99 protein-coding genes and 1 pseudogene (1 of these 100 only partly in view) are annotated in these 109,605 nt (G+C 69.2%); 45 read left to right on the plus strand and 55 right to left on the minus strand.

The genetic code is table 11. The annotated features are described in order from the left end of the window. The 3 genes from mraY to C5E41_RS08705 all read right to left on the minus strand — a co-directional run. Positions 1-683, minus strand: the 5' portion of a protein-coding gene (gene mraY / locus C5E41_RS08695; RefSeq protein ID WP_104375305.1) for a phospho-N-acetylmuramoyl-pentapeptide-transferase. The gene continues 394 nt to the left of window position 1, outside the view; the window shows 683 of its 1,077 coding nt (coding positions 1-683); its start codon is at positions 681-683; the stop codon falls past the left edge of the window. Positions 684-779: 96 nt separating this feature from the next. Then, entirely contained in the window at positions 780-2,198 is a 1,419-nt protein-coding gene (locus C5E41_RS08700; protein ID WP_104375306.1) for an NlpC/P60 family protein, read from the minus strand. Between the two features lie 407 nt (positions 2,199-2,605). Beyond that, a complete protein-coding gene (locus C5E41_RS08705; RefSeq protein WP_258080842.1) occupies positions 2,606-3,223 on the minus strand; it encodes an Rv1476 family membrane protein in 618 nt (205 codons plus the stop codon). A 279-nt stretch (positions 3,224-3,502) separates the two neighbouring features. Here C5E41_RS08705 and acnA point away from each other — a divergent pair, with 279 nt between their 5' ends. The 6 genes from acnA to C5E41_RS08735 all read left to right on the plus strand — a co-directional run bounded on the left by acnA (position 3,503) and on the right by C5E41_RS08735 (position 11,340). Next, positions 3,503-6,295 carry an aconitate hydratase AcnA gene (acnA, locus tag C5E41_RS08710; RefSeq protein WP_104375307.1) on the plus strand — a complete coding sequence of 931 codons (2,793 nt, stop codon included), beginning with the start codon at positions 3,503-3,505 and terminating at the stop codon, positions 6,293-6,295. 172 nt (positions 6,296-6,467) lie between these two features. After that, positions 6,468-7,034, plus strand: a complete 567-nt coding sequence (locus C5E41_RS08715; RefSeq protein ID WP_030514537.1) for a TetR/AcrR family transcriptional regulator — start codon at positions 6,468-6,470, stop codon at positions 7,032-7,034. A gap of 47 nt (positions 7,035-7,081) precedes the next feature. Beyond that, positions 7,082-9,229 carry a prolyl oligopeptidase family serine peptidase gene (locus tag C5E41_RS08720; protein ID WP_258080843.1) on the plus strand — a complete coding sequence of 716 codons (2,148 nt, stop codon included), beginning with the start codon at positions 7,082-7,084 and terminating at the stop codon, positions 9,227-9,229. An 86-nt stretch (positions 9,230-9,315) separates the two neighbouring features. Then, positions 9,316-9,720: an acyl-CoA thioesterase gene (locus C5E41_RS08725; RefSeq protein WP_258080844.1), complete on the plus strand. Its 405-nt coding sequence runs from the start codon at positions 9,316-9,318 to the stop codon at positions 9,718-9,720. A 175-nt stretch (positions 9,721-9,895) separates the two neighbouring features. Further along, positions 9,896-10,369, plus strand: coding sequence for a hypothetical protein (locus C5E41_RS08730; protein WP_104375309.1), 474 nt, complete (start codon positions 9,896-9,898; stop codon positions 10,367-10,369). 11 nt (positions 10,370-10,380) lie between these two features. After that, positions 10,381-11,340: a hypothetical protein gene (locus C5E41_RS08735; protein ID WP_104375310.1), complete on the plus strand. Its 960-nt coding sequence runs from the start codon at positions 10,381-10,383 to the stop codon at positions 11,338-11,340. Between the two features lie 7 nt (positions 11,341-11,347). Here C5E41_RS08735 and C5E41_RS08740 read toward each other — a convergent pair whose 3' ends face one another. Next, the gene (locus C5E41_RS08740; RefSeq protein ID WP_181063161.1) at positions 11,348-11,851 is read right to left on the minus strand and encodes a MarR family winged helix-turn-helix transcriptional regulator; all 504 of its coding nucleotides are present in this window, start codon (positions 11,849-11,851) and stop codon (positions 11,348-11,350) included. A 157-nt stretch (positions 11,852-12,008) separates the two neighbouring features. On the opposite strand from C5E41_RS08740, the gene C5E41_RS08745 reads away from it, so the two are divergent. After that, positions 12,009-12,422: a cupin domain-containing protein gene (locus tag C5E41_RS08745; protein ID WP_439956369.1), complete on the plus strand. Its 414-nt coding sequence runs from the start codon at positions 12,009-12,011 to the stop codon at positions 12,420-12,422. A gap of 72 nt (positions 12,423-12,494) precedes the next feature. On the opposite strand, the gene C5E41_RS08750 is transcribed toward C5E41_RS08745, so the two are convergent. From C5E41_RS08750 to C5E41_RS08775, 6 genes are all read right to left on the minus strand, one after another. Continuing rightward, a complete protein-coding gene (locus C5E41_RS08750) occupies positions 12,495-12,737 on the minus strand; it encodes a helix-turn-helix domain-containing protein (protein ID WP_051042699.1) in 243 nt (80 codons plus the stop codon). A 140-nt stretch (positions 12,738-12,877) separates the two neighbouring features. Beyond that, on the minus strand, positions 12,878-14,509 hold the full coding sequence (locus C5E41_RS08755) for an ABC-F family ATP-binding cassette domain-containing protein (protein WP_104375313.1): 1,632 nt from the start codon (positions 14,507-14,509) through the stop codon (positions 12,878-12,880). Positions 14,510-14,599: 90 nt separating this feature from the next. After that, positions 14,600-16,060 carry an aminotransferase class I/II-fold pyridoxal phosphate-dependent enzyme gene (locus C5E41_RS08760; RefSeq protein ID WP_104375314.1) on the minus strand — a complete coding sequence of 487 codons (1,461 nt, stop codon included), beginning with the start codon at positions 16,058-16,060 and terminating at the stop codon, positions 14,600-14,602. A 42-nt stretch (positions 16,061-16,102) separates the two neighbouring features. Then, a complete protein-coding gene (locus C5E41_RS34910) occupies positions 16,103-16,231 on the minus strand; it encodes a hypothetical protein (RefSeq protein WP_258080855.1) in 129 nt (42 codons plus the stop codon). Between the two features lie 172 nt (positions 16,232-16,403). Next, positions 16,404-17,510 (minus strand): enolase C-terminal domain-like protein, encoded by a 1,107-nt coding sequence (locus C5E41_RS08770; RefSeq protein ID WP_104375315.1) that lies wholly within the window; start codon positions 17,508-17,510, stop codon positions 16,404-16,406. Continuing rightward, positions 17,507-20,425 (minus strand): FAD-binding and (Fe-S)-binding domain-containing protein, encoded by a 2,919-nt coding sequence (locus C5E41_RS08775; protein WP_104375316.1) that lies wholly within the window; start codon positions 20,423-20,425, stop codon positions 17,507-17,509. The genes C5E41_RS08770 and C5E41_RS08775 overlap by 4 nt, the downstream gene beginning before the upstream one ends. A gap of 235 nt (positions 20,426-20,660) precedes the next feature. On the opposite strand from C5E41_RS08775, the gene C5E41_RS08780 reads away from it, so the two are divergent. Next, positions 20,661-21,641: an SDR family oxidoreductase gene (locus tag C5E41_RS08780; protein WP_258080845.1), complete on the plus strand. Its 981-nt coding sequence runs from the start codon at positions 20,661-20,663 to the stop codon at positions 21,639-21,641. Between the two features lie 119 nt (positions 21,642-21,760). Further along, entirely contained in the window at positions 21,761-23,566 is a 1,806-nt protein-coding gene (locus C5E41_RS08785) for a thiamine pyrophosphate-requiring protein (RefSeq protein ID WP_104375318.1), read from the plus strand. Positions 23,567-23,584: 18 nt separating this feature from the next. Here the strand turns inward: C5E41_RS08785 and C5E41_RS33755 are convergent, their stop codons facing one another. After that, positions 23,585-23,734: a hypothetical protein gene (locus C5E41_RS33755; RefSeq protein ID WP_181063163.1), complete on the minus strand. Its 150-nt coding sequence runs from the start codon at positions 23,732-23,734 to the stop codon at positions 23,585-23,587. A 152-nt stretch (positions 23,735-23,886) separates the two neighbouring features. On the opposite strand from C5E41_RS33755, the gene C5E41_RS33760 reads away from it, so the two are divergent. From C5E41_RS33760 to C5E41_RS08795, 3 genes and pseudogenes are all read left to right on the plus strand, one after another. Continuing rightward, positions 23,887-24,072 (plus strand): hypothetical protein, encoded by a 186-nt coding sequence (locus C5E41_RS33760; protein WP_181063164.1) that lies wholly within the window; start codon positions 23,887-23,889, stop codon positions 24,070-24,072. Positions 24,073-24,100: 28 nt separating this feature from the next. Continuing rightward, positions 24,101-24,332, plus strand: a pseudogene (locus tag C5E41_RS36160) (cytochrome P450); the annotation flags it as partial. A gap of 69 nt (positions 24,333-24,401) precedes the next feature. Continuing rightward, entirely contained in the window at positions 24,402-25,322 is a 921-nt protein-coding gene (locus C5E41_RS08795; protein WP_181063165.1) for an SDR family NAD(P)-dependent oxidoreductase, read from the plus strand. 168 nt (positions 25,323-25,490) lie between these two features. Here the strand turns inward: C5E41_RS08795 and C5E41_RS08800 are convergent, their stop codons facing one another. Further along, positions 25,491-26,060 (minus strand): helix-turn-helix domain-containing protein, encoded by a 570-nt coding sequence (locus tag C5E41_RS08800; protein WP_104375319.1) that lies wholly within the window; start codon positions 26,058-26,060, stop codon positions 25,491-25,493. Positions 26,061-26,699: 639 nt separating this feature from the next. Here C5E41_RS08800 and C5E41_RS08805 point away from each other — a divergent pair. Next, entirely contained in the window at positions 26,700-26,918 is a 219-nt protein-coding gene (locus tag C5E41_RS08805) for a hypothetical protein (protein WP_104375320.1), read from the plus strand. Between the two features lie 17 nt (positions 26,919-26,935). Here the strand turns inward: C5E41_RS08805 and C5E41_RS08810 are convergent, their stop codons facing one another. The 6 genes from C5E41_RS08810 to C5E41_RS08835 all read right to left on the minus strand — a co-directional run bounded on the left by C5E41_RS08810 (position 26,936) and on the right by C5E41_RS08835 (position 33,346). Then, positions 26,936-27,694 carry a MerR family transcriptional regulator gene (locus C5E41_RS08810; RefSeq protein WP_104375417.1) on the minus strand — a complete coding sequence of 253 codons (759 nt, stop codon included), beginning with the start codon at positions 27,692-27,694 and terminating at the stop codon, positions 26,936-26,938. A gap of 99 nt (positions 27,695-27,793) precedes the next feature. Next, entirely contained in the window at positions 27,794-29,314 is a 1,521-nt protein-coding gene (locus C5E41_RS08815) for a flavin-containing monooxygenase (RefSeq protein WP_104375321.1), read from the minus strand. Next, a complete protein-coding gene (locus tag C5E41_RS08820) occupies positions 29,314-30,234 on the minus strand; it encodes a reductase (protein WP_104375322.1) in 921 nt (306 codons plus the stop codon). The genes C5E41_RS08815 and C5E41_RS08820 overlap by 1 nt, the downstream gene beginning before the upstream one ends. A gap of 1 nt (position 30,235) precedes the next feature. Beyond that, positions 30,236-31,144, minus strand: coding sequence for an alpha/beta hydrolase (locus tag C5E41_RS08825; protein WP_104375323.1), 909 nt, complete (start codon positions 31,142-31,144; stop codon positions 30,236-30,238). A gap of 18 nt (positions 31,145-31,162) precedes the next feature. Beyond that, entirely contained in the window at positions 31,163-31,390 is a 228-nt protein-coding gene (locus C5E41_RS08830) for a hypothetical protein (protein ID WP_104375324.1), read from the minus strand. Positions 31,391-31,420: 30 nt separating this feature from the next. Then, complete coding sequence (locus C5E41_RS08835) at positions 31,421-33,346, minus strand: AfsR/SARP family transcriptional regulator (protein WP_181063166.1); 1,926 nt, start codon at positions 33,344-33,346, stop codon at positions 31,421-31,423. A 69-nt stretch (positions 33,347-33,415) separates the two neighbouring features. On the opposite strand from C5E41_RS08835, the gene C5E41_RS08840 reads away from it, so the two are divergent. The 3 genes from C5E41_RS08840 to C5E41_RS08850 all read left to right on the plus strand — a co-directional run bounded on the left by C5E41_RS08840 (position 33,416) and on the right by C5E41_RS08850 (position 36,692). Further along, on the plus strand, positions 33,416-34,297 hold the full coding sequence (locus C5E41_RS08840) for an alpha/beta fold hydrolase (RefSeq protein WP_104375326.1): 882 nt from the start codon (positions 33,416-33,418) through the stop codon (positions 34,295-34,297). Between the two features lie 93 nt (positions 34,298-34,390). Beyond that, on the plus strand, positions 34,391-35,911 hold the full coding sequence (locus C5E41_RS08845) for a DUF1003 domain-containing protein (protein WP_146097504.1): 1,521 nt from the start codon (positions 34,391-34,393) through the stop codon (positions 35,909-35,911). A 16-nt stretch (positions 35,912-35,927) separates the two neighbouring features. Further along, a complete protein-coding gene (locus tag C5E41_RS08850; protein WP_104375328.1) occupies positions 35,928-36,692 on the plus strand; it encodes an SDR family oxidoreductase in 765 nt (254 codons plus the stop codon). A 20-nt stretch (positions 36,693-36,712) separates the two neighbouring features. Here C5E41_RS08850 and C5E41_RS08855 read toward each other — a convergent pair whose 3' ends face one another. Beyond that, positions 36,713-37,573, minus strand: a complete 861-nt coding sequence (locus tag C5E41_RS08855) for a hypothetical protein (protein ID WP_146097505.1) — start codon at positions 37,571-37,573, stop codon at positions 36,713-36,715. A gap of 145 nt (positions 37,574-37,718) precedes the next feature. Between C5E41_RS08855 and C5E41_RS08860 the strand changes: the two genes are divergently transcribed. After that, positions 37,719-38,819, plus strand: coding sequence for a lycopene cyclase family protein (locus C5E41_RS08860; RefSeq protein ID WP_104375330.1), 1,101 nt, complete (start codon positions 37,719-37,721; stop codon positions 38,817-38,819). On the opposite strand, the gene C5E41_RS08865 is transcribed toward C5E41_RS08860, so the two are convergent. Then, on the minus strand, positions 38,810-39,550 hold the full coding sequence (locus tag C5E41_RS08865; protein ID WP_219823117.1) for a PP2C family protein-serine/threonine phosphatase: 741 nt from the start codon (positions 39,548-39,550) through the stop codon (positions 38,810-38,812). The two genes, C5E41_RS08860 and C5E41_RS08865, sit on opposite strands and share 10 nt — an antisense overlap. Positions 39,551-39,968: 418 nt before the next feature. Continuing rightward, on the minus strand, positions 39,969-40,955 hold the full coding sequence (locus tag C5E41_RS08870; RefSeq protein WP_104375331.1) for a zinc-binding dehydrogenase: 987 nt from the start codon (positions 40,953-40,955) through the stop codon (positions 39,969-39,971). A gap of 84 nt (positions 40,956-41,039) precedes the next feature. Between C5E41_RS08870 and C5E41_RS08875 the strand changes: the two genes are divergently transcribed. Together C5E41_RS08875 and C5E41_RS08880 are read left to right on the plus strand one after the other, a co-directional pair. After that, on the plus strand, positions 41,040-41,699 hold the full coding sequence (locus C5E41_RS08875) for a TetR/AcrR family transcriptional regulator (protein ID WP_104375332.1): 660 nt from the start codon (positions 41,040-41,042) through the stop codon (positions 41,697-41,699). Between the two features lie 15 nt (positions 41,700-41,714). Further along, positions 41,715-42,329 carry an NUDIX hydrolase gene (locus C5E41_RS08880; protein ID WP_104375333.1) on the plus strand — a complete coding sequence of 205 codons (615 nt, stop codon included), beginning with the start codon at positions 41,715-41,717 and terminating at the stop codon, positions 42,327-42,329. A gap of 57 nt (positions 42,330-42,386) precedes the next feature. Here C5E41_RS08880 and C5E41_RS08885 read toward each other — a convergent pair whose 3' ends face one another. From C5E41_RS08885 to C5E41_RS08915, 6 genes are all read right to left on the minus strand, one after another. Beyond that, positions 42,387-44,315, minus strand: a complete 1,929-nt coding sequence (locus C5E41_RS08885) for a M3 family metallopeptidase (RefSeq protein WP_104375334.1) — start codon at positions 44,313-44,315, stop codon at positions 42,387-42,389. After that, a complete protein-coding gene (locus tag C5E41_RS08890) occupies positions 44,312-44,707 on the minus strand; it encodes a hypothetical protein (RefSeq protein ID WP_439956364.1) in 396 nt (131 codons plus the stop codon). Before C5E41_RS08890 ends, C5E41_RS08885 begins: the two co-directional genes overlap by 4 nt. Before the next feature lie 60 nt (positions 44,708-44,767). Continuing rightward, positions 44,768-45,670 carry a hypothetical protein gene (locus C5E41_RS08895; RefSeq protein ID WP_104375335.1) on the minus strand — a complete coding sequence of 301 codons (903 nt, stop codon included), beginning with the start codon at positions 45,668-45,670 and terminating at the stop codon, positions 44,768-44,770. Between the two features lie 652 nt (positions 45,671-46,322). Continuing rightward, positions 46,323-46,469, minus strand: coding sequence for a DUF1059 domain-containing protein (locus C5E41_RS08905; RefSeq protein ID WP_063820473.1), 147 nt, complete (start codon positions 46,467-46,469; stop codon positions 46,323-46,325). Between the two features lie 78 nt (positions 46,470-46,547). Next, positions 46,548-47,144: a TetR family transcriptional regulator gene (locus C5E41_RS08910; protein WP_104375336.1), complete on the minus strand. Its 597-nt coding sequence runs from the start codon at positions 47,142-47,144 to the stop codon at positions 46,548-46,550. A 299-nt stretch (positions 47,145-47,443) separates the two neighbouring features. Continuing rightward, positions 47,444-48,265, minus strand: a complete 822-nt coding sequence (locus C5E41_RS08915) for an LLM class F420-dependent oxidoreductase (protein ID WP_104375337.1) — start codon at positions 48,263-48,265, stop codon at positions 47,444-47,446. Between the two features lie 168 nt (positions 48,266-48,433). Between C5E41_RS08915 and C5E41_RS08920 the strand changes: the two genes are divergently transcribed. Continuing rightward, positions 48,434-49,135 carry a DUF4389 domain-containing protein gene (locus tag C5E41_RS08920; RefSeq protein ID WP_104375338.1) on the plus strand — a complete coding sequence of 234 codons (702 nt, stop codon included), beginning with the start codon at positions 48,434-48,436 and terminating at the stop codon, positions 49,133-49,135. A gap of 281 nt (positions 49,136-49,416) precedes the next feature. Here C5E41_RS08920 and C5E41_RS08925 read toward each other — a convergent pair whose 3' ends face one another. Then, complete coding sequence (locus C5E41_RS08925; protein WP_104375339.1) at positions 49,417-50,088, minus strand: PAS and ANTAR domain-containing protein; 672 nt, start codon at positions 50,086-50,088, stop codon at positions 49,417-49,419. Between the two features lie 388 nt (positions 50,089-50,476). Between C5E41_RS08925 and C5E41_RS08930 the strand changes: the two genes are divergently transcribed. After that, positions 50,477-51,307, plus strand: a complete 831-nt coding sequence (locus C5E41_RS08930; protein WP_104375340.1) for an RNA polymerase sigma factor SigF — start codon at positions 50,477-50,479, stop codon at positions 51,305-51,307. A 169-nt stretch (positions 51,308-51,476) separates the two neighbouring features. Here the strand turns inward: C5E41_RS08930 and C5E41_RS08935 are convergent, their stop codons facing one another. Then, positions 51,477-51,929 (minus strand): SPW repeat protein, encoded by a 453-nt coding sequence (locus tag C5E41_RS08935; RefSeq protein WP_104375341.1) that lies wholly within the window; start codon positions 51,927-51,929, stop codon positions 51,477-51,479. A 95-nt stretch (positions 51,930-52,024) separates the two neighbouring features. Continuing rightward, positions 52,025-53,068, minus strand: coding sequence for an alpha/beta fold hydrolase (locus C5E41_RS08940; RefSeq protein ID WP_104375342.1), 1,044 nt, complete (start codon positions 53,066-53,068; stop codon positions 52,025-52,027). Between the two features lie 109 nt (positions 53,069-53,177). On the opposite strand from C5E41_RS08940, the gene C5E41_RS08945 reads away from it, so the two are divergent. Next, the gene (locus C5E41_RS08945; protein WP_104375419.1) at positions 53,178-53,807 is read left to right on the plus strand and encodes a class I SAM-dependent methyltransferase; all 630 of its coding nucleotides are present in this window, start codon (positions 53,178-53,180) and stop codon (positions 53,805-53,807) included. 24 nt (positions 53,808-53,831) lie between these two features. On the opposite strand, the gene C5E41_RS08950 is transcribed toward C5E41_RS08945, so the two are convergent. Beyond that, positions 53,832-54,800 carry an alpha/beta hydrolase fold domain-containing protein gene (locus C5E41_RS08950; protein WP_219823118.1) on the minus strand — a complete coding sequence of 323 codons (969 nt, stop codon included), beginning with the start codon at positions 54,798-54,800 and terminating at the stop codon, positions 53,832-53,834. 409 nt (positions 54,801-55,209) lie between these two features. On the opposite strand from C5E41_RS08950, the gene C5E41_RS08955 reads away from it, so the two are divergent. From C5E41_RS08955 to C5E41_RS08965, 3 genes are all read left to right on the plus strand, one after another. Next, entirely contained in the window at positions 55,210-55,395 is a 186-nt protein-coding gene (locus C5E41_RS08955) for a hypothetical protein (RefSeq protein WP_104375343.1), read from the plus strand. Positions 55,396-55,489: 94 nt separating this feature from the next. Then, positions 55,490-56,326, plus strand: a complete 837-nt coding sequence (locus tag C5E41_RS08960) for an SCO6745 family protein (protein ID WP_219823119.1) — start codon at positions 55,490-55,492, stop codon at positions 56,324-56,326. Between the two features lie 267 nt (positions 56,327-56,593). Beyond that, positions 56,594-57,931: a phosphoribosyltransferase family protein gene (locus C5E41_RS08965; protein ID WP_104375345.1), complete on the plus strand. Its 1,338-nt coding sequence runs from the start codon at positions 56,594-56,596 to the stop codon at positions 57,929-57,931. Between the two features lie 17 nt (positions 57,932-57,948). Here C5E41_RS08965 and C5E41_RS08970 read toward each other — a convergent pair whose 3' ends face one another. After that, positions 57,949-58,611 carry a hypothetical protein gene (locus C5E41_RS08970; RefSeq protein WP_104375346.1) on the minus strand — a complete coding sequence of 221 codons (663 nt, stop codon included), beginning with the start codon at positions 58,609-58,611 and terminating at the stop codon, positions 57,949-57,951. Positions 58,612-58,820: 209 nt separating this feature from the next. Here C5E41_RS08970 and C5E41_RS08975 point away from each other — a divergent pair, with 209 nt between their 5' ends. Together C5E41_RS08975 and C5E41_RS08980 are read left to right on the plus strand one after the other, a co-directional pair. Next, positions 58,821-60,284 (plus strand): AAA family ATPase, encoded by a 1,464-nt coding sequence (locus tag C5E41_RS08975; RefSeq protein ID WP_104375347.1) that lies wholly within the window; start codon positions 58,821-58,823, stop codon positions 60,282-60,284. Further along, on the plus strand, positions 60,281-60,775 hold the full coding sequence (locus C5E41_RS08980) for a GNAT family N-acetyltransferase (protein ID WP_181063167.1): 495 nt from the start codon (positions 60,281-60,283) through the stop codon (positions 60,773-60,775). Before C5E41_RS08975 ends, C5E41_RS08980 begins: the two co-directional genes overlap by 4 nt. Before the next feature lie 17 nt (positions 60,776-60,792). On the opposite strand, the gene C5E41_RS08985 is transcribed toward C5E41_RS08980, so the two are convergent. From C5E41_RS08985 to C5E41_RS08995, 3 genes are all read right to left on the minus strand, one after another. Next, on the minus strand, positions 60,793-61,743 hold the full coding sequence (locus C5E41_RS08985) for a 1-phosphofructokinase family hexose kinase (protein WP_104375421.1): 951 nt from the start codon (positions 61,741-61,743) through the stop codon (positions 60,793-60,795). A 277-nt stretch (positions 61,744-62,020) separates the two neighbouring features. After that, on the minus strand, positions 62,021-63,358 hold the full coding sequence (locus tag C5E41_RS08990) for a wax ester/triacylglycerol synthase family O-acyltransferase (protein ID WP_104375349.1): 1,338 nt from the start codon (positions 63,356-63,358) through the stop codon (positions 62,021-62,023). A gap of 166 nt (positions 63,359-63,524) precedes the next feature. After that, positions 63,525-64,451, minus strand: coding sequence for a universal stress protein (locus C5E41_RS08995; RefSeq protein ID WP_104375350.1), 927 nt, complete (start codon positions 64,449-64,451; stop codon positions 63,525-63,527). A gap of 239 nt (positions 64,452-64,690) precedes the next feature. Here C5E41_RS08995 and C5E41_RS09000 point away from each other — a divergent pair, with 239 nt between their 5' ends. Further along, positions 64,691-65,326 (plus strand): CBS domain-containing protein, encoded by a 636-nt coding sequence (locus C5E41_RS09000; RefSeq protein WP_104375351.1) that lies wholly within the window; start codon positions 64,691-64,693, stop codon positions 65,324-65,326. Between the two features lie 405 nt (positions 65,327-65,731). On the opposite strand, the gene C5E41_RS09010 is transcribed toward C5E41_RS09000, so the two are convergent. The 8 genes from C5E41_RS09010 to C5E41_RS09045 form a co-directional block, all read right to left on the minus strand. Further along, complete coding sequence (locus C5E41_RS09010) at positions 65,732-66,643, minus strand: ribose-phosphate diphosphokinase (protein WP_104375353.1); 912 nt, start codon at positions 66,641-66,643, stop codon at positions 65,732-65,734. After that, on the minus strand, positions 66,640-66,915 hold the full coding sequence (locus C5E41_RS09015; protein ID WP_104375354.1) for a phosphopantetheine-binding protein: 276 nt from the start codon (positions 66,913-66,915) through the stop codon (positions 66,640-66,642). Before C5E41_RS09015 ends, C5E41_RS09010 begins: the two co-directional genes overlap by 4 nt. A gap of 4 nt (positions 66,916-66,919) precedes the next feature. Next, positions 66,920-68,350, minus strand: a complete 1,431-nt coding sequence (locus tag C5E41_RS09020) for a 2-oxo acid dehydrogenase subunit E2 (protein WP_104375355.1) — start codon at positions 68,348-68,350, stop codon at positions 66,920-66,922. Between the two features lies 1 nt (position 68,351). Next, the gene (locus C5E41_RS09025; protein WP_104375356.1) at positions 68,352-69,320 is read right to left on the minus strand and encodes an alpha-ketoacid dehydrogenase subunit beta; all 969 of its coding nucleotides are present in this window, start codon (positions 69,318-69,320) and stop codon (positions 68,352-68,354) included. Then, positions 69,317-70,339 (minus strand): pyruvate dehydrogenase (acetyl-transferring) E1 component subunit alpha, encoded by a 1,023-nt coding sequence (pdhA, locus tag C5E41_RS09030; protein ID WP_219823121.1) that lies wholly within the window; start codon positions 70,337-70,339, stop codon positions 69,317-69,319. The genes C5E41_RS09025 and pdhA overlap by 4 nt, the downstream gene beginning before the upstream one ends. Continuing rightward, entirely contained in the window at positions 70,336-72,150 is a 1,815-nt protein-coding gene (gene acsA, locus C5E41_RS09035) for an acetate--CoA ligase (RefSeq protein ID WP_104375357.1), read from the minus strand. Before acsA ends, pdhA begins: the two co-directional genes overlap by 4 nt. A 131-nt stretch (positions 72,151-72,281) precedes the next feature. Beyond that, on the minus strand, positions 72,282-74,327 hold the full coding sequence (locus C5E41_RS09040) for an NAD(+) synthase (protein ID WP_104375423.1): 2,046 nt from the start codon (positions 74,325-74,327) through the stop codon (positions 72,282-72,284). A gap of 53 nt (positions 74,328-74,380) precedes the next feature. Continuing rightward, positions 74,381-74,632 carry an SHOCT domain-containing protein gene (locus C5E41_RS09045; RefSeq protein ID WP_104375358.1) on the minus strand — a complete coding sequence of 84 codons (252 nt, stop codon included), beginning with the start codon at positions 74,630-74,632 and terminating at the stop codon, positions 74,381-74,383. A 496-nt stretch (positions 74,633-75,128) separates the two neighbouring features. On the opposite strand from C5E41_RS09045, the gene C5E41_RS09050 reads away from it, so the two are divergent. The 4 genes from C5E41_RS09050 (at position 75,129) to C5E41_RS09065 (ending at position 81,852) form a co-directional block, all read left to right on the plus strand. Continuing rightward, on the plus strand, positions 75,129-76,319 hold the full coding sequence (locus tag C5E41_RS09050) for a site-2 protease family protein (protein ID WP_104375359.1): 1,191 nt from the start codon (positions 75,129-75,131) through the stop codon (positions 76,317-76,319). Then, positions 76,316-78,346, plus strand: a complete 2,031-nt coding sequence (locus tag C5E41_RS09055) for an erythromycin esterase family protein (RefSeq protein ID WP_104375360.1) — start codon at positions 76,316-76,318, stop codon at positions 78,344-78,346. Before C5E41_RS09050 ends, C5E41_RS09055 begins: the two co-directional genes overlap by 4 nt. 103 nt (positions 78,347-78,449) lie before the next feature. After that, positions 78,450-80,780: a phosphoenolpyruvate synthase gene (gene ppsA, locus C5E41_RS09060; protein WP_104375361.1), complete on the plus strand. Its 2,331-nt coding sequence runs from the start codon at positions 78,450-78,452 to the stop codon at positions 80,778-80,780. Positions 80,781-80,862: 82 nt separating this feature from the next. After that, a complete protein-coding gene (locus C5E41_RS09065; protein ID WP_104375362.1) occupies positions 80,863-81,852 on the plus strand; it encodes an Acg family FMN-binding oxidoreductase in 990 nt (329 codons plus the stop codon). A 93-nt stretch (positions 81,853-81,945) separates the two neighbouring features. Here C5E41_RS09065 and C5E41_RS09070 read toward each other — a convergent pair whose 3' ends face one another. From C5E41_RS09070 to C5E41_RS09090, 5 genes are all read right to left on the minus strand, one after another. Further along, positions 81,946-83,196 (minus strand): APC family permease, encoded by a 1,251-nt coding sequence (locus C5E41_RS09070; protein WP_104375363.1) that lies wholly within the window; start codon positions 83,194-83,196, stop codon positions 81,946-81,948. Positions 83,197-83,251: 55 nt separating this feature from the next. Then, positions 83,252-83,656 carry a DUF302 domain-containing protein gene (locus tag C5E41_RS09075; protein WP_104375364.1) on the minus strand — a complete coding sequence of 135 codons (405 nt, stop codon included), beginning with the start codon at positions 83,654-83,656 and terminating at the stop codon, positions 83,252-83,254. A gap of 39 nt (positions 83,657-83,695) precedes the next feature. Further along, entirely contained in the window at positions 83,696-83,938 is a 243-nt protein-coding gene (locus tag C5E41_RS09080) for a YgaP family membrane protein (protein WP_104375365.1), read from the minus strand. 37 nt (positions 83,939-83,975) lie between these two features. Further along, positions 83,976-84,245: a metal-sensitive transcriptional regulator gene (locus C5E41_RS09085; RefSeq protein WP_030516394.1), complete on the minus strand. Its 270-nt coding sequence runs from the start codon at positions 84,243-84,245 to the stop codon at positions 83,976-83,978. A gap of 66 nt (positions 84,246-84,311) precedes the next feature. Beyond that, positions 84,312-86,465 (minus strand): MMPL family transporter, encoded by a 2,154-nt coding sequence (locus tag C5E41_RS09090; protein WP_258080846.1) that lies wholly within the window; start codon positions 86,463-86,465, stop codon positions 84,312-84,314. A gap of 130 nt (positions 86,466-86,595) precedes the next feature. On the opposite strand from C5E41_RS09090, the gene C5E41_RS09095 reads away from it, so the two are divergent. The 7 genes from C5E41_RS09095 (at position 86,596) to C5E41_RS09125 (ending at position 92,984) form a co-directional block, all read left to right on the plus strand. Beyond that, entirely contained in the window at positions 86,596-87,204 is a 609-nt protein-coding gene (locus tag C5E41_RS09095) for a mycothiol-dependent nitroreductase Rv2466c family protein (RefSeq protein ID WP_104375425.1), read from the plus strand. 90 nt (positions 87,205-87,294) lie between these two features. Further along, positions 87,295-88,116 carry a sigma 54 modulation/S30EA ribosomal C-terminal domain-containing protein gene (locus tag C5E41_RS09100; protein ID WP_181063168.1) on the plus strand — a complete coding sequence of 274 codons (822 nt, stop codon included), beginning with the start codon at positions 87,295-87,297 and terminating at the stop codon, positions 88,114-88,116. A gap of 146 nt (positions 88,117-88,262) precedes the next feature. Next, a complete protein-coding gene (locus C5E41_RS09105; protein ID WP_104375426.1) occupies positions 88,263-88,730 on the plus strand; it encodes a pyridoxamine 5'-phosphate oxidase family protein in 468 nt (155 codons plus the stop codon). Further along, positions 88,714-89,175: a DUF2267 domain-containing protein gene (locus C5E41_RS09110; protein ID WP_104375367.1), complete on the plus strand. Its 462-nt coding sequence runs from the start codon at positions 88,714-88,716 to the stop codon at positions 89,173-89,175. Before C5E41_RS09105 ends, C5E41_RS09110 begins: the two co-directional genes overlap by 17 nt. Before the next feature lie 100 nt (positions 89,176-89,275). After that, positions 89,276-89,920: a response regulator gene (locus tag C5E41_RS09115; protein ID WP_030516389.1), complete on the plus strand. Its 645-nt coding sequence runs from the start codon at positions 89,276-89,278 to the stop codon at positions 89,918-89,920. 85 nt (positions 89,921-90,005) lie between these two features. Further along, complete coding sequence (locus tag C5E41_RS09120; protein WP_104375368.1) at positions 90,006-91,010, plus strand: Acg family FMN-binding oxidoreductase; 1,005 nt, start codon at positions 90,006-90,008, stop codon at positions 91,008-91,010. A 255-nt stretch (positions 91,011-91,265) separates the two neighbouring features. Then, positions 91,266-92,984 (plus strand): GAF domain-containing sensor histidine kinase, encoded by a 1,719-nt coding sequence (locus tag C5E41_RS09125; protein ID WP_104375369.1) that lies wholly within the window; start codon positions 91,266-91,268, stop codon positions 92,982-92,984. A gap of 24 nt (positions 92,985-93,008) precedes the next feature. Here C5E41_RS09125 and C5E41_RS09130 read toward each other — a convergent pair whose 3' ends face one another. Genes C5E41_RS09130 through C5E41_RS09145 form a run of 4 tightly spaced genes read right to left on the minus strand, consistent with a single transcriptional unit; the run spans position 93,009 to position 96,291 of the window. Next, complete coding sequence (locus C5E41_RS09130) at positions 93,009-93,935, minus strand: universal stress protein (protein ID WP_104375370.1); 927 nt, start codon at positions 93,933-93,935, stop codon at positions 93,009-93,011. Between the two features lie 25 nt (positions 93,936-93,960). Continuing rightward, entirely contained in the window at positions 93,961-94,554 is a 594-nt protein-coding gene (locus C5E41_RS09135) for an Rv1733c family protein (RefSeq protein ID WP_104375371.1), read from the minus strand. 13 nt (positions 94,555-94,567) lie between these two features. Then, positions 94,568-95,533 carry an Acg family FMN-binding oxidoreductase gene (locus tag C5E41_RS09140; RefSeq protein ID WP_104375427.1) on the minus strand — a complete coding sequence of 322 codons (966 nt, stop codon included), beginning with the start codon at positions 95,531-95,533 and terminating at the stop codon, positions 94,568-94,570. A 2-nt stretch (positions 95,534-95,535) separates the two neighbouring features. Beyond that, positions 95,536-96,291 (minus strand): SDR family oxidoreductase, encoded by a 756-nt coding sequence (locus C5E41_RS09145; RefSeq protein WP_104375372.1) that lies wholly within the window; start codon positions 96,289-96,291, stop codon positions 95,536-95,538. Between the two features lie 215 nt (positions 96,292-96,506). Between C5E41_RS09145 and C5E41_RS09150 the strand changes: the two genes are divergently transcribed. Genes C5E41_RS09150 through C5E41_RS09165 form a run of 4 tightly spaced genes read left to right on the plus strand, consistent with a single transcriptional unit; the run spans position 96,507 to position 99,156 of the window. Further along, the gene (locus C5E41_RS09150; RefSeq protein ID WP_104375373.1) at positions 96,507-96,917 is read left to right on the plus strand and encodes a hypothetical protein; all 411 of its coding nucleotides are present in this window, start codon (positions 96,507-96,509) and stop codon (positions 96,915-96,917) included. Positions 96,918-96,963: 46 nt separating this feature from the next. Beyond that, positions 96,964-97,914 carry a universal stress protein gene (locus C5E41_RS09155; protein ID WP_104375374.1) on the plus strand — a complete coding sequence of 317 codons (951 nt, stop codon included), beginning with the start codon at positions 96,964-96,966 and terminating at the stop codon, positions 97,912-97,914. Then, on the plus strand, positions 97,901-98,584 hold the full coding sequence (locus C5E41_RS09160) for a hypothetical protein (protein WP_104375375.1): 684 nt from the start codon (positions 97,901-97,903) through the stop codon (positions 98,582-98,584). Before C5E41_RS09155 ends, C5E41_RS09160 begins: the two co-directional genes overlap by 14 nt. Beyond that, positions 98,581-99,156 carry a hypothetical protein gene (locus C5E41_RS09165; RefSeq protein ID WP_181063169.1) on the plus strand — a complete coding sequence of 192 codons (576 nt, stop codon included), beginning with the start codon at positions 98,581-98,583 and terminating at the stop codon, positions 99,154-99,156. The genes C5E41_RS09160 and C5E41_RS09165 overlap by 4 nt, the downstream gene beginning before the upstream one ends. 54 nt (positions 99,157-99,210) lie before the next feature. Here C5E41_RS09165 and otsB read toward each other — a convergent pair whose 3' ends face one another. Beyond that, positions 99,211-103,212, minus strand: coding sequence for a trehalose-phosphatase (gene otsB, locus C5E41_RS09170; RefSeq protein ID WP_258080847.1), 4,002 nt, complete (start codon positions 103,210-103,212; stop codon positions 99,211-99,213). Between the two features lie 219 nt (positions 103,213-103,431). Here otsB and mgtA point away from each other — a divergent pair, with 219 nt between their 5' ends. After that, on the plus strand, positions 103,432-106,164 hold the full coding sequence (gene mgtA / locus C5E41_RS09175; RefSeq protein WP_104375429.1) for a magnesium-translocating P-type ATPase: 2,733 nt from the start codon (positions 103,432-103,434) through the stop codon (positions 106,162-106,164). A gap of 42 nt (positions 106,165-106,206) precedes the next feature. On the opposite strand, the gene C5E41_RS09180 is transcribed toward mgtA, so the two are convergent. After that, positions 106,207-107,091 carry a universal stress protein gene (locus C5E41_RS09180; RefSeq protein WP_104375376.1) on the minus strand — a complete coding sequence of 295 codons (885 nt, stop codon included), beginning with the start codon at positions 107,089-107,091 and terminating at the stop codon, positions 106,207-106,209. A 165-nt stretch (positions 107,092-107,256) separates the two neighbouring features. Here C5E41_RS09180 and C5E41_RS09185 point away from each other — a divergent pair, with 165 nt between their 5' ends. Beyond that, positions 107,257-108,189: a GyrI-like domain-containing protein gene (locus C5E41_RS09185; RefSeq protein WP_104375377.1), complete on the plus strand. Its 933-nt coding sequence runs from the start codon at positions 107,257-107,259 to the stop codon at positions 108,187-108,189. A gap of 28 nt (positions 108,190-108,217) precedes the next feature. Here the strand turns inward: C5E41_RS09185 and C5E41_RS09190 are convergent, their stop codons facing one another. Then, positions 108,218-109,336: a baeRF11 domain-containing protein gene (locus C5E41_RS09190; RefSeq protein ID WP_104375378.1), complete on the minus strand. Its 1,119-nt coding sequence runs from the start codon at positions 109,334-109,336 to the stop codon at positions 108,218-108,220. Between the last annotated feature and the right edge of the window lie 269 nt (positions 109,337-109,605).

Genomic DNA, 109,605 nt, shown 5'->3' on the forward strand with positions numbered 1-109,605 from the left:
GGGTCACGCACGCTGTAGCAGCCCGGAAGCACGTGGGCGGTACAGGAATTGGTGTACTGCCAGAACGTCACGATGACGTAGGCGCCCAGCGCGAAACCCATAGATCCCGCGGCCAGCCCGTCCAGCCCGTCGGTGATGTTCACCGCGTTCGACCAGGCGACGACCACAAAGCACACCGCCAGCAGGAAGATCACCAGCGGAAAGGCCACCGTGGGCCAGTCCCGCACGTACGACACCTGCCGGCTGGCCGGGGTGAGCCCGGTACTGCCCGGAAAGCGCAGCGCGAGGATCCCGAACACCACGGCAGCGCCGATCTGTCCGATGTACTTGCCCGTCGCGGTCAGGCCCAGATTGCGGTGCTTGCGGATCTTGATGAAATCGTCGAGGAACCCGACGAACCCCAGCGCGGTGGCCAGGCCGAGCACCAGCAGCCCGGAGGCCGAGGGCCCGTCGGCGTCGTAGCGCAGGCCGATCAGGTGCGAGCCCAGATAACCGGCCCACAGCCCGGCCACGATGGCGATGCCCCCCATGGTGGGAGTGCCACGTTTGGCCTGATGACTCTGCGGGCCCTCGACGCGGATCTGCTGGCCGAGATTCCGCCGTGCGAACAACCTGATCAGCAACGGCGTCACGGTGATCGAGACCGCGAGTGCGATCGCCGCCGAGAACAGGATCTGCCTCATCAATACCTCAACTACTACCGAACTCTCGGCTCGTGCCGAACGGACCGGCACGATGTGTGCCGATTCGCATGGTAGCCAAGATCATTCGGAGGTGCGTCAGGTGATCAGGCGAACGGCGTACGGCATGATGCCGCCCTCGCGCACCGGCGAAATCTTCACGATGTCACCGGATTCGGGCGCCTCGATCATCTTGCCGTCGCCCAGGTACAGCGCGACGTGCTCACTGCCGTTGGCGCCCCAGAACAACATGTCCCCGCGCTCGCGCTGAGCGACCTTGACCCGGGTGCCCATCGTGTACTGGTAGCCGCTGTAGTGCGGCAGGGAGATGCCGACACCGGCGAACGCGTAGATCATCAGGCCCGAGCAGTCGAAGCCCACCTTGTTGTAGTCGCCGTAGGAATCGGCCACACCGCCGTCGTGTATGCCCTTGGTGGGGCCGTCCTCGTCGCCGCCGCCCCAGGCGTAGGTCACACCCAGTTGCGACATCGCACGGTCGACGACCGTCTCGATCAGTTCGGAGCGGCTGCCGCTGGGCCGGCTCGGGGTCGACATCGATCGGCGCGGCGGCGGTGCGTTGTCCAGCTGGGTGTGCGGCCGCTTGCCCGCGCCGAGTTCGGCGGCGCGGTCCCGGGCGGCCTGATCAGCGGCGGCGCGTGCGGCGGCAGCGGTCGCGGCGGCTTGGGCGGCGGCGACTTCGGCCCGGCGCTGACGATCCCAGGCCAGGTAGGCGTCGCGCTGGCCCTGCAGTCCGGTCACGGTGGCCCGGGCCTGGTCGAGTTGCTGCTGGGCCGAATCGCGCTGGGCCATCAGGGCATCGCGCTGCTGCGCCTGCTGGTCGAGAGCGGCCTTGGCGGCGGCGACCGCGGCCTGTGCCTGCTCGCGCTTCCGGTCGGCGGCGGCCGCGGCCGTGTCGGCGGCCTTCTTGGCCTGCCGGGCCGCGGAATCCTTGTTGGCCTGTTCGACCTGTGCGCGGCGCAGGCCGTCGATGGCGGCCTGCTGATTCTTCGACGCCATGCCGAGCAGATCGGCGCGGTCGAGCGCGGAGGCCGGATCGGAGCCGGCGAGATAGTTGACCATCGACGTCGAACCCGGGTGGGTGTAGGCGTCGACGGCGAATTCGTCGAATTTGCCCTGGGCCTGATCGAGCTGCGCCCCGGCGGACTGCAGATCACGCTGGGTGGCGGCGACCGCGGCCGCGGCCGCGTCGGCGGCGTCCCGGGCGTTCTGCAGATCCACCAGCGCCTTGTTCACGGCTTCGCGCTTGCCGGCGACCTCGGTGTCGAGTTGGGCGAGCTGCTGGTCGGCGGTGGCGACCTGATTGATCAGGCCGCTGACTTGGTTCACCCCCGCATCGACCTGCGCACCCGCCGCGGCGATATCGCCGTCACTCGGATTCGGAGGTGGCGGGGGCACCGCGGCCACCAGCGGAGCTGTCACCGCCAGCGCGATCCCACACAAGAGCAACCCCACAGCGACCTTCGCGGCACCCCCGGACCGCCTCGCCGGTATTCGCATCACACCTCCCTGATCCCGCTGCGGCTCCCGGCGAGCACCAGATTCGCCAGGACTGCGCTGGGCGACCGATTGAGGCGTCGCCGCACGAGCACCAACGGTCCATCTGCCCTCGAGGGACGCTGGAGGCCCATGTGACACTTCTTCCCCAAGAGTGCCACCTCGAAACCGTACGACACTTCTTTCACAGAGGAAACATCGGACGACAAATCACAGAGGAGTAATTTCCGGTTTGCTAAAAATTTGCCAACTGTGAATAGGGGTTTCGGGCACGAACCAAACCGGTCATTCAGTTTCGTCCCGCGAATCGCGACGTATCCCTCGAATCGGGCATCACGCCGAGGTGGTGGCTAGTTTCCGGCATCATCCGGCATCGGCTCGCACACGCCGGTGACGGCGGCCGGGGACGCCTACCGGGACGACACCGGCGGATTCGGCGCGGCATCGGCCGCCACTGCGGCCCGCTCGCGTGCCGCGCGCCGGGATTTCAGGTAGTACAGGCCACCGATGGTCAGCACGGTGCCCGCCAGCAGCACCCCGGTGATCGCAGTCCACGACACCTTTTCCGGCGCCTCCAGCCGGTCGACGAAGATCTGCGCTGCCGTCGCGGTGTGCCCGCCCTGATACTTGGCCTTGTCCTCGGCCCACTCCAGCCGCGCGCGATTGATGGAATCGCTGTAGGTGCCGATCCAGTCGTCGCTGAACACCACGACCGTGCCGTGCTCACTCTTGCCGAGGGTGGTCGCCAGGTCGCGCAGATCCGAATCGCGGCCCGGGTTTCCCTTCACGACCACGATGTTGAGCTCGATGCCGTGCGCGCGGGCCTGATCCGCGATCTCGGCGAGCTTGTCCTGGTCCTTGGCGGCCGGCGCGGCTACGTGGTTGTCGGCAAGGTCCAGCACGATGGCGTCGACGTCGGTATCCGGCGGTAGCTCCGCGGCCATAGGGGTGAAAACCGAGGCATACGAGACGGTCATCTTCCATCCGGTCTTGTCGAGCCGCCGACTCCAGCGACGGACGTCCAACACATTCACGTGATCAACACACACCTGGCCGACACACCGGAGGCGACGACTCCGACGGGGCCTTCGAGCACAGTACGCGACGGGGGCATCATGGATGGCGGCACGCCGCGCCGTACGTGCCCCGCACGCTTCATAGGACAAGCGTACTGTTAGAGTTCGGAAGTACGAGGCGCGCAGCCCGAAACGCGTCCTCGACGACAGCCGCCGGCGCAGCCCCGCCGGTGGCAAGCCACGGGGCCCGCACGCGCCCCGATCGGAACACCGACGAGTGGAGCTGAACGTATGACAAGTATCGATACATTCGGCGCCAAGGGCACCCTCGAGGTCGGAAGCAACTCCTACGAGATCTTCCGCCTCTCGGCCGTGCCCGGCACCGAGAAGCTGCCCTACGCCCTGAAGGTCCTGGCGGAGAACCTGCTCCGCACCGAGGACGGCGCCAACATCACCGCCGACCACATCCGCGCCATCGCCAACTGGGATCCGTCGGCGGAGCCGAGTATCGAGATCCAGTTCACCCCCGCCCGCGTGATCATGCAGGACTTCACCGGCGTGCCGTGTGTGGTCGACCTGGCCACAATGCGTGAGGCCGTCACCGCCCTCGGCGGCGACCCGAACAAGGTCAATCCCCTCTCTCCCGCCGACATGGTCATCGACCACTCGGTCATCCTCGACGTCTTCGGCCGCGCCGACGCCCTCGAGCGTAACGTCGACCTCGAATACCAGCGCAACGGCGAGCGCTACCAGTTCCTGCGCTGGGGCCAGGGCGCGTTCGACGACTTCAAGGTCGTCCCCCCGGGCACCGGCATCGTGCACCAGGTCAACATCGAATACCTGGCCCCGACCGTCATGACCCGCAACGGCCAGGCCTATCCGGACACCTGCGTCGGCACCGACTCGCATACCACGATGGTCAACGGCCTGGGCGTACTGGGCTGGGGCGTCGGCGGTATCGAGGCCGAGGCCGCGATGCTGGGCCAGCCGGTCTCGATGCTCATTCCGCGGGTCGTCGGCTTCAAGCTCTCCGGTGAGATCCAGCCGGGCGTCACTGCCACCGACGTCGTGCTCACCGTCACCGACATGCTGCGCAAGCACGGTGTGGTCGGCAAGTTCGTCGAGTTCTACGGCGCCGGTGTGGCCGAGGTGCCGCTGGCCAACCGCGCCACCCTGGGCAACATGAGCCCCGAATTCGGCTCCACCGCGGCGATCTTCCCGATCGACGAGGAGACCATCAACTACCTGCGTCTGACCGGCCGCTCCGACGAGCAGCTGGCCTTGGTCGAGGCCTACGCCAAGGAACAGGGCATGTGGCACGACGCCGCGCACGAGCCCGCCTACTCGGAGTATCTCGAGCTCGACCTGAGCACCGTGGTGCCCTCGATCGCCGGTCCGAAGCGCCCGCAGGACCGCATCCTGCTCAGCGAGTCGAAGGCGGCGTTCCGGTCCGACATCACCGACTACGTCACCGGTGACTACACCGCGCTCGACGAGGGTGTCGATGAGACCTTCCCCGCCTCGGATCCGGTCTCGGTGTCGGCCGGCGGCGCCGAGAGCTACACCCCGGCCCACTCGGCGGCCAACGGTGCCGAAGGACGTCCGTCCAAGCCGGTCAAGGTGGTCTCCGAGGACCGCGGCGAGTTCATTCTGGATCACGGCGCGGTCGTGGTCGCGGGTATCACCTCCTGCACCAACACCTCCAACCCGTCGGTCATGATCGGCGCGGCTCTGCTGGCCCGCAACGCGGTCGAGAAGGGCCTGTCCAGCAAGCCGTGGGTCAAGACCAACATGGCCCCGGGTTCGCAGGTCGTCTCCGACTACTACGAGAAGGCCGGTCTGTGGCCCTACCTGGAGAAGCTGGGCTTCTACCTGGGTGGCTACGGCTGCACCACCTGCATCGGCAACACCGGCCCGCTGCCGGAGGAGATCTCCAAGGCCATCAACGACAACGACCTGTCGGTGACCGCGGTGCTGTCAGGCAACCGCAACTTCGAGGGCCGCATCTCCCCCGACGTGAAGATGAACTACCTGGCCTCGCCGCCGCTGGTCATCGCCTACGCGCTCGCGGGCACGATGGACTTCGACTTCGAGAAGGACGCGCTGGGTCAGGACACCGACGGCAAGGACGTGTTCCTGCGCGACATCTGGCCCTCGGCCCAGGAGATCGACGACACCATCAAGTCGGCGATCAGCCAGGACATGTTCCGCAAGTCCTACGCCGACGTCTTCAAGGGCGACGAGCGCTGGCGGAATCTCGACACTCCGTCCGGTGACACCTTCGCCTGGGACGAGAACTCCACCTACGTCCGCAAGGCACCGTACTTCGACGGGATGGAACTCGAGCCGGCCCCGGTCGAGGACATCAAGGGCGCCCGCGTGCTGGCCCTGCTGGGTGATTCGGTCACCACCGACCACATCTCCCCGGCCGGTCCGATCAAGCCGGGCACCCCGGCCGCGCAGTACCTCGACTCGCACGGCGTCCAGCGCAAGGACTACAACTCCCTGGGCTCGCGGCGCGGCAACCACGAGGTCATGATCCGCGGCACTTTCGCCAACATCCGGCTGCGCAACCAGTTGCTCGACGACGTCTCGGGTGGTTACACCCGCGACTTCACCCAGGAGGGCGGCCCGCAGGCGTTCATCTACGACGCCTCGCAGAACTACCAGAAGGCGGGCATTCCGCTGGTCGTGCTGGGCGGTAAGGAGTACGGCTCGGGTTCCTCGCGCGACTGGGCGGCCAAGGGCACTCGTCTGCTGGGCGTCAAGGCCGTCATCACCGAGTCGTTCGAGCGCATCCACCGCTCCAACCTGATCGGCATGGGCGTGATCCCGCTGCAGTTCCCGGCGGGCGAGTCGGCCGCGTCGCTGGGCCTGGACGGCACCGAGGTGTTCGACATCGAGGGCATCACCAAGCTCAACGAGGGCACCACGCCGAAGACCCTGAAGGTCACCGCGACCAAGGAGACCGGCGAGAAGGTCACCTTCGACGCGGTCGTGCGCATCGACACCCCTGGTGAAGCCGACTACTACCGCAACGGCGGCATCCTGCAGTTCGTGCTGCGCAACATGATTCGCGGCTGATATCCGCACCGCGCGGTGCGTCGTGCCGCGCCCGGCGTCCGTTCGGCTCGCCGGGCCGGCACGAATAGCGTTGCGCCGCCGCCGGATCTACGCGTTCATGCTCGTACTGTGAGAACCCCCGCGCCGGATGGCCCCGGCGCGGGGGTCCGCGCATTCCCCGCTGGAGGAGCCCATGCCCAAGGTCAGTGACGATCACCTCGCCGCCCGGCGCAGCCAGATCCTGGACGGGGCGCGCCGGTGTTTCGCCGAATTCGGGTACGAGGGTGCGACCGTCCGCCGCCTGGAAGAGGCGATCGGGCTGTCCCGCGGCGCGATCTTCCATCATTTCCGGGACAAGGACGCCCTGTTTCTGGCATTGGCCCAGGAAGATGCCGAACGGATGGCCGAGGTCGCGGCCAACGAGGGCATCGTGCAGGTGATGCGCGAGATGCTCGACAATCCCGCGCAGTACAACTGGCTGGGCACCCGCCTCGAAATCGCCCGGCGACTGCGCACCGATCCCGAATTCGCCGCCGGCTGGACCCAGCGTTCGGCCGAGCTGACCGCGGCCACCCTGGCCCGCCTGGAACGCCGCAAGGCGGCCGGCGCGCTGCGCGACGACGTCCCCACCGACGTGCTGCTCGGCTATCTCGATCTGGTCCTCGACGGCCTCATCGCCCGCATCGCCTCCGGTCATGTCAACGAAAACCTCACGGCCGTACTCGATCTCGTGGAGGCGTCGGTCCGCCGGCGGGAGTGAACCGGCCGCGACATCCGCCCGTACCGGATTCGCCGTACCATGTGCTGATGATCATGGGGCGGGGACGACACGGATTGTCCGGCGGTGCCATGCGCACCTCATGGCGGCACGCGGCCGGCCTGCTGTCGATCGCTGTGCTGGTCGCGGCGTGCGGCGGTGCCGCCGCACCCCAGGATCCGTATCTCTGGCTCGAAGAGCTCGACAGCCCGCGTGTGCAGGCGTGGGTCGGCGAACAGAACCGCCGGACCCTCGATGTGCTCGAACACGATCCCCGCTACGCCGACAATCTCGCGCAGGCGACGGCGCTGGCGAAGACGCCCGACCGGATCCCGATGCCGCGCTTCCAGGACGGCACCGTCGAGAACTTCTGGCAGGACGGTGACCACAAACGCGGCATCTGGCGCGAGACGACGACCGCCGATTACGAAGCGCCGCAACCGGCCTGGACCACCGTGCTCGACCTCGACGAGCTGTCGCGAGCCGAGGGGAAGAACTGGGTCTGGAGAGGCGCCGACTGCGATCCGGTCACTCGTCGCCGGTGCCTGATCAGTTTGTCCGACGGTGGTGAGGACGCCGTCTCGGTACGCGAATTCGACCGGGGCACACGGCAGTTCGTGCCGGACGGATTCGTGGTGCCGCGGGGCAAAGTGGACCTCACGTTCAGTGACGAGAATACGGTGCTGATCGCGCGGGAATGGCAGCCGGGCGAGAAGACGGCCTCCGGGTACCCGTATGTCGTTCGGCAGTGGCGCCGCGGCCAACCTCTGGACGCCGCAACCGAACTCGCGCGAGGCGACCGGACCGATCAGTTGTCGACCACGCCGGTCGTGCTGGACAACGGCGCCGGTCGGCGGCTCGATCTCGTCGTACGCGGCCGCACCTTCTTCGAACACGACATCGAACTGCTCACCGCGACCGGCCCGGTGCCGACCGCGCTCCCGGCGAAGTCGGACCTCGCGGGCTTCGTCGGCAATCACATCCTGGTGTCACTCCAGCAGGACTGGGCGGTCGGCGCGACCACCTATCCATCCGGCACGCTGGTGTCGGTGGACGCCGACCGGCTGATCACCGACCCGGCCCATCCGCAGGTGACACCGGTCTATGTCCCAGGGCCGTCGGAGAGCCTGAGTGGTGTGCAGACCACACGCGACCACGCGGTGGTCACCTCGCTGAACGACGTGCGCGGTCGCGCCACCGTCTACACGCCGCGTCCGGACGGGAGCTGGTCGCCGGCTCCGGTGCCGTTGCCGGACAACGCGACCGTCGACACCGTCACCGCCGACCCGACGGGCGATCGCGCCTATCTCTCGGTGACCTCGTTCCTCATTCCGACGACACTGTGGAGTGTGGACACCGCCGACGGCACGGCCCGACAGGTGAAAAGCACACCGCCGCAGTTCGATTCGTCCCGCTACGTGGTCGAGCAGCGCAAGGCCACCTCGGCCGACGGCACGGCCGTGCCGTATTTCGTGGTCCACGCCGGCGATATGGCGTTCGACGGCTCGAACCCCACCCTGATGTACGCCTACGGCGGTTTCGGAATGTCGCAGACCCCGTCCTATCAGGGATTGCTCGGCCGGCTCTGGCTCGATCACGGCGGTGTCTTCGTCCTGGCGAACATCCGCGGCGGCGGCGAATTCGGGCCCGCCTGGCACGAGGCCGCACGTACCACCGGCCGGCAGCGGGCGTTCGACGATTTCGCGGCCGTCGGCAAGGATCTGGTGGCCCGCGGCGTGACCAGCGCACGGCGGCTCGGTATCCAGGGTGGCTCCAACGGCGGCCTGCTCATGGGTGTCGAATTCGTCCAACATCCCGAGATGTGGAACGCCGTCGACATCCAGGTACCGTTGCTGGACATGATGCGCTACGAGAAGATCGCCGCGGGCGCCTCCTGGGTCGACGAATACGGCAGCGTCGACGATCCCACCCAGCGGGCGTTTCTCGAATCCATCTCGCCGTACGGGCAATTGCGACGCGGCGCGCACTATCCGGAACCGTTGGTCTGGACTACGACCAAGGATGACCGGGTAGGCCCGCAGAACGCCCGCAAATTCGCGGCGCGGCTGGCCGAATTCGGCGATCCGTATCTGTTCTACGAGGCGGGCGAGGGCGGCCACGGTGCGGGCGCCGATCGCGAGGAGCAGGCCCACACCAGCGCACTCGAGTACACGTATCTGATGCGGCGACTCATGTAACCGCCGCCCGGACGGTGACCGACCCCACGCTCGATCCGGAAATACCGGGAACACGGCACCCGTTGGCCTCGGATATGACCTTCTCTGTGCCCGTCACCGTCCGCGGTTACGAACTCGACGTCAATGGCCATCTCAACCAGGCCGTGTACCACCAGTATGCCGAGCACGCCCGATGGGAGGCGCTGCGCGCGGCCGGTCTGGTCCCGGACAAGATGCGGCTGTCCGGACTCGGCCCGGTGGTCCTGGAATCCACCGTCAAGTATCGGCGAGAGCTGCATCTGGGCGACGAGATCACCGTGACCTCCGAATGCCGCTGGGGAGAAGGCAAGGTGTTCTGGATAGACCAGCAGATCCGCAAACTGGACGGGACCGTCTCCGCGGAATTCTCCGTCGTCCTCGGGCTGATGGATCTGGACACGCGCAAACTCGTGCCGAACCCGAGTAAACGCTTCCTCGAGCTTGCCGAATCCCCCGGCGTGCTCGGCCTGTGACCCGTTGACAGCTCAACCGAATAGCTTTCGGCGATAGTGTTTTCCGCGCCCCGGCCGGGGCACCGGGTTTGCACCGGAAATCTTTCGTTGCGAACCGGCCCGGCACCGTGGCGGGCTATGATCCAGTTCACGCTCGACTTCCGGGGCAAATTGCGAGCAGATCGGAGTCCGGCCCATGAACGATGCCCGCCGCCAGGTACCCGAACGCACCCGGCCGCGCCCGCACCCCCGCCACCCGGCGCTACCGCTGTCCGGCCGCCTGGTCGCCGAATCTCGCGACACCATCAGCGTCCGCGTCGCCGAGGGAATCTGGACTCTCGACCGCGACGACGTCCTCCAGCTGCGCGACGGATCCCCGGAGGCCGCCACCGGCGCCGCGGAACGCCCCGTGCTCGTCTGGATACGGCCCGGCGCCACAGCCGATTTCACGCAGCGGCGCCGCATTCAGCTCACCGAACGTCCGCTGACGTTACCGCCTCGTCCCAGTCCCGCCGTCGGTGACGATCTGCTGGCCCGGCTGACCGACCAGTGGGCCCGGCGGCTCGACGTCGCGCCCGCCCCGGGGGCCGCCGGTGCGACGGTGAGCTACAGCCAGACTCGCAGCGGCGCTGGCAGCGACGACGGCACCGCCTGCGACAGCCTGGACTGAGGGGCCGGTCGATGAGTGCCCGCTCGCCGGGTGCCGTGCTGATCGTCGCGGAGACCGGCGACCTGCACGCCGACGCGATGGCCTCGATGTTGCGGAATATGTACGGGCTCAATCCGATTCGTCTGGATTTGCGCGATTTTCCGCGCGAATGCGGCAGTTTCCGGCTCGACCGCGCCGGCGCCGCTCGCTCGATGTCGCATATCGCCGGCCTCGACGACGTGACCGCCGTCTGGTGGCGCCGCCCCCGGCCCTGCCGGGTCCCCGGTGGTTTCCTGGACGGCGACGACGATTTCCGGCAGGCCGAATGCGACGGGTTCCTGCAGGGCCTGCTCTGGTCGATACCGGCGGTCTGGGTCAACGATCCCGGCGCCGACCGCACCGCCACCCGCAAAATCGTGCAGCTCGACACCGCCCGGCGCAGCGGTTTCGCGATCCCGGAAACGCTGATCACCAACGATCCCGACGAGGCTCGCAGCTTCGTCCATTCCCGCGGCGGGTCGGTGATCTACAAACGGACCGGCACCGGCCGCGCGGAATTCTCCGAAACCCGCATCGTGAGCAGCGAGGATCTCGGCCGCTTCGACACCATCCGCTCGGCGCCGACCACCTTCCAGGACTATGTCGAAGCCGAATGCGATCTGCGGGTCGTGTGGATCGACGGCGTCGAATGGGCGGTGCGGATCGACTCGCAATCCGGTGTGGGATGGGTGGATTCGCGTCTGGACACCTCGGTGGCCTTCACGCCCGAGCGACTGCCCGCCTCGGTGAGCAAGTCGCTGACCACGCTGATGGGCGCGCTCGGACTGGTCTTCGGCGTACTCGACATCAGGCTCGGACTCGACGGCGAGTACTACTTCCTCGAGGTGAATCCGCAGGGGCAGTTCGCCTATCTGGAGATCAAGACGGGGCTGCCGATCTTCGCCAGTCTCGCCCAGTTCCTCGTCCACGGTGAGGCGATGGTCTCCGGCTGAGCCGGTGTCACTGCCGATCGAGGTCGGCCAGCAGCAGCCGCGCGATCCGGTCCAGTTCGGCGCGGTCGCGCACCGACAACCCGGACAGCAGGCGGGTCTCGTTGTCGGTGTGTGCCGTCACGACCTCGTCGACGCGGGCGCGACCGGCCTCGGTCAGGGCGACCCGGACCGCGCGGCGGTCGGCGGGATCGGCGATACGGCGCACCAGTCCGGCCGATTCCAGGCGGTCCAAGCGACCGGTCATGCCGGCGCGCGACAACATCAGCGTGTCGGCCAGGACCGAGGGGGTCAGTTCGAACGGTTCGCCCGAACGGCGCAGCGCCGCAAGCACATCGAATTCGCCCCGCTGCAGCCCGTGTGCGGTGAACACCGCGTCGATCTCGCGCTCGGCGAGGACGTACAGGCGGCCGAGGCGGCCGAGTACCGCCATCGCCGCCAGATCCAGGTCGGGGCGTTCGCGCTCCCACTGCGCCACGATCGCGTCCACCGCATCGGTCTGTCGTCCGGCCATGGACACATACTATTCGACGAGATATAGTTCGGTAGCGAACTATTCGATAGCGAATCACTTTGGAGATCCGATGACCACCGCACCCCGCATTCCCGCCGCCGTCGTCCAGCCCGCCGAGGCCGAGGTACGCGTGACCGATGCCGTGACCATGCGGCTGTTGCTGGATTCCGATCGCACCGGCGGCAGCGTCAGCACACTCGAGGTCACGATGGCCCCCGGCGCCGACGGGGCGACTCCGCACTACCACACGATGTCCGACGAGCTGTTCTACGTCGCCGAGGGCGATTTGCAGGTGCTCGCGGGGGAGCAGATCACGACGGTCGCCGCGGGCGGCGCGATCACGGTGCCGCGGTTCATGCCGCATGCCTTCGGCGCCGCCCCGGGTTCACCGGCGCGAATCCTGATCGCGCTGACCCCGGCCGTGCAGCGCTTCGGCTACTTCCGGCTGCTCGAGCGAGTGGCCTCGGGCGAGGCCACCCTCGCCGAACTCGCCGCCACCCAGGACGAATACGACAACCACTTCGTCGACGCGCCGCACTGGTGGGCCGAACGCAACGCCCACCGGGCGTGAGCTCCGGCGTGGAGCACCAGGAGAGGCCGCCGACCGCGGACGCCGATCGGCCGTTTCGGGCGAGTGTGCGGCTCAGGCCTTACTGACCGCTTTGCGCCGGTTGGCACCACCGCGGCTGCGGAGTTGCACATGCGACTCCACGAGCACGTTGTGTATGAATCCGTACGAACGGCCGGTCTCCCGCGCCAGCGAACGAATGCTGGCGCCCGCCTCGTATTGCTTCTTGAGCTGGGTTTGCAGCCGGTCGCGCGACTTGCCCGTGACGCGCGTACCCTTACCCAACATCGACTTCCCCTGTGCGGGCCTGTCACTCATGGCTTCCTCCGGTCGCCGTGCAGCCTCATTCCAGGCTAGACACTCGATCCGCAGTGATCAACGCCTCACTGTGATGAAACTCACCGATTGCGAGGATATTTCGGCGTGTCTCGGCGCGTCGCAGGAAGCATTCGCCACGCTCAGGCCAGCTGAATCAGCTCCAGGTAGTCCTGCGACCAGTGGTCCTCGGTGCCGTCGGGCAGCATGATCACCCGTTCCGGGTTGAGGGCTTCGGCCGCCCCTGGGTCGTGGGTGACCAGAACGACCGCGCCCGCGTAGCTGCGCAGCGCGTCGAGGACCTGCTCGCGCGAGACCGGATCGAGGTTGTTGGTGGGCTCGTCGAGCAGCAGCACGTTGGCCGCCGAGGACACCAGGCCGGCCAGCGCCAGCCGGGTCTTCTCACCGCCGGACAGAGTGCCGGCGGGCTGGTCGAGCTGTGGGCCGGTGAACATGAACGCGCCCAGCAGCCCGCGCAGGTCCTGCTCACCCGCATCGGGTGCGGCGTGGCGGATGTTCTCCCAGACGGTGGCGTTGTCGTCGAGGGTGTCGTGCTCCTGCGCGAAATAGCCGATGCGCAGGCCGCGGCCCGGATCGATCTGCCCGGCGGTCAGCGGCTCGACCCCGGCGAGCAGACGCAGCATGGTCGTTTTGCCCGCGCCGTTGAGGCCGAGGATCACGACCCGGCTGCCTTTGTCGATGGCCAGGTTCACGCCGGTGAAGATCTCCAGCGACCCGTAGAGCTTGGTGAGGTTGGTGGCCATCAGTGGCGTCTTGCCGCAGGGCGCGGGTTCGGGGAACTTGATGCGGGCCACCTTGTCGGCCACGCGCACGTCGTCGAGTTCGGAGAGCATGCGCTCGGCTCGCTTGACCATCTGGTGTGCGGCAGCGGCTTTCGTCGCCTTGGCACCGAGCTTGGCGGCCTGCTGCTTGAGCGCGGAGGCCTTCTTCTCCGCGTTGGCGCGCTCGCGGACACGGCGCTGTTCGTCGGTGGCGCGGGCGTCGAGATATTTCTTCCAGCCCATGTTGTAGATGTCGGCCTCACCACGCACGGCGTCGAGGAACCACACCTTGTTCACCACGTCGGCGAGCAGGTCGACGTCGTGGGAGATGACGATCAGGCCACCGTCATGGCTCTGCAGGAAGCCCCGCAGCCAGGTGATGGAGTCGGCGTCGAGGTGGTTGGTGGGCTCGTCGAGCAGCAGCGTCGTATCGGATTTGCCGCCGGAGCCGTCGGACGCGGAGAACAGGATGCGCGCCAGCTCGATGCGACGGCGCTGACCGCCCGACAGCGTGCGCAGGGCCTGGCCCAGCACCCGATCCGGCAGACCGAGGCTGTGGCAGATCCGGGCGGCCTCGCTCTCGGCGACATATCCGCCCAGCGCAGAGAATCGTTCCTCGAGCCGGCCGTATTTGCGCACCGCCTTCTCGCGTTCGGCGTCGTCGACGACCTCGGCCATCAGGGCCTGCTGCTTCTCCATATCGCGGATCAGCTTGTCGAGTCCACGCGCCGAGAGCACGCGGTCGCGGGCCAGCACGTCGAGATTTCCCTCGCGCGGATCCTGCGGCAGATAGCCGATTTCGCCCGAGCGAATCACTTTGCCGGCGTAGGGTTCTCCCTCCCCGGCCAGGATGCGCAGGGTGGTGGTCTTACCCGCGCCGTTGCGGCCGACGAGACCGATCCGATCACCGGCTTGCACCCGCAGCGCCGACCCCGGCGCGGTGAGCAGGGTGCGGATTCCGGCCCGGACCTCCAGGTCGGTCGCGGTGATCACAACAGTCTCCTAGCACGGTAAGGGGGCAAACGGTTCGATTGTGCATCCTTCGGACGCACCAGAACCACCCATTTTACCGGCCGTCGACGCTCACTCGGCCACCACCCGCAGCGTGCGCAAGGTCGGATCGGCCGGATCCGGCACATTCATCCCGTTCTCCACTCCGGACCGCAGGTAGTCCACCACCGCGACGTCGACCAGTTCCCCGGGCACGATCACCGGGATTCCCGGTGGATACGGCGTGACCTGTTCGGCGGCGATGCGGCCGATCGCCTGCTCGAACGGCACCGTCTCCTCCGGGCCGAAGAAGGCGTCACGGGGGTTCATCACCGATTCCAGCTGCAGGTCGCGCGGTGCGGGCATGTGGATGTCGGCAGGGCTCGGGCCGGCACCGCGGTACTGCACCCGCCACGCGGTCATGGCGTCGACCAGCGCGTCGACAGTGTCGGTGTCGTCGGCCATCGACAGCGTGGCCAGGATCCTGCGATGGTCGCTGTGCCCCATATCGATGCGGCGATACTCGCGCAGCCAGTCGGCCACCTCGAAACCCGTTGCGCCGGTGTCCGAGACGTCCATCAGCACCTGCATGCGATCGAGGTCGTGGGAGGCCTCCGCGCCGAGCAGTTCGTCCTCCATCACCGAGATGCCGGGAATGCGGTCGAGCGCGGAGCGGGCTCGTTCGGCCGTGTGCAGCGCGTCGGTGAGCAGCTTCTCGCCGTGCTCGACCATCTGCCGTCGCCAGCCGTCGATGGCCGCGTAGAGCAGCACGTTGGGGCTCGTCGTGGTGAGCAGTTCGGCGCACAGCTTCAACTTGTCGACGTCGACCAGATCGCCCTGGACGTGGAAGACCGAACCCTGTTCGAATCCGGCGCCCATCTTGTGCACGCTGACCACGCAGACATCCGCGCCGGCATCCATCGCCCAGGTAGGCAGATCGGGGTGGAACGGCAGATGGGCGCCCCACGCCTCGTCGATGATCAGCGGTTTGCCCCGGCGATGGCAGACCTCCGCGATGCCGCGGATGTCGGCGCAGGTGCCGTACGGGCTCGGACTCACGATCAGCGCGCCGGCGGCATCGGGATATTTCTGCCAGGCCCGCTCGACCTGTTCCGGGGACGGCGGATGCGACAGGTGCCGCCGCGCATCCCAGCGCGGTGGCACCCACCGGGGCAGCACGCCGGAGAACACCAGACCCGCGACGATGGATTTGTGGCTGTCACGGCCCAGGATGAGGCCGCCGTCGCCGCCGGCGACGGCGAGCATCGCCGCCTTCACCGACAGCGAGCTGCCGCAGGTGGAGAAGAACGCCACGTCGGCGCCCACCGCGTCGGCCATCAATTTCTCGGCCTCGCTCAGATAGCCGCCGCGTGAGAGCCGGTCGTCGAGACCGGGCGCGGCGAGGATGTCGGCCGCCAGCGCGCCGCCGAGCACCTCGCGCACGCGCGGATCGGCGCCCGCACCCTGCCGATGCCCGGGCGGAGTGAAGCCGTAGCGGCCGAGTTGGCGGTATTCGGCCAATGCGTCCAGCACGGGGGCCCGTGAGTGATCCATCCAGTTCGCCTCTCCTCGGTATCAGTGGTGATCGCGTACCGCTCAGCACAGGGCCGGCGGTACCTCCTTCTCGAATGCGGTGAAGAACCCCTCCAGATCCGGCCCGATCTGGCCGACGTACACGTCACCGCGGTGCAGGCGGCGGATCAGGTCGACGGCTTCGGCCAGCATCTGCAGCCGCGGTCGCGGCGGCCTGGGCGATGAGCGCGGGATGGATACGTATCGTCGGACAGGTCACGGCCGTGGTGATCGGGAGCGACGTGGCGAGAAAATATCCGATGGCTGCCATGTCCGGCGGTTACCCAGCAGCCGCGCCGGTATTCGGCCGCCGGGGCGCACCACCTCACCGTCGGCCGGCACCGCCGACCGAATATTTTCCGGCCGAGTCCGCGAGCCGCATGCCGTGCCCGGCGCCGCGGCCGGGCGCCAGCACACCGTCGCGGACCGCGGGCACGCCGTCGACCAGCAGTGGTTCCAGGCGGCTGTGGTCGATGAACCACTCCACGTGACGCAGATGGGCGAACGAGGACACGATCGGGGCGTGCAGCGAGGGCGCGCAGTGGGCGGAGACGTCCAGGCCGTGCGCGGCAGCGAGTGCGGCGCATTCCAGGAAGCCGCTGTAGCCGCCGCAGCGGGTCACATCGAGTTGCAGGCAATCCACCGAGCCGATCAACGCGGCCGCGTCGTAGGGGCGGTAGACGTATTCACCGGCGGCCACATCGCAGCGCAGCGCCGCCCGCAGCAGCGCCAGCCCGGGCGGATCGTCGCTGGTTACGGGCTCTTCGAACCAGATCACATCGTGCCGGTCGAGGTCGGCGCCCACCCGGCGGGCCAGAGCGGCGGAGTAGGCGCCGTTCGCGTCGACCATCAACCGGGCGCGGTCGCCGAGCAGCCCGTCCGCCAAGGACACCCGCTCGAGGTCCCGATCGGGCCGCTCGCCACGATCCTCCCCGATCTTGATCTTGACGCAGCGGCACCCCGCCGACAGCCAGCCCTCGATCTGCTCGCCCAGCTCGTCATCGGTGAGGGTGGTGAATCCGCCCGAGCCGTAGACCGGTGTCGCGAGCCGCACGGCGCCGAACAGCCGGCTCAACGGCACGCCGAGCAGCCGCGCTTTCAGGTCCCACAGGGCGATGTCGACGGCGCTGAGCGCATGCGCGACGACCGCGGCGGTGCCCAGATTGCGGCAGGCGCGCTGCATCCGGATCCGGCAGTCGCCGATATCGAACGGCGAGCGTCCGGCCAGAACCGGGGCGAGCACGTCGCGCACGATCGCCGCGGCGGCACCGCCGCTGTAGGTCCACCCCAGCCCGCTCTGCCCGCCCGCGTCGATCTCCACGGTCACCGCGGTCGTCGCCTCCCATTCGAGGGTGCCGTCGGCCTCCGGCTCCGGCGTCGGGAACCGGTAGACCCCGACCCGGACCGACTCGTCGATGATCGCCGCACTCATCCCTGACCCTTCGCCGCCAGCGCCGCCGCCAGCAGTTCGACCGCGTGGCGCGGATCGGCGTCCGGTTGCAACTGCCGGATCTGGGTCCGGCAGCTGAATCCGTCGGCGAGCACCACGGTGCCCGGATCGCGCCGGCGCACCGCGGGCATCAGCCTGTCCTCCGCGCAGGCCACCGAGACGTCGTAGTGGCCGCGTTCGAAGCCGAAATTGCCTGCCAGACCGCAGCATCCGGCATCGAGGACCTCCACGTCGGCGCCGGCCGAGGACAGCAGTTCGCGATCGGTGTCGTAGCGCATGATCGCGTGGTGGTGGCAGTGCGGCTGCACCATGGCCGCGGTGTCGACGGGCGGCGGGTTCCAGTCCGGCGCCCGCTCTGCCAGCAGTTCGGCGAGAGTGTAGGTCTGTTTCGACAGCCGGTCGGCGTCCTGGTCGCCGTAGAGCAGTTCGGGCAGATCGGCCCGGAACACGGCCGCGCAGCTGGGTTCGAGAACGACGATCGGTGTGCTGTCGCGCAACTGCGGCGCCAGCACCCGCAACGTGCGGCGCAGCACGCGTTTGGCGGTGGGCAGCTGGCCGGTGGAGATCCAGGTCAGACCGCAGCAGACGGTGCGCTCGGGCACGATCACGGAGAAGCCCGCGGCCTCGAGCACCGTCACCGCGGCTTCGGCGATTCCCGGCTCGAAATTGTTGGTGAAGGTATCGGGCCACAGCAGCACCGTGCCGCGCTCACCGGTGGTGGAGCTCGTGTGGTTGCGGAAGGTCCGGGTGAAGCGGCCGCGGGCGAAGCGAGGCATCTTCCGTTCCCGTGCGATGCCGCCCGCGGCCGAGACCAGCCGCCGCAGGCCCGGGGTGTGGGTCACGGCGTTGGCGAGCGGAGCCATCGAGGTGCCGAGCCGGGCCCACAGCGGAATCCAGCCCATCGAATAGTGGGCCATCGGCCGCACCCGGTGTTCGTAGTGGTGGGACAGGAACTCGGCCTTATAGGTGGCCATGTCGACATCGACCGGGCAGTCGCTGCGACATCCCTTGCACGCCAGGCACAGATCGAGCGCGTCACGCACCTCGGTGGATCGCCAGCCGTCGGTGATCGCCTCCCCCTGCAGCATTTCGAACAGCAGCCGGGCCCGCCCGCGGGTGGAATGCTCCTCCTCCCGCGTCGCGCGGTAGCTGGGACACATCACCCCGCTGCTCTCGCCGCGGCATTTGCCGACGCCCACGCAGCGTCCGGCCGCCTCACTGAAGCGGTGGTCGTCGTCGGGAAAGGCGAAGTGCGTCACCGGTTCCCACGGCCGGTAGTCGCTTCCCTGGCGCAGATCCGAATCCAGACGATGCGGCTGGACGATCTTGCCCGGATTCATCCGGTTGCGCGGATCGAACAGCGCCTTCACCTCACCGAAGGCGCGAACCACCTTGTCGCCGAACATGATCGGCAACAGCTCGGCGCGCGACTGGCCGTCGCCGTGCTCGCCCGACAGCGACCCACCGTAGCTGCTCACCAGGCGCGCGGCCCGTTCGACGAAGCGCCGGTAGTGCGCGATCCCGTCGGCGGTGCGCAGGTCGAACGGGATGCGGGTGTGCACGCAGCCGTGGCCGAAATGCCCGTAGAGCGAACTGGATTCGTAGCCGAATTCCTCGAGCAGCGCGTCGAAGTCGCGCAGATAGTCGCCGAGCCGCTCGGGCGGGACCGCGGCATCTTCCCATCCCTCGTGCGTTTCCGGGCCGTCGGGCGGATAGGCGGTGGCGCCGAGTCCGGCCTCGCGGGCGGCCCACACCTCGGCCTCGCGGTCGGGATCGTCCAAGATGGTGGAACTCGCGCCGGTGGCGTGTTCGAGGTCGGCGATCATCGTCTTCGCCCGCGCGTCGGCTTCCTTCTGGTCGTCGCCGTCGAATTGCACCATCAGCCAGGCCTTCCCGTCGGGCAACTGCGAGATGGCCTTCGCCGCCAGGTGCCGGCTGTGCTCCAGTTGGACCAGGCGATGGTCGAGGCCCTCGAGGGCGGCGGGGTCGTGCGGCAGAATGCGGGAGACCGCGTCGGCGGCGTGATAGACGTCGGGGAAGCCGAGCACGACCATCGCCTTGGCGGCCGGGACCCGGACCAGCTCGATCTCCGCGCGTAGCACGGTCACCAGTGTGCTTTCGCTGCCGACGAGGAACTTCGCGAGATCGAATCCTCGCTCCGGCAGCAGCGCGTCCAGGTTGTATCCGGACACCCTGCGGGGAATGTCCGGATACGCGGCGCGGATGTCGTCGGCGTAGCGGTCCCGGATCTCCCGCAGCCGGCGGACCAGTTCGTCGGTCTCCGGATTCGCGCCCGGAATCGGGTCCTCGGCACCCACCCAGGCCCGCAGGCCGTCGTAGGTGAGAATCTCTAGCCGGCGCACGGAGTCGACCATCTTGCCGTAGGCCTGTGCCGTGGCACCACACGAGTTGTTGCCGATCATTCCGCCGATCGTGCAGCTGACGTGGGTCGACGGCTTGGGCCCGACCATCAGCCCGGACGACGTCAGTTGCTGGTTGAGCGGATCGAGCGCGATGCCCGGTTCGACCACGGCCGTGCGCGTTTCGGCGGCGACGCCGAGCAGCCGGTGACAGTACTTGGTCCAGTCGATCACGACCGCGGTGTTGCAGCTCTGCCCGGCGAGGCTGGTCCCGCCGCCACGGGAGAGCAACGGGACGTCGTGGTCGCGGCAGATTCCCACCGCGATCGCGGCGGCTTCCGGTGTGTGCGGAACGACCACCCCCAGTGGCAGGGCGCGATAGTTGGAGGCGTCGGTGGAATAGGTGGCGCGAGTTCCCGAATCGAAACGGACCTCCCCCTCGACCGCCTCCTTCAGGGCGGTTTCGAGCGCCTGCAGCGGCCATCGGTCTCGATTCGAGCCGCGGTGCGGGCGGGCCGCGCGATCCGAAATCGTCATTCGTGCACCTCTGTCGTGGTCGGCCGGATGTGGTGCGGCCGCACCTCGGCGCGGGCGGCCGGACATCGCGCGGGTACCCGGTCGACATGAGGTCACACCCGCCGAATCGGACACGATGGCAGGCGAACCCGGCCCGAATAACGGCTCGCGGCGCGGGTACGCCGCAGATGCGACGTCCCCGCCGTGCGGCCTTCGGCGAGGGGCGCCGGACAACCGCGCGAGGAGAGGAGACCGAGTGAGCGGGCAGTCACCCGTAGTGGTCGTCACCGGAGCCAGTGCCGGAATCGGGCGCGCCGCCGCGCGGCGCTTCGCCGCCGACGGTGCCCGCGTGGCGCTGCTGGCCCGCGGGCGTGCCGGGCTGGACGCCGCGGCGAAGGACGTGGAACGAGCCGGCGGTGCGGCGCTGCCGATCCCGGCCGACGTCGCCGACTACGACGCCGTCGATGCGGCCGCCGACCGCGTCGAGCAGCAGTGGGGTCCGATCGACGTGTGGGTCAATTCAGCGTTCACCTCGGTCTTCGCCCCCTTCACCGAGATCGAGCCGAAGGAGTATCGCCGCGTCACCGAGGTCACCTATCTCGGGTCGGTGCACGGAGTGATGGTGGCACTGGCCCGGATGCGCCCGCGTAACCGCGGAACCATCGTGCAGGTCGGGTCGGCACTCGGCGAGCGGGCGATCCCGCTGCAATCGGCCTACTGCGGCGCCAAGCACGCGGTCAACGGATTCCTCGAGGCGGTGCGGGTGGAGCTGATGCACGAGCACAGTGACGTACACGTGACGATCGTGCAGGCGCCGGCGGTCAACACACCTCAATTCTCTTGGGTGCGTTCGCGTTTGCCGAAGAAACCGCAGCCGGTGCCGCCGATCTACCAGCCCGAGGTGGTGGCCGACACCATCGCTTTTGCCGCCGAGCATCCGGAACGCAAGCAATATTGGGTGGGCGCGAGCACGGTCGGCACCGTCGTCGCGCAGCGGCTCGCGCCGGCGGTACTGGACCGTTATCTGGCGCGCACCGGCTACGACTCGCAGCAGACCGATGCCGACGAGACCGAGCGCCCGGACAATCTGTGGCGCCCGCTCGACGACGAACACGGCCACGACTACGGCGCGCACGGTGATTTCGACGGCCGGGCCCATCGGCACAGCCCGCAGGCGTGGATGTCGCGCTGTGTCGAATCGGTGGCCGGTTCCGTCGCCCGGATGGCCCGGCACTGACCGTCATCGGGCCGGTCGGCCGCGGTTGAGTTCGACTGCCGCGGGTACCCGCCCGGCGACCAGGGCAGGCAGGGCAATTCCCGTGGGATCGACCCGGACAGGACAGGAGAGGAGAGGATATGGCGCAACAGGTTGGTGACTATGTCGTGGCCCGGCTCAACGAGTGGGGCGTGAAACAGGTTTTCGCCTATCCCGGTGACGGCATCAACGGCCTGGTCGCCGCCTTCGGCCGCACCGCGGACCGGCCCGCCTTCGTGCAGGCCCGGCACGAGGAGATGGCGGCGTTCCAGGCCACCGGCTACGCCAAGTTCAGCGGGCACGTCGGTGTCTGCATGGCCACGTCGGGCCCGGGCGCGGTCCATCTGCTCAACGGCCTCTACGACGCGAAACTCGACCACGTCCCGGTGGTGGCGATCATCGGGCAGACCGCGCGCAGCGCGATGGGCGGCAGCTATCAGCAGGAGATCGACCTGCAGAGCCTGTACAAGGACGTGGCCTCCGAATATCTGGTCGAGGTGAATGTCGCCGAACAGCTGCCCAACGCAATCGACCGCGCCTTCCGCACGGCGTGGACCCGGCGCGCACCCACCGCGGTGATCATCCCGGCGGATCTGCAGGAGGAGAGCTACGAACCGCCCCAGCACGAATTCAAGCAGGTGCCGTCGAGCCCGCCCGCCGAGATGCATTCGGTGCTCGTGCCCGCGCGCGCGGAGATCGAGCGCGCCGCGGAGGTGATCGGCGCCGGTTCCAAGGTGGCGATCCTGGTCGGTCAGGGCGCCCGTTCGGCCGCGCGCGAGGTAACCGAACTCGCGGAGATCACCGGTGCCGGGGTCGCCAAGGCGCTGCTCGGCAAGGATGTGCTGCCCGACGATCTCCCGTTCGTCACCGGTCCGATCGGTTTGCTCGGCACCCGCCCCAGCTACGAGCTGATGCGCGACTGCGACACCCTGGTGATCATCGGTTCCAACTTCCCCTACAGCCAGTTCCTGCCCCCGCTGGATCAGGCCCGGGCGGTGCAGATCGATATCGACGGCACCATGATCGGCATGCGGTATCCGACGGAGGTGAATCTGGTTGGAGATGCGAAAGCCACTCTGGCCGAGCTGATTCCGCTGCTGAAGCCGGTGAGTGACCGCTCCTGGCGCGAAACCGTGGAGTCGAATGTGGCCCGGTGGTGGGAAACCGTCGAACGGCAGTCGACGCTGGCCGCGAAACCTGTCAACCCGATGCGAGTGGTCTGGGAACTGTCGCAACAGATCCCGGACAACGCCATCGTCACCGCCGATTCCGGATCGTCCACCAACTGGTACGCGCGATGTCTGAAGTTCCGCGGCACCATGCGGGGGTCGCTGTCGGGAACACTGGCCACCATGGGCCCCGGTGTGCCGTACGCGATCGGCGCCAAGTTCGCCCATCCGGACCGGCCGGTGATCGCACTCGTCGGTGACGGCGCGATGCAGATGAACGGGCTGGCCGAACTGATCACCATCGCCCGCTACGCCGAACGCTGGGACGACAAGCGACTGGTGGTGTGTGTCTTCCACAACAACGACCTCAACCAGGTGACCTGGGAACTGCGGTCCATGGGCGGTTCGCCGAAATTCGAGGATTCCCAATCGCTTCCGGACATTTCATACGCCGACGCGGCGCGCTGCTTCGGACTCGCGGCGATCGAGGTCGACGACCCGGAGCAACTTGCCGGGGCCTGGGAACGCGCCCTGTCCGCCGACCGCCCGACGCTGCTGGACGTGCGCTGTGATCCCGAGGTGCCGCCGATCCCGCCGCACGCCACCTGGGATCAGATGAAGGCGACCGCCGAAGCGGTGCTGCGTGGCGATCCGAACGCCTGGCATCTGGTCGCTCAGGGCATGAAGACCAAGGCCCAGGAGTTCCTGCCGGGCGGCCGCTCGGACGACAACCGGTAGATCGGCCGCGCGCGGGACCTACTCGCGCGCGGCATCCCAATCGGTCAGCGAATGCCTGGCGTGCCGCAACGCGCACCGGAACCGCTCACGGTCGGCGCCCGGTGCCACGCTGTCGAACAGGCCGGCCGCCACCGCCGCCACGACCGCGATGATCAGCAGAGTTGTCATATCGGCCAGTCTGCGACGATCGGCCATGAAGCAACAGAGCCAATGCCACATCAGTGGCCCGGAAGCTGCGCAACCGGCACGCCGGTAGCTATCATCGGCCCCCTTGCCTCACAGCGCTGGGCCGAACCCCGGCCGACAGCTCGATTCTGCCGATGCTCGAGTGGCGCCCGAATGCGTTGCGCAACACGGGTCCCGAGCATGCGCGTTTTCGTGCCGCCAACGTCGCGGCCATCGGTCGAGTGGATCTGCACACGGTGCACACCGTCGTCGAGCAGATCGTGACGCCGCTGATCAACTCGTTCAGCGCCGACGGCCGGGCGACATCACCTCGCGGCTGATCGCGCACGATAGCGGTCTCGACGACACGGGAACCGCTCCCATCTGCCGTGGGGCGCCGGCCGCACGCCTGCCCTGCGCGGCAGATCGGCTATCTGGTCGCCAGGACGCCGTCGACCAGCTCCCGGACGCGCTCCCGGATATCGAGCTGGCCGTGCCGGTGAACGAACTCCGCTGGCGCCCAGGACCTTTCCATCGTGCCCTGACCGCGCTACCGGTCACCTTCCCGCACTCCCCGCCATTGCGCGGCACGCTCGGCTAGCGGTCCCACGACGCCGCAGCGCCGATCCGCTGCCGGGCGCACGGGCCGCGCGCGAGCTACCGTCGTGGCATGCACACCCTCGTGATGACCGGCGCGACGCGTGGATTCGGCCGGATCGCCGCCCGGGAGATTCTGCGCATCGCACCCGATACCCGCCTGCTGGTGGTGGCGCGCGGCGCGTCCGGACCACAGGTGTGTGCGGAATTGTCCGGTGCGGGATATGCGGCCTCGCATGTGGAGGCCGATCTCGCGTCGCTGGCCGGTATCCGTTCGGCGGCGCGGCGAATTCACGACATGCTCGATCGCGGCGAGGTGCCGCCGCTGGCCGGATTCGTCGGCAATGCCGGCGTCCAGTACACCGAGGCGACCATCGCGACCGAGGACGGACTCGAGGTCACCTTCGCGGTCAACGTCGTGGCCAACCACCTGCTGCTGCGCCTGCTCGGCGACCGCTTCGTCGTGCCGTCGCGGATCGTGATCACCGTCAGCGACACCCATTTCGGCGATCTGCGGCACAACTTGGGCATGGTGCCCGGCCCGGTCTGGCACTCCCCCGATGTGCTGGCCCACCCCGGCGCCTTCGCCGATCCGTCGAGTACGGCGGCGGGCCGCACCGCGTACTCGACGAGCAAACTTGCCATGATCTATCTGGTGCACGAATACGCGCGCCGCCTACCGGCCGGAGTCGAGATCCTTTCCTACAACCCCGGTTTCGTCCCCGGCACGGATTTGACCCGCAACGCAGGCCGGCTGGAGCGCTTCGCCGCCCGCCGCCTCGCGCCCGTGCTCACCTGGACCCCGCTGGCGAGCACGCCGAAGACCGCGGGCCGGCGCCTCGCCGAGGTGGTCACCGGATCCGTCCGGGCCGAGTCCGGCAGTTACATCGATCGTCACCAGGTCACCGAGTCCTCGCCCGAGTCCTACGATCCGGCTCGCGAACGCGAGTTGTGGGAGTGCGCCGAACGTCTCACCGCCGCGCATCCGGACTGAGCCGCTCCACCTTCCGCTAGCGTGATGCCACCGAACGCAGCTACGATTTCATCGCGCTGGGCGACGTCCTGGCCGCCGGCGGGATGGGCGCGTTCTTCGCACCGTTCGAACCTTCCGACCTGGCCGCCTGATACCGCGCGCTCAGCCCGCGCCGACCACCGCTGCGGCTCAGTCGGCGGATTCTCGGCTGAGCCCGCGCATCAGCAGGCCCCAGGCGCGCCGCGCGGTAGCCTGGCGCGCCGGAAGTTCGGTTTTGATCAGTACGGCCGCCAGCATGGCCAGTGCCGTCACGACGTCCTCGGCGGTGAGTTCCGGTCGCAGAGAACCGCGCGAATCGGGATCGGCCAATTGCGCGCCGATCAGGTCGACGAGCCGATGCGACACCTCGAACAGCCGGGGATCGTCGAAGCCGGTGGGATCGATGGTGGCGATGAAGCCGGCCGAGACAGTGATCTGGTCGACGATGAAATCCAGCAGATCCACCGCCGTGGTTCCCGGCCTGTGCGCCACCTCCTCGATCTCGGCGATGTTGTCGTCGAACACAGCCAGAATCATTGATTCACGGGTCGGGAAATGCCGGTACAGCACGCCCGGGCCCACTCCCGCCGCGCGGGCGATCGAGTTCAGCGGAGCGTCGAAGCCGTTCTCGGCGAACACCTCCCGCGCCGCGCGAACCAGAGCCCGTCGGTTCGCCGCAGCTGCCTTCGGCCCTCGATTGGCCCGGGGTGACGCGGTCATCTGTCCGACGTTACCGCACGCGTTCCACGAACCGGCATCGCGGACGGACGCCGTCGCCCGAGCCCGATGTCGTTCGGCGCGTGCGGATTTCGGGTTCACGAGCCTCGCGACCTCAACTCAAACAAGTTGCAGTTGACGAGACCGGCCGGGTCTTACAGACTGCCTCAGAAACCGGAGGAAGTTGTCCGGTTGGATTCGGTCGCACTCGTCCGACGCGCACCCCGCTTTCGTGTCCGGAGCGAACCTTGCGACCGATATTACGTACCTGTCGGTCTTTGATGGAGAGTGCACCCCCCGATATCGATGGCCTCGCGGCGGTGCCGGTCGTCGAATTCGATGGCCGAGGCCCGCAGCACCACGGAGAAGGCGGTGGACGTTCCCGGCGACCCGGGAAAGTTTCCACATTATTTTCTCCGGCCGGGGAAAAGCGGCTACGCTCGACCTCGCGGCGCGATCGCCCAGCGTTGTGCGACGCGTCGTGCCGACCGCCGCTTCCCGAGGAGCAGCGAGACCCCCTGGCACCGACCGATGAGGCCGTGGCCGCCCGTGCTAGCGGACGCCCGCCCCGGCTGAACCGTCGTCTCATCCATGCCGCGGCGCGCGACCTGGAGCCGGAGAATCTGAGCACGCGGGACCGGCGTGCCGACCGATCAGCAAGCGGCCGCGGTGCGGCGCACGCTGGGAAACGAGTCCGGATTCCCGCTGCTGCGCGCGGTCGCCACCGCTTCCGAGAGCGACGGCCGCGTCGGTGAGCAGTTCGAATTCGTTCTCGCGCTGATCATCGAGGGACTGGAACGGCGGCTCGACATTCGGCGCGACGCCGTTGCAGTGGCGCCCACCGGTGATCCCTGCCGGTGAGTTCACGCCGGCGCGAATCAGTGTTCCTTGGCGCGCCGGTCCACGGCCTCGGCGAGATAGTCGCCCAGCTCCTCCCGCAGCACACGGTCAAGCGACCGTGCCAGGGTGTTGTTCACCGCGGTGACGGCGAGACCGCGTAGATGATTGAGCATCTTGGCGGTTTCGGCGATTTCGTCGTCGGTGTCGGGCAGCCAGCCGGGGCCGTGGGCATCGACGATATGTTGCTTGGCGACCGACATCATATCGTGGGCGATCTCGTCGAGGCGGCCGCTGACGGCCGCCTGCAGATCGGCCAGCCGGCCCAGCCGGAACCCGTAGCCGTGCAGTTCGGCGAAATTCTCCAGCAACTGCGGATCGGTGAATTCGACCGTCTCCGCGCCGATCCGGGCCAGCCCGAGCTCGGCCAGACGTTCCAGGATCTCCGGATCGGCCGCCTCCTCGCCGAGGAAGGTGTCGATCAATTCGCGCGGTACCCGCAACGTCTCGTCCGGCTGCCCCCACGCGGCCGTGACCGCGTGCTGCAGCCCCAGAATCTCGGTGAGGTCCTTACCCGTTTCCCAGCCGGTGATGAAATCGGCGATATGGGCGGTGGTGAACCCACGCTGCAACAGCACGTCGATGATCTTCAATCGCTCCAGATGGGAATCGTCGTAGATCAGCGCGCGCCCGATCCGGCGCACCGGCGGCGGCAGCAGGCCGCGTTCCTGGTAGGCGCGCACATTGCGGCTGGTTGTGCCTGCGGCCCGGGCGAGTTCATCGATGCGGTACTCCGCCATCCCGTTCTCGCCCACCCTTTCCTCGTACCGGACGCCGACCCGCGTCGCACCCGCTCCCGGCCTGTGTGAGCAGCTCAGGCGCGACGCATCGTGTCGACATTAGCCCAATCGGGTCACCGCCCGATCGGCGACAGGCGCGCGGCCGCCACCACGCCCGGGGATCAGCACGTAGTCGTGCGGATCGAGGGTGGCGAGCTGACCGGTGAACTGGCTGCCGAAGCCCGGGAACATGGTCGCGTTGAAGCCGTCCTCGGTCAGATACCAGCTGCGGCAGCCGGAATTCCAGGTGGTCGCCCGCAGCCGGCGCTGCAGCCGGTGGTTGTAGCGGTCCTGGCGGTCGCGGCGCACCTCGAGCGAATGCAGATTCCGCTCGAGCAGCATGCCGATCGCCGCGGCGAGATAATCGATCTGCGCCTCCATATACACCAGCGCCGAATTGTGCCCGGGACCGGAATTGGGCCCGAAGGTGAAGAGCAGGTTCGGATAGCCCGCGACGGTCACACTCTTGTACGCGTATGCGCCCCTGCGCCATTCGTCGTCGAGTACCCGCCCGCCCCGGCCGGTGATCGGGATCGGCGCGCCCGCCTTCGACACCTCGAAACCGGTGGCGAACACGATGCAGTCGAACCGGTGCTCGATCCCCTCGGCGGTGCGGATCCCCGCCGGCGACATTCCTGCGATCGGCCAGGTGACCAGTGTGCAGTTGTCGCGCTGCAGCGCCGGGTAGTAGTCGCTGCTCATCAGCAGCCGCTTGCATCCGGCCCGGAAATCGGGGGTCAACTGCCGCCGCAACCACGGATCGCGGACCTGGCTGTGCAGATGGGCCAGCGCCACCGATTCCACGATCCTGGTCAGCGGGGTATTCCACACCACGCCCAGCGCCACCGATTCGTGCCCCCAGAACCAGGCCTGCCGGGCGAGCTGCTGGGTCAGTGGCAGGTGCCGGTACAGCTGCCGGGTCAGGCCGGTGGTGTGCCGGTTGATCCGCGGCAGAACCCAGCCCGGCGTGCGCTGGAACACCTTCACCGAGCCGGCCCGGTCGACCAGTTCCGGGACGATCTGCACCGCACTGGCACCGGTGCCGACCACGGCCACCTTCTTACCGGTGAAGTCGTAGTCGTGATCCCAGCGGGCGGAGTGGATCATATGACCCTGGTAGCTGTCGCGCCCCGGAATGTCCGGCAGGCTCGCATTGGCCAGCGGCCCGGACGCGACCACCACCGAACGGGCCCGCACCGGTGCGCGGCCGGCGTCGAAGCCGATCTCCCATTCACCCGCCGCCTCGTCGTAGGCCAATCCGGCTACGTTGTGCCCGAAGCGAAGGCATCCGCCGAGCGCGAACTTCTCGACCATCGCCTCGATGTAGCCGAGGATTTCCGCACTGCCGGAATAGGTCTGCGACCAATCCGGATTCGGCGCGAAACTGTAGGAGTACAGCCGCGACGGAATATCGCAGGCCGCCCCCGGATAGGTGTTGTCGCGCCAGGTGCCGCCGACCCGCCGGTCCCGTTCGAAGATCGCGATATTCGTGATTCCGCGCTGCCGCAACCGGATCGCCGCCCCGATCCCGGCGAATCCGGCTCCGACGATCGCGACGTCCAGCGCGGTGTTCCCGCTCATCACGCGACCGGCTCGTAGGTCAGTTCCTTCGACCAGGTCGGCTGCGCGGGCAGCACCCGGTCGGGGATGCGGGCGGTCACCTTCACCAGCGTGTCGGCCAGCAGGTGGTAGGGGTGATCGCGGTTGATGACCCAGTCGCTGTGCATCTTGACGATCCGGTACATCGGCACCCGGTTCACCACGGGTGTGCGCTCTCCGACCGCCTTGAACCGGCGCATCGCGGTATACAGTTTGTCCTCGTCGACGCCCATCGCGACGATGTTGTCGCGCATCTTGTTCAGCAGCGGCACATAGCTGAGCACACCGATCATCAGCGACGGCTTCACCCAGCCCCCGACCGGATCGATAGCGAGTTTGCGGGCGGTGGAGTGCCCGAGCAGTTCCATCACCGCGTAATCGGTGGCCAGATGCCGGGATTCGTCGGAGTTGATCTTGCGGAACACCTCCTGGGCGATCGGATCGGCGATCTCGTCGGTGACGAATTTGATCAGCGCGCCGTCGAGTGCCACCTCCAGCATCGGAATCACCGTGCCCAGAAACGACAGCGACATACCATCGGCGTATTTGTCGAGGAAGTCGATGACCAGCTTGACGTTGATGTTCGGTTCGGGGATCTCGTCGCCGTCGAGCATGCCCCAGCGGCGCATCAGGGCCAGTTCGGCATTGGCGTGGCGCTGTTCCTCGGCGTGGAAGTATCGGTAGATCTCGCGCAGCGTCTGCGTCGGGGCCTTCTTCGCCATCGCCGCGAAGCCGCGCGCGCCGACGTTCTCGATCCACGTCAGATCCACCATGAACGGCCTCAGTTTGGCGTGCAGTTCGGGGTCGATCAGTTCCGCGCCTGGCGCGTCCCAATCGATATCGGCCAGCGCCCACTGCCGGGACTTGATCTTGGCCAGCATATCGTCGAAGTCGAAGGACATGTCAGACTCCTGCCTTCTCGCTGTCGGCCGATGCCGGAGTCGAATCCGCTTGCGGCAGAAATCGGTTCAGCACGCCGAGGGCTCGGGTGTAGGTGGCCGGGAATTGTCGTTCGAGATGCCAGACGACCACCGCGTCCAACTGCGGCAGCACATGCAGGCGGCCGCGCTGGTGGGCGTCGAGGGTGATGCGCGCGACGTGGTCGGGCGAGAAGCCGGTCCAGCGCATCAGGGCGAGGTCGCGAAGGTGATGGGCGTCGTTGGCGAGCATTTCCGCGACGCTCACCTGAACGAACAACGGGGGCAACGCGATTCCGGCGGGGATACGCAGCCGCAGCCGTGGCGAATCCTCGGGTTCGTCGCCGGTGTACAACCGCACCGCGGCAAGGCCGGTGCGCGCGCAGGCCATGGCCTCGGCGGCGCGGCGTTCGCAGCCGCGGGCCAGTAGCCAGCGGTAGCCCTCGGCCACATCGTCGGCCGCGGCCGGAAAGGGGTGTTCGGGGGCGAGCCGATAGTCGACCACGAAGACCGGGAGTCCGGTGGCGCGTGACAGTCGCGACGCCAGTCCGCGATGGGTGCGCGCCGAGCAGATGACAGAGCCGCTGCCGTGCACGTAGTACAGGGCGCGATGGCCGTGGCCGACACCTGCCGCGCGCACCCACTCCCCGCGCAGCGAACCCGAACGCACCTGTGTCACACAGGTTCCCGGCAGCACCGGTCCGCAGATCGCCATGATCGACGCGACCAGCCCACGGGCGGCAGCGATGCCGAGCGGATTCGCCGGCAGCAGGCAGTTGATAGGCCGTACCCCGTACCGCCCCGCGGTCAGCGCCGGCCGCGAACGCAGCGACGGTGACGACGGGACCGGTGCGGTGGCCGACGGTGAGGTCTCCGTTGACCTTCTCGTCTCCATACACCGAGCATCAGCTACCTATGTGCCATTTGTCAATGGCAGATTACATAGGCGGTCTCGGGCAGGCTGGGCCACCTCCGTGACCAGGACTCCGAGCATGTCCCGCGCGAGTTCGGCATGTTCGCGTAGGTCCGGAGATGCCTCGTTCGCGGCGAGTTCGACGATGGTGTTCAGTTCACCGAAGGCCACCACCAGGCGGCGCAACGCGGCGCGCTGCTGGGCGGCCGAGAGGCCGTTGATACTCACATCCGAGGGATCGCCACGCCGGATATTTCGTTACGGCGCCGAACGATCGAGGAGTGCGCCGGCCGGACCGAGGCTCAGCATGCCGGTGCCCGCCCCGAGCAGTTCGCCGCGGGCCGGGGACAGGGCGCGATACACCTGACGCGCGGTACTCCGGTCCGCGCATCGGTCGGCGGCGATTCCCAGTAGCGCCCAACGCAATTCGGCCATGTGGTCCGGCGGCGGCGCCGGCGCCGCGTGCAGCAGCTCGTGGGCGCGCTCGGGTTCGAGCAGCGCGGCGACGTAGGGAGTGTTCAGCCCGAAGTCGGCCGCGGCGGATTCGGCCGGGTCCCGGCCTGCCCGCAGCGCGAGGCACAGGCCGGTCAGCGGCGCGAGACCCGCTGCGACACCGGGCATTCCGCAGCCCGGCAGGGTGGCGAGTGCGCGTTCGTAGGCGTCTGCCACCTCCGGCTCCGGCCGGTCGGTGAGGACCGTGCGCAGCGCGCGGTACCAGGTGGTGAACACCCCGACCAGGTCGCGCTCGTAGCGCACCGCGAGCCGGTCGGCCGCGGCGGCATGCTCGTCGGCGACGGCCACATCGCCCACCGCGGCCGCGGCCTGCATGGCGACGAGATGCCCCAGGATCAGGTAGGTCGACAGGTCGTGCCGGCGCGACACCGTGATCAGCTCCTGAGCGAGCCGCGCCCGCCTCGGCCACCGCCCCGGCGTGTGGAAGGACTGCAGGAATCGAGCGTCGAGAGCGAGCACGAGCACGGCCGGATCACCCAGGTCGCGGGCGATGCGTTCGGCCGCTCGCGCGGCGTCCGCGCCGGACGTGCCACGGCGGCCGCGGGTTTCGATCGCGAACAGGGCGAGCAGCCGGGCGCGCAGCGCGGGCGCGGCGTCGTCGTCCAAGCGTTCGAGGGTGGTGCGGGCGGCCTCGGCCACGCGCGCCGACCGGGCCGGATCGTCGAGCACCGACCAGACTCCCGGTACCTCCATGCGGGTCAGCGCGGTGGCCGTGAGTTCGGGATCGTCGTTCGCGAGCAGGTCGTCGATCGCGTGGGCCCGGCGGTCCTGGGCGGTCATCAGACCGGTCGCGTCGGTGAGTGCCAGGCCGCGCAGCAGATCGGCGGAGGAGGTGAGGCGGCTGCGTGGGCCGGTGGCGCCGTAGGCGGCGACGGTCTCACGCCACAATCGGTGCTCGCCGAATTCCGGTTCTCCGGTGAGGATTTCGCGTTCGAGGGCGATCAGTTCGGCGCTGGGATCCAATCCGGCCTCCGAACCGAGCCGGGTTCGGGCACGCCGCAGGACCGCCAGCGCGTCGGCCCGCCGCCCGGCCTGCCACAGTCCTCGCGCCTGCAGCAGCCAGGCCCGCTCCCGCCCGGGATGCTCGTGCAGATGCGTTTCGAGTTCGGCGACGGCCTGTTCCGGCCGTCCCTGCCGGATCCGCGCCTCCGCGAGCATTTCCACTGCCGCCGAACGCAGTTGTGCGAGCTTCGCGATTTCTCCGTCCGCCCACCGGTAGTCGCCGTAGGCGTCTCCGCGCCAGAGCCCGAGGGCCGTTTCCAGCGTCTCGATCCGCTGTGGCCCGGCCTGATTCGCCGCCGCGCGGATCAGATCGTCGAAATACCAGGCGTCGACGTGATCGCGAGGCAGCACCACGCGGTATCCGGTGCCCTCGGTGACGATCACGCGGGAAGGGGTGCGCGCCGCGCGGCCGGGCTCCAGGGCGCGACGCAGTGCCGCGACGAAGGTGCGCACGGCGGCGATCGCGCCCGGCGGCGGGTCCTCCCACAGGTCTGCCACCAAGGCCGGCACCGGCACCACCCGTCCGCCGGCGGCGATCAGGCGGGCCAGCATTTCGGCGTGCCGGGGGCCGTGCAGCGGCAGTGGCGTCCCGTCGGCGGCGACGGCCCGAACCGGCCCCAGGACTCCGGCTGACGGTGCCGCGCCGCGGCCGGTGAGCTGTGCACTCATCGGTTGCTCATTCCCGCCGCCGAGCATGGATACCGCACCGAACCAGCCTAGAGAACGGATCGTCACCGCATGTCCGCACCCATCATCCCCGGTTTCGACTACGACCGCGTTCCGGTTGCCGACGATGTCGCGTTGTCCGTGGCGCACGCCGGCTCCGGGACCCCGATCGTGCTGCTGCACGGCTTCCCGCAGACGCATCTGATGTGGCGTCACGTCGCACCGGCGCTGGCCCGCGACCATATGGTGCTGTGCCCGGACCTGCGCGGCTACGGCGACAGCGACAAACCGGTTGCCACCCATTCCGGCACCTACGCCAAACGCACGATGGCCTCCGATGTGATCGCGCTGGCCGACCACTTCGGATTCGACCGGTTCGCGCTGGCCGGACACGACCGCGGCGCCCTGGTGGCGATTCGCGCCGGACTGGACCGTCCCGATCGGATCTCCCATCTCGCGGTGCTGGATGTGCTGCCGACGTCGGATATGTGGGAGGTCCTGCACGGCCACACCGCCGCGGTCGCATTCCATCTCTACCTGATGGCCCAGCCGCCCGGGCTGCCCGAGCGCATGATCCGCGCGAGCGCCGACGACTTCTTCGGTCATTTCCTCGACGCCTGGTGCCTTCGCCCCGAGGCGATTCCCGATGACGTCCGCGCGGAGTACCTGCGGGCGTGTGCCGGCGCGGTCGATTCGATCGTCGCCGACTACCGCGCCTCGGCCACCATCGATCTCGACCACGATCGGGCCGACCGCGCCGCCGGACGCCGACTCACCATGCCTGTCACCGTGATTCAGCAGGATTGGGGCGCCGAACTCGGCTACGACGCGGCCGCGGTATGGCGTGAGTGGGCAGCCGATCTCGACCACCGCACTCTCGCACTGGGACATTTCATGGCCGAGGAAGCGCCGGACCAGGTAGCCGGGGTGCTCACCGACCTGCTGCGCCGCTGAGCGACACATCCGGCACGTCGCGGCCGCGCGCTCACTGTGCCGGGCACGTACAGTGCGCGGTATCGGACGATCGCAGGCGAGGGGGCCGTAGAGGTGAGCAGCGACAGCCGGGCGAACGAGATACGCAGTGGCGCCGACACCTACGCGCACAGTGGCGCCGACACCTACGCGCACAGTGGCGCCGACACCTACGCGCACAGTGGCGCCGACACCTACGTGCACAGCGGCACCGACACGCGCGGCGGCGCAGCGGGCCACGAACGCACCGGCACCGATTTCGACGCGCGCACCGGCGCAGTGACGGAAACGCACACCGGCGCGGTGACGATGGCCGACGAACGCATCGGCGTCAACGATGCGGTCGCCGCCGTCCTCACCCGCTGGATCGGATCGATGCCCGCGCTGTATCTGGTGCTGATCGGGTTCAGCGCCTGGATGGCGCTGGCGACCTGGGGGCCGCTGCGCCCGGTGGACCCGTATCCGTTCCCGTTCCTGCTGTTCGTCGACAATGTCGCGCAGCTGATCCTGTGCTTGGTGATCCTGGTGGGCCAGCGGGTGCTCAGCGCCGCCGCCGACCGCCGCTCGGTGCAGACCTACGAGAACACCGAGGCGATCTTCGCCCAGGTCGCGGATCTGCAGGCGCATCTGGACCACCACGACCGCGCGCTCAGCCGCGGCCTGAGCCTGCTCGAGTCGACGCCGCATCCGTGGATCGAACGGCATCGGGTGCAGCCGCCGCCGCAGGCCGCCGACCAGGCGGTCAGTACCAACGACCGGATCGCGGTGTGGCTGACCGAGCGGCTGGGCAGCGTGTGGGGCTTCTATCTCGCGCTCGGTTCGCAGATTCTGTGGGTTGCGCTGGCGCAGGCGGGAATTCAGCGCGTGGACCCCTACCCGTTCGCCTTCATGGCGTTTCTGTCCACGCTCGCGCAACTGGTGTTCATGATCGTGATCATGGTCGGTCAGGACGTCCTCGGGCGCACCGGTGACCGCCGTTCCGAGCAGACGTTCCTCGATGCACAGGCGGTGCTTCACGAATGCCGGCGGATGAAGGCCCGGCTCACCGCACAGGACCGCGTCATCGACAGCCTCACCGGTTACGTCACCGACCGGGTCAGCGAACAACTCGGCCGGGCGCTGCACGAAACCAGCGAACGGGTCGACCACCAGGCCCGCGCCCACACCGTCATGACCACCGGTGAAGCGCCGGCCGACGCCGCCGCCCTGCGCCACTGGAACGAGCTCAGCGAACAGGACCGCCGCACCTATCGGCTGCAGGCCCGCGGTATCGGCGAAGATCTGGCCGCGATCGGCTGCTTCATGGTGCCCGCCTTCGATCCGGCCTTCGCGGTCACCTTCGACGACGACGAGATCGGGCTGCTCGCACGGCTCGACTACGAACGCCGGATCGCGGATCGGCGCGCCCTGCTCGGCGGATCCGCCCACCCCGATCCCGACGACGCCGAACCGCTGCCGTGGCCGGACCTGCCCCGGTCCGCGCGGATCCGCTACCTGCAGGCGGCCCGGCGCATCCCGATCATGATCTCCGGCGCCGGTTTCCAGGTGCTGCGCAGCACCCCGCCCCGGGTCCGCGACGCCGCCCGCGCCACCTGACGTAAGGTCGCGATCCATGAGCGAGGATCTGTTGGGTAAGGGTGCGCTGGTCAGCGGTGCGAGTCGCGGCATCGGGTACGCGGTGGCGGCGGAACTGCTACGGCGCGGGGCGAACGTGCTGATCACCGCCCGCAAACCGGAACCTCTGGCCGAGGCGGCCGACCGGCTGCGCGGGCTCGGCCATCCGGGAAAAGTTGTTGCGCTGGCGGGCAATTCGGGTGACGAGGCGGCGCGCGCCGAGCAGGTCGACACCGCCGTCGCCGAATTCGGATCCCTGGACATCCTGATCAACAACACCGGCATCAACCCCGTCTACGGGTCGTTGATGGAGGCCGATCTCGGAGCGGTGCGCAAGATCTTCGATGTCAACGTGGTCGCCGCGCTGGGATATGTGCAGCAGGCCTACCGGGCGTGGATGGGCGAGCACGGCGGCGCGGTGGTGAACCTCGCGAGTGTGGCCGGCATCCGCTCGACGGGTGTGATCGCCGCCTACGGCGCGTCCAAGGCGGCCCTCATCCGGCTCACCGAGGAACTGGCCTGGCAGCTCGGTCCGTCGATCCGGGTGAACGCCGTCGCGCCGGGCGTGGTCAAGACGAAATTCGCCGACGCGCTGGTCACCGACAACGAGGAGGCCGTCGCCGCGACCTATCCGCTGCGGCGCCTGGGCACGCCCGAGGATGTCGCCGCGCTGGTCGGATTCCTGGTCTCCGATCAGGCCGCATGGATCACCGGCGAGGTGGTGCGGGTCGACGGCGGCCTGCTCGCGACCGGCGGTATCTGAACCGGCCGGCCGCACACCCGTCAGCGGAAGGCGAGGGCGCCGAGGATGTCGCCGTGCCGGTACTTCAGGTACTTCTTCACGGTGTCCTCGTCCACCGAGCTGGTGGCGGTGGCGAAGGTGACGACGAGGAACTGCTTCTCGGCGTCGTCTTTCCATTTACCGGTCGCGAAGTTCGCGATGTAGGTGCCGGGCCGCAGTTTCAGGTCGTCGTCGGTATACGCGCCGGGTGCGGCCGCGGCGGTGTCGCTGCTCGACATACCCATGATGAACTGGGTCAGCATCAGCGAACCGCCCTCGGCCTTGTACACCATTTCCGCCGCGTACTGGCAGCCGAGCGACGTGAGCTTGCCCCCGACCTCGATATCGGCGCAGCTGGGATGGTCGCGGCCCTCGGCCCAGTCGGCGTGCAGCTCCACATCGCCGGCCTTGAAGTTCCAGTCGTGCCCGTATTCCTGATAGCTCAGGTGGCCGGACGTTCCGGGACTCGCGCTCGTGGTGGGGGCCGCGGTGGTGGCTTGGGCGTCGGTGGTGGCGGGGACGAGCGCGGGCGTGCTGGTTCCGGCGGCCCGGTCGTCGCCGCCGGAGTCGCGAGTCGCGACCACCAGGATGCCGCCGGCGATCACCAGCAGCGCGATCACGCCGAAGACGATGCCGACGATGAGCCCGCTGTTGTTCTTCGGCGGCGGCGGAGTCGGATAGCCGACGGGAGCGGGCTGCCCCCAGTTCGGCGCGGGCATCCGCTGATCCCACGCCGGCGTCTCCCACCCGCTCGGTGCCGCGTCCCACCCTGCGCCGGGCTGGTTCGGGTCGCGCCCCCACCCCGCATCGTGGGGTTGTTGCGGGCCGTAACCGTACGGCCCGGATCCCGGGGGATACGTCATCTGCTGCCACCTTCCCGTCCCGGGGCAGCGCCCTCCGCGGTTGTGGTCCCCCCGGGCATCGAGGGTCGACCCTACCGGACCCGACACACCCGCCGTGATGCGACGGGCGGCACATCGCGTCCGGCCGATCTGCTGCAATGGCGGCATGAGTGCCGATCTCATCGTCTGCGGGCTCGGCCCGGCCGGACGGGCGCTGGCGCATCGCGCGGCCGTCCGCGGACTCGCCGTGACCGCGATCGATCCGCATCCGTGGCGCCGCTGGCCCGCGACCTACGCCACCTGGGCCGACGAATTGCCGGACTGGCTGCCGGCCCGGGTCGTGGCCGCGACAATCGAGCGGCCGCTCGCCCGAGGTACCCGCGAAGTCGACATCGCCCGCGCCTACCAGGTTTTCGACACCGCGGCGCTGCAGAACGCGCTGGACCTGTCCGGCGTGCGGGTGATCGCCGACCGGGTCCTGGATGTCGAGCGGCACGAACGAGTGCGGCTCGCCTCGGGCCGGACACTGACCGCGCACCGCGTAGTCGACGCCCGCGGACTGGCCCGCGACATGCGACGAGCCGAGCAGACCGCCTACGGCGTTGTGCTGCACCGTGATCGCGAACCAGCCGTCTTCATGGACTGGTCCCGGGACAACGGTGCCGATGCCGATGAACCGGCCTCGTTCCTGTATACGATCCCGCTGGGCGGCGGCCGGGTGCTGTTCGAGGAGACCTGCCTGGCCGGGCGGCCGGCGATCGGCCCGGACGAGCTGCGGCGTCGGCTGGAACACCGATTACGCTGCCGGGGAATCGAATTCGACGCCGACGCACCGGTCGAACGGGTGCGCTTCCCGGTCGAGGGCGGGCGGGCCCGCGACGGCGTCTTCGGGGCGGCGGGTGGACTGCTGCATCCGGCGACCGGATACAGCGTCGGTGCCACACTCGCCGCGGCCGACGCCGTGGCCGCTGGTCAGAGCCTCTGGCCGGTCTCGGCACGGGTGGTATACGCCCTGCGCAGGGCCGGCCTGCGGGCGCTGCTCGCGCTCCCGCCACACGAGCTCCCCGTCTTCTTCGACGCCTTCTTCGCCTTGCCCCTGGACCTGCAACGCGCCTACCTGTCCGGGCGCACCGACCTGCGCGGCACCGTCGCCGCCATGGCCGCGCTGTTTCGCGAACTTCCGTGGCCGCTGCGGCGGATCCTGGCCGCGGCCGCCGCGCCGGGTGCCGGTCGCCGTCGCGGGGGCGTGCCGGCCGTTCAGCGGTGATCGAAAACCAGTGCGGTGGTGTTGTCGGTGGCACCCGCCGTGATCGCCGCCTCGACCAGGGCGTCCGCGGCGGTCGACGCGGAGTCGGCGTCGGCGAGGATCTGCTTGATCTCGGTCATCGGCAACGTCTTGTGCACCCCGTCCGTGCTCAGCAGCCAGCGCCCGGCGCCCGTGCCGGTGATGCCGTGGCCCATGGCCTCCGGCCGCACGGTCCGCGCCGAGGTCGTCACCATATGGTGCATCCGGGGCGCGACGGTGATGCCGCGCGCGTTCATCATCTCGGCGACGGTGTGATCGCTGGTGATCTGATGCAGCACTCGCCCGTTCCAGTGGTAGGCCCGGCAGTCGCCGACCCAGGCGATATCACAGGGGCCGTCGATGCGGTCCGGTGTCGGGCACACGGCTACGACCACCACGCTGTCAGCCGAGGGCTCGGGAAACTCGCGCAGCAATTGTTGTTGGGCGGCAAGGATTCCGGCGGCCGCACTGCCGCCGACTGCCACCCGCGCCGCGACCTGTGCCACGGTGCGCGCCGCCCGCGCGGCCAGCAGGTGATCGCCGATGCCGTCGGCGACGGCGAAGGCGCTGCGCCCGACCGCGGAGTCGATGTAGCCCGACACCGCGTCGGCATTGAGCGACCGGCCGCCGCGCCGGCTGACCGAATGCGCTGTGATTCCCGTGAGCCGCATCAACTCACGCCGTGTGATTGCCGTCGTCACCGCTGTGTGCACGGCCGACCTCCTCGACTGCCCCTGCCGACTGCGGTTCCGCTCGTTCGCGCTGACGATCGCCTGGACCGCGACCGGCTCCGGAACTGCCCTGAACAGAACTCGCCTGCTCAGACTATGTCAGCTGGGACCGTGCTCAACCTGTGAAAAGGGGCACGAGTTCATTACAGGCCGCCGTCCAGCGCGCCCCCGGGGCGCCCGTCGGCCACGCTTTGCGCCGGAAATGCCCGGACCGCCCGTCCTCGACCGCTCAGGGCGAGCCGGTCCGTGACCGGTGCGACGCCGACACTTCGCCCGGCCGTGACCTGCGCCGTGCGGTTGGTCGCGGTCAGCTCGGCTCGGCCGGCCCCACCACCGCCGCGGTGAGCGCGAGGACGCCGCCGACCGCGATGTGCTGTTCGATCAGGTGCGGCGGGGGGCGTTAGGCCGGCGCCCACCGGTTCCCCGGCGGCGAGAGCACGAGTCTGCCGAAGACCTCACCGGCCGCCATCCGGCGATGGGCGAGCACCGCCTGGTCCAAGGGAAGCTCGTCGTGCACAACCGCTTTCAGGTCACCGCGGACGGCCGCGTCGAACAATTCGGCGGTCGCGGTGCGACGCTCGGCCCACGGTACGGTGTCGGCGCTGAAGGTGGCGAACGACATCGACTTCTTGAAGGCGGCGATCATTTCCATGCCGAAATCCGCAGGCGGAAGGCCGCCCATCGCCCCGACGGCCACCATCCGGCCGTTCGGTGCGAGCCGGGCGAAGAAGGCCGGTAGCTCGGCCCCGGCGACGATATCGATGACGACGTCGTAGCCGGCGGGAGCCTCCGCGTCACCCGCGCCGGACCGGTCCAGCACATGGGTCGCCCCGAGGCCGCGCAGGCGCTCGCCTCGCGCGGCCGACGAGGTGGTGACCGCCACCGCACCGGCGCCGCAACGCACCGCCAGCTGGACCGCCATGACGCCGATGCCGCCGCCCGCACCCCGCACCAGCACCGACTCGCCAGGCGCGAGATGGGCGCGGCGCAGGGCGAAGCGCGCCACCATCCCGGAGGTGCCCAGCGTCACCGCCTGCGCGGCGGACAGTCCCGCCGGCAGTGCGACCAGCGAATCCGCCTGCACGGCGGCATATTCCACGTAACCACCACCTTCGCCGGTGAATGCCCACACCCGCCGTCCGGCCCATGCGGGGTCGACACCGTCACCCACGGCAACCACGGTTCCGGCGACCTCGCTGCCGGGAACATGCCCCGGCGCGAATCCGTAACCGGCCAGCCCGCCACCACGGATCAGGACGTCGACTCCGCCGACGCCGATCGCCTCGGTGGCGATCACGACCTGTCCCGCGCCCGCGACCGGCTCGGGCGTCTCGGCCACGGTGAGCCCCTCGGGACCGCCGAACGCTTCGATGATCACTGCTTTCACTGCTCTGCTCCGTCTTCTGTTCGCTCGCGCATCGATAGGCGGACCGTAACGGACGCCAGCGTCCGTTTAGCTAAAGTGAGAGCGGTGACCAGGCGTTCGTCTCACTCCTTGCGTTCGGATGCGCGGGACAATCGCGCCCGCATCCTCGACGCGGCGCGTGCGGTATTCCTCACCCGAGGCCTCGACGTTCCGATCCGGGAAGTGGCGCGCCGCGCCGAGGTCGGCCCCGCCACCCTCTATCGCCATTTCCCGACCAAGCAACTGCTGGTCGCCGAGGCGTTCACCGATCAGATGCACGCGTGCCGGTCCATCGTGGACGAAGGGCTGCGCAACCCGGACCCGTGGCAGGGTTTCCGCGGTGCCGTGGAGAAACTGTGCGAAATGTATGCCCGCGACCGAGGTTTCACCGCGGCTTTCATGTCCACCTTCCCGCACGCGATGGACTTCGCAGCGCTACGCACCGCCACGCTGACCGCCACGGCCGAGCTACTGCGCCGCGCCAAGGCCACCGGCCGGCTGCGTCCGGAGGTCGTGCTGGACGACCTGCTCTTGATGATCATGGCCAACAACGGCATTCAGGCGCGGACACCGGAGGCCCGAGTCGCGGCGTCGGCGCGCTTCGCCGCATTCATGATCGACGGTTTCCGGGCCTCGCCCGAATCCTCGCCGTTACCACCGGTTCCGCTGCTGACGCCCGGAGCGGGACCAGCGGCCGAGACGGACCGCCCGCCCGGACATCGATGATGACACTATCGAGGGATGAAGAGTGTGCAGAATTTCCGGGACCACGCCACGGCGCATCTGCGCGAGTTCGGGTTCCGCACGACGCTCGATGCACCGGGAATTCGCCGGGCCACCGTCGTGCTGTGTGTGCTCGAGCACGACGGGCGCCCCTGCGTGGTCGTGATCAAGCGGGCCTATCGCGGCCGCAACGCCGGTCAGTGGGCGCTGCCCGGCGGACGGGTCGACGGTGACGAAAGTGCGATCGCGGCGGGGTTACGGGAACTGTACGAGGAGATCGGCCTGGTCGCCTCGCCCACCGATGTCCTCGGCCGGCTCGACGATTTCCCGGCAGCGTCCGGTTTCGCGATCACGCCCATCGTCGTCGCGCTCGACGATCCCGGGGCGCTCGACCCGAACGCCGACGAGGTGCACGCTGTTCATTTCGTTCCGCTCGACCGCCTCGCGGCCGACGATGTCCCGCACTGGGTCGACCGGCCGGACGGCACCCGGCTGCTGCAACTCAGGATCGGCGATGCGATGACCATTCACGCGCCGACCGGCGCGATGCTGCTGCAGTTCCGCGATGTCGTGCTCCTCGGCCGCGAAACCCGGGTGGCGGACCTGCTGCAACCCGACTGGACGCACAAGTAGGCGCTGAGCGGTCACCGACGCGCCGGTTCGGCCGCCGCACGCGAAACGACTTCCGCGCTAGCGCGTCTGCGGCGTGGGTGCGCGGTCCAGCCAGGCCGCGAACGCGTCGAAGGTGAACGGACGTCCGAGGAAGTCCGCCACCGAATCGGCGGCGTCGCGCGAACCACCCGGTGCCAGGACGCGATCGCGGTAGCGTTGCGCCACCACGGGGTCGAACAGGTCGCCGGCGTCGAACACGGAGAACAGATCCTTCGCGATCACCAGACTCCACAGATAGGTGTAGTACGCGGACGTGTATCCGGCCAGGTGCCCGAACGAGGCTTGGAAATGGGTCTGCGGCACCTCGGCTATCCGGCTGTGCCGCGTCACGGCCTCGATGACCACCAGGTCGTGGTCGGCGGGCCGGTCCTGGTGCAGCAGATAGGACACCTCGGTGTAGCCGACCTGCGTGAGGACCGAGATGCCCTTGCCGAAATCTTTCGCTGCCCGCATGCGATCCACCAGTTCGGCGGGGATGGGCGCACCGGTCTCGTCGACGGCGAAGCCGGCGAGAACGGTTGCGTCCCAAGCCCATTCCTCCAGCATCTGCGACGGGGCCTCGACGAAGTCCCATTCCGTGGCGACACCGGCGAAGCGTGCCCAGTCCTGGTGGCCGCCGACGACATGGTGGATCAGGTGCCCGAACTCGTGGAACAGCGTGACGACGTGCTGGTGTTCCATCAGTCCGCGCGAGAAGTTGCACACCAGCACGCCCTCGGGCAGGAGTTTTCCGCCGACACCACCGACGAGGTCGAATTGCGCGGCGTGCTTGTATTTGCCTTCGCGGGGATGCAGGTCCAGATAGATCCGTCCGCGTCGTTCACCGTCGGCGTAGACGTCGTAGACGGTGACGTCCTCGTGCCAGCGCGGTACGTCGACCGGTCGATACTCCAGTCCGAAGAGGCGGCCGGTGACTTCGAGCAGACCGGTTCGCACGCGCGGGAAATCGAAGTAGCGGCGCACCTCTCGGGCGTCGACGTCGTATTGTTCGCGGCGCACGAGTTCGGTGTAGTAGCCGACCTCGGAGCGGTCGATACTCGTGGCGGTGGGCTCGTCCTCACGGCGTCGGGCCAGCAATGTCTCGAGATCGCGCCGACCCGCGGCGTCGGCGGCGCTCGCGATGCGCTCGATGAATTCGGCGATGGCATGGCCGCTGCCGATCATTTTCACGTCGGCGTCGTAATCGGGCCAGCTGTCGAAGCCGAGCAGCCGGGCCTTCTCCGCACGAAGACCCAGGATCTCGTGCAGCACAGCGTCGTTGGCGGGCCAGCCACGGCTCTCGAATTCCACGGTGAGGGCGCGGCGGGCGTCGGCGTCCCGGGCATAGGTGCGGAACGGGAGATAGTCCGGGTAGTCGGTGGTGACCGTGACGAGCCCGTCCGCCGCGGGCGGATGCGCGGTGACGAAGTCCGCGGGCAGTCCGTCGAGTGCACCCGGTGAGACCCGGATCGAGCGGACGTCTTCGCGGATGGTCCGGCCGAATTCCTGTTCGAGTACGGTGAGCCGCTCGGAGATCGCCCGGAGCCGGTCCCGGGTTCGCTCGTCGCGGTCCACACCGCTGCGCCGGAAATCGCGCAGGACGTGCGCGCGCATGCGCGCCGACACCTCGTCCACGCTCGCGGACTCGGTGGCGGCGACGATGTCGTAGAGATCGCGGTCGAGATCTCTCGCGGTCCGGGCTCGATCGAACTCTTGCGCCAATTCCTCGGCCAGCCGGCGCACCTCGGGGTCGGGGTGAACTTCGGCGAACAGGTGCGCGGCCGAATCGGCCCCGCGCAGCGCGATGTCGGCGTCGTTCCACAGTTCGAGTACGCCCGCGGTGTCGCCGGGTGTAGTGGCTTTCAGCTGCGCCACCGTATCCGCCGCCCTCCGCAGCCGGCCGCGGACATAATCGCCGAGCCATTCCGGCCACTCGGCCGACGGCAGTGCAAGCGGTTCGCTACTCATGCCCCGACTCTAACCGCGGCCCCGATTCCTGAACCCCGGGGAACCGCCACGTGCCGGCCATGTTCGGGAATTACTCGAAACAGGAAGCGTACTCGCCGAGCGCGGACCTGCCCGGTGGGTCTGGCCTTCATGGCATCGACCACGGGCCCGGGAATGGGAGCCCAGTAGGAGGGCATCGCGGCTGCCGATGCGGGATTCAAGATGTAGATCAGGGCGAAGTTCACGATCCACAGCGGCGGCGCCATCGACATGCCGACCACGGTGCTCGTATTTCCCCCGGTATTGGTGACCAGCTGGTGCGCACCCGAAATCTGTTGCGCCACAGACTCGTAGGCGGCCCGCACCGTGTGGGCGGACCGGTCCAGCGCGACCAGACTCGAACAGCATGGCATTGTCGTGGACTACGACGAAATTCGGCCCTGTCCTCGCTCGGCGAGTGAACTGCCGCGGCGCTAGTTCGGAGCCCGATGGGACAGCACCTGCGTCGTGACCGCCGTCGCGGCTCGGCACGCTTGTCCAGGTTCCGTCTGATCGGGGAGAATGACCTGGGTGTAGAGCAGCTCGGCAAACGCGGTCGCATTCGAATGATGTTGGCCGGGCCAAGGATTCCAGCGTTTCGTCGTTGTCGTCACGACGCAACGGCCGGGCCCGCCGCTCTGGCTGATATCCCATACCCGTGCCGGGAACCCGTTGATGGCGGATCGTTCACCCAGGAAGATCTTCGGGTCGTCGAGCATGACCGACACCATCGCTCCGGGAGACATGTCCGACGCACCGTCGGTGCGCCACTGACAGTCCTGTTCGGCAGGTGCCGATTTGTCGGCGAGGCCGGTCAGGTTCACCGCGGACTCGACCTCCGGCAGGGATATCGAGCCGCACAGGTTGTATCCGTGCAGCGAGTCGCTCGGATAGGCTATGCGCGTATACATTCCGTTCTTCATCGTGGTGACGATGGACTCGATCGCACGATCGCGCGCTGGGCACGGATCGACATCGGCGGGCCGCTTGTCGTATCGCTCGGCTTCGGCGTGCAGCAGAATTCCTTGGCCGTTATCCAGACGGGCCGTCGCATCACACCGAGTGCCATTCCGAGATGTGCCAGTGGTGACGCGTATCGGCCCGCGGACGGTCGACACCGCATCCGATGAGGCGAGATCGGCCGTATGGGCGCCGAGGGTCGTCCAGACCGCTATTCGTCCCGAATCATTGCCCGCGAGCGGCAGGCTGAGGTTGCATTTGACGAAGTTGGACGGTTCGACGGTGATCGCGGTCTCGACGGTCTTCAGGTCGGCGAATGCGTCGGGTGCGATGAATCCGCAGGGATCCACGGTCGTGATGTCGCCGATCGGTGGCACCGAGGAATCGGACCCACAACCCGACACCGAACAAACAACGACCAGCAACGCGACGATGGTCCCGCCGATCCGCCGACATTGAATCAAGACCCCTCCGAAAACCCTGGTGACACCGGGCGATCAACCACCCCGGCACCCAGCCTAGTGCTTCCGATGCATATCCGATTCCGCAGGCTGATCGACAGCCGCAAGCCGGCGAGGCGGAACCTGTAGCGCCGACGTTCCCGCGCCGGCAGCTCGACGTACTCGTCTTCGTCCCAGCCGTCCGCCATGTGGCTACCTTCTCAGCCCTTCTCAGCCCTTCTCAGCACGGAAATCGCTGCGCCAGACAGTGTTCGATGACGACGGCGTCGATGCTTCGGCAGTCTGTGGCCACCACCCGAGTCGGGCCGGTTGCGGCGACAGCATCGTCGGCATCACCACGATCGAGGCACACCGGGCCGCACTGGGTTTCGCCGTGTATTCGGCGGCGAAGGCCGCGGTCGAACAGTTCGCCCGGCGTTGTCGGCCTATCCGACGGGAACGACCCCGCATCCCGACGGCGGTACCGCCGCCTCGGCGGGGTGGTTCAACTGGCCGGAGACCGGCTGGGCGAACTACGCGCCGAGGCGTTATCCGGCCGCCGGTACGGAGAATCAGCCGGTACGGAGAATCAGTAGGCGAGGAAGAGGATCTCGTCGCGCGAGTAGTCGTGGCCGGGGTGGTTCTCGGCCAGATGCTTCTGCGTCTTCTCGACGAGATCGTCTTCGTCGGTGCCGACGATCTGTTCACCGCAGGGGCAGCCCAGTCTGGTCTTCAACGTCGTTCTCCATCGGTCGGGCTGGACGTGTCGTTCCCCGTCACCTTATGCACATCGTGTGCCTTCCGTCACCCCGGGTCAGCCGTCCGCTTCTCCTCCGAGACCGCCCCGGCCGGCGCTCACGGCGCCCCTGAGCTCGGCGTATACCTCGGCTATAACGCGTGACAATTCGCGCGTGGAGGAATCGTCGACCCACCGATCGAAGGCGATCCCGAAGACGGTCACCGCGACTCGGGCGCAGAGGGTCGCGGGCCCCTCCGAGACACCCGCGGTCCGCAGCGCGTCGGCGAGTTCGCCACCCAGGACGGCCATTTTCCTGAGTTCCCGCTCCTGGAGCGCGGGGTTGGCCGCGATGACCGCCCGCCGCCGCAGCTGCCACGCCGGCAGGTCGGGAATCTGCGCGCCGGCCGCTCGGATCGCGGCGATCGCCGTCGCCATCGGGTCCGCATCCGCGGGCGCGGCGGCCACCGATTCCGCGATCGCGCTGCACAGCAGGTCCTGACCGCCGAAGAGCACCTCCCGCTTATCGGAGAAATGCCGGAAGAAGGTGCGTTCGGTGAGGCCCGCCCGCTCCGCGATCTCGGCCACCGTGGTCTCGTCGAACCCGCGCTCGGAGTACAGCTCGAGGGCCGCCTGGGCGAGACGTCCGCGCCCATTGGGTTCCCATCGACTCATGATCCGATCCTAGGTGAGGACAGTTGCTGACATTCGATCCGCCGGGCGGCACCGGAACCGGTGACCGGGCTCGTGATGGGCCCACATCTCCTCGCGGACCACCGCCTGCTCCAGGCAATCGCCGCGGGGCCCCGCGCCCGGCTGTTCGGCTGCCAAGCGAACGATGCTGCGGCACAGCACATTCGAATAACTCGACCGAACTGCGCAGGGTCGATGGCGTAGCGCTACGACACTGCCCGATTCGTGCGCCGGCCGACCGGAGCGCGGGGTCGACACGGCGCACGCGGCGCGACGCGAATTCAGTCGCGGTAGCGCTGCGCGACCGCCGCGAATTCGTCGAGAGCGCGCAGCGATTCCGATTCCGGCAGGGTCGGCAGTGCCAGGGTCACCCGCTGGACACCGGCCTCGGCATAAGCGTCCAGCAGCGCGGGATCGGGCGCGACCGGCGTGATCGCGATCGGGATGTCGCTGTCGCCGACTGCTGCCAGTTGGTTCGGCACCTGCGCCGGGTCGGACACGCCGTGGGGCACCCAGCCGATCCCGAGGCGCACCGCACGCCGGGCCGCGGCCTCGCCACCGCCGACGAAGATCGGCGGATGCGGACGCTGCACCGGCTTCGGCCAGGCGAAGATCGGATCGAAATCGACGAAGCGGCCGTGGTATTCGGCCAGATCCTGGGTCCAGATCGCCCGGATCGCGTCAAGCTGCTCGTCGAGCCGGGCTCCGCGGGTCCGCGGGTCGGTGCCGTGGTCGGCCATCTCCTCGCGGTTCCAGCCGACGCCGACGCCGAAGACCACCCGCCCACCGGAGAGATGGTCGAGGGTGGCCACCTCCTTGGCAGTGTGGATCGGATCGCGCTGGATCAGCAGGGTGACACCGGTGCCGAGCACCAGGCGTTCGGTCACGACCGCCACCGCGGCGAGCGCCACGAACGGATCGAAGGTGCGGTAGTACACACGCGGGAGCTCGCCGCCCCCCGGGTACGGCGTTTCCCGGCCCGCCGGAATGTGGGAATGTTCGGCGAGGAACAGCGATTCGAATCCGCGCTCCTCGAGCGCCGGTCCCAGAACCCGGGGACCGATGCCCTCATCGGTCAGGAAGGTGTTGACTCCGATCTTCATACGAGGCCGAACCTCACCCTCGCCTCCGGGTATTCCCCGGCTCGGCCGCGCGTTCGTGCTCGGTGACGCGCACCGGCCCGAATATGCCCTGCGCGCAGCGTGAATGCGAAACAATCGTGCACATCCGACGCGGCTCGGCTGGGCCGCGACCGCCGAGAGGAGCGTGACATGCAACCCGAGGCATCTCCCTACCCGGTCCGCGTGCGCGGCGATCTGGATCCCGCGCTGTCGCGCTGGCAGTGGATCGTCAAGTGGATTCTGGCGATCCCGCACTACATCGTGCTGTTCTTCCTGCATATCGCCTATGCGGTGGTGACGGTCATCGCGTTCTTCGCCATCCTGATCACCGGCCGGTATCCGCGCGGCCTGTTCGATTTCAATGTCGGTGTCCTGCGCTGGTCGTGGCGCGTGCGCTTCTACGCGCTCTCGGCACTCGGCACCGACCGGTACCCGCCGTTCAGTCTGCGGCCTGACGAGAACTATCCGGCCGACCTCGAGGTCGACTATCCCGAGCGGCTGCACCGGGGTCTGGTCCTCATCAAATGGTGGTTGCTGGCGATCCCGCAGTATCTGATCGTCTGGGCGTTCGTCGGCAGCTCGCGGTACTGGGGCGGCGACGACGAGGGGACCGCCGTCATCTGGATTCCGCTGCTGGGCATCCTGGTACTGATCGCAGCGATCGCGCTGCTGTTCACCGGCCGCTATCCGAACGGCCTGTTCGCCTTCGTACTCGGAATGAATCGGTGGACGCTGCGAGTCCGGGCCTACGTGTCGCTGATGCGCGACGAGTACCCGCCGTTCCGCCTGGACCAGGGACCGCGGGAGCCCGAAAATGCCCCGCGCCCACCGGAATCCGGTTATCCCGTCTGATCACCGACTCGCCGGAGCCAGGCGCGGGAGCAGTCCTGACCATTCTCGGCTACAACGACCTCGACCACATCGGGCCTGCCCGTTCGATCGAACACGTACGCGGCTGCGCGGAATTCGTCGCGGCCGCCGCGAACGATCCGTCGCGCGCGCGGTTCCGGCATGCCGACATGGCCGGCGACCGGCCGAACTCGAAGCGGCCGACAGGTCCACGTACTGCGACATCGTGCACACCCCGACGAACCACGCCGAACCGACCGCCCGAGCGGGCCCGGACGCACGCGCTACTGCTCGTCCATATCCCGACGGTGGAGCGTCAGCAGGAGATGATCGAGACGGGTCCGCGTCGGTGCGGGCACCGGGGGCATGCTGTCCAGGTCACCGACGAGGTGCGCGGCCAATTCCTGCAACTTGACGTTGGTTTCCTGGGATCGCCATGCCAGGACCCGGAACGCCTGCTCCGCCGAGATCCGGTAGACGAACATCAGTATTCCCTTGGCCTGTTCGATCGCCGCCCGGCGCTCGATAACGGCGGGCAACTCCTCCTCGCGCAGTAGCCGGCGCTCCCGGTCGACCGATTCGGTGAGGTCGACGTAGTAGCCCTGCGTGCCGATCACCTGACCCGACGCGTCGAGCATCGGCTCCGACACCACCAGCACGTCGCGGACCGTGCCGCCGGTGTCGACGATGCGGTGCCTGCTGGAGAACGGTGCGTGATCCTCCACCGAGGTGACGATGGTGGCCTCGACCCGGTCGCGGTCGTCGGGATGCTTGTGCGCGAGCAATAGCTCGGTGGTCGGCTCGAGCTGGCCGGGGGCGTAACCGTGCATGCGGGCCACCTCGTCCGACCATTCCCACCGTTGTTCGGCGAACCAGAATCGGAACCGGCCGACGCCTTGCGGATCACCGGCGCCCACCACCCGCTCGACGCCGTCATCCTGCCCGCTGGCGACCATGGTCGCAGCCTACTCCCCCGGGCAGCGCCTCTCACCTGCGCCGATGCCCTGCCGGCAGTGTTGGTTGAACGGTCGTGCCGAGGCGATGCCCGGTGGCGTCCGATCCGTAGCCCAACCGATACCGGATCCTTTCCGGTTCTCGACCGATGAAACCGGAGGGTCCGTAGGATCGGTTCGGTACGCGAACGGCGCGCATCCGCCCGCCCCCAGCGTTCGATTGTGCACCACGTAGATGCGTTGCGCGCCAACCTGTTTCGAAACTCCGGCGCAGGCCGAGGCGAACGGTAGCCGAATGCGAACATCCGTACGCAGGCACAGCACCGATGAGCTTGCGTGATCGAGGTGCTCGCTCCATGTCGTCGCATACGACGGAAACGGAGTGGCCCGAATGACACATCCCGCACGAACCCACCGGACCGGAGGCGCCCGGTCTCGTAGCGACAGCTACGACAACATCGAACCGTGGTTCGACAAACTCGCCGACCTCGACGCCACCGACCCGCACCGGCGGGCACTGCGCGAACACATCATCGAATTGTGTTTGCCCCTGGCCGAGCACATCGCACGCCGCTACCTCAACCGCGGCGAGGCCTACGACGATCTGCTGCAGACCGCCCGCATGGGCCTGGTACTCGCGGTGGACCGCTTCGACCCGGGACGTGGCGCGCCGTTCCTCGGCTTCGCCGTTCCCACGATCATGGGCGAGGTGCGCAAGCACTTCCGCGACCACACCTGGGCGGCCCGCGTACCCCGCCGCTACAAGGAACTGCGCCACCGAATCGTGAAGGCCGGCGATCCTCTCACTCAGCGCCTGGGCCGGGCGCCCAACGCCCGGGAGCTGGCCGCCGAGCTGGAGGTCGACATCATCGACATCACCCAGGCGCTCGTCGCCGCCAACGTCTACCAGTGCGATTCCCTCGACGCCGCGCGCACCGAACGCGACGACATGCCATCCACGGCGGCCGTCGCGCTGGGTGTCGACGAGCCCTGCTACGAACTGCTCGAACAGGCCGCCGCGGTCCGGCCGCTGATCGCCGATCTGCCGCAGCGCGACCGCGACATCCTCATCCTGCGATTCTTCGAATCGAAGACGCAATCGGAGATCGCCGAGCACTTCGGGGTGTCGCAGATGCATGTATCACGACTGCTGACCCGCATTCTGGACACGCTGCGCGACGGGGTGTGGCGCACACCCGAGGACGCGGTCGCGCAGCCGTAGCGCGGCGAATCGGGCGGTGCCTGCTATCCGCCGCGCTTGTCGGAGGCGACGAACAATTGCCCGCCGATCATCCGCGGGCAGCGGCACGACCGTGCGCACCGCCGCGAGGGTCGGCGCCGCCGCCGGCCGGGCGCCTGGCTCGCGCAACGCGTCCGCGCCGAGTAGCGAATCACTGGTGCGCCGCCGCGGCGTGCGGTCGCCGCACGCTGACGGCCGCGGTCACCAGCAACCCGGCTGCCGCCAGACCCAGCACGGTGACGATCGCCCCCATCACCACATTTGTCCAGAGCACGCCCGTGGGGCGCTCACCCACGACCCACGGGCTGATGATCTGCCAGATGCCGATCGGGATCAGGACCCAGCTCAGCCCGTAGCCGTGCGCCGGCATCGCGGTGATCACCAGGCCGATCACGGCCACGGCGATGCCGAGGATCAGGTTCTGCATGACCAACTTCGGCGCGACGGAGAAGTCGTTGATCACCCACGGCGTGATGGCCGTGAACAGTCCCGCCAGCAGGACCAATCCGTCGATCGTCACAACCGACGCACCACCCGGGCCGCCGTGGCGGGCCTCCTGCCCGGTGGGCCGGTCCACTGCGGTGCTCTGTGGATAGCTGACCATCTCGAGTCTCCTTCCCCACTGTCGTTCGATGCCGTCCGATCGGCCGGCACTGTCGGGCTACCCGGTGTCGCCGCGACGAACCCGGGTCGGCCGGGTCAGGATGTCCGGTCCGGGCGATCCGTTCGGATGGCCGCCGAGGCGGCGGCGCGGGAGCGGACGCCGAGCTTGGTGCGCGCGTTCGCGACGTGCCGGTGCACGGTGTGTGGACTGAGGGTCAGCCGCTCGCCGATCTGCGCGTCGGTGAGCCCCTCGGCGACCAGGCGCAGAATTTCGCGCTCACGCTCGGTCACCGCCTCGGGCCCCGGCGGTACCGGCTGAGACCGGACCGGATATCCCAGCCCGCGCAAAATCGCATCGGCGACCGCGGTCGCATCACCGCGCCACGGGAAATGGTCCTCGCCGTACAGTTCCACGAAGGTCGCGCGTGGCACCCGGCGGGCGACGTCGAGGCCGAGCGCGAAAGGCACCGCGCGATCGTCCCTGCGATGCAGCACGGTGGTCGGGACGGTGACAGCCGCCAGGTACTCGGTGGCGTCGAGTTCGTAGGTGGCGGCCAAGGATCGGGCGGCCTGTTCCGCCGTCGCGGACAGCCGCTGGAATCGGGCGAACCGTTCGCGTTCGGCGCTGTCGGCGCCGGGTACGAACACATCGGCCAGCAATCGGGAGCCGAGGCCCCAGTGCGCGGAGATCGCATCCAGCAGCGCTCGGCGCGCACCGTCCGGTGCGATGTCCACGCCCCGGGCGAACGATCCGTAGAGGACGAGTCGATGCACCCGGCGAGGCAGCCGGGCCGCGAGTCCCGCGGCGACCGCCGAGCCCGACGACGCGCCCAGCACGGCCACCCGCTCGAACCCCAGCGCATCGACGATGTCGGCGGTCACGGCGATTTCGCCGTCCGGGTCGACCGGCACCCCCGCCTCGGACAGTCCTCGGCCCGGCTGGTCGTACCGGATGACGGTGAACCGAGTCGCCAGCCGAGACACGAAGGCGCGGAACAGCGGATCCTTCCAGTTGAGGATCAGGTGGCTGCACCACCACCCGCCGATCAGCAACGCGGGACCGCTGCCGACCACCGAACAGGCGACCTCGCCGCCGACTGTCCGCACCCGGTGGATCACCTGATCCTCGGTGCGCACCATGCTGCCACCTCTCGCGCGGCGGCCGTCGAGGCCGGCGCATCATCCGGGATCGATTATGGCCCGAAACGGCCATGACGCGAAGGGCCGCCACCGGCCACACTCGTTCACCATGACCACCGCAACTTTCGGCGAACGATTCTTCGCCAGCTGGTATCCGGGCTTCATGGCCCGCGTCGATCGGGCCGGACAGGCCGATCTGCGCCGCACCCAGCTCACCCACGCATCCGGTCGCACCCTCGAAATCGGGGCCGGCGACGGCCTGTCCGTCCCGCACTATCCGGACGGCCTGGACGAACTCGTCCTGCTCGAACCGAATCCGGCGCTGCGCGCCCGCTTGACAGCCCGCGCCGACGCCCTCACCGCACCCGTCACCGTCGTGGACGGCGACGCGCACCGGCTGGACTTCCCGGCGGCCAGTTTCGACACCGTGACCGCCTCCCTGGTCTTCTGCTCAGTGCGTGATCCGGCCCGGGCGCTACGCGAGGTCCATCGTGTGCTGCGTCCCGGCGGCCGGTTCCTGTTCCACGAACACGTCCGGGGAACCGGCCTGCGCGCCGGCGTCCAGGACCTGCTCACCCCGCTGCAACGACGCCTCGCGGACGGCTGCCACGCCAATCGCGACTTCGAAAGCCTGCTCGCGGCAGCGGATTTCGATATCGAGGTCATCGAACACACCCGGATGCCGACAGTGGTACCGACCATCGTGCCCTTGGTCGTCGGCACCGCGCGCCGACGGTGAGTGCCCAGCACCGACGAGACAGACCTAGCCCTCCTCGGCCTCCGGCCGGGGCGCCGGGCGTTGCACGATCCGCACCAGCTGACGCATCGCGTGCCGAGCCTCCGGAACATCCGAGAGATGCCACGCGTGGAACATCCCCGGGTATTCGAAGTAGGCGAGTTCGACATCCTCACGCACGCACCGCGCCCGGAAGCGCCGGGCGTCGGCCAGCAGGATGTCGCGGGTGCCGATGAACAGGCTGAGGCGCCCGGGCGCCGTGGCGGGCGCGTTCAAAGGGCTGATCATCGGATCGCGACGGTCGAGGTCGCCCGCGTACAGGCGACCGGCCTCGGCCAGTCCCGCGACGCCGAGATAGGGATCGCACGGCTCGAGGGCTCGGGCCATGGGATCGGTCATGGTGACGTCGAGCCACGGTGAGATCATCACGACCTCCTTGGGCGTAACCGCCTCCGCCGCGCCGAGCTCGCGCGCCAGCACCAGCGCCAGCGCGGCACCGGCGGAATCACCCATGAACACCTTGTTCTCCCAGGCGGTGTGCGCGAATACCTCGTCGTGCACGGCGCGCACCATGGCCACCGTGTCGTCACCGTGGTGTGCGGGAGCCAGGGGGTAGAGCGGCACGGTGACCGTGCATCCGGTCCGGTCGACCAGTCGCGCCAGGAACTTCCAGTGGTCGTGCTGGATCTGGTGCACGTAGGCGCCACCGTGCAGGTAGAGCACGTGGCGCGAGGTGCCGCCCTCGAGTGGCCGGATGGTGTATACCGGCCGGCCCCGCATGGTGCGGCGCGTCACCCAGTAATGGGTGTGCAATTCGGCCGGCGGGCGGTCGCGGTCGGGCCGCTGGCTCTTACGGATGCTCTCCCGCAGCGCATGCGCGTCGGCAAAGGTCTTGTCCGCGTGGGTCATTCGCATTCCGGCGATCAGCATCCGGCTGCGCAGACTCGGCTTCGCGTGATTCACCGGGGCTACCGGCTCCAGGTCAAACGTGGTCACGGGGGATCACCCTCTTCCAGTTCCGTGAGAACAAGCCGCGCCCGGCGAGATTCTCCTGCCGCATGGACGTCACCGTCCGCATCAACCCTCCTTGATCCACATCGGCGACCGGTTCCGGACCCGGCGTCTCGCCGCCCGGTGCCACCGCCCCGTCGATTACGCACTTTCAGCGGCTACCCGCTCACGACCGCACTACACCGTCAGCGCACCCGTTCGTGCGATTCCTTACGAAACCACGTCTCATACAGCATCTTTCGACGCGAAGCGGGCACGCTGACGACCGCTGCGCGCCACAGTGAGCTGCACGACATCGTTCGCCGAACCGCGGCCCCGTGGGGCGAGATCTTCGGCGGAAACGCGTTGCTCCCCGTGCTGTTCCTGCTCGCGACGTCGCTGTCGGGCTCGTCGATTGCTTCCCCAGGCCCACAACACCGATATCTACCTCACCGCTCTCGGCGGCGTACTCACCCTCGTCCTCATGACCGGTCTGGTGTTCCGTCCCCGCCGCCATGGTTGCGGATGGGGCCCGGATTCGCTGACCGTGCTCGTCGTGTACGTCCTCGGCGTGGTCGGGCTCGCCCTCATCCCGAGCTGACCGCGATGCCGGTGGCGCGGTAGCGGGGTTTCCGGAGGGACCTAGGATCGAGGTGATCCACTTGCCGGAGGATGTGAACAGACAAGGGGTGTCGGTGATTTCAGCACGCGAGATGTGGGCGGTGTTCGAGCCGATCCACGCGGTGACCTATTTCGCTCCGGAATGCCGGGCCGAATTCGAGCAGGCAGGTCTGCGCGGCTTCTGGCGCGGTTATTTCGGCGGTCGATCGGCGCCCTTCGGGCCGGTCGGTCCCGGCGTGGTGACGGCGGCCTTCTTCGGCTTCTCCCCCGCCATGGTGGCCCGGGCGCTCCCGGGCGTGTGGGAGCTGGCGACGCCGCAGCGAGTACTCGCGGCCCGCTCCGCCGGTGCCCGCGCCGCGCTGATCCGGCTCGGCGGAACCCACGAGGAGTATGCCGAGGCGGCCGAACTGGCCCGGCGGGCCGCGACAGCGGTGGAACTCGAAGGCAAACCCCTCGCCGCCGCCAATGCCGACCTGCACTGGCCCGGCGACCCGCTGTCGGTCCTGTGGCATGCCTGCACGGTGCTGCGCGAGCACCGAGGCGACGGCCATGTCGCGGCGCTGACCACCGCCGGACTGACCGGATGTCAGAGTCTGGCCTGGCGCGCCGCCACCGATTCCGGACGCGACGTCCTGCAACCGGCTCGCGGCTGGGACGACGAGGACTGGGATCGCGCGATCGCGGGCCTGACCGAGCGGGGCTGGCTCGACGCCGACGGACGGCCCACCTCGGCCGGTCGTGCCGAATTCGACGAGATCGAAAGGCGCACCGACGATTTGGCCGCGCGGCCGTGGCGGGAGATCGGGTCCGCGGCGACCGAACGCCTCGCCGAACTGCTGCGACCGCTGGCCCGCGCCGCCCATACCGCTATGCCCGACCGCACCCCCATCGGCACGCTGCCCCGCCCCTGAGCGGCAGGGATTCGCGTTCGGGCGAAGAAATTGACCAACGTCCCACGCATCGGAGCCTTCGGCACGATTCGGCGAAGCTAGCGAACGCGGATAGTTGCCGTATGGGACCGATGAGCACCCCGGCGACCCGGTCGGTGAACTCGGTAACGCCCTGCTCGGACTCAGCGCCGAGGTCCAGTGGTCGCCGCAGCGCTAGGACGTGGGCCGCGCCGAGCCGGCATGCCGTGCTGCCCGCGGGTTTCGCAAGGACCCGGCAGGAGGCATTCGATGGTGTTTCGTGATCGCGTCGAGGCGGGCAGCAAGCTCGCGACGCGTCTGATGACCCTGCGTGATACCGATGTCGTCGTCCTGGGCCTGCCGCGTGGCGGAGTACCGGTCGCCTTCGAAGTGGCGCGGGCATTGCGCGCACCGCTGGACGTGCTGGTGATCCGCAAGCTGGGTGTCCCCTATCAGCCCGAACTCGCTTTCGGCGCGGTCGGTGAGGACGACACTCGCGTACTCAACACTCTGGTCGTGCGCCGCACCGGACTGTCCGAGGACGACATCGATGCGGTGGAGAAGCACGAACGCGCGGAACTGGCGCGTCGCGTCGACATGTACCGGCAGGGCCGCGACGGACCGCCGCTGCGTGGCCGGACCGTGGTGCTGGTCGACGACGGCATCGCGACGGGGGCCACCGCCCGCGCCGCCTGCCGCGTGGCCCGTGCCCGCGGCGCCGCCCGTATCGTCCTCGCGACGCCCGTCGCCGCACGCGAGGCATTGGCGTCGCTGCGGCCGGAAACCGACGACATCGTCTGCCTGAGAACGCCGCTGCTCTTCGACGCGGTCGGCCAGTGGTACCGGCACTTCGGTCAGACGAGCGACGCCGAAGTCGTCGATCTGCTCGCCCGGGCGGCGGTCGCCGCCCGCGAACGACCCGGCGTGGCCGAGTCCGGCGATCCGCCGCTGGTCGACGACGAGGTCGCCATCACCGTCGGGAAGGCCGAACTGAGCGGCCACCTGACGGTTCCGGAAGCCGCGACGGGCGTGGTCGTCTTCGCCCACGGCAGCGGCAGCAGCCGCCATAGTCCGCGCAACCGGTTCGTCGCCACCGTCCTGCAGCGGGCCGGACTCGGAACGCTGCTGTTCGATCTGCTCACCCCCGCCGAAGAGCTCGACCGCGCCAACGTCTTCGATATCGGCCTGCTGGCGAATCGGCTGGCGGGTGTCACGCGGTGGCTCACCGCGCTGCGCTACGCCGACGACCGTCCGATCGGATACTTCGGCGCCAGCACCGGGGCCGCCGCCGCGCTGCGGGCGGCCGCCGCGCCGGAACTGGGCATCGCCGCCGTCGTCTCCCGCGGCGGCCGACCCGACCTCGCCGACCTCTATCTGACCGCCGTGCGGGCGCCGACCCTGTTGATCGTGGGCGGAAACGACCCGACGGTAATCGAATTGAACCGGTACGCCCAGCGAGCGATGACGTGCGAGACACGCGTCGAGATCGTGCCCGGCGCCACCCATCTGTTCGCCGAGCCCGGCGCGCTGGAGGCGGTAGCCGAACTGGCCCGCGACTGGTTCGGCACCCATTTCCGCGAATCCGCGGCCGCCCGCGCGCGACCATGACCGGGTGAGCGATGTCCTCACCCCTGTGCGAGACCCCCGCCCTCCCCGATGGTGCGGACCAGAAAGACCCCGGTGACCACCGCGACGGCGACCGCCATGGCGAGCCCGCCCACTGCCCCGATCGCGGCGATCTGCGCCGCCGACTGCCCGGGCTGCCACCACGGAGTGGACACCGCGGTGAACGCGCACAGCCCGGCGATCCAGCCGATGGCGTTGCCCCAGGGCCACAACGCCGCCCGCTCGCTGTAGTGGCGCAACACCGTCCACTGCGCGACGCCCAGGGAGAACACCACGACCAAACCCGCGGCCACCACAGCCGGAATCTGCACCCACAGCGGCCACCGTGCGACCTGCTCGCCGAGGAGCATCGGCACCATCCCCAGCATCCACGCCACGACCGCGGCCGCCGCCGTGACCCCGATCCAGGGCGCCGTGCGCCAGTGCGGCAGTGCGGAGCGCAGCACGGAGGACTGGAACGCGCCCAGGACCGCCCCTTCCACCGCACCAGCGGACAGCATCGCGGCGGCCGTGACACCGGCACCGGCATGAGCGGTCGCCGCGGCGGCGGTTGCCGGGGCGAGAAAGCCGAGGAATTCCCCGACCGTCACGGCCGCCACCCACCGGCGCCACAGCGTCGTCTGTCGCGAGAGCGGGCGCAGTGCCGGTTGGTCGATGGTCATGATGGGTCGCCTCACTGGTCGAAGTCCGTGATTCGATCCTGGATCGCGGCCCCGCCCGCCCGGCAGATTCGAAAGTCCTTGACGGTCCCCGGTTTCCGGCATCCCTGTCACCGGCACCGCGCACATCGACGCACCACGGGCCGCATGGTCCACATTCCGGTGACTTTGGTCCATCACGAATTCGCGGATCATCGGCGACGCTGGTACCGATGGAGACGAACGACCCCTTCGCCGCGCTCGCCGAAACTCATTCGGCAGTAGTCGTGCTGTACGGAGACCGGGCCTACAAGGTCAAGAAGCCGGTGCGGACCGACTTTCTCGACTTCTCCACGCGGGCCGCGCGCGAAGCGGCGTGCATCCGCGAACTCGAACTCAATCGGCGGTTTGCTCCCGATGTCTATCTCGGCATCGGACACCTGTCCGATCCGACGACGGATGCGGACGAACCGGTGCTGCTGATGCGCCGGCTCCCCGACGCCACCCGGTTGTCGCGGCGCCTCGACGACCCGCCCGCCGCCCGCGACATCCTCTCGGTACTGGTACGCGACGTGGCGGCCTGGCACGACCGGGCGCCGGCCGGAGCGGCGATCGATCGCGCGGCGAGGGTGACGGCGGTCCGCGAGCGCTGGATGTCGTTGCTGTCCGGGATGACCCATCCCCCGATCGAATCGGCCGCGGTGCGAGAGCTGACCGAACTGGCCATGCGCTACCTCGACGGACGGAAGGCGCTGTTCGACAAGCGCATCGCCACCGGGCGTATCGTCGACGGTCACGGAGATTTGCGCGCCGACGACATCTTCGTCACCGACGACGGGGTACGGGTCATCGACTGCCTCGACTTCGACGACGAACTCCGCCACGTCGATCGGCTCGACGACATCTGCTTCCTGGCCATGGATCTGGAACGCCTCGGGTACCCGGATCTCAGCCGGGCGGTCGTCGACGAGTACCTCGCGACGACCGGCGACCCGGCGCCGGACTCGCTGTACCACCACTACATCGCCTACCGGGCGGCGGTGCGTGCGAAGGTCGACTGCGTGCGATGGCGCCAGGGCGAGCGGCACGCCGCGCCGAGTGCGGTCCGGCACGTCGAGGTCGCCCTGCGGCACCTCGCCGCCGGCGCGGTGCGCCTGGTGCTGGTCGGTGGCCTGCCGGGGACCGGCAAATCGACGATCGCCCGCCGCCTGGCCGCGGCGACCGGCGCGATTCTGTTGTCCAGCGACCACATTCGCGCCGTTGCGCGCACCGAGGGCGTGCTGGACGGTGCGATCGGCGAGTACGACCACGGCGCCTACAGCCCCGCCGCCCGCGATCACGTCTACGCCGTCATGTGCGCCGAGGCGCAGACTCTGCTCGCCGCCGGCCGGTCGGTCGTTCTCGACGCCAGCTGGATCGATGACGCGCAGCGACGCCGAGCGTCTCGGCTCGCGACCGACACCGCGGCCGATCTCATCGAACTCTGTTGTAGCGCACCGGCTTCCGTCGCCGCCGCACGCATCAGGGCACGCAGCGGATCCGAATCCGACGCCACACCCGCCGTCGCGGCGGCCATGGCCACCGATCGCGACCCGTGGCCGGGTGCGGTGGTACTGGACACCACCGCACCGGAGGACGATACCGCCGCAGCCGCGCTGCGCAGTTATCGGCACAGGATGGAACGGGAGCACTCGTGACCGCGGAGCCGACCGTCGACCTCACCGACGTCACCTACCGCCGTCTCAGCCCCGGCGACTGCGACGCGGTCCGGGATCTGCACGCGACGCTCGATCAGCGCGACGGCTACTACCGGTTCTTCGGCGCGCGGCCGCAACATCTCGAACATCTGGCCGCGGCCATCTCGCTGAACGACCCGAAGCACTGCGCCTTCGGTGCCTTCTCGGGCGGTCGGCTCATCGGTGTGGCGAATTACGTCGTGCTGCCCGACACCGACTGCGCCGAGGTGGCCATGGTGGTCGCCCACGAGGACCAGCAGTCCGGTATCGGCACCGCACTGCTCACGCGGCTGGCCGAGGACGCACGACGGCACGGCATCAGCCGGCTCGCGGGCGACATCCTGGCCACGAATTCGAAGATGATGCAGTTGCTGATGGACATCGACCTGCCGATGTCGGCCCATCGCGACGACGACGTCGTCCACGTCCTCCTGCAGATCGGCACGTCGTAGGCGGCCGCCGGCTCCGGTCAGCCCATTTCGCCTACCGGCGCCGCGGCCCGCGTCTGGTCCTCGTACAGCTGCTCGATCCGCGAGCGCAGCCCGGGAGCGGTGCCCGAGGTGGTCAGGGCAGCGGTCGCCGCGGCGATACCCAATCGGATCGCGTCGTCGAGGTCGTAGCCGCGCGTCAAGCCGACGGTGATGCCGCCGACCATCGCGTCCCCCGCGCCGATCCCGCTGCGCACCGGCACCGGTATCGGCGCGAACCACTGCGATCGCTCGGCCGTGACCGCCAGTACCCCCTCGGCGCCGAGCGACACGACGACGACCTCGGCGACCGAGGCGTGCACGAGTTCGCGGGCCGCAGCGGCCTGTGCGTCGCGATCGGGCAGGGCGCGCCCGACCAACTGCGTGAGCTCCCGCACGCTCGGCTTGATGAGGAAGACGCCGCGCCGGATCGCGCGCAGCGCGGCCCCGGAGGTGTCGAGAATCATCGGAACACCCTGTGCTGCGGCCACATCGGCGAGAATCTGATAGTAGTCGGACGCGACGCCGGGCGGAAGGCTGCCGCTGGCCACGACGTAATCCGCGCCGGGCGCGTAGTGCTCCACCGCCGCCAGGCAGCGGTGCTGTTCGGCCGGCGTCAGCCGCGGCCCCGGGAAGACGAATCGATACTGCTCCCCGGTGTCGTCGGCGAACACGGCCAGATTCTCCCGGCTCGCCTCGGCGGTGGCCACCGCGTGTGAGGGGATATTCGCCGAGCGCACCAATTGCTCGAGGAAGACTCCGGTGTGCCCACCGGCGGGATAGATCGCGGTGACGGGCTCACCGAGTGCCGCGACCGTGCGAGCCACATTGATGCCGCCGCCGCCCGGGTCGAAACGCGGTGCGCTGCACCGCATCTTGTCGGTCGGAAGGACCCGGTCGGCGCGGGCGGCACTATCGATCGCGGGATTCATCGTGAGCGTGACGATCGGCATACGATCCATCTCACGGGATCGGCGGACCACCGAGTAGGGCATTCCGGTCGGCTGCGGTGGTGACCGAAGTCCCGTGTCCGGTTCGAGCGCAGCTCCCACAGTCGAGTACAAGGAACGTCACCGAACCCGGCCGGGTGCCGGAAGGAGACATCAGAGTCCCCAGCGCCGCACGACGGCCGGGCGTGATCGACCGTGCTCGGCTCCGTCTCTCCGGATACCGACCGCGCGGCCGAGGTGCCCGCTCGGGTTGAGCCACGTCGTAGCGTGTGCGGCCGGTTCAGGCGGTGGCGCGAGCGCGGGCAAGCAGCGTCTCGATCTCGTCGGTGATCGCCGCCGGGATCAGTTCGATATCGGGGGTGGTGTCGTAATCGCCGGTGATCCCGAAGGTGAACTGACCGGCGTAGCTCAGCATCGCGACCGTGGTGCGTAGCCGCATGGCCACCGGTATCCCGGGCCAGACCTGCTCGACCTCGCCGCTCGCGATGCTCAGCCGGTGGCGAGGTCCGGGGACGTTGGTCGCGAGCGCGCTGATGCCGCGTTGCGGGAAGCGGGTGGCCAGCCGGAACGCCCACGCCGCCACACCCGCGGGCAGCCGGCCGGCCAGCGTCAGCAGCGATGCCTCCGCCTCCGCCTCCCCCCGCCCGCGATGGCGGGCAATGCGCTCGTGCACGGTCTGCAGACGGTGCACCGGATCGGCGACATCGACCGGCAAGGCGGCGATGACGACCGAGACCCGGTTGCCCATCGCATATTTCGCCTCGGCCGAGCGCATCGACACCGGTATCACGATCCGTACCGAATCCGGCTGGGGTTCTTCGCCGCGCGCGCACAGCAGGCGTCGATACGCTCCGGCGAGCGCGGACACCGCGACGTCGTTGACCGTCGCGTCGAACGCGGCGCCGACCTCGTGCAGCTGCGACAGCGAGGTCCGCGCCACCGCATACCGGCGCCGGCGGCCCAGCGGGCCGTTGAGCGAGGACGTCGAGGTGGGGACCACGGTATCGCGCAGCACCGGCACCAGCGCGCGTGCCGTGCGGACAGCGAAACGGGAAGCGGTGTACGGCAATCGGATCACGGTCCCCGCCGTGGCCCGCAAGCTCACAGCGGTGTCCGGCGGCCGCATCGGCAGCTCGGACGGCGACTCCGGCTCTTCGTCGCAGAGACTTTCGAACACCGTGATGCCGGCGATCCCGTCGACCATGCTGTGGTGCGCCTTGACGATCACCGCCCAGCGGTCCTCGGCGAGATTGTCGACCACGACGACCTGCCACAGCGGATGTTCGCGATCGAGGCGGCGGGCAAGCTCCTCCCCCACCAGCTCGCGTAACGCCTGCTCGTCGCGGGGGCCGGGCAGCGCCGTCCATCGGACGTGGCGGGACAATCGGAAATCCGGATCGTCCTCCCAGCTGGGCGCCGTGATGTCCAGCGGCGTGCGCCGCATCCGCTGGTGCAAGCGGTCGTTGCGGCCCAGCGCCCGGGTCACGGTCTCGTCGAACCGCTCTCGGCTGGGCACCGGCCCGGCGACGATCGCGATCGCGGCGATGGCGATGTTGACGTGGCGGTCGCTGTCTTCCAGCTCCATGAAACCCGTATCCAGCGGTCCGAATTCGTTCATGGTGGTGGCCCGTTCCGAAACATGCCGGCGATCTGCCGAGCTGGTGGGTCCAGTCTCGCGCGCTCCGTCGTGTCACCGGCAGATGCGAAGGTAGCCGCCGCGAGTGACGAAAGGCGGCCCGTGGCGGGTAGTGCTGCTCTGGCGAAGAACCGGTGGCGCGAGCGCGTCACGGTTGCGGATGCACCACCATGACCGGGCACCAGGCGTGCTGCACCAGCGAATGGGAAGTGGAGCCGAGCAGCGCGCCGAGCACCGCGCCCCGGCCGCGGCTCCCGACCACCAGCAGTTGCGCCGATTTCGACGACTCCAGCAGCACCGCACCGGGATCGGCCAGCGACACTCGGCGCGCCACAGCGACATCCGGATATTTCTCCTGCCAGCCCGCCAGCCGTTCGGCCAGCACGGCACGTTCCCGCACCTCGACCTCGCGAGCCGAATACAGGATGTGCGGATCGTCGGCGAACTGCCCGTAGTAGACGTCGTGGCATACGTGCACGGCGACGAGTTCGGCCCCACGCTCGGCGGCCTCCTCGAACGCCGCGCCGATGGCTGCCTCGCTCACCGGCCCGCCGTCGATGCCGACCACGACGGGGCCCTCGGTGTGGACGCGGTTCTCCTCACGCGGATCGGTCCGCACCACCAGCACCGGCCCGGTCGCATGGGCGGCCACCGCCGACACCGTGGACCCGAAGTGGCCGGCCAGCCGGTTCGTGCCGTGGGCCGCGAGCACCACCGCGTAGGCCGATGCACTGGCGTTCACCAGCGCCCTGGCGGGGTCACCGTCGACGACCGCGGTCGAGATCCGCAGCCCCGGCAGCACCGCCCGGACTCGCTGCGCCGACCGTTCGACCAACGACGCGCCGCGCTCACGAGCAGCGGCGAGCATGACGGCCGCGGGAGAATCGAGCGAACCGATACCGAGCTGCAGCCGGTTCAGGTCCAGCGCGTGCACGATGCGCAGTTCCCGCCCGCGTTGCGCGGCCATCCCCGCGGCCCAGTCCACCGCGAGATCGGCGTGCCCGGAACCGTCGACACCCACCACGACCGCGGCCGCGGCGGAATGGCGGATGTCAGAGCTGTGATCGGGGGCCATGGCGCCGTTCCTTCCGTGCGACGGCCCGCGAGGTGCGCGGCCGTTGTCCTCACGGTAGAGACGACGGCCGATGCCGCGATGCGGCCGAAAGTCCTCATCTCCCCCGCGCGGCCAACATCTCCCCGCGCGGCCCACATCTCGCACCGCGCCCGATGCGGGACCTTCGTCCCGGGATGGGAGCCGACGGTCCCTGGCGTGTGTTCCGGGCCCGAACCACGATCGATGCAGGAGGTTCTGCCATGTACGCTCGCGACATTCTCAGCCGTCCCGTGGTCACCGCCCACGCGGAAACCCCACTGCCCCAGGCGATTTCCCAGCTCACCGAGCGCGGCTTCGCCGCCCTTCCGGTCGTCGACGAGGACGGACACGTCGTGGGCATGCTGTCGGAATCGGACGCGCTCTCGGCGCCGAGTCCGGACGCGACCGTCGGGGCGTCGATGACCACCCCCGCGGAGGTGATCGGACCCGGAACCGACCTCGCGACCGTTGCCGCGCGCATGCTCACCCGGCGGTTGCGGTCGATGCCGGTGGTCGAGGCGGGAGTTCTGGTCGGCATCGTGGCACGCCGGGATCTGCTGCGCACCCTGATGCGCGACGACGCCGCGGTGGAGGCGAAGGTGCGTGCCCTGCTCGACGACTACGCCGGCAGCCGCCGCCAGTGGACGATCCGCGTCGACGGCGGGCGCGCGGTGATCACCGGGGGATTCGCCGATGCGGCCGAGGAGCGGACGGTGACGGCGTTGGCGCTCACCGTCGACGAGATCACCCATGCGGAAACGGTTCCGGGCCCCGGCCCCGTCGCGGATGCCGTCGGCGCTCCGACGGCACCGCTGTCGGAGTGGCTGCATCGCAAGGCCGACGAGACCATCGGGTGACCCACGGGTACCGCCCCGCGGTACCCGTATTGCACGGCGCGACAACCAGCTCCCCTCGACGCGATTCGCGGCTCGCCTCGTTCGGGAGCCGCGAATCGGTCGTTGTCCGATACTGCCGATCACCCCCGAATGATCATCCCCGACGAATCCCGCCACACCGTTGTGGCCGACTCCTGTCGATGCGGCGACCTCGTCGTCGCCGGTTCCTTCGACACTTTCATTGTGGTCTGCGTCACAGTCGCCGGGCACTATCGGAAGCCATCGCCGGAAGAGCCCAATCGGATCACCGTCCGGGACGTTCGGCCCGGTACGGGCCTCGCCTTTCGATGACGTCGGTCCCCGCGCGTTCGGGACCTTCGCCCCTGCCCCGGGGCGGCGCGGATCGTGCGCGGCGGACCTCGCCGGTCACCCGCGGCGGCGATCCTCGTGCAACCGGATGATGGTGTCGGCGAGCAGCGGCGCGATCGAGCACACCTCGATCTTCCCGGCTTCCGCATCGTGAAAGACGCTGTCGGTCACGACGATCCGGCGCAGTCCGAGTTCGTGCAGACGCGCCGCCGCCCCTTCGCTCAAGGGGCCGTGGGTCGCCGCCACGAGCATGTCGGAGGCCTGGTAGCGCACCAGGTGGGCGGCCGCCTCGATCGTCGCCCCGGTGCAGATCATGTCGTCGACGAGGGCGACCGGGCATCCGGTGACCTCGCCGAGCAGATCCAGTGCGCGCACGCTCGTATCGCTCATCCGGTGCTTACGCACCACCGCGACGGATGCGCGCAAGGCGGCGGCGAAATGTTCGGCGCGCTCACCGGCGCCCAGGTCCGGCGCGACGACCACACCCCGGCCGATCATGGCCGGCTCCAGTTCGCTCGCGAGCAGCGGCACCGCCGTCAGGATCTCGACCGGCACCGGGCAGATCGCCTCGAGTGCGGGCGTATGCGGGTCGACCACGACCAGCCGGTCGGCGCCCGCATGGGCGATGGCCTCGGCCGCCACCCTGGCGCCGATCGCCTCTCCCGCTGTGCCACGGTCCTGACGGGCATAACCGAGGTACGGGATCACCGCGGTGATCCGGCCCGCGCCGGCGCGGCGGCAGGCGTCGAGCAGCAGCAGCAACTCGACCATGTGCTCGCCGACCGGTGGCGACGTCGGCTGCACGATGTACACATCGTCTCCGGAGATGTCGGCGACGACCACACGCCGTTCACCACCGGACGTCGGCTGCGAATCGCAGCACTCGTGCGAGTCCCCGCCGATGCGCGCGATCACAGCGTCGGCCAGCGGTGGGTTGGCGCTGCCGCGGATGATTCGCAGCGCGCTCATCGTTCCCCGGTTCCCGTCTCGGGATTTCCGGTGAGGAAGTCGACGCAGGTGCGGATCGTGGCCAGTCGTGGATAGTCGGCCTCGGCGATCGGCTCCTCGCGCAGACTCGACAGCCGTTCGACGAAGGTGAGGAAATCCAGCGAATCCAGTTCCAGGGTGGTGCGCAGCGGCTCGTCCGGTTCGAGTGCGGTGAGTTCGGCATCGGTGGCGAATCCGCGCAGTGCGGCGCGCACCGCGCTGTCGGCCGATTGCCGGGAAACAGTGGTGGACATGGCTTCACAACTCCTCGGGTTGATGCAGCAGGTCGGCGACCGCGTGCAGGAATCGGGCGCCGGTCGCGCCGTCGCTGGCGCGATGATCGGCCGAGAGGGTGACGGTCACGTGCGGCCGCACACCGAGCAGACCGTCGACAGCGCACGGCCGGTCGGTGACGGCGCCCAATCCGACGATCGCGACCTGCGGCACGGCGATCACGCCGAACACCGACTCCACGCCGAGATCGCCGAGGTTGGTGACCGTGATGGTGGCCGCGGTCGCGTCCGAGGAACGCAGCCGCCCGGATCGGGCGCGCTCCACCACCGATCGCATCGCGGCCATCATCCCCGCCGCGTCCAAGGTGTCGGCGTCGGGAATCGTCGGCACGATGATGCCCCCGCCGCGCAGCGACACCACGACGCCGAGATGAACCGCGGACGCAGGACGGAACTCGTCGTCGATCCAATATCCGTTGAGCTGTGGCACCCGGCGGGCAGCCCCGGCAACGGCGCGAAACAGCAGAGCGGCCATGACGATTCGCTCGGTGAGTGGAGCGCCTGCATTTCGCTCCCGCAACCGATCGGCCGCGGCCGAGACGTCGACGACATCGGACAGGTAGTAGTGCGGCACGGTTCGTTTGGACCGTGCCATCGTCGCCGCGATCGCCGAGCGCATCGCGGCCGCGTCGCGGGGGCCCGGGGGCGGCGGGGCGGTTTCCGCGCGAACCGTCTCGTGCGCCGATGGCTGTGTCCCGGCGGGTGCGGAGACACCCTCGGCCGGGAGGTCACGGGCGCGCACGGCGCCGGCGGGACCGGTTCCCGACAGGCCGGACAGATCGAGTCCTCGCGCTTCGGCGAGCCGACGCGCCAGACCGGAGGCGCGCGCGACCGCCGGCTGCGCACCGGACCGCGCGACCGCATCCGCCGCCTCGGGTGCGGAATTATGCTGCGCGACAGCGGCTTCGATATCGCCGCGCAGGACGCGCCCACCTGGCCCGGAGCCGTGCACACTCGCCGGATCCAGTCCCGCCTCCTCGGCCAGCCGGTGGATCAGGGGCGTCATCCGAGCGGGTTGCGCGACCGGCGAGGACGATACGAGCGATTCCGGATGGTCGCGAGATTCCGGTCGTCCGGCCGAGTCCGAGGAGGCGACGGACGGCACCGGTTCGCCGCGCGCCCCCGAACCGGGCTCCGCCTTCCCGTCGCCACTGCTCGAGACGCCGGCGGTGATCGTCGCCAGCACGGCACCCACCGGAACGGTCTGTCCCTCGGGCACGCGGATCTCGTCCATGACACCGTCGTCGAAGCATTCGATCTCGATCGCGGCCTTGGTGGTGTCGACCTCCGCGACGATGTCGCCGCGTTTCACCGGGTCGCCGGGGTGAACGAACCAGTGCGTCACGGTGCCCTCGGTCATGTCGGCGCCCAGCGACGGCATCCGGAATTCCGTCATGTCATCCCACCGCCTTCCGGATCGCGGCCAGCACCCCGGACGGGTCCGGCAGTGCGGCCTCCTCCAGTTGACGTGCGTACGGGATCGGCACCTCGGCGCCGCATACCCGGCCGATCGGCGCATCCAGGTCGTAGTAGGCGTATTCGGCGGCGCGAGCGGCAATCTCGGCGGCGATGCTCACACTGCGCCACGCTTCGTCCACGATCACGAGGCGATGAGTGCGGCGTACCGAATCCAGCACCGTCGCCTCGTCCAGCGGACGCAGCGAGCGCAGATCGACCACGTCGACCGCGATACCTTCGGTTGCCGCGAGGTCTGCCGCGGCCAGGGCCACCGGCACCGTCGCACCGTAGGCGACCAGAGTGACGTCGGTGCCGCGGCGCCGGATCGCCGCCGCATCGATGTCGACGGCACCGGCGCCCTCGGGCAGCTCGGATCCGCTGTTGTACAACGAGATCGGCTCGAAGATCACCACCGGGTCCGGATCCTGCAACGCGGTCCACAACATGCCTCGTGCGTCGGCGACGGTGGCGGGGCACACCACTCGCAGACCGGGAATGTGGGCGTAGAACGCCTCCAGGCTGTGCGAGTGCTGAGCGGCGAGCTGGCGGCCCGGACCGGTCGCCATCCGGATGACCAGCGGCACGCCGAGCTGCCCGCCGGACATGTGCCGCAGCGTGGCGGCGTTGTTGAGTATCTGATCCAGCGCGAGCAGGCTGAAGTTGACGGTCATGATCTCGACGATGGGCCGCATCCCGGCCAGGGCCGCACCGATCCCCGCGCCGACGAACGCCGATTCGCTCAGCGGCGTATCCCGAATCCGTTCGGGCCCGAATTCGTCGAGTAACCCGCGGCTCACGCCGAAGCAGCCGCCGTAGGCGCCGACATCCTCGCCCATGAGGAAGACCCGTTTGTCGCGAAGCAGCGCCTCGCGCAACGCATCCCGCATCGCCTCCCGATAGGTGGTCATGGCCGCTCCGCGTAGACGTGCCGGGTCAGTTCGGACGCCGGCTCGACCGGTGCGGCCTCGGCGGCGGCGATGGCGGCGTCGAGTTCCTCGTCAACCTGTGCCTCGAACCGCCGCACGTCCTCGTCGGTCAATTCTCCGGCGTCGCGCAGCCGTTCGGTCAGCAGCCGGAGGGGATCGCGTTCGCGCCACCGCGCTATCTCGGCCTTGTCGCGATATCGATCGGCGTCGTAGAGCGAGTGCGCCCGGAACCGGTAGGTGCGCAGTTCCAGGAAGCAGGGGCCGCCTCCGGCGCGGATCGAGGTGACAGCGCGCCGGGTCGCGGCGGCGACGGCGGTCGCGTCCATGCCGTCGACGGGCCAGGCCGCCAGGCCGTACCCCGTCGCGCGCAGCGCGAGGTCGGTCGCCGCGTGTTCGCGCGCCAGCGCGGTACCCATCGCGTATCGGTTGTTCTCGCAAGCGAAGAGCACAGGTAGCCGCCACAGCGCGGCCAGGTTCATGCATTCGTGGAACTCGCCCTCGGCCATCGCGCCGTCGCCGAACAGGCACACCGTGATCCGATCGCGGCCGGACATGGCGTCGGCCAGTGCCAGGCCCACCGCGATGGGCAGTCCGCCGCCGACGATGGCGTTCCCGCCGTAGAAGCGCCGCCGCGCGTCGAACAGATGCATCGAGCCGCCCCGGCCGTGGCTGCAGCCGGTGGTGCGGCCGAACATCTCGGCCATGAGGTCGGTCATGGGGATGCCGCGGGCCAGCGCGTGGCCGTGCTCGCGGTAGGTCGAGACCACCGCGTCGTCGGCGCCGATCTCGCTCAGCAGTCCGGCGGCCACCGCCTCCTCGCCGACATACAGGTGCAGGAATCCGCGGATCTGCTCGGCGCTGTAGAGCTGCACACAGCGTTCCTCGAAGCGCCGGATCCGGATCATCTGCCGTAGCAGTGCCTTTCGATCCGTTCCGGCCGCGTCGCCGGAAGCCGCCACGGTCGGCGCGAGGGCGTGGCCGTCGGTGTCGATCGTGCTCATCGCACCGTCTCCAGGGTCGATACGTCACCTTCGGGCAATCCGAGTTCGTGTGCCTTCAACAGCCGCCGCATCACCTTCCCGGAGCGGGTGTGTGGCAGCGCGTCGATGAAGTCGATACGTTTGGGAGCCACGGCGCCCAGGGCGCGGCGGCCGAACGCGGTGAGTTCGTCGCGCAGTTCGTCACTCGGCTGGAAACCCTTGCGCACCACCACGAATGCCTTGACCAGCTCTCCGGCCACCGGATCGGGCGTCCCGATGACACCGGCCTCGGCTACCGCGGGATGTGACATGAGAACGCTTTCCACCTCGAACGGCCCGACCAGATGTCCGGCGGATTTGATGACGTCGTCGGCCCGCCCGACGAACCAGAAGTAATCGTCGCCGTCGCGCCGGGCCAGATCGCCGGTGAGATACCAGCCGCCGGCGAACGCGTCCGCGTAGCGAGCGGGGTTGTTCAGATATCCGCGGAACATCGACGGCCAGCCCGCCCGCAGCGCCAGCTCGCCCACTTCCCCGATATCGGCGGCGGTCACATCGCCGTCGGTGATCGCGGCCCGCCCACTCGCGCCGCGGCGCAGGATCGTGGCCTCCACGCCGGGCAGTGGCCGTCCCATCGAACCGGGACGAACCTGTGCCGCAGCGATATTGGCGATCATGATGGCGCCGGTTTCGGTCTGCCACCAGTTGTCGTGCACCGGGTGCCCGAGCACCCGCTGCCCCCACACCACCACTTCGGGGTTGAGCGGCTCACCGACGCTGGCCACGAAGCGCAGACACGACAGATCCGTGCTCGGCGGCAGCTCGTCGCCACGGCGCATCAGCATCCGCAGGGCGGTGGGCGCCGTGTACCACACCGACACCTGCTCCGCGGTGAGGATGTCGTACCAGCGTTGTGGATCGAATTCCGCCTCGTCGCTGATCACCGTCGCGCCGAGGCACAACGGCGCGATCACCCCATAGGACATGCCGGTCACCCAGCCCGGATCGGCGGTGCACCAGAACACGTCGCCGCCGCGCAGGTCCAGCGCGGCGCGCGCGGTGGCCCGGTGCGCCACGACGGCGCCGTGCACGTGCACCGCCCCCTTGGGACGTCCGGTGGTTCCGCTGGTGAAATGCAAGAGCGCTGGGTCTTCGAATTCCGTTCGCACAATGGGGAATTCGCTGTCGGCGGCCGCCATGGCCGCGGGCAGGGATACGACTCCGGGCAGATCGGTCTCGGCGTCGACGACGATGACGTGTCGGAGTGCGGGCAGTGTGTCACGGATCGGCGCGACCTTGCGGCGATAGTGGCCCGCGGTGGTCACCAGGGTGCTCGCCTCCGCCAGGTCCAGCCGTTCACGCACCGGTTCGGGGCCGAAGGCCGAGAACAGCGGTGAGACGACACATCCGGCCTTCCACGCGCCCAGGCACGCGAGATACAGCTCCGGAGTGCGTCCCAACAGCAGGCACACCCGCTCTCCCCGATACACCCCCAGCTCCCGCAGCACGTGGGCGAACTTGTTGCTCAGCCGGACCAGATCCGCGCAGTCGAGCTCGGTCACGCCACCGGTGAGAGGCAACCAGCGCAGCGACGGGGCGGGCCCGATCGGCGCCTCGAGGTGCCGGTCGACGGCCTCGACGGCGATGTTGACCCCGCCTCCGGGCAGCCCGGCGAGTTCGGAGCGGGCCGCGGACCAGGAGAAGTCGCGCCGTGCCCGGCCGTAGTCGGAGAGGGTCGCGGCCGCGATATCGGCCGCGGACTTCTCGATCGGCGCCCATCGCGTCGGCGTCGCAGTCGTCGCGTCGTACCGGCTCGCGTCGTTTCGGCTCATCGCGCCTCCGTCTCCGTGCCGTCTGTCTGCTCGACTTCCAGTCAACGGCGCGGCGCCGGGTCACGGGGAGGGCGGAAAGACCCCAGCGGCGATGACATCCGTCGCGGCGTTGCCACTGGGGCGACGGCTGTTCAGTCGGGAACGTTGCGCGCGAGTTCGTCCAGCCACGCCGTGGCGGGAGCGTCGCTCGGCGCGCGCCAGTCCCCGCGCGGCGACAGCGATCCGCCGGACCCGACCTTGGGCGCATTCGGCAGGGTCGATCGTTTGAACTGGCTGGTCTGCACGAAGCGGCGCAGGAATTCGGCCAGCCAGTGCTTGATCGTGGCGAGGTCGTATTCGTGACGCTGATCCTCGGGGATCAGGTCTGGCCAGCCGCCGCGGGTGCGGTCACCCCAGGCGTGTTCGGCGAGGTAGGCGATGCGGCTGGGCCGGAATCCGAACCGCAGCAGGTGATAGAGGTGGAAGTCCTGCAACTCGTACGGGCCCACGGTGGCCTCGGAACTCTGCAGCGCCGCGCCGGGAACCAGCTCCGGTGAGATCTCGGTCTGCAGGACCGAGTGCAGCACCGCACTCGCCTCCGGGCCGAGCTCACCGCGGTCGGCGGTCCAGGCGATCAGATATTTGATCAGCGTTTTGGGCACCGAGGCGTTCACGCTGTAATGCGCCATATGGTCGCCGACGCCGAAAGTGCACCAGCCCAAGGCCAATTCGCTCAGGTCTCCGGTCCCGACGACCAGGCCGTGATGCATGTTCGCGAGGCGGAACAGATGCGAGGTGCGCTCCCCGGCCTGCACGTTCTCGTAGGTGATGTCGTAGACCGGCGCGCCGTCGGCCGCCGGATGACCGAGATCGCGCAGCATCTGCGTCGCCGACGGCCGGATATCGATCTCACCGGCGGTCGCCCCGACGGCGCGCATCAGCCGGCGCGCGTTCTCCAGCGTCCGCGTGCTGGTGGCGAAGCCGGGCATGGTGTATGCGAGCACATTCGACCGTGGCAGGCCCAGCCGATCCATCGTCTGCGCTGCGACGATGAGCGCGAGAGTGGAATCGAGGCCGCCGGACACCCCGATCACGAGGTGCTGGGATCCGGTCGCGGCCAGCCGCGTGGCGAGCCCGGCGACCTGGATGTGATGGACCTCGGCACAGCGTCGGTTGCGGCTGCCGGGATCTGCCGGGACGTAGGGAAAGCGTGGGACCTCGCGGCGCAGCGGTGGTGCGCCGGCCGGGATCGGCGCCTCGAATTCGACCCGCCGGAATCGGGTGACCCGCTCGTGGTGGTCGTGGCCGTTGTCGGTGAAGCTGTTGAGCCGCAGCCGATCCGCGGCCAGCCGCTGCAGATCGATATCGGCGGTGACCAGTTGCGGTTCGGCGGCGAAGCGCTCACTTTCGGCCAGCAGGTTGCCGTTCTCGCAGATCAGGGCCTGACCGTCCCACGCCATATCCGTGGTGGACTCGCCCTGCCCGGCCGCAGTGTACAGATAGGCCGCGATATTGCGCGCCGAGGTCGACACACACAGTTGCCTGCGGTAGTCCGCCTTGCCGACGACGATATTGCTCGCCGACAGATTCGTCAGCACCGTGGCGCCCGCCAGCGCGGCGAAAATATTGGGCGGCAACGGAACCCACGCGTCCTGGCAGATCTCGACCGCCAGCACCAATCCGGGCAGATTCACCGCCTCGAACAGCAGGTCGGCGCCGAAGGGCACTCGCTGCCCGGCGACGGTGGTGTGGTCGTCGACGGCGTCGCGGGCTGCGGAGAACTGCCGCTTCTCGTAGAACTCCTGGAAATTCGGCAGGTAGCTCTTCGGCACGACCCCCAGGACGCGGCCGCGGTCGATGATCAACGCGCAGTTGAACAATCGCTCCCGCACCCGCAGTGGAGCCCCGATGATCAGCACGCTGTCGATGTCCGCGCTCTCGGCGACCACGCGATCCACGGCCGCTCGCACCGCGTCGTCGAGCGCCTCCTGGTGGAACAGGTCCTCGGCGGAATAGCCGGAGAGGCCGAGTTCCGGAAACAGCGTGAGCACCACGGAATCGCCGGCGGCCCGCCGCGCGAGCAGCAGTGTCTGCTCGGCGTTGTACTCGGGATCGGCGACCCGCATCGAGGGTACGGCGACGCCGGCACGCACGAATCCGTGCCGGTACAACGATCGGAACGGTAACTCGCGCGCCACGGCGGCCTCCTGCAATCCACGGCCGCCGGGCCGGCGTCCGGCGCCGGGGCCGGCTAGGGACCGAGCGTCCGCATTCGACGGGTGTATTCCTCGTCGTCTATCTCACCACGGGCGAAGCGCTCGGCGAGGATCTGTTGCGGGGACGGCCCCCGGCCGTTCCGGTCGAGGGCGGCGGCATCGGGCCGGCCGGCGTAGCGGAGCAGGGCCACGATCACCACGACCACCAGCACCCAGAAGATCACCATGCCCGCGAACATCAACCCGTAACCCCAACCGCCGAGGCCGGTGCCGTACCACATCATCATCGCCGTAATTCCTCACTCCATCGGTGGATCCGCGTACTCCTCGGAACAGACCGAGATCACATCGGCATCTGCATCGGGCAGACCCCCATCTGGTGCAGCCACATCATCACGGCGTGCATGGCCTGCATCATCGGCGATTGCATATCCATCTCCACCATCTCCTCCGGGCGCGGGTTCACGTCCGCGTCCGAGATCCAGCCTGATCGACGCGGCCGGCCGGTGGCAGGGGCGAAAGACCTCACCGACCGGTCGTCGGTCCCCCGCCTGAGCGTCCGGCGCCGACCCGGATGTGCTCGGCGGCCCCGAGGGACATTGGTCCCGGGAGGCCGGGAATCTCGCCCCTCCCCCAGGGGCCGGCATCGGCACAGACTGGCAGTAGGCGCGCTGATCGGCGGCTCGACGCATCGATGCGCCTCGGCGTGTGGCCCGGCCGGGCGCGCGACGACCCGAAATGTTCCGCGGACCGGTGTGATGACACCGGGAACGAGGTGGCCGGATGTTGCACGAGACAATCCCTTTGGGCCGGGTGGCGGGTATCCGCATCGGCGCGCACTGGTCGGTGCTGGTCACCGTGGCGCTGTTCGTCTGGCTGCTCGGCGTACAGCTGCGCAATAGCGGCAGCCCGGCCTTCACGTGGACGGTCGCGGCGCTCGCCGCGGTGACCCTGTTCGCCTCCCTGACCGCGCACGAACTGGCCCATTCGATCGTCGCCCGACGCCACGGGGTGCGGGTCGAGCGCATCGTGCTGTGGCTGCTGGGCGGGGCCTCCGAACTCGGCGACGAGCCGCCCGACGCGCGCAGCGATTTGCGGATCGCGATCGCCGGTCCGGCGACGAGTCTGGTGCTGGGCGGACTGTTCGCCGCCGTCGCGGTGGCCGTGGACAGCGGGCGACCCGACAGCGCCGTCACCGCAGCGCTCGCCTGGCTCGCGGCCACGAATATCGTTCTGGGACTGTTCAATCTGCTGCCCGGCGCGCCGCTCGACGGCGGCCGGGTGGTGCGGGCCGTCGTCTGGTGGCGGACCGGCGACCGGCTGCGGGCCACCACCGTGGCCGCGCGCGGCGGCCGGCTGCTCGGCACCGCGCTCGTCGTGCTGGGCGCCGTCGACATCATCGTGTTCCGCCAGTTCGGGGGGCTGTGGCTGATGCTGCTGGGGTGGTTCCTGCAGACCGCCGCCAACAGCGAACTCGCGGCAGCGGGACTGCGGCATCAGCTGGGAAACACTATGGTTCGCGAGGTCATGACCGCGAATCCGATGGCGGTGCCGGGCGACTGGACGATCACCCAACTGCTGGCCTCCGACGCCCCGCACACCGGTCACAGCATATTTCCGGTCGTCGACGCCGCCGGCCATCCGATCGGGGTCGTCGCGTGGTCGGATCTCACCGCGACCGCCGTACCGGCTCGTGATACGACGATTCTGCGCTCGGTCGCACGTCCGTTACGGACGGCGGCGATCGTCGGACAGGACGATCTGCTCGCCGATGTCGCCACCCGAGTCGTGTTGCGCCCCAAACTCGATGCGATCACGGTGGTCGACCCGGCCGGTCGGCTGACCGGCGTCGTCACCGCCACCGATCTGGCGACCGCCTGCGACCGCTCCGCGCTCGGCCTGCCCGCCGGCAGCGCCGCGCCCGCCTCACATCCGCCGGTCACCACTACTCACTCCTGGAGAACACAGCCATGACGGCAGCACCTGTCCTGCGTGATTCCTCGCAGCCGATCTTCCGCGACCGCCGCGAGGCCGGTCGTGTGCTGGCCGGGCTGCTCGAGCACTACCGCGACCACTCCGGTGTCGTCGTCCTCGGCCTCGCCCGCGGTGGGGTACCGGTGGCCTGGGAGGTCGCCGCCGCCCTGCACGCGCCGCTGGACACGCTCGTCGTCCGCAAACTCGGGGCACCGGGACATCCGGAATTCGCCCTCGGTGCCCTCGCCCCCGACGGCCGGATCGTGGTCAACGACGATGCGATCCGCGGCCTGCATGTGACCGCCGAGCAGATCCGATCCGTCGCGCGAGAGGAGGCGGCGGAGCTGGCGCGGCGAGAACGCGCCTATCGCGGTGACCGGCCGCCGGCGCCGATCGCGGGCCGCACGGTGATCCTCGTCGACGACGGTCTGGCGACCGGAGCCACCATGTTCGCGGCGGTGGAAGCGATTCGCGCGGGTGAGCCCGACCGCATCGTCGTCGCGGTGCCGGCCGCCCCCGAATCGACCTGCCGGGAGTTCGACGCGCTGGTGGACGAAATGGTCTGTGCCACCATGCCCTCGCCGTTCCTCGCGGTCGGCGAGTCGTTCTGGGATTTCACCCAGGTCGGTGACGACGAGGTGCGGCAGCTGCTGACGACGCCGACCGTCGGCGCGCCGGCCACCGGCACCGATTCCGCCACCGTCACCGATCCCGCCGCTGTGGTCGATGCGGCCGCGACCGAGGCTCCCGAAGGCGTGCCGCCGTACCACGTGCTGGACGAGCTCATCGGCGATGCCCGGTTCGTCCTGATCGGCGAGAGCTCGCACGGCACCCACGAGTTCTACGCCGCCCGCGCGGCGATCACACGCTGGCTCATCTCGGAGAAGGGCTTCACCGCGGTCGCCGCCGAGGCGGACTGGCCCGACGCCTACCTCGTCGACCGCTTCGTCCGCGGCATCGACGACTCCTCCCCCACCCTCGCGCTGCGCGGATTCGAACGCTTCCCCACCTGGATGTGGCGCAATACCGTGGTCCGCGACTTCGTGGGCTGGTTGCGGCTGCACAATGACTACCAGCGCCGGATCGGCGCGCCGCAGGCCGGGTTCTACGGGCTCGACCTGTACAGCATGCACCGTTCGATGCGGCACGTGATCGACTATCTGTGGCAGGTCGATCCCGCTGCGGCGCAACGCGCCGAGCACCGCTACGCCTGTTTCGATCGCACCAGCGACCACGACGGGCAGGCCTACGGATTCGGCGCCGCATTCGGTGCGGGCCACTCGTGTCAGGCCGAGGTGGTGCGCCAGCTGGTCGACCTGCAACGCAACGCCGTGGCGCACCGGCAGGCCGGCGACGGCGAGGCCTCGTTCGACGCGTTGCGCAACGCGTGGACGGTCCGCAATGCCGAGGCCTACTACCGAGCGATGTTCGGCGATCGGGTCTCGTCGTGGAATCTGCGTGACGAACATATGGCCGACACCCTCGACGCGCTGGCCGCCCACCTCGGGCGCGACGGCACTCCCGCGCGAGTAGCGGTCTGGGCGCACAATTCCCATATCGGTGACGCCCGCGCGACGGAAATGGGAGCCGAGGGCCAGCTGTCACTGGGACAGCTCGTCCGCGAACGGCACGGAAACGATTGCCGCAGCATCGGTTTCACCACGAGCCACGGCACGGTGACCGCGGCGAGTGAATGGGACGGCGAGGCCGAGTGCAAGGTCGTCCGCCCGGCACTGCGCAGCAGCGTCGAGGAGCTGCTGCACGACACCGGACGCGACAGCTTCCTGATCCGCACCGATACCGCCGGCGCCGCCACCGAACTGCTGCGCGATCCCCGGCTCGAACGCGCGATAGGCGTGATCTACCAGCCCACCACCGAGCGGCACAGCCACTACTTCCACTCGCGGCCGGCCGACCGCTACGACGCGATCATCCACATCGACCGGACCACCGCCCTGCGGCCACTGGAACCGTCACACCGATGGACCGCCGCGAGCACACCGGACACCTACCCCAGCGGTCTGTGATCCGGGGCGGTGGGCGTCCGGATCGAGGACCTTCGGCCATGTTCCCGGACGGCGTGACGCGCGAGTCTGGGCATCGAGACACTTCCAGCAGATCGGAGCCGTAATGGGCGACTATGTGGCAAGTCTGAACGATATTCGGCTCAGCGATGCCGGCCAGGTGGGCGGGAAGGGGGCCAATCTCGGTGAGATGGTCGCCGCGAACCTTCCGGTCCCGCCGGGATTCGTGATCCTGCGATCGACCTACGAGACCGCCGTCGCCGACGGGCCGCACGGGCCCGAGCTCGACTCGCTGCACGCCGAGGCGCTGCGCAGCGCCGGCGCCACCGACGACGCGGGCCGCGGCGAGCTCGACCGACTGTGTTCGCGCATGCGCGACCTGGTACGGGAGACCCGGATCGACGGGGCGATCGAGGACGCGATCGTCGGCGCGTACCACCGGCTCGGCGACCGGGTGTGCGTGGCGGTCCGGTCCTCGGCGGTCGGCGAGGACAGCGCCGATGCCTCCTTCGCCGGAATGAACCTCTCGCGCACCAATATTCGCGGCGACGGCGAGCTTCTCGAGGCGGTCCGGCAATGCTGGGCCTCCCTGTTCACCCCGCGCGTTCTCACCTACCGCGCCCGCCGCGGCATGGACCGGCGGCCGGAGATGGCGGTGGTCGTGCAACAGATGGTCACCGTCCGATGTGCGGGCGTGGCGTTCACCGCCGACCCGACCACCGGCAGGCGCGACCGGGTCGTCATCGACGCCGCGCGCGGACAGGGTGAGGTGGTGGTATCCGGCGCGGTCGAGCCCGACACCTACGTGTTCGCGGCGGACGGCCCGACGTTGACGGAATCCCGCAGGGGCGCCCAAAGTTTCGCGATCTACGCCGGCGAAGACGGTGACCGCCGCGTCGACATCCCCGACGACGAAGCGCATCGGCCGGTACTGTCCACCGACGAGGCCACCGCGGTCGCGCGCCTGGCGCTCGAGGTCCAGCAGCACTACGGCAGTCCGCAGGATATCGAGTGGGCCTTCGACGACCAGCGGCTGTGGCTGGTGCAGGCGCGTCCGATCACCACCCTGCCCGACGAAATGCCTTCGGCGACACCGGAACCAACGTCGGCCGCCGTGTTGCTGCAGGGCCTGCCCGCGGCTCCCGGACGAGCCCGCGGCGCCGTGCGCATCCTGCACTCACCCGCCGAGGGATCGGCATTGCGCGACGGCGAGATCCTGGTCGCACCGATGACGAATCCGGACTGGCTGCCGACGATTTCGCGGGCGGCGGCCTTGGTCACCGACAGCGGCGGCATGACCTGCCACGCCGCGATCGTGGCCCGCGAACTGGGCATTCCCTGCATCGTCGGCGCGCGGACCGCCACCACCTCCCTGCACGACGGACAACGCATCGTGGTGGACGCGAAGGCCGGCCGGATTCGCGCGGACAGCCCGGACGAGCAGACTGCCGGGGCCGCGGCCGTCTCCGCGCCCGCCGCGGCTATCACCGCGCCGGCGGTGGTTTCGGCGGCCGAAACCACCGGAACGAAGATCTATGTCAATCTCGCCCTGCCCGACATCGCCGAGCGCGTCGCCGATTCCGACGTCGACGGCGTCGGCCTGCTGCGCGCCGAAACCCTGTTGACGCGCGCGCTGGGCGGCCGCCATCCCCGCGCGGTGATCGCCGCCGGCGACGAGAGCGGATTCGTCGCCACCCTGGCCGAATCACTGCGGCGCATCGCCGTGGCCTTCGCCCCGCGGCCGGTCGTCTACCGCGCAACCGACCTGCGCAGCAACGAATTTCGCACCCTCACCGGCGGCGAGGGTTTCGAGCCGAACGAACGCAACCCGATGATCGGCTACCGCGGCTGCTACCGCTACGTTCACGAACCGGACGTGTTCCGGCTCGAACTGGCGGCACTGGCACGCGTGCGCGAATACACCCCGAATCTGCATCTGATGATCCCGTTCGTGCGCACCCGCTGGGAGCTGGCCGCGTGCCTGGAACTGGTGGATGCCTCGCCGCTGGGCCACGACCGGAGTATGCACCGGTGGATCATGGCCGAGGTGCCGTCGGTCGTGCACTGGCTGCCCGAATACGTGCGGCTCGGGATCGACGGGGTGTCGATCGGGAGCAACGATCTCACCCAGCTGATCCTCGGTGTGGACCGCGATTCCGAGGAATGCGCCGAACTGTTCGACGAATCGGATCCGGCCGTCCTGCACGCCATCCGGCGCATCGTCACCTCCGCACGCGAATTGGGTATCACGTCGTCGCTGTGCGGGCAGGCCCCGTCCACCCGGCCCGAGTTCGCCGAACATCTCGTCGCGGCGGGAATCACCTCGATTTCGGTCACCCCGGACGCGGTCCGCAACACCCGCCGCACGGTGGCCGCCGCCGAGCGCCGGCTGCTGCTCGAACGGTGCGTGCACGGTGGCGAGGACCGGCAGCCGTGAGGCCGGTGCCGCGGACCATGGTCGCGGCACCTCGGGACCAACGGCCCCTCCGCCGCGCGCGCCGCGAACCTACCGTCGACATATGAACACAGTGCCCACACGCGACGTCGTCGAGACAGCGGTCCGGATGGCCGGCCGTGCGCCGTCGCTGCACAACAGCCAGCCCTGGCGGTGGGCGTTCGACGGTGCGCAGCTGCGGCTGTTCAGCGTGCACGAACGCATGTTGCCGACCACCGACAGCACCGGCCGACAGCTCGTAATCAGCTGCGGCATCGTGCTCGACCACCTGCGCGCGGCGATGGCCGCTCAGGGGTGGCGCACGATCGTGGCGACCTTCCCGAACCCCAACGACCACACCCACCTCGCCGATGTGCGCTTCGAGCCCTCGCCGTACATCACCGACGGTGACCGCGAACGCGCCGACGCCATGGCGCGCCGCTACACCGACCGGCTCCCGTTCGACGAACCTGGGGGGTGGGAGCCGTTCGAGACCGTCCTGCGCACGGTGTTCGACCCCGAGGACGCCATCGTCGACGTCCTGCCCGACGACAGCCGCGCCGAACTGGCCCGAGCCTCGGAGCTGACCGCCTCGGTGCGCCGCTACGATGCCGACTATCACGCCGAATTGCATTGGTGGACAGGGCATGTGGTGGCAGATACCGGCGTCCCCCGCGATGCGCTGGTGAGCGAGGAGGAACGCGGACGCGTCGACGTCGGGCGGAGGTTGCCCACGATCACCGGCGAATCACGCCGTACCGAGGTGCACGCCGACCGGTCGAAGATCCTCGCGCTGTCGACCTACGGCGACAGTCCCGCCGAATGGCTGGCCTGCGGGCGGGTGCTATCCACCGTCCTGCTCGAATGCACCCTCGCCGGCTACGCCACCTGTCCGCTGACCCATCTCACGGAAGTTCCGCGCAGTCGCAGCGTCGTCACGCGGCTGATCGGCCGGAATGCCTTCCCACAGGTGCTGATTCGCGTCGGGCGGGCTCCGGAGAATCAACCGCACCCGGAACCGACGCCGCGACTGCCGCTGCGCGAGATCCTGCGCGTCACCGACGGCGCCGGCTGACCGATGCCTCGGCCGGCGAATCGCTCGCCGTCTCCGCACCCGCCCGCGGTGTTCGTCACGGCGCCGGCCCGCGCGGGACGTCCGGGCGCGGCGTTACCGCGCGCGAGACCGTCGCGCGGCGTAGATCGCCGCACCGAGCGCCAGCACGACCGCTCCCGAGACCACCGATGTGAGCGGGAGGGTGCAGGCCAGCACCGCGCAGCCGGCGGCGCCGACCACCGGAACCACACGCGGCGGTCTGCCTTCGGCCGGGGTCAGCGTCCAGGCCGAGGCGTTCGCGACGGCGTAGTAGCCGAGCACCGCGAAGGACGAGAACCCGATCGCGCCGCGGATATCGGCGGTCGCGGCGATCACCGCCACCACCGCGCCGACGACCAGTTCGGCTCGATGCGGGACGGCGAAACGCGGATGCACCGCGGCCAGCCGATGCGGCAGATGCCGATCCCGGGCCATGGCGAAGGTGGTGCGCGAGACCCCGAGGATCAATGCCAGCAGTGAGCCGAGCGCGGCGACGGCCGCCCCGGCGCGCACCACGGGCACCAGCTCGGGCCGGCCCGCCGCGCGCACCGTATCGGCCAGCGGCGCTGTGGCCGAGGCCAATTCGTGCGGGCCGAGCACCAGCAGCGCCGCGACGGCGACCACCGCGTAGACGACCAGGGTGATGCCCAGAGCCAGCGGGATCGCACGCGGGATGATGCGGGCGGGGTCACGGACCTCCGCACCGAGAGTGGCGATGCGGGCGTAGCCGGCGAAGGCGAAGAACAACAACCCGGCGGCCTGCAGAATCCCGCGCACCGATGTGTCGGATCCGATCGCCAACCGGCCGACGTCGGCGGCGGAGCCGGCCCAGGCCGCGACGACGACCGCGGCCAGGACGGCCAGCACGACCGCGACGACGATCCGGGTGAGCAGCGCCGACTTCTGCACGCCCCGATAGTTCACCGCGGTGAGCGCGACCACCGCCCCGACGGCCACCGCGTGCGCATGATCGGGCCAGGCGTAGGCACCGACCGTGAGTGCCATCGCCGCGCACGAGGCGGTCTTACCGACGACGAAGCCCCAGCCGGCGAGATACCCCCAGAACTCCCCCAGGCGTTCCCGGCCGTAGACGTAGGTTCCGCCGGAGGCGGGATAGCGCGCGGCCAGCCGGGCCGAAGAGGTGGCGTTGCAATAGGCGACGACGGCCGCGATCGCCAGGCCGATCAGCAATCCCGATCCGGCCGCCGCCGCGGCCGGGCCCAGCGCGGCGAAGATTCCCGCGCCGATCATCGACCCGAGCCCGATCACCACCGCGTCGCCGAGGCCGAGCCGACGGCGCAGGCCGGCCGTCGCCTCGGAGTCCATGAGCTCGAAGATAGCGGACTTCACTCGCGCACGCGTGCCGGCTGAGTAGCCGCCGTCAGGCCTCGGTGAGAGCGTCGATGGCGTCGCGCAATTTCGCGGCGGCCTCGGTCGCGATCGGCTGCAGTTCCGAATCGCCGGTGACCTGCACCATAACCTCGGGATCCATCGCTTCGACGATGACGGCGCCCGCATCGCCGGGGTCGCGCCGCACGATCACGTTGCAGGGCAGCAGCAATCCGATGCGGCGATCGACGCCGACCGCGCGATGCGCCAGCGGCGGGTTGCACGCCCCGAGGATGCGGTAGTCCTCCATTTCTTCGCCCAGTTTGGCCTTCAGGGTCGCGGCCATATCGATCTCGGTCAGCACTCCGAAGCCCTGCTCGGCCAGTGCGGCCCGGGTCCGTTCCACGGCATCGTCGAACCGGTCGGTGTGCAGCGTGGTGGAAATCGCCAGATTCATGATCGCCCGCTTTCCTTTCGATGGGGGGTGGTAACCGGGTCAGGTCCGCGAAACGGCGCAACCGGCCGTGGCCGGCAGGCCCAGCCGCCGTAGCAGCAGGGTCGCCGGGCACCAGCCCGCAACGCCGTACAGCAGCAGATTCACGCCGACGAACCCGGTGAGAACGAGCCACCAGCCCGACCAGGCCGCGGCCGCGACCACACCGATCAGCACGATGGTGCCGGCCAGCAGCGGTACGACGCGGGCGATGGACCAGCCCTGGTGGCGAGGTAGGTTCAGCATGCGTTCACTTCCCGGATAGATTGGGCGCCTTCGCTTTTCAGGCGAGGGCGAGAAACAGTTTCTCGAGTTCGGCTTCGCTCATCGGTTCGGCGCCGTCGGCACTCTCGCCGGTGAGGCATTCACGCAGGCCGGTCGCGACGATCTTGAATCCGGCCCGGTCCAGGGCCCGCGACACCGCCGCGAGCTGGGTGACGACGTCCTTGCAGTCGCGTCCCTGCTCGATCATGGCGATCACACCGCCCAGTTGCCCCTGGGCGCGGCGCAACCGGTTGAGTACCTGTGCGATCGTTTCCTCGTTGCCGACCATGGCTGTCCGTCCTCTCGTCGCCTACCCCTTCAGCATACCCCTGGGGGTATGCTGAAGGTTGTGGCGTCAGTCATGCGCGAAGCTGATCGACGGCAGTATCCGGCGCAACCACCGCGGCGATGCCCAGGCACGATGCCCGGTCAGCCGCAACAGGACCGGCAGCAGCACCAGGCGGACCGCGGCGGCGTCCAGGAGCACGGCCACACCGAGGATGATGCCCATCTCCTTCGGCGGCAGCGGATCGGCGAGCGAGAAGGTGAAGAACACCGCCACCATGACCGCGGCGGCGGCGAAGATCACCCGGCCGGAATGGGCCAGTCCGTCCACCAGGGCACGACTCGGATCGCCGGACCGCTCGTAGTGCTCCTTCGCCGTCGCCAGCAGGAAGACCGTGTAGTCCATCGCGATGGCGAAGATCATCGCGAAGAAGAACACCGGACCCCAGCCGTCGAGGAACCCCTGCGGGCTGAAACCGAGCAGGCCCGCCCCGTGCCCGTCCTGGAAGATCAGCTTTGCCACTCCGAACGCCGCGGCCGTCGACAGCAGACTCACCACCGTGCCCAGCGCCGCGATCAGCGGAGCCTGCAACGCCACCAGCAGCAGGGCGAAGCCGAGCACCAGGATGATTCCCACGATGATGGGGAAATAGTGGTTCAGGGCGTGTTGCAGATCCAGATTCTCCGCGGGTGCACCGCCGACCAGCGCTCCGGCCGGCAGCCGGTCTCGCAGGTTATCGAGGATCGTGGTCATCCGCGCGTCGGAGGGGTCGACGCTCGGCAGCGCCTGCATCATCGCCAGTCCGCTTCCGTCGCGGGCCACTTGCGGCGGAGTGACCATCGCGATGCCGTCCACCGCCGAGGCGGCGTTCGCCACCGCGCCGGATTCCGTTGCGGGCGCGATGATCTGCAACATTCCGGGAGCGCCTTCGCCCATCTGCGCCTGCACCAGTTCGTAACCGTGACGAACCGGCGCGTCCGCGGGCACGACCTGGATCGACGGCATCGCGACCTTCAATCCGGTCACCGGGATCGCGAGCGCGACCAGGACCAGCAATGCGGCGATCGCGAACGGCCACGGCCGGTCGTGCAGGATCCGGCCCCAGGCCGCGAACCGCGGTGAGCGGTGGTGCTGGCTGCCGATGCGAGGCAGCGACCCGGCGTTGATCCGGCTACCCAGCGCGCCCAGCGCGGCCGGCAACAGGGTCAGCGTCGCCAGCAGCACGAACGCCACCGCGAACATGATCCCGACCGCCATCGTCCGCACCGCCGGAGCCGGCACGATGAGCACGGCCGACAGGCTCACCAGCACCGTCAGCCCGGACAGCACCACGGCCTTACCCGCCGTGCTCATGGTCTCGGCGACCGCCGCGCGTGGATCGGAACTCGCCGCGAGCGCGCCGCGGAAGCGGGCGACGATGAACAGGGCGTAGTCGATGCCCAGCGCCAGGGCGAACATCATGGCGAAGTTCATGGCCCACACCGAAATCGGCGTCACGTGATTGAGCAGCACCAGCCCACCGGCCGAGGCGATCAAGCCGGCCAGGGTGAGCAGCAACGGCAGTCCGGCCGCCACCAGCGAGCCGAAGGCGACCACCATGATGGCGAGGGTCACCGGCCAGGAGAACATCTCGGCCTTCAGCATCGCATCGTGGTTGGCCTCGTTGAAGTCGCTCCACAGCGCCGACGCGCCGGTGGGATAGACCTCGATTCCGTTGCCGGACAACGCCGTCAGCGCGTCCTTGTGAGTATCGACCGCCTTCACCATGTCGTCGGTCGAGGCCGCGGCGCCGGCGATGAGGATTCCGGTGTGCCCGTCGGGGCTGATCGACATCCCCGGCTGGGGCGCCACCACCTCGCCGAATCGGGAATCACCGGCGAAGATCGCGGTCATCCGGCCCAGCACCGATTGCACTTGCGGGCTCTCGACGGTCCAGGTGTCGGAGTGCACCACGACCTGCACCGCGGCCGACGAATTGCCGCCGAAGTGCTGCTGTGCCAGCTCGCGAACCCGTACCGAATCCGACCCGTTCGCCTGCCAGCCGGCGCCCGCGAGGGAATTGAACACGCTCGGCGCCGCGGCCCCGAGCGCCACCAGCACCAGCAGCCAGACCCCGAACACGATCCGGGCGTGGCCGGCCATGGCGGCCCCCAGTCTGCCCAGCATTCCGCCGGAGCCCCGCGTGGTGGCCGCCGGCGGTGACACAACCTGCGATTCGGTCATCACGCCTCCCTTCGATACCCCAGGGGGTATATTTGGTCTAGCGGCCAACATACCCCAGGGGGTATATGAGACGCAAAGGTGCGCTCGCCCACAGGCGGGTACACCGGCAATGGATGCGAAAGGAGACGACATGACGGATATCGCGCTGTACGTGGACCCGGTCTGCCCGTTCAGCTGGGTCACCGCACGCTGGCTGCAGACGAGCGCCGACGCTCGCGTCACGCTGCGGCAGATGAGCCTGGCCGTACTCAACGAGGGGCAGGACGTCGATGCCGACCATCGGCCGATGATCGAGCGATCCCGGCGGCTCGGACGGGTCTTCGCCGCCGTCACCCGCCGATACGGCGATGACGGGTTCGACCGGCTGTATCAGGAGTTCGGAACCGTGGCACACACCCGCAAGGAACCGATCACCGACGAGACGATCGCGGCCATGCTCGCCCGCCTGGATCTGGACCCGGCGCTCGCCGAGGCCGCCGACGACGCCCGCCTGGACGAGTCCGTCGCCGAGACCCACCAGGCCGCCCAGCAGGTCCTCGGACAGCCCAGCGGGAGTCCGATCGCTGTCGTCGAGGGCCGCGGATTCTCCGGGCCCGTCCTGACGAAGATTCCCGACCCGCAGCAGGGAAAGCAGCTGTTCGAGGCATTGGTCACATTGGCCGCCACGCCGGCGTTCGCGGCTGTGCAGAGTCCGTACTCCGGGCCGCCGGACGCCACCGAACCCGCCGCCGGCGCCTGACGGCGCGGACGAAGAAGAGGCGGGCCGATGACCTTCGGCCCTGTCCCGAGCGCCGGCGATGCGGTGGTATCGACGCGAAGGAGCGTGACCATGAACTTCGCGAGCACCGCGCCGGGCGCTCGGCACGGCACCGTATTCCGCGCCGAATCCGTCGTCCAGGGCCCCGGGTACAACCTGCCCACCGTCGACATCCGGCTCGGTGACCGAGTTCCCAGTATGTTCGGCGAGTACGCGCGACGGCGCATCGGCGACGCCCTCCGCTGCGCACCGTCGCCGGTGGTGTCGATCCGGGTTCGCCTGGCCGACCATCGCGACTCGGCGCTCGCGAATCCCTTCGTGGCGCAGGCGGACATCGTCGCCGCGCGACAGCTGCGGGTGCAGGTGACGGCGGCAACGGCGCGCGAGGCGGTGGATAAGCTGCAGACACGGACTCGCACTCGGCTGCGCATGCCGATCGGCGGTGGGCCGGCCCAGCAACACCGGTGTGAACCGCGGGCCGCCACACTGCTCTACCTCCGTCCGGTCACGCAACGGAAGATCATGCGCACCAAGTGTTTTCATCTGCTAGACCGCACCGCGGCGGAGGCCGGGGCCGATATGGCGCTGATGGATTACGACTTCTGCTTGTTCACCGAGTCCGGCGCGGATACCGAAAGCGTGCTCGCGCTCACCACCGGCGGCCGGTATCGGTTGATTCGGCTCGATGAGCGCACGGCGACCGCCGATTCGGCGAATCTGCCGCTCGCCGTCGCCGATGCCCCGGCCCCGGTGCTCGAACGGGCGGAGGCCCTGGCCCGGCTGCAGCTGAGCGGTTCACCGTTCCTCTTCTACCGCGATCGCGAACTCGACCGCGGCTGTGTGTTCTACCACCGCTACGACGGTCACTACGGATTCATCACCTCGCGACGATGAGCCGGCGAAGGCCTCGCAGTGGTGGACTTTCGCCCCTACCAGCGCCGCCCGCGCGGTGGTGGCATGGACAGACCGGATGCTCAGCTCCCGAGAGGTACCACATCGTGATTCCGCCCGATCGCACCGACGACGGCGCATCCAGCTCCATGGTCGCCCTCGAGCGTGCCGAGGCGATGCGGCTGCTGGCCGGAATTGCTTACGGCCGAGTTGTTTTCACCCGCGACGCGCTGCCGGCCATTCGCCCGGTCAATCATTTCGTCGAAGCCGACGGGCGCGTGGTGGTACGCACTCGGCTCACGTCCCGGCTGACCTCGGCGATCCGAGCGGATCCCGGTGTGGTCGTCGCCTATGAAGCCGACGAGATCGACCCCGGCACCCGCACCGGCTGGTCGGTCGTGGTGACCGGTCTGGCGCGGCCGGTTGCCGACCCGAACCGCGTCGCGCGATACGAGCGATTGCTGCCACCATGGATAGCGGCGGCCATGGATACGGTCGTCGAAATCGAACCCACCATCGTGACCGGTATCCGCCTCGTCGGCGCACCGGATACTCCCGGACCGCCGGCGCCACCGACCCTCTCGCCGAAAGTCGACAACCATGACATACCACGATGATCCGTTCGCGCCGGCCTTGAACACCGCCCACACGTGGTTGCGCACCGTCGCCGACCGGCTGGCCACCGAGGACCGCGCTTTCGCGCTGCGTGCGCTGCGCGCCTGGCTGCACACCGTGCGCGACCGCCTCGACGTTGCCGTCGCCGCGCATTTCAGCGCTCAACTGCCCGAATTGCTCCGCGGAATCTTCTACGAGGGCTGGGTGCCCGCCCATGTTCCGATGCACCACGACGTCACGTCCTTCGTCGACGCGTTCGCTCATGAGGCGGGTGTATCCGCCGACGAGGCGGTGGCGCTGATCGGCGCGGTGACGATCGCACTGTCCGATGTGTTCTCCCCCGGACACCTCGACCACGTCCTCGCGGTGGTGCCCGAGCCACTGCGTGCGGTACTGCTCGGCAGCGAACTCAACGGGACGGCCGCGACGATTCCCGGCGATGCCTAGATGCCGGCAACCAGGAAAAGGACTTTCGTCCATGATGAGGCACTGATCAGGCGATTATGGTGAGTACATTCATCGCTTCTCTCGATTGGACGCACTCGCCATGATCAAGGTGTTCCTGGTCGACGACCACGAAATCGTCCGTCGCGGGCTGAGCGACCTGCTCGACGGAGACCCGGAGTTGTCGGTCGTCGGTGAGGCGGGATCGGTGTCCCAGGCCCTCGCCCGCATCCCCGCGCTGCGCCCCGATGTCGCGGTGCTCGATGTCCGTCTTCCCGACGGAAACGGCATCGAGCTGTGCCGGGAGCTGCTGTCCAAGGTCGACGGCCTGCGCTGCCTGATCCTCACCTCCTTCACCGACGAGCACGCCATGCTCGACGCGATTCTGGCCGGCGCCAGCGGTTATGTGGTCAAAGACATCAAGGGCATGGAATTGGCCCGCGCGGTGAAAGACGTCGGCGCCGGTAAATCGCTGCTGGACAACCGCGCCGCCGCCGCACTGATGGAGCAGCTGCGTCACGGCACCGAGCCCGACGGTCCGCTGGCGACGCTGACCGAGCAGGAACGCAAACTGCTCGATCTGCTCGGTGAGGGCCTGACCAATCGCGAGATCGCCGACCGCATGTTCCTCGCCGAGAAGACCGTCAAGAACTACGTCTCACGACTGCTGGCCAAACTGGGCATGCAGCGCCGCACCCAGGCGGCCGTCTACGCCACCAAGCTGCATTCCAGGACACCTGCGGAGTAGCCCGGCGCGCCGGTGACCATCGGCCCCATCGTGCCGGGATCAACGCCCGTATTCGGGTTGCCTCGTGGTTGTGAGACTGGACACCATGACCACGGCAAAGCACTCGGCAACCGTCGACAAGCCCGACGACCGGACGGTCGCGGCAGTGGTCGAGCTGGCGCAACGAGCACCCTCGGTCCACAACACGCAACCCTGGCGCTGGATATTCGATCGGCACCGGCTGCTCCTGTACTCCGATCCCGACCGCGTCCTGTCCGGCGCCGATCCGCACGGCCGCGAGCAGGTGATCAGTTGCGGCGTGGTGCTGCATCACGCTCGCACCGCCTTCGCCGCCCGCGACTGGCATACCGATATCGTGCGGATGCCCGATCCCCAACGGCCGGACCTCATGGCGGTCTTGGAATTCCGGCCGTGGGGCGATCCTCCGAACGGAATCGCGGTTCGTGCGGCGGCCATCACCCACCGGTACACCGACCGGCTGCCGATGGACGCGCCGAGTCACTGGGAGCAACTGGCACCGAGGCTGCGCGCACTCGTCACACCGCACGGGCTGGACTTCGACGAATTCGCCGACGACATCCGGGCCCTGGTCGCCGCGCTCTCGCGAACCGCCACCGCGGCTCGTCGGGACGACTGGATGTATCAGGACGAATTGCTCTGGTGGGCCGGGCATTTCGAGGCATCCGAGGGCATTCCGGACAGCGGTTTGATCTCCGGCGCCGAACTCGCGCGAGTCGATGTCGCCCGGGCTTTCCCCGCTGCCCCGCATTCGGAACGCCGGCCCGGCCGCCTCGATCACGCCCGGCTCGTCGCGATCAGCTCGCCGGAGGATTCGCGGGCGTACTGGCTCCGCACGGGCGAGGCGCTGTCCGCCGTACTGCTCGAATGCACCGCCGCCGGGATGGGGACCTGCCCGGTTACTCACCTCACGGAGGTGCCCGCAGGTCGTCGAGCCCTGGCCACGCTGCTCCCGCATCACGATTACCCGCAGGTCCTGGTCCGCATCGGCAGCTCGCCGACGGATGAGCAGGGCCCGCCTTCGACCCCGCGCCGCGACGTGGACGAGGTGCTGACCTTCACCGGCCGGTGAAGCTCCGCATCGGGCGGAGGACGTCGCGGAATCGCGTGGCCGGCACCCACGCGGTAGCTACGAGTGGCGCTGCGCATGACCGATCCCGGGTGCGGGAAGCGGCCCATCCGGACGGCGGCGTACCCGCTACTACCGGGCGATTCGCCGCCCGGCCCGCTGTTCCCTGTCGCACCCCGCAACCGGAGCGGTAGGCTCTGAACAAGCGTAAACACCGACGTTTCGCGCATTCGGACAGTGGAGAGCAGGACTGACGACATGCCCGACGACGAGCGAACCGGTTCCTATTCGGTACGCGACACCCTGTCGCAGCTGCGGCTGCGCGAGCTGCTCGCCGAGGTGCGCGACCGCGTCGACGAGATCATGGATTCGCGGGATCGGATGGATGGTCTGGTCGAGGCCATGCTGTCGGTCACCGCGGGACTCGACCTGGCCGAGACGCTTCGCACCATCGTGCACGCCGCGATCAGCCTGGTCGATGCGCAATACGGCGCACTCGGGGTGCGCGGCCACGACGAGCACCTGCAACAGTTCGTCTACGAGGGCATCGATGAGCCGACCCGCCGGCTCATCGGCGATCTGCCGGAGGGACACGGCGTGCTGGGAGTGCTGTTCACCCAGCCGGCACCGATCCGGCTCGAGGATCTCGCCCAACATCCGTCTTCGGTCGGCTTCCCGGCCCACCATCCTCCGATGCGCACCTTCCTCGGGGTTCCGGTGCACATCCGCAACGAGATCTTCGGCAACCTGTACCTCACCGAGAAAGCCGGCGGTCAGCAGTTCACCGAGGACGACGAGCTGATCGTGCAGGCGCTCGCCGCCGCCGCGGGTATCGCCATCGAGAACGCGCGGCTCTACGAGGCCGCCCGCAACCGGCAGGCATGGATCGAGGCCACCCGCGATCTGACCACCGAGTTCCTCGCCGCGGACGAGCCCGCCAGCGTGCTGGCACATCTGGTCGACCACGTGCGGGTGCTGACCGGCTCGGAATGGGTGCTGCTCGCCACGGTCACCGACACCGACGTGCCTGCCGAGGATGTCACCGAACTCATCGTCGACCAGTCCTCGGGCGAACGGACCGACGCCGCCGGGCGTTCCCTCGAAGTCACCGGCACGATCGGCGCGGCCTTCACCGAGCGGAAGCCGCTGCGGTTCGACGATGTCAGCGACCTCGACTTCGCCGAACTGTTCCCCACCGGCGGGCCCGTGCTGCTGGTCCCCCTGCACACGCGCGACACCCCGCAGGGGATTCTCATCGCCGTCCGCGCGAAGGACGCCGCGCCCTACGACGACGAGATGCTGGAACTGGCGGCCGCCTTCGCCGACCAAGCCGCACTGGCCATGCAACTGGCGGCCACCCAGCAGCGCGTTCGCGAACTCGACGTACTCACCGACCGGGACCGGATCGCCCGGGATCTCCATGATCACGTCATCCAGCGGTTGTTCGCGATCGGCCTTTCGCTGCAGGGCGCGGTGCCGCGCACCCGCGTTCCCGAGGTCAAAATCCGGCTCACCGAGGCGATCGATGGCTTACAAGACGTAGTGCAGGAGATCCGCACCTCCATCTTCGATCTGCACGGAGGGACCAGCATCCGGTTGCGCCAGCGCATCGAGGAGGCGATCCGCCAACAGTGCGGAGACGCCGACCTCCGGACCTCGCTGCGAGTGGCCGGACCGCTGTCGGTGGTGAGTTCGCAGCTGGCCGACCATGCGGAAGCCGTGGTACGGGAAGCGGTCAGCAACGCGGTCCGCTACGCCGGCGCCACGACGCTCGAGGTCGTGATCGGCGTCGGTGACGACCTGACGATCACCGTCACCGACGACGGCTGCGGTATCGGCGACAACATCACACCCAGCGGCCTGACCAATCTCGCCGAGCGCGCGCGGTCACTGGGCGGAACCTTCCGCACCACGCCCGGCGCGGAAGGTTCGGACCGGCCCGGTACTCGCCTGCGGTGGTCTGCCTCGTTGGGCTGACCACACCGTCGGCGACGACCGAACCTATTGTGCCGCAAAGTTTCCGGCCGGTTGCCGCACCACCGTGATCGGGCATTCCACCGATTGCGCCAGCGCCGCACTGGTGGAGCCGAGCAGCATTCCGGTGAATCCGCCGCGCCCGTGGCTGCCGACGACCACCAGCTGCGCGTTCTCCGACGCGTCGAGCAGGGAGCGCACCGGCCGGTCGAGCACCATCTCGCGACGCACCTTCACATCCGGATACCGTTCGGCGTATCCGGCCAGGGTTTCGGCCAGCACCGCGTCCTCGGATTCCCGGATCGCGTCCCAGCCGACGATCGCCGGGTCGAGGCCGCTGCTGCGGTCGCTCCACGCGTGCAGCACCACCAGTCCCACGTTGCGCCGCGATGCCTCCTCGAAGGCGAATTCCAGCGCCGGCACGCTGTTCGCCGTGCCGTCCACACCGACCAGCACCGGCTTCACCGCCGTGACGGCATCGGTGGCCGAGATCGAATGCACCACGGTCACCGGGCAATTCGCGTGCCGGATGAGCGCGGAGGAGACCGAGCCCAGCAAGCCACGCCGGATAGCGCCCAGACCACGGCTGCCGACCGCGATTCCCCGCGCATGATCCGACTGAGCGATCAGGTGTCCGATGACGGCGTCGGTGGTGATCTCGGTGGTGATCACCGGCACCCGGTCCGGCGTCGCCGCGCGAGCGATGCGGGCGGCCTCGACGAGGACGCGTTCGGCGTCCACGCGCAGCCAGCTCATATCGTCCTCGGTGAGGATCGGCGCGGGGCCCAGTCCGCCCGCGACCGAGATCGAGGTGACCAGGTGCAGGCGGCAGTCGCGCAGGGCGGCGTCGGCGGCGGCCCAGGCGGCCGCGTGGTAGCCGACGGCCGAGCCGTCGACCGCGGCGACGATCGGCGGATCGGTGTGCCGCTGCGGTGCCGCGGGGTGCTCGGTCATGATGTTCTCCTCGTGGATCGGGTGTTTACGGAGTTCCTATGGGCCGGCTGATCGTTCGCCATTCCCGGGCCCAGCGGGCACGATGCCGGACCCCGAAGGCCCAGGCCGTCAGCCATACCAGTGCCGCCGTGGCGAAACAGATTTCGACGAACGTGGCCATTCCCAGCCCGACCCCGCGCATCGCGGCGGTGTCGGCGGGCAGCGGCGCGACGGTCGGGCGGCCGTCGGGCGCCAGCCACATGGTCAGCTGCTGCCCGGGATGCGCGGAGGCCGCCACGGACGTCGTGGCTTCGCCGGGACGCCCGTCGTGCGTCCACCGGACCGTGGCCTCGTATCGGTCGGCGGAGATGTCCATCGATGTCGCCGTCGTGCGCACCGGATCGGTGACGACCGTGGCGGCGACCGCCGTCTTCGCCGCGTTCTCGTCGCGAATCTGCACGGCGGCATCGGTGTAGCGGGCGGTGCCCATCGCCGCGCAGATCGGCACCGCGGCGAGGACCACGACGACGGCCAGGATCCGGATAACGGCCTCGATCCGGTCCGACGGCCGCATCAGCCGGTTCGCCGCCCACGGACCCGTGCGCCACGCGCGCAGAGCCAACGACGGATACCGCGTCATGTCGATCAACTCCTCACAGCCGGGTCACGACGTCGGCGAGCGGTCGGCGCGGCGTCGGTGAAAGCTCGGAACTGGTTGCGGCCCAGCCGGTTCGGATGATCATCTGCGGATATCCGCTGTCGTCGAGGAGGTCGGTGCGCAGGTCCGCGCGCACCTCCGGGATTTCGAGCGGTTCGCTGAGCGGGCAGGTCGCCAACCCGAATGTGGTCGCGGTCAACAGGACCGCACTGGTCGCCTCCCCGGCGCGCAGCCGGCTCACCGTATCGTCGCCCGCGGTGTAGAGCACGAGCATATGATCGGCGTCGGCGATATCGCGGACCACCGCCTCCGGCAGCCGGGGATCGGCGAACGGCCGGGCCGACGCGTCGGTCGCGGCGACCGCACTACGGGCCGGAACACCATCGGGAGCCGCGTGATGGCCGCTCCAGCGGGCCAATTCGGCGCGGTAGGCGGCGTCGGCGTTGTGTACGGCGGCGGCACGTCCGAAGGCGTGCAGCAACCGGACGCGCTCGCCGTCCGCGACCACATCGCGGACCAGCACGCCGTTCGCCGCCGCGGCGGCCGTCAAGGCGCCGATGTGAATGTCGGGTACCTCCCAGGAGGTGTAGTGGCGGCGGTCGCTGTGGCGCAGCGGGATCGCGTGGGAAAGACCGACCGCTTCGGCCGTCGCGGGGGCGGGCCGGAATTCCACGGCCGCCAGGTGCTCCGGCACCGCCGGGTTCGGCAATCGGTGCACCACCGTCGCCCAGCCCAGCGCCGCGGCCGCCACCCGCAGATGATGCAGTGCCGCACCGCAACTCACGATCAGATCGCGCTGGTCGGGGTCGGTCTGGCGCAGTTGCCGGGTGGTGTCGGCGTACAGCTGGACGGTGTCGTCCCCGATGCGCCACAGCCACGGCTGGCTGTTGTGCACCGAGGGCGCGCGCACCGCCAGGTCCACCGCCGCCACCAGGGTGTCGTAGTCCGGATGTCTCGTCATGATCATCCTCCCACCGCGGCAGGCAGATTCAGCACTTGGCCCGCGGTCGCGCCGCCGTCCACCACGAATTCCGATCCGGTCGAGAACGTCGCCTCGGACACGATGAACCGGACCATGGCGGCGACCTCTTCGGGTTCCCCGAAACGCGCCAGCGGTTGTGCGGCCGTGACGGTTTCGTCCATGTCGGCCGTCATCGCGGTACGAATCGGGCCGGGATGCACCGAGCAGACCCGGATGTTCGACGGTCCCCATTCGAGAGCCGCCGCCTTGGTGAGTCCGCGCAATCCCCATTTGCTGGCGACGTAGGCGCCCACGCCCGCGTACCCGATCAGGCCGGCCGTCGAGGAGATGTTGACCACCACCCCGCCCCCCGCTTCGCGCAGGCGCGGACCGGCCAGGTGCATGCCGAGCCACGAGCCGTACAGGTTCACATCGAGGACGTGGCGGAACATCGTCGGTGGCTCGGTGTCCACGCCGCCGAAATCGACGATGCCGGCATTGTTCACCAGGACCGCCAACGGGCCGAACGTGGCTTCGGCGTCGGCGATCACCCGCTGCCAGGCGTCCTCGTCGGCGACATCGAGGCGGCGGAAGATCGCGCCGGCGCCCAAGGCCGTCGCTGTGGCGGTGCCGTCGCGTTCGAGGAGATCGGCGACCACCACGCCGAGCCCCTCCTTGGCGAGTGCGGCCGCGACGGCGGCACCGATGCCCCGCGCGCCCCCGGTGACGATCGCACTGCGACCACTGAACATGCCCATTATCTGTCGCCCCTTTCACTGGTGCGCTATCGCACTCAGCATCCCGCCCCGGACAGCGGAAGGGGCACGGCCGAAAGTCACCGGAACGCCGAGTCTTCGGGCAGTCGTGATCGTCGGGTAGTCGTCGTGCCGGCCGACTCCGGTGGACCCTCGTGACGGCACTGCGGGACCAAAGGCCCTGGTGGCCCTTCCCCGGCGTCGGGAAAGGTCGGGGTATGGCAGGAATCACGCGGGGCGACGGCATCGGACGCTGGCACGTGTTGCTGGCCGCGTCCGCGGGCGCGAGCGCGGCGAGTGTCTTCGCGCTCGCGGTCGCGGTGAGCATCGGCCTGCAGGTGAGCGCCCCCGTGGGGAGCACTCCGGCCGGGCGCGGCGTAGCCGCCGGCGCTGTGGCCTTCGCGCTGGTCGTCGGGATACCGATGGCGGTCACCGCCGGCGGCGCCCTCACCGGTGATCGGCGCGTCGCCACGGCTGCGGTGATCAGCGGCTCGCTGTTGATCTGCTGGCTGCTGGCCGAGATGACCGTGCTCCGCACGCTGGACTGGGCGCAGCCGCTGTATCTCACCCTCGGCATCGTCGTCGCCGGGCTGGGACTGCATATGAAAACCGAGGAGATCGAATCATGACCGGCACATACGCGCGGCGGATCGATCAGGGTGAAAGGACATAGCGATGAGCTCTCAGTATGCGGACGACGCGCACCATCTCGTCTCCGCCCCGATCGTGGTCGGTGTCGACGGGTCGGCCGGTGCCCGCACCGCGCTGCTGTGGGCGGCCGAGGTCGCCCGCGATCGAGCACGCGACCTGCGCATCGCCTACGGACTCGACCTGCCGAGCGCGAGCCGGGTTTTCAACAATTACGACCTGTCCGAGCCGGCGGTGCTGGAGCGTCTGCGCGCCCACGGCGCCGCCCTGGTCGCCCGCGAGGCTCTCGCGGTCCGTGACACCCTGCCCGAGGTCCAGGTCAGCACGGAGGTCTCCTCGGAGCATCCGGCGCGAATGCTGTTGCGGCACAGCGCCACCGGCTACCTGGTCGTTCTGGGCGCGCACGGCGCCGGCGGCTTCGGCACCCATATCGGTTCGATTCTGCTGTCGGTCACCAGTCACGCCGAGGGCCCGGTCGTGGTGGTGCGCACAGAGTCCGAGCAGCAGCCACTACCGCGCGAAACCGGCCCGGTGGTGGTGGGCGTCGACGGAAGCCCACTCAGCGAGGCCGCGGTTGCCGCCGCCTTCGAGGAAGCCTCCGAGCGCGGGGCCGAACTCGTCGCCGTGCACGCGTGGAGCGATCTGACATTCGGCTCGTTCGTCGGCGACCCGTACACGTGGTTTCCGATGTCGGATATCGAGGTGAACGAGGAAGCGATCCTGGCGGAACGACTGGCCGGCTGGCAGGAGAAGTATCCGGACGTCTCGGTGCGCCGGCACATCAGCATGGCCGAGCCCGCCGCCCATCTGCAGCGGTGGAGCGAATCCGCGCAGCTCATCGTGGTCGGCAGCCACGGCCGCGGCAGCTTCCGCGGCCTGCTGCTGGGTTCGGTGTCGAATTCCCTTGTCCAGCATGCGAAATGCCCCGTCATGGTGGTGCGTTCGGCAGAGGAGAAGCAGGCACATGACAAAGACTGAGCATTCGGCGGCCGGTCGCGGTGCCGCGGCCGCGGTCGGCGTCGCATCGTTTCTGGGCGGGCTGGCCACCGGCTACCGGCTCTTCGCCCGCCGGTGGTGTCTGAGCTGGGGCGCGACCGAGGAGGAGGTCCGCCGCCGCATGCCCGGCGACGACCTGCTCCTGCTTCCCGACATGCTCTCGACCCGGGCGATCACGATCGAGGCCGATCCCGCCGCGGTCTGGCCCTGGCTCGTGCAGTTCGGGCCGGGACGCGGCGGAATCTACAGCTACGACTGGATCGACCGGCTCCTGGGCGTCGACGTGCACAGCGCCCGGTCGATCCTGCCGCAGTTCCAGGACCTCGCCGTCGGTGACGTCGTCACGGTGAACTCCGACGGCACCCCGTCCCGGGTCGCGGTACTCGAGCCCGAGCGAGCGCTCGTCTTCCGCACCGACGACGGGAACTGGATCTGGGAATTCGGGCTGTATCCGTGCCCGGAGGGCACCCGCCTGGTCAGCCGCAACCGGATCGCGACCCCCGGAGCCTCGGCCGTGGTGCGACTGTTCAACACGTTCTTTTTGGAACCGGGCAGTCTGGTGATGGAGCAGAAGATGTTGCGCGGCATCAAGGAACGCGCCGAAGCGCACCACCTCGCCGAACCCGTCCGGATCGCGAGCAAGACACCGTGACCACCACCGGCACACCGGCACCATTGCCGGTCGCGCCGGCCTTTCTCGCGGTCGGCCGGTGCGTGGTCACGACCGTCGGCCTGCTGGCACGCCACCGCATCCACTGCCCAGACCAGAACGTCGGGACGTGGCTGAGTTTCGGCGACGGAACCTCGGCCTACGTCTACCAGGAAACCGTGGTCGACAGGATCCCGTCACCCGAACCGTGCGTGCTGCTGGTGCGTTTCGAGCTGCGGGGCGTGCGCGGCCGCGGGCATGCGTGGTTCCGTCGCGAAAGCATCCTCAACACCGTGCTCTTCGCCGGATTCCCCGGCATGATCACCAAATTGTGGCTGGCGCAGGATCAACGCGGCGCATACCGGGGGCTCTACGAATGGGACGGGGCGGCGTCCGCCGATACCTACGCCCGCACGCTGTGGCGGGTGCTCGCCCTCGTCAGTGTCCCGGGCTCGATCGATTATCGAGTGCTGCCCGGCCTGCGCCGCCGTGACCTGCCGGTGGCGGCCACCGGTCACGCCGCAGGCGGCACGGACTGGTGGCGGGTCACCGAATTCGGTTCGACCGCAGCATAATTCGACGCGCGGAACCCGGAACCTCCACCCGGACGGTTCGGCGTTCCCATGCTGTCAGTGGTCGTGCTGTCGGTGTTCGTGCTGTCGGTGTTCGTTGGCCGCCGGCAGCGTGACGCTCTCCCCGGTCGCCAGCCCGACGGTGCGGCCGCGGCATTCGATCGTGATCGAACGCGCCCCGTCCGTATCGGAGCTGATCTCGATCCGCCGGGCGTCGATGCGCACGGTCAGGCGATGGCCGTGGTAGATGATCGCGAAGGTCAGCGTGCCCAGCTCGGGTGGCCAGTACGGGGCGAAGATCAAGCGGTCGTCGCGGGTCTCGAGTCCGGTGAAACAGCGCTGCACCAGATCGATGCTGCCCGCCATCGCGCCCAGGTGGATCCCCTCGGCCGTGGTGCCGCCCTGAATATCGGCGATATCGGATTCCAGGACGCTGGCGAAGAATTCCATCGCGCGGTCCCGGTTCGCCCGGGCCAGCACCCAGGCGTGGACGACGGCACTCAAGGTGGAGCCGTGCGAGGTGCGGGCCAGGTAGTAGTCGACGGTGCGCGGGATGTCCGCACCGCCGAAATCGTAGCCGAGGCCGGCGAACAGCCGCCCCAGCTCGTCGGCGGAGAACAGATAGAACAGCATCAGGACGTCGGCCTGTTTCGCCACCCGATACCGGTCGACGTCGTCACCTTCGGCCTCGAGGATGCGGTCGAGCCGGCTCGTATCGCGGTAGCGGCGGCGGTAGTCGTCCCAGTCCAGTTCCGCCAGCCGGTCGTATCCGGCGAACTGACTGATCACCCCGTCGTGGAAGGGCACGAACATCCGATCGACGACCTCGGCCCAGCGCTCCGGTTCGGCGGCCGGCACCGCGAGGCGGTCGAGAAGTTCCGACCGCACGCGCGGCGGTAGCAGTTCGACCGCGTCCAGTGCGCGCCGGATGACCCACACCGCCATGACATTGGTGTAGGCGTTGTCGTCGATCCCCTGGTAGGGCCGCCCGGGATAGCCGGAATGAAATTCGTCGGGTCCGATGACACCGCGGATGTGATACCGGTCGTCGGCGGGATCGTAGGTGGCGCGGTCGGACCAGAATCGGGCGATCTCCACCAGCAGTTCGGCGCCGAACTCGGCGAGGAACGCCCGGTCTCCGGTCGCCTGATAGTAGTGCCACACGTTGTAGGCCACGGCCGGACCGGCATGCTGCGCCCGAGCGCTGGCATCCGGATTCCAATGTCCCGAACGAGGATTCAGATGCAGACGCTGACTCTCCTCCCGCCCGTCGCTGCCGGATTGCCACGGAAAGAGGGCGCCGCGGCAGCCCTGCGCGCGGGCCGCGGCACGCGCCTGCGGCAGCCGGCGATAGCGGTACCGCAACAGTTCTCGCGTCAGCGCCGGGTCGCGCAGGCTCACCACCGGCAGGACGAACAGTTCGTCCCAGAACACGTGCCCCCGGTAGGCTTCGCCGTGCAGGCCCCGCGCCGGCACCCCGGCGTCGAGGTCGGCGGTGTGGCGCGACAGCGTCTGCGCCACCTGCAGCACGTGCAGTCGCAGTGCTCGCACCGATTCCTCACTGGCGTCGAGATCGATGCGCAGGCGCCGCCACACATGCTCCCAAGCATCGGCGTGCGCGGCGCAGAGCGCGCCGTAGCCCGGTGCCTCGTCGAGCAGGCGCAGGGCGGCCTCGTCAGGAGCGGAAATCGCGCGGTCGCGGCCGGTGAACACCGCTGCCGTCTTGTCGACGACGATGTCGCGACCGGACTCGGCGCGCACGACGAAATCGTGGCCGGGCGTGCCGTCGGCGAACGCCAGGCCGGCCGTGTCCTGCGCGTCCGACGTCACCGTGGTCCGGGTGGCCACCGCCACGGTAACCAGCGACTGTGTGGTCCGCACCAGCGCGCACGCGGTGTGGGGGTCCGGGGTATCGATGCGCAGTTCACTCAGGTGCGTCCCGGACAAGTCGCGGTACCGGTCGACTCCGGTGTTGCGGACCGACGTGTCGATCACCGACCGGACGGTGAGCGGCCCGCTCCAGTTCTCCGGCGTCAGAGTGGTTCGCATCGCACACGTGTGCGGGGAGTCCATCGACGCGAAACGCTGCTGAACCACCGCCGTGATCCGGCCCGCGGTGTCGCGACAGCGCATCCGGCGGGTGAGCACCGCCTGGCGCATGTCCAATTGCTGTGTGTACTCCAGCAATTCGACATCATCGAGATCGAACCATTCGTCGTCGGCGACACGCCAGGTCAACGGGAGCCAGTTCGGCAGATTCACCAGGCTCTCGTTCTCGACGTGCCGCCCGCCGATATCGTCGCCGAGCCGGTTGTAGATCCCCGCGACATAGGTTCCGGGATAGTGGTGGGTTCCCGCCCGCGTCTCCGGCGCGGCCGCGCGAGTGACGAGGTAGCCGTTGCCCACCGCACACAACGCTTCGCGCAGCCGCTCGGTGCCGGGATCGTAGCCGTCGTAGGTGAGCAGCCACGACCGTCCCACGGCCCAGTCGCTCTCCCCGGTCAGCAATTCGGCCATCCGCCGCAAGAATTCGCCCGCGCGCGCGGGACTGTCGAGGGCGAACCGCGCCGCGGTGCGCCGGTCGCCGGTGTCGCTGTGGCGAACCACGAGCGGCACTCCGGTGACCTGGATCGCGTCGAACGCGTCTTCGTCGGTCAGATCGTCACCGAGGTACACCGGCATCACCTGCCCGCCCACCAGATCCAGCACCCAGTGCAGGGCTCGCCCCTTGTCCCAGTCCACATCGGGACGCAATTCGGTGACCCTGCGCCCGGCGCTCACGCGCAATCCCTGCTCGCGGGCGATGTCGTGCACGGTGGCCACGACCGTCGACACGGCGTCGGCGGCTACCCTGCGGTGGTGGACGGCGACCGCGAATCGCTTCGGCTCAATCAGCACTCCGGGAATCCGGCTCAGCCGGTCGGCGAGTTCGGCCGCCGCCTGCACCAGTGCCCGTTCGGCCTTCGGACCGCCCTCGTGGACATGTTCGGTGCCGTCCGGCGCCATCAGTTCGAAGCCGTGGCTACCGGCGTACCAGATTCCCTCGACACCCACGCGCGTGCGCAGATCGTCGAGTCCGCGACCGCTGATCACGGCGACCGGACACCGCGCGGCCAGGGTGTCCAAGGTCGCGCGCACGCCCTCGATCGGGATCGCCGCATCCGGATCGGGCACGATCTCCGAGATGGTGCCGTCGAAATCCAGCAACACCGCGATGTGCTCGTCCTCGACGGCGTCGGCGATCGACGGCCAGCACGCCAGAGCGTCCGCGATCTCCGACAGGCGACGGAAACCGCTGCGCACCCGGATCTCATCGGCGTCGGCGACCACCACATCGGCTCCGGTGCACGACAGCCGGTCCGGATCTGCGCCGCGTTCGATGCCGACGACCAGTCCGAAACCGCCGCGCCGCCCGGCCCGCACGCCGGCCTCGGCATCCTCGACGACGACCGTCCGCTCGGGTTCGGCGCCCAGCCGCTGCGTAGCCAGCACCAAGGTGGCCGGGTCCGGCTTGCCCGGCAGCTCGAGTTCTTCGGCCACGACACCGTCCACCCGCACGGCGAACAGATCCCCCAGCCCCGCGGCATCGAGCACCTGGGCCGCGTTGCGGCTGGCCGAGAACACCGCGGTCCGCACCCCCGCGGCGCGCAGGCGGCGCACCAGAGCCACCGTGGTGGCGAACACCGGTACGCCCGACTCGGCGATCCGGGCGAGGAACACCTCGTCCTTACCGTTTCCGAGTCCACAGATCGTGCCGTCGGCCACCGTATCCGACGGCTGGCCTCGCGTCAGTGAGATCGCCCGGGAGGCAAGGAAATCCGCGACACCGTCATAGCGCGGCTTGCCGTCGACGTAGTCCTTGTAGTCCGAGGCGGTGAACGGGGCGCAATTCTCGCCGGGCCCGGGTTTGCGGGCGGCGAGGAATCCGTCGAACACCTGAGTCCACGCGGCGGCATGAATGGATGCCGTGTCGGTGACCACGCCGTCCATATCGAAGATCACCGCGTCGTACCGACGCGCGTCGATCACCGGCCCGGCCACCGGTCTGTCAGGATGCACTCCCCCAGCCTCCGCCCGTGTACCGGCCGCGGCAAGGTACACAAGTCCTCACCCGCGCCGCCACCGGTCCCCGGCAGCCTGTCGCCGCCACCGGTCCCCGGCAGCCTGTCGCCGGCGGCGGTGACCGGCAGCCTGTCGCCGGCGGCGGTGACCGCCGGCGCCGTCCGGCAAGGTCTTTGGTCCCTGGCGAATCCCGCGGGCTCGAACCACCATCGAGATATGAACCGTGCCGCCGTGCGAGCGGTCGCCCCGACGGCCACGCCCCGGACCGATGCCGCCCCCTCGATCGGCCCCCTGCCGGCGACCTCGGCCGCCACCTCGACCCCGACCCAGGTGCTGGCTGCGGTCACCACCACAGACAGCGGCCTGACGAGCACAGAAGCCGCGCGCCGACGTCACCTGCTCGGCCCGAATGCTGTCCGCACGCATCGTGCCCGCCTGCTCGCCGTGGTCGCACGGCAGTTGCGTTCGCCGCTTCTGCTGCTACTGGGGGTCGCCGCAGTGGTGTCGTTCTTCGTCGGTGAACGTTCCGACGCGGTCGTCATCGGGATCATCCTGCTGGTGTCGGTCGGGTTGGGGGCGGTGAACGAATTTCGCGCCGAACGCGCCGCCGACGCGCTGCACGAGCGGATCCGCCATGGCGCCACGGTGATTCGTGACGGCCGACCGGCATCGGTCGACGTGGTCGATCTGGTACCCGGCGATGTGGTGGAGGTGCGGGCCGGGCAGCTGGTGCCGGCGGATGTGCGGCTGCTGTCGGCGACCGGGCTGCAGTGCGACGAATCGGTGCTGACCGGCGAATCGGACAGTGTCGAGAAATCGACCGCCCCGGTGCCGCCGGAGTCGGGCGTCGCGGAGTTGTCGTGCTGCGCGCTGATGGGCACGGTCGTCGCCGCGGGCCACGGGCGTGGAGTCGTCGTCGCCACCGGAGGTGCGACGGAGTTCGGGCGGATCGCCCTCGGCCTGGGAAAACGACAGCCCGACACGGAATTTCAGATCGGGCTTCGACAGTTCTCGATGCTGCTGGTGTGGGTGGCCGCCGCCCTCACCGTCGGCATCTTCGCGGTCAACCTGGCCCTGCACCGCCCGATTCTCGATGCCCTGCTGTTCTCGCTGGCGATCGCCGTCGGCATCTCACCACAATTGCTGCCGGCGGTGGTGTCTACCAGCCTCGCCGCCGGATCACGGCAGCTCGCGCGGTACAAGGTACTGGTCAAGCGCATGGTCTGCATCGAAGATCTCGGTGATATCGAGGTCCTGTTCACCGACAAGACCGGCACCCTCACCGAGGGGCGCATCGAGTATCTGCACGCGCTGGCGGCCGACGGCTCTCCCGGCGACGAGCCGGTGGTCTACGGGCTGGCCTGTACCGACGCGACCCTCCACGACGGCCGGCCGGCCGGCGCCGATGCGCTCGACACGGCACTGTGGACCGGGTGCTCCGCCGAACACGCTGCGGCAGCAGGTTTCGTCCGCCGCGCGGTCCTGCCCTTCGACCACAACCGCCGCATGGTGTCGGTCCTCGTCGCCGGCCCGGACGGCATCGCGACGATCATCGCCAAGGGCGCACCGGAGGCCGTGCTCGCGCGTTGCCGCGACGTCCCGCAGGCGGCCCGCGGCGCGCTGGACACCGAGTTCGCGGCCGGTCACCGCATCGTCGCCGTCGCGACCCGGCCGGCGGTCCACGCCGATCGTCTGACCGCCGACGACGAGCGCGACCTGACGCTGCGGGGCTTCCTCGTCTTCCTGGATCCGCCGAAAACCAGCGCGCGCGAGGCATTGCGGCGCCTGGCCAGTTTGGGCATCGCCGTCAAAGTGGTCACCGGTGACAATCCGGCGGTCGCGGTCCGGGTGTGCACCGACCTCGGGCTGGACCCCGGCCGGCCGCTCACCGGCGCGGACCTCGACCGCCTCGACGACGCCTCGCTGAGCGAATTGCTGCCCACCACGACGATCTTCGCTCGCGTCGACCCCGAGCAGAAGGCACGGATCGTCCGGCTGCAGCGGCATGCCGGACGCGATGTCGCCTTCCTCGGCGACGGGGTCAACGATGCGCTCGCCCTGCACGTCGCCGACGTCGGCGTCTCGGTGGACTCGGCGACCGATATCGCCAAGGATGCCGCGGATATCGTGCTGCTGGAAAAGGATCTGCAGGTCCTCGCGGACGGAGTCATGGCCGGGCGGCGAATCTTCGCCAACACCATGAAATACGTGCTGATGGGCACCTCCAGCAATTTCGGGAATATGTTCAGCGCGGCCGGCGCCTCGGCGTTCCTGCCGTTCCTGCCGATGCTGCCGGGACAAATCCTGCTGAACAATCTGCTGTACGACACCAGCCAGCTCGCCATCCCGACCGATACGGTCGACCCCGAACAACTGGCACGCCCGGCACGCTGGGATATCGGCCTGATCCGCCGCTTCATGCTCGTCTTCGGCCCGATCAGTTCGCTGTTCGATTTCGCGACCTTCGCGTTGATGCTCGGTGTGTTCCACGCCGGTGCGGAGTTGTTCCACACCGGCTGGTTCGTCGAATCGCTGTGCACCCAGACGCTGGTGTTGTTCGTGATTCGCACGCGCCGCAGTCCCAGCTATCGCAGCCTGCCGAGTATCCCGCTGCTGCTGGCCGTGCTCGCCGCGGTCGGTGTGGGTGTGGTTCTGCCGTACACGCCGGTGGCGCCCGATCTCGGCCTCACCCCGTTGCCCGCCGCCTTCTTCGGCGCGCTGGGCGCGACCGTGCTGGTCTATCTGCTACTCGCCGAAGCCGCCAAGCGTTGGTTCTTCCGCATTCCGGCACCGACCCCGGCCCGCCCGCCGCGTACCGGTCGCCGGGTACAGCGGCGAGCGTCGCGCTTCAGCGTCCGTGGGGTGCCGACGCCGATCGGTGCGACGCAGCCTGGGACGAACCGCCCGAACATGCGTCGCCGGGTCCGAATGTTGCTGTCGCGCAGCTGATTCGGTGACCAGGGGGGACCAGGAAGGAAATCGGCCGACTATCTACTCCGGCTCCATGTGCTCGGGCACCACGAGTGTCGGGCAGTGGGCGCGATGCAGTACCGCCGCGCGTGTGGACCGCATCGCGGTTCCGACCAGGCCCGTCCAGCGGTGCCGCCCCACAACCAGCAGCTGCGCGTCGCGCGCTCGTTCCAGCAGCACCTGCGCGGGCCCGCCGAACATCACCTCCGACTCCAACGGGACCTCCGGATACTTCCGGTGCCACGGATCCAACTGCCGGTTCAGCGCCCGCGTCTCGTCCGCGCTAAACTGCTGGAGCTCTCGGTCCAGGACGAACCCCCCGACTTCGTCATCGCAGCACCGGACGGCATGCAGGCCGACGCCGCGCAACGCCGCCTCCTCGAACGCACAGCCGACCGCGGTGCCCTCCTCGTCGACGCCCACGATCACCGGTCGCCCGTCCGTCCCCACGGTGAACAAGCTCTCACGGTGGACGACCGCGACCGGGCAGCGAGCATGCCGGGTGACCGCCGAACTGACCGAACCCAACAGCGCGCGCCGTACCGCACCGCGGCCGTGGCTGCCGACCACGATCATCGGCGTGCGCGCCGAGCGCTCCACCAGCGTATCGATCACCGGTTCCGCGGTCAGTTCCGTCGTGACCTCCACGCCGTCGGCCACGTGCCGTGCCATGGCCGCGGCCTCCGACAGCACGCCCTCGCCGTTCCAGTACAACCACTCCCGGCCGCCGACGATCTCCATCGCGCTGAGCCCGGTACGCGGCGCCGAGGCCGAGGAGAGCAGGATCCGTAATCTCCACCGGCGCACGGCCGCCTCGGCCGCCGCCCATCGCACCGCCTGCAGCGCCGTCCCGGATCCGTCGACCGCCACGACGATCGTCCGCTCGGTTCCGTCGTCACTGCTCATCGCCGCCTCCTGCTGCCGGACCTGCTCCGATCGTCCGGCTGCGGCGACCGTCGATCTAGGGCCGAAAGTCGCCACCGCACACCGACTTCGTCCGCGGTCCGCCACCTGGGCGAAATCGGCGCGTTCGTCCCGACAGGACAGGCCCTTGGTCCCTCGCGCAGCCGCGTGGCCGCGAGCATTGTCGAGGCAGACACCGAGAAAGAGGACGACATGGACTACCGGGTGGACGTGTGCGAAGTGCCGCCACAGGCCCTGTTGCGACTACCTCGCGCGATCCGGGCCGATCGGCCCGGCGAGGACATCACCGCGGGAATGCGCGAACTGTTCGCGACCGTGACCCGATGCGGCCTCACCGCCAGCGGCCCGACCGCGATCACCTACACCGACACCGAACGGTCGGCGATCGCGACGAGCGTCGACTTCCGCGTACCGGTCGAGCCCGCCGCCGAACTGAGTCCGGCCTCGGGTGCGGAAGTCGTCGTCACGCCGGGCACGACGGTGGCGCGCGCCTGCCACCGCGGCAGCTATCACGATCTCGGCGCCGCCTACCGAAGTCTGGCCGAATGGGTGGATCGCAACGCCTATCGGATCACCGGCCCGCCGACCGAGGTGTACCTCGTCGGACCCGACGAGGTCAGCGACCCACGTCAACTCGTCACCGAGATCCGGCTGCCCGTGGCCCCCGCGCCGACGATCGTCACCCGGGTGCTCGCCGACTACGACACCGCCCTGTACCGGACGCGACATGCCTTGCGATCCAACGGCTTCACCATCCTCGCCGAGGTGGACCTGAACACCGCGCGTTACGACGGTCGCACCCGGCGCCCGGCCCACCACCACCACACCATCCTGGAGGTCTGCCGCCGCAACCTGCTCGCTGCCGAACTCGCGGGCGACGACCGACCCGACATGTTCGTGCCGCATCCGGTGGTCGTGCGTGGGCGCCGCGAGACGGTCGTCGTCGAGGCCGTCGACCCGACGATCTGGGCCCGCGCGCTCGGCGACGACGAACTCGTAGCCCTCGCCGCCGACAGTCGCCGCCACCTGATCGCGGCGATCGACGAGCTCGCCACCACGGAGACCGCGCGCGACGGCTAACCGCACGGCCCCTCGGCGCTCGGCCCGGTCACATCGAATAGCGGAGGATGGCGGCGGCCGACGCCTCGTCCGGGATATCGGCCTTGCGCACCGCCAGCACCCGCGCGCCCGAAAGCAGTGCGCGGCGGGCGATCTCGTCGAGGATCCCCGGTATCCCCGGTATCTTGGTCTCGGAGGCGGGACCGAATTCGATCGCGCCGGTGTCCGGCGCGACCGTGCCGGGCACGGCGGTGTCGATATCGACCAGCAGCGTCTGCACGATGCCGAAGGTGGCCGCCCGGGCGATACCGGCGAGGTCGGCGGTGGCGCGCGCCTCGCCACGGCGCTTGTCGAACAACTGGCGCAGATCGGCGAGTTGCGCCGCGTAGTGGCCGTCGAGAATGTGTCGGGCCTTATCGGCCAGCTCCTGATCCGACAGGTGTTCCGGGTTGCCGGGAATTCCGTCGTCGAGCAGTGCTCCGTAGGAGGCGACCGAGCGGTAGATCGCGTCGATCGGCTCGGGTGCCGCCAGGATGAGTGGGGTGTCGCGCCCGGAGAGAATGTCGCGCAGTGCGCGGTCGACGCCGCGTGCGTACTGGCGGACCAGCACTTTCTTCCCTTCGCTGCCGGTCAGCCGCCGCTTGGCCGAACGATCGCCGATCGAGGCCTTCCGCGCGAAATCCGCGGCGTTACCGGGCATGTCGGGAACCCGGACATCCTCGGCCGGCCGGTCCGGGGTCACCTCGACCAGCCTCGCCGCCCCCTCGGCCAGCGCCAGCACGAACGCGGTCTGCGGGAAGGTGACGGCCCGCAGCAACGGTTCGAGCAGAAACCGGTCCGAGACGGTGACCGCCGCGCCCAGACGGTTCGGGATCCGGAAGGTCCACATGCGCTGCGGGGAAACGTGAACGACCAGCGTATGCGACTGGAAGCGCCAGAAATCCTCGTCGTCGGCCAGATCGTCGAGCTGCTCGGCGATGGCCGCACGACTGTCGCCGTCGGTGACCAGTTCGACCGCGTCCCGGGTCTGGTTGGAGAACGCGATCCGGTTCGCCTCCGGATTCGGGGTGGCGGCCTCGGTGGGCAGGTAGATCGACACCGACCAGGGGCCGGTCCATTCGGCGAGGGTTTCGATCTCGCGGCGGGTCGGGATGTCGGTGTGCAGCACGTCGATCCTCCTTCGTTACCCCGATCTGTTCGACGAGCGCGCGCCCACACGCAGCGACTGCCGCAGAGTTTGCCGACTCGTAACGATGTCGACGCTACTGGACATCGGCACCGGCAGGAACGCCTCCGACTTTCGGATGCGGAACTGTTGCTGCATGTTTTCGATCGACTCACCGAGTGGGCGCCGGCACGCCGGTCGGAGACAGCGGGGTCGGCGTGCCGGCGCCCACTCGGTGAGTCGATCGAAAACATGCAGCAACAGTTCCGCAT

The sequence above is a fragment of the Nocardia nova genome (genome assembly GCF_002933465.1).
GTDB classification, from domain to species: domain Bacteria; phylum Actinomycetota; class Actinomycetes; order Mycobacteriales; family Mycobacteriaceae; genus Nocardia; species Nocardia nova_B.

Coding starts and splice junctions, on each gene's coding strand:
- C5E41_RS08700 (WP_104375306.1), bottom strand. CDS start 2,198: ATGCGAATACCGGCGAGGCGGTCCGGGGGTGCCGCGAAGGTCGCTGTG.
- acnA (WP_104375307.1), top strand. CDS start 3,503: ATGACAAGTATCGATACATTCGGCGCCAAGGGCACCCTCGAGGTCGGA.
- C5E41_RS08715 (WP_030514537.1), top strand. CDS start 6,468: ATGCCCAAGGTCAGTGACGATCACCTCGCCGCCCGGCGCAGCCAGATC.
- C5E41_RS08720 (WP_258080843.1), top strand. CDS start 7,082: ATGATCATGGGGCGGGGACGACACGGATTGTCCGGCGGTGCCATGCGC.
- C5E41_RS08730 (WP_104375309.1), top strand. CDS start 9,896: ATGAACGATGCCCGCCGCCAGGTACCCGAACGCACCCGGCCGCGCCCG.
- C5E41_RS08735 (WP_104375310.1), top strand. CDS start 10,381: ATGAGTGCCCGCTCGCCGGGTGCCGTGCTGATCGTCGCGGAGACCGGC.
- C5E41_RS08740 (WP_181063161.1), bottom strand. CDS start 11,851: ATGGCCGGACGACAGACCGATGCGGTGGACGCGATCGTGGCGCAGTGG.
- C5E41_RS08750 (WP_051042699.1), bottom strand. CDS start 12,737: ATGAGTGACAGGCCCGCACAGGGGAAGTCGATGTTGGGTAAGGGTACG.
- C5E41_RS08760 (WP_104375314.1), bottom strand. CDS start 16,060: ATGGATCACTCACGGGCCCCCGTGCTGGACGCATTGGCCGAATACCGC.
- C5E41_RS34910 (WP_258080855.1), bottom strand. CDS start 16,231: ATGCTGGCCGAAGCCGTCGACCTGATCCGCCGCCTGCACCGCGGTGAC.
- C5E41_RS08770 (WP_104375315.1), bottom strand. CDS start 17,510: ATGAGTGCGGCGATCATCGACGAGTCGGTCCGGGTCGGGGTCTACCGG.
- C5E41_RS08775 (WP_104375316.1), bottom strand. CDS start 20,425: ATGACGATTTCGGATCGCGCGGCCCGCCCGCACCGCGGCTCGAATCGA.
- C5E41_RS08785 (WP_104375318.1), top strand. CDS start 21,761: ATGGCGCAACAGGTTGGTGACTATGTCGTGGCCCGGCTCAACGAGTGG.
- C5E41_RS33755 (WP_181063163.1), bottom strand. CDS start 23,734: ATGACAACTCTGCTGATCATCGCGGTCGTGGCGGCGGTGGCGGCCGGC.
- C5E41_RS33760 (WP_181063164.1), top strand. CDS start 23,887: ATGCTCGAGTGGCGCCCGAATGCGTTGCGCAACACGGGTCCCGAGCAT.
- C5E41_RS08795 (WP_181063165.1), top strand. CDS start 24,402: ATGCACACCCTCGTGATGACCGGCGCGACGCGTGGATTCGGCCGGATC.
- C5E41_RS08800 (WP_104375319.1), bottom strand. CDS start 26,060: ATGACCGCGTCACCCCGGGCCAATCGAGGGCCGAAGGCAGCTGCGGCG.
- C5E41_RS08810 (WP_104375417.1), bottom strand. CDS start 27,694: ATGGCGGAGTACCGCATCGATGAACTCGCCCGGGCCGCAGGCACAACC.
- C5E41_RS08815 (WP_104375321.1), bottom strand. CDS start 29,314: ATGAGCGGGAACACCGCGCTGGACGTCGCGATCGTCGGAGCCGGATTC.
- C5E41_RS08820 (WP_104375322.1), bottom strand. CDS start 30,234: ATGTCCTTCGACTTCGACGATATGCTGGCCAAGATCAAGTCCCGGCAG.
- C5E41_RS08825 (WP_104375323.1), bottom strand. CDS start 31,144: ATGGAGACGAGAAGGTCAACGGAGACCTCACCGTCGGCCACCGCACCG.
- C5E41_RS08835 (WP_181063166.1), bottom strand. CDS start 33,346: ATGAGTGCACAGCTCACCGGCCGCGGCGCGGCACCGTCAGCCGGAGTC.
- C5E41_RS08840 (WP_104375326.1), top strand. CDS start 33,416: ATGTCCGCACCCATCATCCCCGGTTTCGACTACGACCGCGTTCCGGTT.
- C5E41_RS08850 (WP_104375328.1), top strand. CDS start 35,928: ATGAGCGAGGATCTGTTGGGTAAGGGTGCGCTGGTCAGCGGTGCGAGT.
- C5E41_RS08855 (WP_146097505.1), bottom strand. CDS start 37,573: ATGACGTATCCCCCGGGATCCGGGCCGTACGGTTACGGCCCGCAACAA.
- C5E41_RS08860 (WP_104375330.1), top strand. CDS start 37,719: ATGAGTGCCGATCTCATCGTCTGCGGGCTCGGCCCGGCCGGACGGGCG.
- C5E41_RS08880 (WP_104375333.1), top strand. CDS start 41,715: ATGAAGAGTGTGCAGAATTTCCGGGACCACGCCACGGCGCATCTGCGC.
- C5E41_RS08885 (WP_104375334.1), bottom strand. CDS start 44,315: ATGAGTAGCGAACCGCTTGCACTGCCGTCGGCCGAGTGGCCGGAATGG.
- C5E41_RS08890 (WP_439956364.1), bottom strand. CDS start 44,707: ATGCCATGCTGTTCGAGTCTGGTCGCGCTGGACCGGTCCGCCCACACG.
- C5E41_RS08910 (WP_104375336.1), bottom strand. CDS start 47,144: ATGAGTCGATGGGAACCCAATGGGCGCGGACGTCTCGCCCAGGCGGCC.
- C5E41_RS08915 (WP_104375337.1), bottom strand. CDS start 48,265: ATGAAGATCGGAGTCAACACCTTCCTGACCGATGAGGGCATCGGTCCC.
- C5E41_RS08920 (WP_104375338.1), top strand. CDS start 48,434: ATGCAACCCGAGGCATCTCCCTACCCGGTCCGCGTGCGCGGCGATCTG.
- C5E41_RS08925 (WP_104375339.1), bottom strand. CDS start 50,088: ATGGTCGCCAGCGGGCAGGATGACGGCGTCGAGCGGGTGGTGGGCGCC.
- C5E41_RS08930 (WP_104375340.1), top strand. CDS start 50,477: ATGACACATCCCGCACGAACCCACCGGACCGGAGGCGCCCGGTCTCGT.
- C5E41_RS08935 (WP_104375341.1), bottom strand. CDS start 51,929: ATGGTCAGCTATCCACAGAGCACCGCAGTGGACCGGCCCACCGGGCAG.
- C5E41_RS08940 (WP_104375342.1), bottom strand. CDS start 53,068: ATGGTGCGCACCGAGGATCAGGTGATCCACCGGGTGCGGACAGTCGGC.
- C5E41_RS08945 (WP_104375419.1), top strand. CDS start 53,178: ATGACCACCGCAACTTTCGGCGAACGATTCTTCGCCAGCTGGTATCCG.
- C5E41_RS08965 (WP_104375345.1), top strand. CDS start 56,594: ATGGTGTTTCGTGATCGCGTCGAGGCGGGCAGCAAGCTCGCGACGCGT.
- C5E41_RS08970 (WP_104375346.1), bottom strand. CDS start 58,611: ATGACCATCGACCAACCGGCACTGCGCCCGCTCTCGCGACAGACGACG.
- C5E41_RS08975 (WP_104375347.1), top strand. CDS start 58,821: ATGGAGACGAACGACCCCTTCGCCGCGCTCGCCGAAACTCATTCGGCA.
- C5E41_RS08985 (WP_104375421.1), bottom strand. CDS start 61,743: ATGCCGATCGTCACGCTCACGATGAATCCCGCGATCGATAGTGCCGCC.
- C5E41_RS08990 (WP_104375349.1), bottom strand. CDS start 63,358: ATGAACGAATTCGGACCGCTGGATACGGGTTTCATGGAGCTGGAAGAC.
- C5E41_RS08995 (WP_104375350.1), bottom strand. CDS start 64,451: ATGGCCCCCGATCACAGCTCTGACATCCGCCATTCCGCCGCGGCCGCG.
- C5E41_RS09000 (WP_104375351.1), top strand. CDS start 64,691: ATGTACGCTCGCGACATTCTCAGCCGTCCCGTGGTCACCGCCCACGCG.
- C5E41_RS09010 (WP_104375353.1), bottom strand. CDS start 66,643: ATGAGCGCGCTGCGAATCATCCGCGGCAGCGCCAACCCACCGCTGGCC.
- C5E41_RS09015 (WP_104375354.1), bottom strand. CDS start 66,915: ATGTCCACCACTGTTTCCCGGCAATCGGCCGACAGCGCGGTGCGCGCC.
- C5E41_RS09020 (WP_104375355.1), bottom strand. CDS start 68,350: ATGACGGAATTCCGGATGCCGTCGCTGGGCGCCGACATGACCGAGGGC.
- C5E41_RS09025 (WP_104375356.1), bottom strand. CDS start 69,320: ATGACCACCTATCGGGAGGCGATGCGGGATGCGTTGCGCGAGGCGCTG.
- pdhA (WP_219823121.1), bottom strand. CDS start 70,339: ATGAGCACGATCGACACCGACGGCCACGCCCTCGCGCCGACCGTGGCG.
- acsA (WP_104375357.1), bottom strand. CDS start 72,150: ATGAGCCGAAACGACGCGAGCCGGTACGACGCGACGACTGCGACGCCG.
- C5E41_RS09045 (WP_104375358.1), bottom strand. CDS start 74,632: ATGATGATGTGGTACGGCACCGGCCTCGGCGGTTGGGGTTACGGGTTG.
- C5E41_RS09050 (WP_104375359.1), top strand. CDS start 75,129: ATGTTGCACGAGACAATCCCTTTGGGCCGGGTGGCGGGTATCCGCATC.
- C5E41_RS09055 (WP_104375360.1), top strand. CDS start 76,316: ATGACGGCAGCACCTGTCCTGCGTGATTCCTCGCAGCCGATCTTCCGC.
- ppsA (WP_104375361.1), top strand. CDS start 78,450: ATGGGCGACTATGTGGCAAGTCTGAACGATATTCGGCTCAGCGATGCC.
- C5E41_RS09065 (WP_104375362.1), top strand. CDS start 80,863: ATGAACACAGTGCCCACACGCGACGTCGTCGAGACAGCGGTCCGGATG.
- C5E41_RS09070 (WP_104375363.1), bottom strand. CDS start 83,196: ATGGACTCCGAGGCGACGGCCGGCCTGCGCCGTCGGCTCGGCCTCGGC.
- C5E41_RS09075 (WP_104375364.1), bottom strand. CDS start 83,656: ATGAATCTGGCGATTTCCACCACGCTGCACACCGACCGGTTCGACGAT.
- C5E41_RS09080 (WP_104375365.1), bottom strand. CDS start 83,938: ATGCTGAACCTACCTCGCCACCAGGGCTGGTCCATCGCCCGCGTCGTA.
- C5E41_RS09085 (WP_030516394.1), bottom strand. CDS start 84,245: ATGGTCGGCAACGAGGAAACGATCGCACAGGTACTCAACCGGTTGCGC.
- C5E41_RS09090 (WP_258080846.1), bottom strand. CDS start 86,465: ATGACCGAATCGCAGGTTGTGTCACCGCCGGCGGCCACCACGCGGGGC.
- C5E41_RS09095 (WP_104375425.1), top strand. CDS start 86,596: ATGACGGATATCGCGCTGTACGTGGACCCGGTCTGCCCGTTCAGCTGG.
- C5E41_RS09100 (WP_181063168.1), top strand. CDS start 87,295: ATGAACTTCGCGAGCACCGCGCCGGGCGCTCGGCACGGCACCGTATTC.
- C5E41_RS09105 (WP_104375426.1), top strand. CDS start 88,263: ATGGTCGCCCTCGAGCGTGCCGAGGCGATGCGGCTGCTGGCCGGAATT.
- C5E41_RS09110 (WP_104375367.1), top strand. CDS start 88,714: ATGACATACCACGATGATCCGTTCGCGCCGGCCTTGAACACCGCCCAC.
- C5E41_RS09115 (WP_030516389.1), top strand. CDS start 89,276: ATGATCAAGGTGTTCCTGGTCGACGACCACGAAATCGTCCGTCGCGGG.
- C5E41_RS09120 (WP_104375368.1), top strand. CDS start 90,006: ATGACCACGGCAAAGCACTCGGCAACCGTCGACAAGCCCGACGACCGG.
- C5E41_RS09125 (WP_104375369.1), top strand. CDS start 91,266: ATGCCCGACGACGAGCGAACCGGTTCCTATTCGGTACGCGACACCCTG.
- C5E41_RS09130 (WP_104375370.1), bottom strand. CDS start 93,935: ATGACCGAGCACCCCGCGGCACCGCAGCGGCACACCGATCCGCCGATC.
- C5E41_RS09135 (WP_104375371.1), bottom strand. CDS start 94,554: ATGACGCGGTATCCGTCGTTGGCTCTGCGCGCGTGGCGCACGGGTCCG.
- C5E41_RS09140 (WP_104375427.1), bottom strand. CDS start 95,533: ATGACGAGACATCCGGACTACGACACCCTGGTGGCGGCGGTGGACCTG.
- C5E41_RS09145 (WP_104375372.1), bottom strand. CDS start 96,291: ATGGGCATGTTCAGTGGTCGCAGTGCGATCGTCACCGGGGGCGCGCGG.
- C5E41_RS09150 (WP_104375373.1), top strand. CDS start 96,507: ATGGCAGGAATCACGCGGGGCGACGGCATCGGACGCTGGCACGTGTTG.
- C5E41_RS09155 (WP_104375374.1), top strand. CDS start 96,964: ATGAGCTCTCAGTATGCGGACGACGCGCACCATCTCGTCTCCGCCCCG.
- C5E41_RS09160 (WP_104375375.1), top strand. CDS start 97,901: ATGACAAAGACTGAGCATTCGGCGGCCGGTCGCGGTGCCGCGGCCGCG.
- mgtA (WP_104375429.1), top strand. CDS start 103,432: ATGAACCGTGCCGCCGTGCGAGCGGTCGCCCCGACGGCCACGCCCCGG.
- C5E41_RS09180 (WP_104375376.1), bottom strand. CDS start 107,091: ATGAGCAGTGACGACGGAACCGAGCGGACGATCGTCGTGGCGGTCGAC.